Here is a 112995-nt window from a genome sequence, read left to right as displayed (position 1 = left end):
GTTGAGGACGAGCTTCTGGGCCGTGCCGGCCTTGAGGCGGGTGGAGCCGGTGAGGAGTTCCGGCCCGACGACGACTTCCAGGTCGTGTTCGGCGGCTGCCCCCAGCGCGCTGTCCGCGTTGCAGGACAGGCCGATGGTGAGGGCTCCGAGGCCGCGGGCGTGCTCGACGGCGCCGATCGCGTACGGGGTGCGGCCGGAGGCGGAGACGCCGACGACGGTGTCGTCGGCGGTCACGCCGAGTGCGTCCAGGTCCTCGGCCGCCAACTTCGCGGAGTCCTCGGCGCCTTCCACCGCTTTGACCATCGCCGATGGGCCGCCCGCGATCAGGCCGACGACCTGGGCGGGGTCGGTGTTGAAGGTCGGCGGGCACTCGCTGGCGTCCAGCACGCCGAGCCGTCCCGCCGTTCCGGCGCCCGCGTAGATCAGCCGGCCGCCACGGGCCATCCGCTCGGCGGTGGCGTCGATGGCGGCGGCGATCTGGGGGAGCCGGGCGGCGACGGCCTCGGGGACGGTGCGGTCCTCGCCGTTCATGATGCGGGCGATCTCGGCCGTCGGGAGCTGGTCGATGTCGGCGAGTTCGGGGCGGAAGGCCTCGGTGGTGAGGGTGGCGAGCTGGGCGCGCAGTTCGCCGTACGTGTCGCTGTCGCTGGTCGCGTTCGCGCTGGTGGAGGTCATGAGGAGTGCGGCTCTTTCTCGTCGTACCGGCTGCGTGGCTGCGGTTCGGTTGCTAACGGCTGCTGCTGCGGGGTGTGTGGCGGTGCGCGAGTGCCTCGTAGGAGGCGGCGAGGGCGGGGGCGGCCGTCTCGTACGTACGCTGGGCCACGCCTATGAACAGGCAGTCCACGACGAGGAGTTGGCTCGTACGGCTGGACATGGCGGCCGGGCGCAGTTCGCTCTCGCGGGCCGTCGACGTGGTCAGGATGTGGTCGGCGTACTGCGATACGGGCCCGTCCGGGCGGCCCGTGATCGCGACCGTCGTCGCCCCCCGGTCGAAGGCGACGCGCAGCGGCTCTATGGCGTCGCCGGTCGATCCCGAGTGGGTGATGGCTATCGCCACGTCGCCGGAGCGCAGTTGTACGGCGTTGGTGACGGCGAGGTGGGGGTCGGTGTGCGCGTGCGCGATGAGGCCGATGCGCAGGAGTTTCTGGGCGAGGTCCATGCCGACGAGGGAGGAGGCGCCGACGCCGTAGATGTCGATGCGGCGGGCCGTGGCGAGGGCGGCGACGGCCGCGCCGAGCTGGACGGTGTCCAGGCCGGCGGCGGTGTCGGCGAGGGTCTGCTGTTCGTCGTACGCCAGCTTGGTGACGACATCCGCGATGGGGTCGTCGACGGCGATGTCGGCGGTCACGGCGGGGGCCCGGCCCGACTGCTGCTGCGCGGCGAGCCCGGCGAGCGCGAGGCGCAGGTCGCGGTAGCCGGGGTAGCCGAGGAGGCGGGCGGTACGGACGACGGTGGCCTCGCTGGTGCCGGTGAGCTCCGCGAGTCCGGTGACCGTGAGGGCGGCGCATCCGGCCGGGTCGGCGGCGACGGCTTCCGCGACGCGCTGCATGGAGCGGGTCATGGACGGCGCGAGGGTCCGTACCTTGGCTGCCAGGGCGGCGGGCGCGGGCGGGGCGGCGGACGCGGGCGGGGCGGCTCTGCCGGTGAAAATTTCCTTCACTTCATTGGTCACCAGTGAAAGATATTTTCGGGGGCGATGGGCCGTCAACCCCGGCCTTTGCCTCGCCTGCGTGCCCGCGCGGGCGCGCGACAATGGCTGCATGGACCCCATTCCTTCTCCCACGGAACAGGCGTTGCACGCTGCCCGCGCCCTGGTCATGGCCGACCTGGCGGCCCGCGACGTGGCGCGGGCGGACGTCGTGTCGCTGGTCGAGGACGCCGTCGTGCAACGCCGCTGGTGGGTGGAGAAGTGGCCCGAGGGCGCGTCGTACGTCACGGGCCTGATCGCCCAGGACGTACAGGACGCGCTGCTTGAGCGGTACGGCCGCTGGCCGCTCTGCCCGGTGTGCACGGACGTGGAGCCGCACGCGCTGGAGGTGGCACCCGAGCTGGGGCCCGACCCGCACTGGGTGTGCGCCAAGGCGGCCGTGATCGTGGCGCCGGTCGGCAGCCTGCGGTGACGGTGTACATCGATCCGCCGACCTGGCCGGGGCACGGCCGGATGTGGTCGCACCTGGTGAGTGACGTCTCGTTCGAGGAACTGCACGCTTTCGCGGCGTCGATCGGCTGCCCGCCGAGGGCCTTCGAGCGGGACCACTACGACGTACCGGACACGCGGTATGCGGACGCGGTGGCCGCGGGGGCGGTGGAGGTGGGCTCGAAGGAGCTGGTACGGCGGCTCACCGAGGCGGGCCTGCGCCGGCCGAAGAGCCGGCCGGCCTAGGAATGCCTCTCCGGGTCAGCCCGGGAAAGGGGGTCGCGGCGCTAAAGGGGGCCGCGGCGCTCAGACCCGTTCGGTACGCACAGCTTTCGGCGTCGACGCGGCGGATGCCACCACGCGGGAGCGTGAACGCTGGAGCCGGAGCGAGAACGTCACCGTCACCAGCGCCAGCACCGTCATCGCCGCCCCCGCCCACGCCGTCGACGCGAAACCGAAGCCCGCGTCGATCACCGTGCCGCCGAGCCACGGGCCGCCCGTGTTGCCCAGGTTGAACGCCGCCGTCGTCGTCGCCCCAGCCAGGGTCGGCGCCGCGCCCGCGACGTTGAACATCCGGGCGTTGAGCGCGGGCCCCGTGTAGAACGCCGAGACGCCGAGCAGGAACGACACCGCCACGGCCACCGCCGCGCTCGAAGCGAAGACGGCCAGCACCACCAGGAAGAGCGTCGACGCCGCGATACCGCTGACCAGTACGCCGAAAAGGTGCGCGTCCGCGACCCGGCCGCCCACCGTCGTACCCACCAGTGCGCCGATCCCGAACAGCGCAAGCACGGTGGGCACCCAGCCCGTGTCGAGCCCCGCCACATCCGTCAGCAGCGGCGTCAGGTAGCTGAACGCGCAGAAGACGCCGCCCGCCGCGAGCGCTGTCATCGTGATCGCGAGCCAGACCTGGCCGTCACGGTAGATCGCCAGCTCCCGCTTGAGCAGCGGCTTCTCCGCCGGGAGGGGAATGCGCGGGATCAGGGTCATGACGCCCACCAGCGCGAGCGCCGACGCCGCGCCGACGGCCCAGAACGCCGACCGCCAGCCGAAGTGCTCGCCGAGGAACGCCCCGGCCGGGACCCCGAGCACGTTCGCGATGCTCAGCCCGCCGAGCATGACCGCCATGGCCCGCGCCCGTGCGTTCACCGGCACCATCGCGACGGCGACCGCCGCCCCCACCGCCCAGAACCCGGCGCAGGCGAGCGCGCTCACGACGCGCGAGGCGAAGAGCAGCTCGTACGACGGTGCCAGCGCGCCGGCGACCTGCCCGAGGCCGAAGACCGTGATCAGAGTGATGAGGGTCGTACGGCGGGGAAGGCGCAGCGTGGCGACGGCCAGCAGGGGTGCGCCGATCACCATGCCGATGGCGAAGGCCGAGATCAGGAGCCCGGCCTGGGGGATCGAGACGTGCATGTCGGCGGCGATCGGCGGCAGCAGCCCGGACAGCATGAATTCGCTGGTTCCGAGGGCGAAGACGGCTATGCCGAGTATGTAAACGGCCAGGGGCATGCGGGTGCGGCGGTCGCCGGAGTCAGGCATGACAGGGGAGAACGCCGCAAACGCCGCTTACATTCCCGCCGAGTCAGTGCTCAGTACCGCTCCGCTCACCGCTGCTCAGCTCCCCTCCGTACTGTTTACACCGTGAGCAGCTCCAGCTCCGTCGCCAGGTTCTGCCGCGCCCGCGCCTCCCACCGGTCCCGCCCGTGCGGCGTACGGAACAGCGCTGGCAGCTCCAGGAGCTGCCGCAGCACGGCCGCGCGCCCCTCGCGGAACGCCGCGTCGGGGACGAAGCCGTACTCCTCGCGGACCGCTGAAGCGTAGGCGGCGTACGGGCCCGGGGGAGCGGCCAGGATCGCCAGGTCCGCGTCGCAGAGGGCCTCGCCGTTGGTGTCGCCGGGGCCGGGGTCGTGGGTGGCGGTGAGGCGGACCAGCCGGGCGACCTCGGCCGTACGGGCGCCGTCGAGCCCCAGCTCCGACAGCGCGCGTTCGGCCAGGACGGCGCTGCGCTCCTCGTTCTCGGAGCGGTCGGGGCGGTAGACCGCGTCGTGGAACCAGGCGGCGAGGCGGACGGCGGCCGGGTCGTCGGCGTGGCCGGCGAGGGTGTCGAGGTGGCCGAGGACCGCGACCAGGTGGTCCGTGGAGTGGTAGCGCCGCTGCGGTTCGGCCCAGCGGGCGAGGAGATTCTCGGCGTACGGGCGAGGGTCGGCCGAAAGCTCCGTTCCGGCGGGGACGGTGTCCAGCCAGCGGCGGATCAGGTCGTCGTGCGCGGGGTGGCGCGGGGCGCCGTCCGTGGCGTTCATGCCCTTCATTCTGCCGCCGGACATGCCCGGCGCTCAGAGGCTCCTTCGCATGAGAACGCACATCGTCTCGCGGCGACGGATCAACCCGTCAGGACCTTCCTCGTCCCAGGCATCCGGCTCCCGGCCGTACGCGCTGTAGCCCAGCGCTCGTACAGTGCGCGAGCCCGACGGGTTGTCCTCCTCCACGGCAGTTCGGCCCTGCGCAGGCCGCGGTTGCTGATTCTCTGTTCGGCGGCTCGTATCAGCAGCGTTCCCAGGCCGCAGGACTGGAGCGCCGGGAGCACGGCGAGCTGCCACAGGGTTCCGGCGTTCTCGCGGCTGTGGTAGTCGATGCCCCCGATCGCCACCGGCAAGCCGACCGGAGTCTTGATCAGGCGGTCGCAGTCATTTGGATCACTGGTGATTCGTCGTGCAGAGGGGCTGGTTCAGGCCAGGCAAGAGGCCACTTGGACAGGGAAAACGCAACTTGGACAGGGCCTGCAGTGGTGGCTATTTTTTTCCTGACATTCGGCGCCGCCGCAGTCGCACAGGGGTTCCATCAGCCGGAGCCACCCGCAACCGGATGAGTCGATCACGCTCACAGCTTCCCGCCCCCGCGCGCAAGCCACCGAATCGAGTCCACGCCCAGACAGCGAGACCGTCAGGGACTTCCACACCAGGCCCCCTCAGCCAGGGAGAGACGCATGCCCCATCTTGCTCTGTACACGTTCGGCGTCCTGAAGTCACCCCTCACCGATCCCGCACGTCTTACGCGGGAGTTCCACGAGAGCGGTGAGGCCGTCTACCGGGAGATCGGCCAGCACCCCGGATACATCGCTCGTGCTGAAGCGGCAGATCGCAGCCTGGGCGCACGGACGGATTTCGACTCGGACTGGGGTGAATGGGGAGAGTTTGCTGTTCCGGCCTGGTACGGGAAAGGCCGCACTGTGGAAACCACCGCCCTGGCCGCGACCCTCTCACTCTGGACCGACCTGCGATCCGCCTTCGACTCCATCTACACCGGTCTGCACCGCGCGGCGCTCAACAGGCGTTACGACTGGTTCGAGAGGACGGGACACCCGGGTTACGTGTTCTGGTGGGTCACCGACGGCGTGATACCGACCTGGCAGGACGGGGTTTCCAGGCTGGAACACCTCCAAGACCACGGCTCCGCGCCGTACGCCTTCACCTTCCACCACTCCTTCGATCCGGACGGAACACCGAGCAGGCTCAAAGGCATCGGACCGAGGAGTGACTAGATTCGCTGTCAAACGCCTCAATTGAATGACGGCGGACAGCTGCTCCGACCCCACCCGACCCGACCCTGGCCGTGGGCCGGGTTCTCACACCGCACGCTGCCTTTGTGACGTAGCAGTTGAGGTGTTCGTCGTTCGTCGAGCAGGGCCACGGCATTGGCGGCTCTGGTCTGTGCGTAACCGGTCACCGTTGCCCCTCAGTTGGTCGCGGCCTTGAAGCCGCGCAGGCGCAGGGAGTTGCCGACGACGAAGACGGACGAGAAGGCCATGGCGGCTCCGGCGATCATCGGGTTGAGGAGGCCGGACGCGGCCAGGGGGAGGGCGGCGACGTTGTACGCGAAGGCCCAGAAGAGGTTGGACTTGATGGTGCCGAGCGTCTTGCGGGAGAGGCGGATGGCGTCGGCCGCGGCGAGGAGGTCGCCCCGTACGAGGGTGAGGTCGCCGGCTTCGATGGCGGCGTCGGTTCCGGTTCCCATGGCAAGACCGAGGTCGGCCTGGGCGAGCGCGGCGGCGTCGTTGACGCCGTCACCGACCATGGCCACGCTGCGCCCCTCGGCCTGGAGCCTCTTGATGACGTCGACCTTGTCCTCCGGCATGACCTCCGCGATGACCTCGTCGATGCCCACTTCGCGGGCGACCGTTTCGGCGACGGCCTGGTTGTCGCCGGTCAGCAGGATCGGGGTCAGGCCGAGGGCGCGCAGCCGGCGGATCGCTTGCGGGCTGGTGTCCTTGACCGCGTCGGCGACCTCCAGGACCGCGCGGGCCTCGCCGTCCCAGGCCACCGCGATCGCGGTACGGCCCGCCGCTTCGGCGGCGGCCTTGGCGCGTTCGAGTTCGACGGGCAGGGTCATCGCCCACTCGGCGAGCAGCCTGCCGCGCCCGACCAGGACCGCGTGGCCCTCGACGACGCCCTGGACGCCGAGGCCCGGTACGTTCGCGAAGTCCTCGGGGACGGGCAGGGCGCCGCCGGTCCGCTCGGCGGCGCCGGCCGCCACGGCCTGGGCGATCGGGTGCTCGGAGGCGTGCTCCAGGGCGCCCGCCAGGCGCAGTACCTCGGTCTCGGTGGTGGTGGGGGCGGTGTGGACGGCGAGGAGGGTCATCCTGCCGGTGGTGACGGTGCCGGTCTTGTCGAGGACGATCGTGTCGACCTTGCGGGTGGTCTCCAGTACTTCGGGGCCCTTGATCAGGATGCCGAGCTGGGCGCCGCGGCCGGTGCCGACCATGAGGGCGGTCGGGGTGGCCAGTCCGAGCGCGCAGGGGCAGGCGATGATCAGTACGGCTACGGCGGCGGTGAACGCGGCGGTCAGGCCGGAGCCGTTGCCGAGCCAGAAGCCGAGCGTGCCGAGCGCGAGGGCGATGACGACGGGGACGAACACGGCGGAGATCTTGTCGGCGAGCCGCTGGGCCGCCGCCTTGCCGTTCTGGGCGTCCTCCACGAGCTTGGCCATGCGGGCGAGCTGGGTGTCGGCGCCGACCCGGGTGGCCTCGACGACCAGGCGCCCGCCGGCGTTGAGGGTCGCGCCGGTGACGGTGTCGCCGGGCGCCACCTCGACCGGGACCGACTCCCCGGTGAGCATGGCGGCGTCGACTGCCGAGGTGCCTTCGACGACGGTGCCGTCGGTGGCGATCTTCTCGCCCGGGCGGACCAGGAAGCGGTCCCCGACGGCCAGTTCGGCAGTGGGGACGGTCTCCTCGCGTCCGCCGTCCCGCAGTACGGTGACGCTCTTGGCGCCCAGTTCGAGCAGCGCCTTCAGGGCGGCGCCCGCCTTGCGCTTGGAGCGGGCCTCGAAGTAACGACCGGCCAGGATGAACGCGGTGACGCCGGCCGCCGCCTCCAGGTAGATGTTCCCCGCGCCGTCGCTGCGCGAGATCGTCAGCTCGAAGGCGTGCGTCATGCCGGGCGTACCGGCGGTGCCGAAGAACAGCGCCCACAGCGACCACAGGAACGCCGCGGACGTACCGACCGAGATCAGCGTGTCCATCGTCGCCGCGCCGTGCTTGGCGTTGGTCCACGCGGCGCGGTGGAAGGGCCAGGCGGCGTACGTGACGACCGGGGCGGTCAGCGTCAGCGACAGCCACTGCCAGAACTCGATCTGCAGGGCGGGGACCATCGCCATCGCGATGACCGGCACGGCGAGGACTGTGGCGGCGGCCAGCCGCTGGCGAAGGGGCCGCAGCTCGTCGTCCTCGGCGCCGGCGGCGCCTTCGGCTCCACCGGCCGCAGCCCCCGCCGTGCCCGTCTGCGGCTCCGTGCGCGGCGGGGGCGGCTCCTTCGCCGTGTAACCGGTGGCCTCAACCGTCGCGATCAGGTCGTGTACGGAGACGTCCTCGCCCCGGTAGGTGACCTTGGCCTTTTCGGTGGCGTAGTTGACGGTGGCCTCGACGCCGTCCATCCGGTTCAGCTTCTTCTCGATGCGGGCGGCGCAGGAGGCGCAGGTCATGCCGCCGATGGCGAGTTCGACCTCGGCTCCGGTGGAGGTCGGGGCTCCGGTGGTGGGCGTCGTGGTCACTTGTACCCCTCGGGTGCTGGGCCGGCTGGGCTGGCTGGTGGATACCCCTGGGGGGTATCTGGCTGGTCCATGTATACCCCTCGCCACCGCCCCGCGCAAGCGCCTGATGCGCTGGCGGCGTGGGGGCTCTAGGGTGGACATTGGACTAGACCTGTAGTCGCCGCTTTTCGAGGAATGGGGTCCCATGAACAACCGTGCAGTCCTGGAGGTGATCGCCCTCGACGCGGAGGACGCGATCGCCGCCCAGTCCGGAGGGGCGGACCGGCTTGAGCTGGTCACCGACATGGCGGCGGACGGCCTGACCCCGTCCCGCGAGACCTTCGGACGGATCCGCGCGGCCGTGGACATTCCGCTGCGCGTGATGCTGAGGCTGGCGGACGGGTTCCTCGCCGGGGACGTCGACGAGCTGGTGCGCGCGGCGCGCGGGATGCTCGCGGAGGGGGCCGACGAGTTCGTACTCGGCTTCCTCGACGCGGACGGGAATCCCGACCTGGTCGCGGTCGAGCGGGTGGTGGCGGAGATCGAGGGGTGCCGGTGGACGTTCCACCGGGCGATCGACCGGGCGGCGGACCGTGACGCGCTGCGCAAGCGGCTCGCGGAGCTGCCCGGCCTGGACACGTACCTGACCGCCGGTGCGGCGGAGGGCGTCGACGTGGGGTTGCCGGTGCTGGTGGCGGAGGCGGCGGCCGGGAGGCGGGGTGCGCCGGGCTACCTGCCGCAGCTCCTGGTCGGCGGCGGTCTGCGCCTCGACCACCTTCCGGCCCTGCGGGCCGCCGGTATCGACGCGTTCCACATCGGCGGTGCGGCGCGGCCGGGCGGCTGGTCGGGGCCGGTGTCCGCGACGGCGGTGAGATCCTGGCGGACCGCACTGGACGCGTAGGGGGCGGGTGCGGGCGCGGTGCCGCCGCTTTGCGGCTCCGCCGCGTGAGGGGCGTTGCCCCAGACCCCGCTTCTCAAACGCCGGAGGGGTGGCGGAGGATCTGCTGCGCTGTGGTCTCCAAGCCGAGGGCATTGGCGCCCTTGACGAGGACGTGGTCTCCGGGGGCCAGGATCTTGCTGATCAGTGCGGGTACATGATCCTTGTTGGTGACGTGGGTGGCGGTGATGCCTCCCGCCTGTGCGGCCTCGGCCATGGCGGAGGCGTCTGGCCCGCCGACCGTGATGATCTGGCGGAGGCCGATCCGGGCGGCGGTCCGGCCGACCTCCCGGTGGTCGCGTGCGGATTCGTCGCCGATTTCCCGCATCTCGCCGAGGACGGCGACGGCGTGTCCCGGTTCGGCAAGCGCGAAGAGCGTGTTGAGGGCCGCCGTCATGGAGTCGGGATTGGCGTTGTAGGCATCGTTGATGACGGTGACGCCGTCGGGGCGGGTCAGGATCTGCATGCGTCCGCTGCTGAGTGGTTCGGCCACGTTCAGGGCGGTCGCGATGCTGTCCAGGGGCGTTCCGGCGGCGTGGGCGAGAGCAGCGGCGGCGAGGGCGTTGGTGATGTTGTGCTCGCCGTGCAGCCGGAGGCGGACGGGAGCGGTTCCGTCCGGGGTGCGGAGGATGAAGCGGGCACGGCCCTGGTGGTCGAGGGTGCTGTCCTGGGCATGGATATCGGCGGTGTGGTGTCGGCCGAACCATAGGACGCGGGCGCTGGTACGGGTGGTCATGGCGCGTACGAGCTCGTCGTCGGCGTTGAGAACGGCGATGCCTCCGGCCTCGGCGGTGGGCAGGTTGTCGAGGATCTCGGCCTTGGCATCGGCAGTGGCCTGGCGGCTGCCGAATTCACCGAGGTGGGCACTACCGATGCCCAGGACCGTGCTGATGCGCGGCGGGGCGATGGCGCACAGATGGGCGATGTGGCCCTTGCCCCGTGCGCCCATCTCCAGGATGAGGTGGCGGGTGTCGGCGGTGGCGCGCAGGACGGTGGCGGGCAGTCCGATCTCATTGTTGAAGGACCTCTCGGTGGCCACGGTCGGGCCGGTGCGCCGCAGGATCTGCAGGAGCAGGTCCTTTGCCGTGGTCTTTCCCGCAGAACCGGTGATTGCGATGACAGTGGTGGCCGTGAGTTGCGTCGCGGTGTGGCGGGCGAGATCGGCCATCGCGGTCAGCACGTCGCCGACGATCACAGCCGGTACGCCTACGGGCCGGGTGGCGAGTGCGGCGACGGCGCCTTGGGCGAGGGCGGCAGGAGCGTGGGAGTGGCCGTCGCTCCGGGTGCCGCTCAGGCAGGCGAAGAGGCCGCCGGGCTGAACTTGGCGGGAGTCGAAGGAGAGCGGTGCGGTGGCCTGGGCGGTGGGGTCGGGGACGTCGGTGAGGCGTCCACCGGTGATGTCGGCGATGGCGGCGAGGGTGAGCGGCAGCACGGCGGTGGTTCTCCTAGAAAGGCAGGGGGAGGGGGAGGGGGCTTCTACGCACCGGGGCCGAGGACGACGCCGCGTCCGGCGTAGAAGCGGCCCAAGTCGGTCCAGGGAACGGGGGCGAACTGCTGAGACCGGTCGGGGAATCCGGAGGGGTTGTGGATGAGGACGTGTTCGGGGGTGGCGCCGACGGCGAGGACCAGATGTCCGCCCTTGCGGGGCGGCTCGGGCGCCAGGGTGCGGATGGAGGGATGAACGGAGAGCACGACCAGCCGCCCGGAGGCGAGGAGTTGGGGGATCTCCTGCTGGGGAAGGGCCGGCCGGACGACAGCTTCCAGCCCCCAGCGGCGGGTGGCGTAGGCGGCGAACGGTCCGTAGATCAGTCCGTCCAGGCCGCCGTCGGCGCGGTGGACGTAGGCGCCGGCCTCGACGCACTCCTTGGCGAGGTCCATGGCGGTGGGCACGGTCTGTTGCCAGTGGTCCAGGCACATGCGCAGGCAGGCCATGCCGCACAGGCGCCAGGACCACCAGGCGTACTCCTCGGGCGTTTCGGCGCCGTACTTGGGCCACAACGGGTCCTCTGCGGCGTCCAGGGCGCCCGCGATGATTGCGGCCACAAGTTCGGGTGAGGCCCACTGGGAGTGGTAGGGCACAGGGTGGAGGACGGTGGCAGGTGCGGAGCCGGTGTTCATGGCCCCACAGTCTGCTACGGCACGTAGGACGGTTTGGTGAACGCGGTCCGTAACACGTGGCCGATCAGATCCGGGTACGCGATGCCGGCGGCCTTGGCCATCGTGGCGAGGTTCCCCTGCTGGGACAGGCCGGGCAGGGTATTGATCTCCAGAACAGTGGCACGATCCCCACAGACCATGAAGTCCACGCGGGAGACGCCATGGGCGCCGACGGCCCGGTGCACATTCAGGGCGCATTGGCGGATCTGGTCGAGCTGCCAGTCGGGCAGCGGCGCGGGACAGTGCTCGGTGCGCAGCGTCACGTCGTGTTTGGCGGCGTAGTCGTAGAACGGCCGCTCGGTCTCCACCCCCAGGACGGGCAGTGTGGTCAGCCGCCCGTCGATCTCGACCACGCCGACGGTGCAGGGCATGCCCTGGATGTACTCCTCCGCCATGTACTGCGCGTACGGCTGCTCGACGTGGGCGCGCTCGACCAGGTGGGAGAGTTCCTGGTGATCGCGGGCGATGGATGCCTCCACGCTGCCGCCGCCGGAGGCCGGTTTCACGAAGACCGGCCAGTTGCCCAGCGAGGACCGGATCACGCTGCACTGCTGTGCCACGGAGAGGGAAGGCTGCAGGACGGTCCAGACGGGGGTGTCGATGCGCCGGGCGGCGATCAGGGACTTGAAAGTCGGTTTGTGCATGCCGATGGCCGGCCATGACGCCTGACCCGGTGTACGGGATGCGGTGGGTGTCGAGCAGCCCTTGGATCTTGCCGTCCTCGCCGCCCAGCCCATGCAGGCCCAGCAGCACCACGTCGATCCGGTCGGCCAACTCGCCCAGCGGGGTTTCGGCGAGGTCGAACAACTCGCTGGTGTAGCCGGAGTTGGCCAGGGCTTTGGCGGCGGCCTCTCCGGAGGCCAGGGAGCCGGGGCGCTCGGGTGAGTGGCCGCCGCACAGTACGCCGATCCGTGCGGTGGTCAGGTCACAGCCGTTGGCGAGCGTGGGTTGTGTCATTCGATTCCCCATGGGAGGTCGGGAGTTGCCGGTCGTGGAGACGGCGCGGTGGTCCGGGTGCGCAGGCCTGCGGCCAGCCAGTCAGGTCGTCGGGCGGGCGGCGGTGAGGGTGGCGCGGACGGTCTTGCCGATGTGCCGGCGCAGGAACCAGGTCACCTCCGCACCGAGCGCGCGGGCGACGAGCAGGCCCCGGCCGCGTTCGTCCTGATCGCTGGGTGCTGCCGGGCGGTCGGCGTGGGTGAAACCGGGGAAGGCTGCGATGGGGTCGCTGACGTCGATGACCAGGGTGTGGTCCTCCAGCACGGCGAGGCGCAGCCCCAGGACGTGGCCGCGTTTGTGTGCGTGCCAGACGGCGTTGGTGACCAGTTCACTGACGATGATCGCGGCGTCCTGGACGTCGCCCGTCCAGTTCCATGTGGTCAGTTGCCGGCGGGTGTGGATGCGGGCGAGGCCGACCGAGCCCTCGACCATGGTGTAGCCCATCGACCATTCGCAGAAGACAGGGGCGGCGGCTTCCGTGCGGGCCTCGATCATGTCGGCTGTCACTTTCCTTCTCCGTGGCGGACGTGCGGCCGCCCGAGAACCTTCAGGAGCCGGCTCAGGCCGCGGTAGCCGGTTCGTCGGCAGGGACAACACCGAGCGTGGCGGTCGCGTGCGGAGCAGATCCACCCGCATCCGGGCCTCGGGTTCCGTCCGCAGAGTGAGGTGCGGCATCGGTTTCCCCTCACCCACACCTCACCTTTCCCAACAGGGCTATTGGGGAAGGGAATTGAAGGCGACGTAGGGCTACGGTCGGAAACGACATGCCGGACAGGTGAGGGAGCGCGATGGTCACGCTGTTGCGGGTGCTGCTCGATACCAGGGAGTGGCGGGACTTCGACGTCTTCCTCTCCCGCTTCACGGCAGCCGCCGGGGAACTGGCCCAGATGGAGGGCTTGTCGAAGTACACGACGCTCACGGTCTCGGAGGCGACCTTCGAGCGCTGGTACTACGGCACCGGCCGGCCGCATCCGGACTCCCGGCGGGTCCTGGTCCACCTCCTGGGCCACACCATCGACGAGCTGTGGTCCCCGGCCCCCGACCAGCTCCCCTCCGCGCCCGCATCCGGTCGGCCCGGCATGTCGTACACCGCCCCACCCGACGCCGCGTTCGGCGCGGGCCTGCACGAGATGGGAAGAAACGCAGCTATGGCAGCACGGCGCGCGATGGCATTCGCCATGGGAGAAGAACGAGGCCAGGTCGGCGAGGAGACCATGGGATTCCTCCAGGACGAGGTGAGGCGCCTGGCCGCCGCCTATGTGAGGGTGCCGCTCGGCACCGTTCTGGACGACCTGATCAGCGTGCAGGACGAGACCTTCCGCCTCCTGGAATCCGGCCGGGCCCGTCCCGCCCAGCTCCGCGACCTCTACCTGATCGCCGCGCTGTCGTCCGGGATGCTGGCCAAGGCCGGCCACGACCTGGGCGACCCGAGCGCGGCGATGATGCAGGCCCGCACCGCTGCCGTATGCGCAGACAAGGCCGAACACCCCGCCATGGGCGCCTGGGTCCGTGGCCTGCAGTCCCTCATCTCCTACTGGGCCGACCGCCCCACCGACGCGCTGCACTACGCTCGGCAAGGCGCGGCTTCGGCAACGGCCCAGCGAGGCACGGTCACCATTTGGCTGGCGAGCCTCGAAGCCTGCTCCGCCGGGCTGACCGGCGATTCCGACACTGTCACCGCAGCCGTCCACCGCGCCGCCGACCTACGCGAGCGCACCGCCCCCGACGATCTGGACGAACTCGGCGGCTTGCTCACTTTTCCTCGCATCCGCCAGGACTACTACGACGTCGAAGCCCACGTCATGCTCGGCCACGGCGATGCCTCCCTCGTACGTCGCGCCGCCGAGGTTGTCGATGACTCCAATGATCCTGAGCGCGCCGACTGGTCCTTCGGGCCTGCCGCTGGAGCCCGTGCCAACCTCGCTTTGGCCCGCCTCTACACCGATGACCTGGACGGCGCGGCCAACGCTGTACGCCCTGTCCTCGACCTGCCCGCCGACCGGCGCAACGCCGGAATCATCCTCTCCGCCAGCCGTGTCCGCACCGCGCTCCTGCACTCAGACTGCCGCGACGCGACTCTCGCCCGCGAACTGTGCGAGGAGATCGAGATGTTCTCCAGACCCACTCTTTCCCTGTCCCGCTGAACCCTTGGGGAGGTCCCGCCCATGCATCCGGTTGTCCGCACTCGCTCCCGCCTGGCCTTGCGTGAACTGACCGACGACGACGTGGACGCCATCCACGCCATCTACGGCAACCATCAGGTGACCGAGTACCTCTCCTTCGAGCCCCGCACTCGCAATCAGGTAGCCGACCTCGTGGCCCGCTCCATCGCCGTGGCGACCGCCACACCGCGCGAGGAGTACGCCCTGGCCGTCACCGAAGGCCCAGCAGGGCCACTGATCGGCTTCGCCCGCCTGGCCCTCGACCCTCACCAGCAGCAGGCCGCCACCATCGGCGGCGCCCTGCGTTCCGACGCCTGGGGTCACGGCTATGGCACTGAGGCCGCCCACATACTCCTCGACCTCGCCTTCGACGACTTGGACCTGCACCGCGTCTGGGCGGCCCGCGCCCCGAAGAACGAAGCCTCCGCCAAGACTCTCCTGGCTGCCGGCATGACGGAGGAGGGGCGCATCCGCGGACACGTCTTCGTACGCGGGGCCTGGCGCGACTCTGTCGTCTACGGCGTCCTGAAGGAGGAACGGAATCCGGCACGGACCTGACGGGACCGGACCGACGCCTCAGCGACTTCGGCCAGGGATACGTTGGCCGACAGGGCAGTGGCGGGCGACGCTGGACGGGTAGGGGGTGCGGGTGCAGGCCGGTGCGGTGCGGGCCGCTGCGCGGGGGCTAGTGCCGTATCAGGCAGCGTTTGCCCTGCCAACAACAGGCGGACAGGGTCCGACCGCTCGAACGGCACTGGCCCCGCTACGGGATCAAGGAGTTGTAGATCTCGACCATCTTCGTGTCGAACGGCGGCGCTCCGAGTTCCTGTGCGGCAGGGTAAACCGCCTCTTCCATGAAGCGTCGCCACGCGTCTTCCGACTCCCATACGTCGATGACCTGCCAACCGCCCGCCTCGCCAGGCGCCCCGAAGTGGGCAATGAGCCCGGCGGGCGGATTTGTGCGGTCGGTCGTCCGGTCGAAGGTCGCCTGGTAAAGCTCTTGGTTCCAGTCCGCGCCCTGATTGTGTACCAACACTGCCATCTCGGTTTTCCTCGATTCACGTTCGAAGTCGGCCACCTGTGGATGACGCTACGTCCGCGTGCGTATGGCAGCGAGCAGTGGCGGACGTCTCTACGCCGTCCGATGGAATGCTGGTGTATCGGAGCGGTCAAGGCAGTGGCGGGACGTCTGCCGCCCGTTCCGCCGGGGCCATGGCTGCGATCTGGCGCAACGTCCGAACGGTGCGTGGTGCTTCACCACAGACAGGGCAAACGTTGCCCGATGCGGCACTAGGCCAGGGCCGACGGCAGCGCGGCCGCGTGCACCACCGTCAGGCCCGACACCGCGCGGGTCAGCGCCACGTACAGCCGACGCAACCCGGTCCGCTCGTCCGGCTCGCCCGACACCACCGCCGCCGGCTCGTCCAGCACCACGTAGTCGTACTCCAGGCCCTTCGCCAGCGACGCCGGCACCAGCGTCAGCCGCGACTCCGCCGTCGTCTCCTCTCCGGGGGAGAGGTACGCCTGGCCCGCCGCCGTCAGCGCCGCCGCCAGTTCCGGGACGCGCGCGTCCGCCGCGATCAGGCCCGTCGAGCCCTCGTGGCGCAGCGCCTCGGCGCACGCCGACACCACCGCCCCGGTCAGCGCGTCCGCATCCACCTGACGCACCGACAGCGCCCCCGCGCTCTCCCGCACCGACGACACCGGCGCCAGCCCCGGCGAGATCGCCGGCAGCAGCCGCGACGCGTACGCGATGACGTCGCGCGGCACGCGGAACCCCGCCGTCAGTTCCTCGACCACCGCTTCCGGCTTGCCCAGGTGCCGCAGCGCCTGCGCCCAGCTCGCCGTCGCCCACGGCGTCGTACCCTGCGCCAGGTCGCCCAGTACCGTCGCCGAACCCGTCGAGCAGCGGCGGCCCACCGCCCGGTACTGCATCGGCGACAGATCCTGCGCCTCGTCGAGCACGACATGGCCGAGCGAGTGCGTACGCGAGATCAGATCCGCCGCCTCGTCCAGCAGCACCACATCCGCCGCCGACCACTTCGCCGACTTCACCGACCGCGCCGGCTTCGCCCACAGGATCCGCTTCTGTTCCTCCGCCGACAGCACACCCTCCGCGTGCTCCGCCAGGAAATCCGCGTCGGAGAGCAGCCGCAGCACCAGCTTCGCCGGGTCCACCGCCAGCCACAGCGCCTTGACGGCCGCCTTCACCGCCGGGTTACGGGCGACCGCGTCCTGCACCCGGTCGTCGGGCGCCTCGCCCGCCTCCTCCATGCGTACGAGCACCGCGTGGGCGATGCGCTGCGGCAGCGCGTCGTGGGCCGCTCCGTACCGGATGTCGCGGCTGAGCAACTCGCCGACCATCTCCTCCAGTTCGTATGCCGGGACCCGCCACCGCCGCGATCCCCGCACCACCACCACCGGCTCGGTGGGTACGGCGGTGACGTGCGAGCGCAGGGCCCGGCGCAGTACCTCCGCCATCCGCGCGTCGCCCTTGATCACGGCGGCGTCCGCGTCGTCGGTACCCCGTACCTCGCCGTGCACCGCCACCAGATCGTCGACCGTCGCCTGCTTGACCTCCAGCTCGCCCAGCGCGGGCAGGACCTGCTCGATGTAGTGGAGGAAGGACTTGTTCGGGCCGATGACCAGCGTGCCGGTCCTGGCCAGCCGGTCGCGGTGCGCGTAGAGGAGGTACGCCACGCGGTGCAGGCCCACAGCCGTCTTTCCGGTTCCCGGGCCGCCCTGGACGCAGACGCTGCCGGACAGGCCGGACCGTACGATCTCGTCCTGCTCGGGCTGGATCGTCGCCACGATGTCCCGCATCGGACCGACGCGCGGGCGCTCGATCTCCGCCTGGAGCAGCTTGCTGGTCTGCGCGGCTTCGGTGGGGTCGGAGAGGTGCTCGTCCTCGTACGCCGTGAGTTCACCGCCCGTGTAACCGAAGCGGCGCCGCAGGCCGACGTCCAGCGGGTCCTTCTTGGAGGCGCGGTAGAAGGGCTGGGAGACGGGCGCGCGCCAGTCGATGACCATGGGGTCGCCGTCGGCGTCGTGGACGTGCCGCCGGCCGATGTAGAAGCGCTCGCCCTCCGCGCCTTCGGCCCGGTCCGCGCCGACGACGTGCAGGTAGTCGAGGCGGCCGAAGAAGAGCGGGGTGTGGGAGAGGTCGGCGAGCGACTTGATGCGTTCCGCGATCTGGGCGCCGAGGACGGCGGCGTTCACCCAGTTCGCGGTGACGTCGCGGATGTCGAGGGCCTGCGCGTCCTCGCGCATGGCGCGCAGCGCGGCGCGCGAGGCGGTGAGGTGGGCACGCTCGCGGCCAAGGGGGTCGAGGGGGTCGAGGGCGTCGCTGTGGGCGGTGTCGGGGTCGGGCGCGGGCACGGTGCTGCCTCCGGGGGAGATCACTTGGGATCACGTGGGATCACGTGGGGACACGTGGGATCACGGCGTGGACCGGCCGGTTTCCGTCCGGGCGGCGGCGCTCCACGGAGGGAGGCGGGAAGACCGGGGATTGTAGTCGCGGGGGTGTGAGGCGGGCGAATGGTTTTCCGTCGCCGGAGGCGGTGCGGCCATGCGGCCCGGCCCTAAGGGTTGGGTCAGCCCCCGGGAGGAGGCCGGTGGTGCGGAGTTCAGCCCGCAGACCGTTGTGCTCAAAATGTCCGGAATCCAGCATGGAGACATGAGTTCAGCAGCCTTCGCCCCCGGTCCCTCCACCCACCGCAACCGCAACGGCAACCCGAATCGCCGCGCCGACGGAGCCACCGTCCACTCCGCCCACTCCCTCCACTCCCTCCACTCCGCGCACCGGATCGGCCGGGCGGTGCGCGCCGTCAAGGTGTTCGTGGGCGCCGCGTTCAGCGTGGCCGTCCTCGGGGAGTACGCGCAGGAGGCGGGCGTAAAGCGCCGCTGAGTGGGCGGCTCCACAGCTCCGTCGGCTGATCCACTAGGGTCGCGGCCGTGGAGAAACGGAGCGTGACCCCTCGATCACCGGCCATACTGGCCGGCAAGCCCGCCGGCATCCTGCTCGCCGTATCGCTGGCCGCACTGGCCACGCTGTGCGTACTCCAGCACATCCCCATGGCCGACACCCTCGTCTACCGGGCGGAAGGTGCGGCCGTCGCCAACGGCACCGACCTGTACGGGTTCACCGTCACCCAGTGGCAACTGCCCGCCACCTACCCGCCGTTCGCCGCGATCCTCTTCGTACCGACGACCTGGCTGCCGATCGGCGCGCTCAAGGTCGCCTTCGCCGTCGGCAACACCGCGCTCCTCGCGCTCCTCGTCCATCTCTCCTGCCGCTTCGCCCGGCTCCCAGCCGGACCCGCACTCGTGCTCGCGGCCACCGCACTCGGAGTGTGGCTCGAACCCGTCTTCCAGACGATCCTCTTCGGGCAGATCAACCTGGCCCTCGCGTGTCTCGTCCTGTGGGACCTGACCCGTACGGACGACGCCATCGGCAAAGGTTTCGCGCTCGGTGTCGCGGCGGGCGTCAAGCTCACGCCCGCGATCTTCATCGTCTATCTGCTGCTGACGGGCCGTGTACGAGCCGGGCTCACCGCGCTCGCCTCGCTGACCGGCACGGTGCTGCTGGGCGCGCTCGTACTGCCGCATGCCAGCGTCGACTTCTGGACCCGGCGGGTCTTCGAGACGGGGCGGGTCGGCAGGGCGTGGATCGTCGACAACCAGTCGCTGCAGGGGCTGTTGGCGCGAGTCCTGCACGATCCCGCGCCCGGACCGGTGTGGCTCGCGGCCGCGGTGCTCGTCGCGGCGGCGGGGCTGTGGACCGCGCGCCGGGCGGCGGTCGTGGGGGGCCGCGAGACGTGGGGCGTGCTGGTCACCGCCGCGACGGCGCTGCTGGTTTCGCCGATCAGCTGGTCGCACCACTGGGTGTGGTGCGTGCCGGTGATCGCGGTGCTCGCCGCGGAGGGGCGGGGGAGGCTGGCCGCAGTGGTGGCCGTGGTGTTCACGGCGCGCACGCTGTGGCTGGTGCCGCACAAGGGGGCGCTGGACCTTCAACTCCCGTGGTGGCACCAGCCACTGGCGTCCCCGTACCCACTGCTGGCACTGCTCGGTCTGCTGGCGTGCGCGGCGGGAGCGGGACGTGCGGCTCGGGTGACGGGTGTGGCCCGGCTGGGGCATGCCCGGCGAACGCTGCCCTCACCCCGCCCCGCCCTCTCCCCCAGCGACAAGAGCGACTCCACCGCCCGGCCTCAAACGCCGGACGGGATGGAATCCGGCCCGGCAGCCGATGCCTCCAGGCGGGCACAGGACGCGGACTCCAGGCCAGGTGAGGACACCAGGTCGGGGGAGGCCCAGCAGGTTGGGTGAGCACCCAAGAGGGCGCCGTGAGCCGTAGGCCAGGTGGGGCGGATCAACTCCGTCCAGCAGATCCAGCTCGTCCACCGGTGTCTGGGCGGAGCCCCGGCGGCGGGAAGTGGCGGGGCGGGAGCGGGGAAGGAGATAGCTCGTCCCCCGCTTTCCGGCCGCCGCGTTACAGCGTGGGGTCGTCCGCTGCCATGAGTTCGTCCGCGTCCACGATGCGGTACGCGTAGCCCTGTTCCGCCAGGAAGCGCTGGCGGTGGGCCGCGAAGTCCTGGTCGATCGTGTCGCGTGCGACCACCGAGTAGAAGTGCGCCTGGTGGCCGTCCGCCTTCGGGCGGAGGACCCGGCCAAGGCGCTGCGCTTCCTCCTGGCGGGAGCCGAACGTACCCGACACCTGGATCGCGACCGTAGCCTCGGGGAGGTCGATCGAGAAGTTCGCGACCTTTGAGACCACCAGGACGCTGATCTCGCCCTGCCGGAACGCCTCGAAAAGCTTCTCGCGCTGCGCGTTCGACGTCTCGCCCTTGATGACCGGGGCGTCCAGGTGCTCGCCCAGCTCGTCGAGCTGGTCGATGTACTGGCCGATGACGAGGATCTGCTGGCCCGCGAACTTCCGTACCAGCGCCTCCGTCACCTTCCGCTTCGTCGCGGTCGTCGCGCAGAAGCGGTACTTCTCCTCCGTCTCGGCCGTCGCGTAGGCCAGACGCTCGCTCTCGGTGAGGTTGACCCGGACCTCCACACAGTCCGCCGGCGCGATGTAGCCCTGCGCCTCGATCTCCTTCCACGGCGCGTCGAAACGCTTCGGGCCGATGAGGGAGAAGACGTCGGACTCGCGGCCGTCCTCGCGCACGAGCGTCGCCGTCAGGCCGAGGCGGCGCCTGGCCTGGAGGTCCGCCGTGAACTTGAAGACGGGGGCGGGGAGGAGGTGTACCTCGTCGTACACGATCAGGCCCCAGTCGCGGGAGTCGAAGAGCTCCAGGTGCGGGTAGATGCCCTTCCGCTTCGTCGTCAGGACCTGGTACGTCGCGATGGTGACCGGGCGGATCTCCTTGCGCGTACCGCTGTACTCGCCGATCTCGTCCTCGGTCAGCGACGTCCGCTTCACCAGCTCGTGCTTCCACTGGCGGGCCGAGACGGTGTTCGTGACGAGGATGAGGGTGGTGGCTTTGGCTTGCGCCATCGCGCCTGCGCCGACGAGTGTCTTTCCCGCGCCGCAGGGGAGGACCACGACGCCCGAGCCGCCGTGCCAGAAGCCCTCGACCGCCTGCTTCTGGTACGGGCGCAGGGCCCAGCCGTCCTCCGCGAGGTCGATCGCGTGGGCCTCACCGTCGACGTAACCCGCGAGGTCCTCGGCCGGCCAGCCCAGCTTGAGCAGCGTCTGCTTGATCTGGCCGCGCTCGGAGGGGTGCACGGCGACCGTGTCCGCGTCGAGCCGGGCGCCGACCAGCGGCTGGACCTTCTTCGAGCGCAGGATCTCCTCCAGCACCGGGCGGTCCGTGGAGGTCAGGACGAGACCGTGGACCGGGTGCTTGGAGAGGGTCAGCCGGCCGTAGCGGGCCATCGTCTCGGCGACGTCGACGAGGAGCGCGTGCGGGACCGGGTACCGGGAGAACTCGACGAGCGCGTCGACGACCTGCTCGGCGTCATGCCCGGCGGCCCGCGCGTTCCACAGGCCGAGCGGCGTCACCCGGTACGTGTGGATGTGCTCGGGGGCGCGCTCCAGCTCGGCGAAGGGCGCGATGGCGCGACGGCAGGCGTCGGCCCGCTCGTGGTCGACTTCGAGGAGCAGCGTCTTGTCGCTCTGGACGATGAGGGGTCCGTTCACGCGTGTCTCGGCCCTTTCTGCGGCAGGTCGGCCCGTACGGCCAAACGTCCAGTGTGCAGCATCGCGTGCGGTACGGGTCGTGAGTCGGGGTAAACGGGTGTCCATGACAGCTGAAGCGGATGAAGCGGATGCAGTGGGCGGAGCGGATGCGGCCCGGCCTCGTCGCTCCTGGGGGCGGGCGGTGCTGCGGGCCCTCGCGGTCGCCGTGGCCTTTCTCGGCCTCGTGCTCTTCTCGGCCGTACTGGCGCGCCTGACGCTCGCGCCCTCACACGCCTCGGAAGCCCTGGTCACGACCAACCTGCGGCCCGGTGCGTCGCTGCGGCAGTACGCCGAGGACTACACCTTCCTCGCCGCGTGCAAGCAGATCGGCGGCAATCTGCTGCTCGGGATGCCGTTCGGGCTGCTGCTGCCGGTGCTGGTGCCGCGCTCGCTGCGGCTGCTGCGTGTGGTGGCTCTCACGGTGGTGGTGATGGTGCTGGTGGAGCTGGCGCAGGGCGCGATCGTGGAGGGGAGGGCGTTCGATGTCGACGACGTGATCCTCAACACGACGGGCGCGCTCATCGGCTACTTCCTCCTCGGCCGCCGGATCGGCCGCGCGGTGCACGCCAGGCGCGCGCCGCGCAGGGAGGGGGATACGGTGCCTTCCGGCAAGTGAGCGGATCGGGAGGCGACTTGATACGGGGCGCGGGGTCTATACGGGGCGCGTGGGGCGGACGGGTGGCCGCCGTGCTGCTTGTGGCACCGGTCCTCTCGGGCTGCGGGGCGGACCACGCCGGTGCCCGCAACTGCACGATGATCGGCGGCGTACCGGGGATCACCGTGCTCTTCGAACCGGCCGGAGGCGCGACGGCGGACCCGGTGGGGCCCGCCGTCTTCCGGCTGTGCGTGGACGGGAAGTGCGAGGAGCGTACGGAAGCGTCCGCGGCGGCCGGCACGAGCATGCACCTCCGTACGTCCGACGAGGTGCGGGACGAGGAGCTCGACGTGCGGTTCTCGGTCACCTCGGTGGAGGGTGAACGCGTGATCATGAAGGACAGCGCGAAGGTCCGCATGACGGAGCACTGGCCCAACGGCAAGGAGTGCGACCCCGAGAGCACGTGGGCGGCCTTGCTGACGGCATCGCCGGAGACGGGGCTCGTGGACCGGCGGCGGTAGGGGCGGAGCCCCGGGTGCCGCCGTACCGTGACGCGCGGCCGTCGGCTAAGGGCTGTCCGCCAGTTCCGCCACGCCCGTGATGCGGTGCAGGGGGTACGTCCGGACCTCGTCCGCCGTGTGGTCGTACGCCGTGACGAAGCCGCCCTCCACCCGTACCGGCGCGATGACCCGCTGGCTCGCCGCCCCGTCCGCGTTGACGTACCCGATCCACACCGCGGAGCCGGTGAGGGCCGCCGCCTGGACCGTGGCCAGGGTCTCCGCCGAGGTGGTGCGCGGCAGCTCGCCGGGGGACGGTGCCGCCGCCGGGGCCTCTTTGCGTACCGCCGTGGACGCCATGTCCCCGGCCCGGATCGCCCGCAGCGCGGCACCCAGCAGCGTGTCGTCCGGCGTCGGCGGACCCTCGGGCACCGGCGCGGGCGCGGTGCGCGGCGGGGTTCGGTAGGCGTGGGCCCTGGTGATCAGTACGTCTCCGGCCGCCGACTCGGCGGCGGGCGCGAAGCCCATCCCCCGCAGGCCTTCGAGCAGCGCCGCCGGGTCGGCCTGCGCCGCCAGGACGGTCGGGGCGAGACGTCGCAGACCCAGCCCCTGCGACCGCTTGTCGGCGAGGATCTCGCCCAGCATCGCGTCGTCGTCGCAGCGTACGTAGGCAGAAGCGACGCCGACCCGCAGATGCCCGTGCTTCCTGGCCACGTCGTCGATGAGATAGCTCAGCGGCTGCGGCACGGGCGTACGGCTGTGCTCGGCCAGGAAGGCGTGCAGGTCCGACGCCGCCCGCCCCGCGTCCAGCGCGCGCCGTACGGACGCGGGCGTGAAGCGGTACACGGTCGCCCCGCCCTTCGACTCCACATCGGCGAGTACGTCGAGCGTGTCGGCGAGCGGCCGCCGCAGCGGCCCCGGGGCTACGGCGGTGAGGTCCGCCTGGAGGAGTACGTGATCCAGCGGCTCCGGGATCAGCGGCGCGAGCAGAGCGGCGGCGCGCGCCACCGCCGCGGCTTCCTCGGTGCCGGTGCCGGTGCCGGTGCCGGTCCCGTGCCCGGCGGCCAGCAGCGCGCGCCCGTGGGAGGAGAGTGCTCCGCGTCCGGTCACCCCGAGGAGTTCCGCCTCGGTGAGCGTCCACAGGGCGATACGGGAACGCAGGTCCCCAGGGGTGCCGGCGGACGCCGAAGCCGACGCCGAAGCGGGCGCGGACGCCGCCCCCGCCCCCCGCAGCGGCCGCTCCCACCGCAGCCGCGCCAGCACCTGCTCCGGCGCCGGCGCGGCGCCCTCCGGCAGGTCGGCCAGCAGCGCGAGGACGCGGCGGCGTACCTCCGGGGCCGCCGAGCGGTCCAGGTCCGGGCCGAGCGCGGCCAGGATCCGGCCCTTCGCGTCCTGGCTGCCGACCAGGCCGGCCGTGCGGGTGGCGTGCAGCCAGGCGGTGGCGAGGCGGGTCCACTGATCCTGCGGCGGGAGTTCGAGCCATTCGTCGTACGCGGGCGTGGCGGCGTACCGCTCGGAGGCCTCACCGTCGGACGCCAGCAGCCCCGCCCCATAGGCGAGTTCGACCCAGAAGGCGGCCGTGTGCTCGGGCATGTCCAGCGCGGTGGCCGTCCGCTTCAGGTCGCGGACGCTCAGACCGCCGGAGCGCAGGACGGCCGGGCCGCCCTCGTTCCAGTCCTTGAGCAGCTCCTCGACGGTGGCCAGCGCGGTGTACGCCTGGCCGGCGGCCGTGCTGTCCACAACCTGTGGACTGTATGCGTGGGCCGGTACGACGGCGGGCGGGACCGGCTCCGGCACGCGGTGTGCGCGCCCGGCGCGCAGATGCAGCGCCGCCTCGCGCGGCAGGACGACCGTACGCAGACTCGTCGGCAGCAGCAGACCACGGTCGCGCAGCCACCGCACCGGCGGCGCGGGGTCGGGGGTGACCTCGCCGTACGGCGGGCCCCACACCAGTCGTTCCAGCACCATCAGCGCCTCGGGTGGCGCCGTGTCGAGCAGCGCCGACATCCGGGTGCGGTCGCTGAAGAGCGCGGCCAGCGCCGTGACCGCCGACACCGGGTCGTGGGTGGGCGGCAGTCCGGCCGCGGCCAGGGTCTCCTGCCACCGCCCCGGCGACATGCCGGCGGTCGCCTCGGCGACGGTCGGGCCGAGGCCGGTGGGCGACGGGTGCGCGGGGGAGGGGGCCAGCAACTCGCGTGCCGTACGCACCAGCCGCAGCCGGTCGTCGGCGCCCCACAGCAGCGCCTGGTCACGCAGGGTGCCGACGGCCCCCGGCAGCGCCGCCTCGACCGCCGGGTCACCGTCGTCGCCGGTCATCAGCGCGCGCAGCGCCTCGTACGGAGCCGGATCGGGCGCCACGGCCAGCGCCTCGGCGGTCTGGAGAGTGAACCGGTCGAGCCGTTCCAGCGCGCGTACGACGGAAGCGCGTGTCGCCGCCCGGGTCGCGAGTTGCGACAAGTCGTTCGGCACGGGCGAGAGCAGGTCGGGCCGGGCGCGCAGCAGCGCGGCCAGGGACGCGTCGCCGCGGGTGCGCAGGGCCTCCGCGAGTGTGCGCGGTGGCGTTGCGGCTGATCCTTCGGACACGTGCGCCTCCTGGTTGCGCTCGCCGGTCCCCATCCGCCCCACGGTAGCCGGTGTGGCGCTACCGTCGGTGCAGGCAGTTGGAGGGCAAGGGACGGACCGTCGCGTGGGGATCGAGAGCGATCAGCTCGTCTACGACTATCTGAGCCGGGTCGGTGACCTGGCTCAGCAGCACAAGCTGTCCTCGGCGGCGCGGATGCGGCTGGTGGCCGGCCTGCGCGACGAGATCGACCGGCAGCGCTCGAAGTTCGGTACGCCGGACACGCCCGCGGCGGTACGGCGCATCCTGGGGCGGATCGGATCGCCGGCCGAGCTGGTGGCGCGGGTCGCGTCGGGCGGGTCGATGCCCGGGTCCGGGTCTGGGCCTGGGCCCGGGGGCGGGTCCGGGGGCGATTCGGTTCAGCAGGTCGTGCTGCCGGAGCAGCGCGACAAGTCGAAGCGCGGTGGGTGGATTCCGCGACCCCGTGACCGCGACAGCGGCCAGGGTCGGCCGGGCGTGGTGGACCAACCCGCCGCCGCCTCCCCGCCCCACCTCGCCGGTTCCCACGAACTCGGGCCCCAGGGCAGCGAACCCGACTGGTGGCGCGTCGAACCCGGCCCGTTCGGGCTGGGCGTCTCCGTGCCGGGCTTCACCGGCGGCGTCGAGATCCCCGAAATACTCAAGCCCCCGCCGGCGGAGGACGACGACGAGGTAGAAGCCGACGAAGTCGAGCCCATGCCCGTCGAGGCGCAAGTCCCGACGCGCCGCCGCCTCGTGAGCCTCCTGCGCCGCCGTACCGCCCCGGCCGTCGTCGCCGTGCAGCCTGAGGCGGTACGCCAGCCCGCCAGCGTCCTGCTCCTGCTCGCCGCCGCACTGCTCGTCGTCGGTGCCGCACTGGGCAACTGGCTCGCCCTGGGCGGCGGGTGGCTCCTCGTCTTCGCCTCGCGGCGCATCAGCCGCGCCCAGGCGAAGTGGGCGGTGCTCGGCCTGCCGGGAGTGGTCGCGGTGGGCGGCTTCGTGTGGCTGTGGGGCCGGACCGAGGGGCGCTGGGGCGAGCCGATCGCGCAGGGCGCGATGGGCGAGGCCGTCTCGGGCGCGTGGCCCGCCGTCGTACGGACGGCGGCCGTCGCCTCCGCGCTCTACCTGGTGTGGCGGGCGCGGAGGCGGTAGGCGCCGCTTACTTCTTCGTCAGGTGGCCCTGCATCTCGTCGAGGATCTTGTTGGCGGCGGTGTAGCCGATGCCCTGGATCCACAGCTCGTCCTCGACGCCGAAGACCTTGTCCGCCTTCGCGGCGGGCATGTTCTTCCACAGCCCGCTGTCGAGGGTCTGCGTCTGCTTGGCCTTCTTCGGGTCGCCGTACGTCGAGTGGAAGACGACGTCGGCGTCCTCGCCCGCGAGGTTGATCTTCTCGGGGCTCACGTCGTACGAGAAGCCGTCCTTCGCCTTGTCGGCGATGGCCGGGCGTCCCAGGCCGACGTCGGCCAGGACCGTCGCGATGTAGTTCTGCTTGCCGTAGATGCGGATGTCCGCGCCTTCGATGAAGCGCACCACGTTGACGTTGGTCTTGGCGGCCTTGTCCTTGCCGCCGACCGCCTCGGTGACCTTCGCGGCGTGCGCGGTGTAGTCGGCGACGACCTGCTTCGCCTCGGCCTTCTTGCCGAGCGCGTCGGCGTGGACCTGGAAGTTCTCCTTCCAGGGGTAGCCGGTGTTCTCCGTCATCACGGTCGGTGCGAGCGCCTTGAGTTCGTCGTACAGGGCGCCGTGCCGCACCTTGCTGGTGAGGATCAGGTCGGGCTTGAGGGCGGCGACGGCCTCCAGGTTGGGGGTCATCATCTCGCCGACGTCCTTGATGCCGGCGACCTTGTCCTTGGGCAGGTAGCTCAGGAAGCCGGGCTCGGCGGTGGTGTGCGTCGCGCCGACCGGCTTCACGCCGAGGGTGATCGCGGAGTCCAGTTCGGCGGTGTCCAGGACGACGACGCGCTTCGGGTTGGCCGGGACCTTCACGTCGCCCATGGCGGTCTTGACGGTGTGGGTTTTGTTTTCGGCGGAGGGCGCCTTGTCGGCGTCCGCGTCGGAGGAACCGCAGGCGGAGAGCGTGAGGGCGGCGGTGGCGGCGAGGCAGCCGGCGACGAGGCCGCGGCTGCGGAGGCTTCTGGTCATGAAATGGAGGCCTTTCAGGTTGTACGGGAGGTGTCGGCGGGGTCGCGGGGCGGGGCGGTGGCGTTGGGGTCGGTGCCGCGCCGGGGCGTCTCCTCGGGTGCCGAACGTTCGGGTACGGCGTTGTCCCGTTCGCGGTGGTTGCGTTCGACACCCTGCGGGGAGCGCCCCGGCACGTCCCCTCCTGCCACGTCGGTCCGCGAAGCGGGGTGTGGCGCGTCCTGCGGGGCGGTGGCTTTGGTGGCGGTGCCGGCCACGTCGGTCTGCGAAGCGGGGGCTTGCGCGTTCTGCGGGGTGGGGGGTGTGACGGGGGTCCACGGTGCGCCGGGGATTACCAGGGGGGAGCCGGTCACCGGGTCCGGGATCACGACTGAGGTGAGGCCGAAGACCTCACGTACGAGGGTCGCCGTGACGATGTCCTGCGGGCGGCCCTCGGCGACGATGCGGCCCTGCTTCATCGCGACGAGGTGATCGGCGTACCTGGCGGCCTGGTTGAGGTCGTGGAGCACCATGACGACCGTCCTGGCGTGATCGTGGTTGAGCTGGCGCACCAGGTCCAGTACCTCCACCTGGTGGGAGATGTCGAGGTACGTCGTGGGCTCGTCCAGCAGGAGGAGGTCCGTCTCCTGGGCGAGGGCCATGGCGATCCATACGCGCTGCCGCTGGCCGCCGGAGAGCGCGTCGACCGGCCGTTCGGCGAGTGCGGTGACGTCCGTGCGCTCCATGGCGTCGGTCACCGCGCGCTCGTCCTCGTCCGACCACTGCTGCCACCAGTGCTGGTGAGGCTGGCGGCCGCGCGACACCAGGTCGGCGACCGTGATGGCCTCGGGCGCGACGGGGCTTTGGGGCAGCAGACCGATCGCCTGCGCGATCTTTCTGGTGGGGATCTTTGCCAGTTCGGCGCCGTCGAGCAGCACCGCGCCGTGCCTGGGATTGAGCAGCCGGCCCAGCGCGCGGAGGGTGGTGGACTTTCCGCACGCGTTCGGGCCGACGATGACGGTCACCTGCCCGTCGGGTACGGCCAGGTCCAGCTCGTGCACGACCGTGCGGTCCTCATAGGCGAGCGTCAGCTCGCGAGCGGTGAGCCTGCTCACGCCTTGCCTCCAGTACGGCCTTTGATAATCAGCCAGATCAGGTACGGGGCGCCGACCGCCGCCGTCAGTACGCCCACCGGCAGTTCGGTGGGCGACAGCAGGCGGCGGGCCAGCAGGTCCGCCAGGACCACGATCACCGCGCCCATCAGCGCCGAGCAGAGCAGCGGGATCTGCGCGGTGCGGGTCATGCGGCGGGCGATCTGGGGTGCCAGCAGCGCCACGAAGTCGACGGGGCCGGCGGTCGCGGTGGCGACCGATGCGAGCACGACGCCGGTGAGGACCAGGCCCAGGCGTACCCGCCCCAGCCGTACGCCGAGCGCGGTCGCGGTGTCGTCGTCCATCGACACGGTGCGCTGGGCGCGGGCGGCCCACAGCACTGCCGGCAGGAGCAGGAGGAGCGCCCAGGCGAGTGGGGCCGCCTCGTCCCAGCCGCGTCCGTTCAGCGAGCCGGTCATCCAGATCTGCGCCTGCTGGGCGACGAGGTAGTCGCCCTTGGTGAGGAAGAGGTGGGTGATGGAGCGCAGGGCGATCGCGAAGCCGATGCCGATGAGCACGAAGCGGGTGGCGTGCAGCCCGCCGCGCCACGCGAAGGCGTAGACGAGCGCGGCGGCGAGGATGCCGCCGGCGATGGAGAGGTACGGCAGTACGGCGTACGAGGTGATCCCGAAGGTCATCGCCCCGACGGTGAGTGCGCTGGCGCCCTGGCTGATGCCGATGATGTCGGGGCTGGCGAGTGGATTGCGCGCGACGGTCTGGATGAGCGCCCCGGCCATGCCGAACGCCGCCCCGACGAGCAGTCCGACGGTCATGCGGGGCAGGCGGAGGGTTCCTACGACGAGTTCGTTCGCAGATGGCTGTCCGAAGAGGACCTTCAGTACGTCGGCGGGCGGGACGTTGCTCTCGCCGACGCAGAGGTACGCGACGCACACGGCGGCCAGCGCGAGGGTGAGGACCCCGGCGACGACGGCGGCCCGCCGGTGCAGGAGGAAGCGTCCCTGCCCGAGCCGTACGAGCGCGTACCCGGCGGGCCGCATCCCGACTGCTGCTGCCGCACTGCTCGCCGTCACGCCGGCACCGCCTTTCGTCGTACGAGCGCTACCAGGAACGGCACGCCGATCAGCGCCGTCATCACGCCCGCCGGAACCTCACTCGGCGGGAACACGATCCGCCCGACCACGTCCGAGACCAGCAGCATCACGGGGCCGATCAGCGCCGCCATCGGCAGCACCCACCGGTGGTCGCTGCCGACGATCGCGCGGGCGATGTGCGGGACCGCGAGCCCGACGAAGGCGATGGGGCCGGCCGCCGCAACCCCCGCCCCGGTCAGGATCGTCGCGCCGACGCCGCCGACGATCCGTACGGTCGCGACGTTCTGCCCGAGCCCCTTCGCGACGTCCTCGCCGAGCGCCAGCGCGTCGAGCCCGCGCGCCACGGAGAGGACGAGCACCGTCCCTATGAGGAGGAACGGCCAGATCTGCCCGACCACCTCGGCGTCACGACCGGCCACGGAACCGACCTGCCAGAAGCGGAACTCGTCGAGCGCCGCCGCCTTCGTCGTCAGGACCGCCATCGTCACGGACGCGAGCAGCGCGTTGATCGCGGCGCCGCCGAGCGCGAGCTTCACCGGCGTCGCTCCGCCGCGCCCGCTCGCCGCGATGGCGTACACCGCGACCGAGGCGAGCGCCGCGCCGGCGAAGGCGAACCAGACGTAACCGGAGAGCGAGTGGATCCCGGCGAAGGCGATCGCCAGGACCACGCCCACCGTGGCGCCCTGACTGATGCCCAGAATTCCGGGGTCGGCGATCGGATTGCGGGTGATCCCCTGGAGCACGGTTCCGGCGAGCGCCAGCGCGACGCCGACCATGAGCCCGATCAGCGTGCGCGGCACCCGCATGGTCCGTACGACCTCGGCGGCGTCGCTGTGGCCGCCGTGCAGCAGTACGTCGAAGACCTCGGTCGGCGCGATCGACCGCGCGCCGACCGCGAGGCTCAGCAGCACGGACAACAGCAGGGCCGCGACGGCGGCGGCTGTCCAGCCGATGCGGCGGGTCACCAGCGCGCGCGTGGTGGGGCTGGTGGCAGCTCGCATTGACCCATTCCGCGTCCGGGATTGGTAAGGCTTGGCTAAGTGTACGGGTGGGTCCGCGGGCCCCCGCGGGCACAATGGCCTTCATGCCCACGCACTCCGAGACGTCCCCGCTGCCCCCGCTGACGGTCGGCTTCGACCTCGACATGACGCTCATCGACTCCCGGCCCGGCATCAAGGCCACCTACGAGGCCCTCGCCGCGGAGACCGGTGCGTACATCGACGCCGACCTGGCGATCACCCGGTTGGGCCCTCCGCTGGAACGGGAACTGGCGTTCTGGTTCCCCGAGGAACGCATCCAGGAGATGTGTGACCGTTACCGCGAGATCTATCCGACGCACGCGATCACGCCAACTCCCGCGATGCCCGGCGCCCGCGAGGCAATGGCCGCGGTACGGGCGGCGGGCGGCCGGGCCGTCGTCGTCACGGCCAAGCACGAGCCGAACGCCAAGCTGCACCTCGCGCACCTCGGCATCGACCCGGACGCGGTCGTCGGCTGGCTGTGGGCGGAGGCCAAGGCGGAGGCGCTGCGCGAGCACGGCGCCTCGGTGTACGTCGGCGACCACCTCGGCGACGTACGCGGCGCGCGGGCGGCGGGCGCCCTGTCAGTGGCCGTGCCGACGGGGCCCTGCGGCGCCGCTGAACTGCGGGAAGCCGGCGCGGACGTGGTCCTGGACGACCTCACGGCCTTCCCGGCCTGGCTGGCCGGCTACTGCGGGACGGTCGCGGCGCGCGCCTGACGGCGCTGCGCGGCGATGGACCTGAGCACCCCCGCGGCGGCGATCGCGAAGCCGGCGCCCATCAGCATGCAGACGGCGTACGCGACCGGCGGGAAGGGTTCCGTGCCGAGGAAGAGCGGCGCCACGGTGACCAGTGTGGCCAGTGCGCCGACGAAGAAGACGATGGCACCGACGCGTACCAGCCGGTCACCGGCGCCGGCCTCGGGCGATTGGGTTTCAGTCATCACCGGGCCAGGGTAGTTCCCTGCCCGGAGGAACCGCCCGGCGACGTCTTGTCACCAGCCCCTGGACCATTAGCCTTGGTGGTGGCGGGTCCAACGACCCGCTGTAGTGCTATCCAGAGCCGTTTTCCCCGGCCGAACGCGTGAGCGGGAGCAGTCCGGGGATCCGACGAGTACGAGGACGAGGACAGACGGTGCCTACCGGCAAGGTCAAGTGGTTCAACAGTGAGAAGGGCTTCGGCTTCCTCTCCCGCGACGACGGCGGCGACGTCTTCGTTCACTCGTCGGTGCTCCCTGCCGGAGTCGACGCCCTGAAGCCCGGCCAGCGCGTCGAATTCGGCGTCGTGGCGGGTCAGCGCGGCGACCAGGCGCTTTCGGTGACGATCCTCGACCCGACCCCGTCCGTCGCCGCCGCGCAGCGCCGCAAGCCCGACGAACTCGCGTCGATCGTGCAGGACCTGACGACGCTTCTGGAGAACATCACCCCGGCGCTGGAACGCGGCCGCTACCCCGACAAGGCGGCCGGCGCGAAGATCGCGGGCCTGCTGCGCGCGGTGGCCGACCAGCTGGACGTGTAGCGCGGGCCGCCGGTGGTCCGAGGCCCCTGGCCCCGGACCACCGGTGCTACTCGAACGCCAGCGCGTCGCGCGGGAGGGGCGGTACCAGGCCCTCCGCCGCCGCACGCGTCAGCAGGCCCCGTACGGCCGCGTATCCGTCGGTGCCCAGGTCCGCGGTGAACTCGTTCACGTACAGACCGATGTGCTGGTCCGCCACCGCCGGGTCCATCTCCTGGGCGTGCTCCAGCACGTACGGCCGCGACACCAGCGGGTCGTCCCACGCCATTCGCACCGACTGCCGCGCCGCGTCCGCGAGCTGCCGCAGCCGCTCCGCGCCCAGCGAGCGCTTGGCGATGATCGCGCCCAGCGGGATCGGCAGGCCGGTCGTGTTCTCCCAGTGCTCACCCATGTCGGCCAGCGAGTGCAGCCCGTAGTCCTGGTAGGTGAAGCGCGCCTCGTGGATGACGAGCCCCGCGTCGACCTTGCCGTCGCGCACCGCCGGCATGATCTCGTGGAACGGCATGACGACGATCTCGCCGACCCCGTCCGGCACGACATCCGCCGCCCAGAGGCGGAAGAGCAGGTACGCCGTCGAGCGCTCGCTGGGCACGGCGACGCGCTTGCCGGTCAGGTCGACGCCCGCCTCACGTGTGAGGACGAGCGGCCCGCAGCCCCGGCCGAGCGCCCCGCCGCACGGCAGCAGCGCGTACTCCTGAAGGACCCACGGCAGCACGGCGTACGACACCTTGAGTACGTCGAACTCCCCGCGCTCGGCCATCCCGTTGGTGATGTCGATGTCCGCGAAGGTCACGTCGAGCGCGGGCGCTCCCGGCACGCGGCCGTGCGCCCAGGCGTCGAAGACGAAGGTGTCGTTGGGGCACGGCGAGTAAGCGATCTTCAGCGGCTCAGCGGTCATATCCATCCCAACCTTCGAGTACGGGCACGAGCTTCCCGAATGCCCCGCTGAGCGCCTCCAGCGCCTCCCCGATGCGCCAGGCCGCCCGGTCGCGCGGGCCCACGGCGTTCGACACCGCGCGGATCTCCAGCACCGGCACGCCGTGCTGGGCGGCGGCCTCGGCGACCCCGAACCCCTCCATCGCCTCGGCGGCGGCGTACGCGTGCCGGGCGCGCAGCTCGGCGGCGCGGGCGGCGGACCCGGTCACGGTGGAGACGGTCAGCACGGTGCCGGTGACCGCGCCGGTCGCGTCGGCCACGGCCCGTACGAGAGCGGCGGGCGGCAGGTGCTCCACGGCGCCGAAGCCGAGGGCGGTCACCGGGAGGTAGCCGTCGGGGGTCTCGGCGCCCAGGTCGGCGGCGACGATCGCGTCGGCGACGACGAGGGAGGCGAGCGGGGCGACGTGGGCGAACCCGCCGCCGATACCGGCGGAGATCACCAGGCCGTACGGGCGCGTCGCGGACGCCGACGCCAGAGCCGTCGCGGTCGCGGCGGCGGCAGCGGCGGGTCCGACACCGGCGGCGATCACGTCGACGCCGTCCACATCGGGCCCCAACGCGCGCGTGACCGCGTCCCGCTCTGCGGGAACCGCGGTCACGACCAGGACACGCATCGTCAGGAGGTCTTCTCCAGCTTGAAGTGCCAGATGCCGGTGAGCTTCTTGCCCTTCGTCTCGACGACGCTGACCTGCGCCTCGTCGGGGCTCGGCGCGCCCGGCTGCTGCTGTTGCTGCTGGGCGAAGAAGGCGCTGCCCGGGATGGTGCGGTACGTCTTCTTGAACGGCTCCTGCTCGGCCTGCTGGCCGTTGATGAAGAGCGTCCAGCCCTTGTCCGCGATCTCGGGGTCGACGCCGAAGCGGACCTTGTCGTCCATGGAGACCTTGACGGTCTTCTCGGCCTTCTTGTTCAGGCAGCCCTGGAGCAGGGATTCCTTGATCGGGGAGCCGTCGTTGTAGCACGAGGCCTCGGTGTTCACCGAGTCCGTGCCGACCGTCACGGTCGCGAGCGGTGTCGGCTTGTCGCAGGCGGACAGGACGAGGAGTCCGGCCGACACGGCACCGATCACGGTGGCGGTGCGGCGGGCCTTACCAGAGAGGAGCGCAACGGTCATGGGGCGAAGGCTATCGCCCGCTCCACCTCACGCCACGCGGGGGTGCGGCGTGCCGCGCCGGGCCGCCCCCAGGAGACCCCGTACGGACAGGGCCGCGCCCGTGGCGAGGAGACCGGCGGCGACCGACATGCCGAGGGAGCCGTACAGCGGCAGGGCGATCCCGACGGCGCCGCCGACCACCCAGGCCATCTGGAGCAGCGTCTCCGACCGCGCGAACGCGGACGTACGTACCTCCTCCGGTACGTCCCGCTGGATCAGCGCGTCCAGCGACAGCTTGGCCAGTGCCTGGCACAGGCCCGCCGTCGCGCCGAGCACCGCCACCATCAGCCCGCCGAAGAACAGGGCCGTGCAGACGGCCACGCCCAGCGTCAGCCCCAGCACGGTCGCGATGATCCGCTCGGGACCGCGCGCCCTGAGCCAGGCGCCGATGGCCGTACCGCAGGCGTTGCCCACGCCGGCGGAGACACCGACGATCGCGAGCGAGACGGCCGCGCTCTGTCCGGAGAGCGGATGTTCGCGGATCAGGAACGCCAGGAAGAAGATCAGGAAGCCGGAGAGCATGCGGTGCGCCGCGTTGGCCTGGAGGCCGTGCAGTACGGAAGGGCCGACGGTCCGCAGGCCGGGGCGGCGCGGCGCGTGCCCGTGCTCCAGCAGCATGGCCTTCCGCTCGCCCTTCGCGGAGTCGACCTTGTGCGGCATCGTGAAGGCCAGGACCGTACCGGCGACGAACAGGGTGAACGCGCCGTACAGCGGCCAGGCGGGCCCGATCCGTTGCAGCCCCACCCCGACCGGCGCGGCGGCGCCCGTCGCGAGCAGCCCGGCCAGGGTCACCCGCGAGTTGGCCTTGACGAGGGAGAAACCGGGCGGGAGGAGACGTGGCACGACGGCGCTCCGTACGACGCCGTACGCCTTCGAGGACACCAGCACGCCCAGTGCCGCCGGGTAGAGCTCAAGTCCGCCCGTCGCCACCGCGCCCGACATCGCGAGGGCGAGCAGCGCGCGGGCCAGCATCGCGCCGGCCATCGCGGCCCGGCGGCCGTGCGGAATCCGGTCCAGGAGGGGGCCGATCACCGGGGCGAGGAGGGTGAAGGGGGCCATGGTGACGGCGAGATAGAGAGCGACGCGGCCCCGCGCCTCGTCGGTGGGGACGGAGAAGAAGACGGTGGAGGCGAGGGCGACGGTGACCATGACGTCGCCCGCGCCGTTCACGGCGTGCAGCTCGATCAGCTTGCCGAGACCCGACTCGCCCGCGCCGTGCGCGTGCGTGGCGCGGCGGATTCCCTTCGCCGTACCCGTGAAGGGAAGGTGCAGGGCACGGCCGACCGCCCGGCCCGTTCTGCGGAGTGGACCGGATCCGTCGGACGACTTTGCGGCAGCCACCCCGTCATAGTGCCCCAAGCCCCGCCGGGTCGAACGGGAAACGTGGCGGACGGCGCAGGTGAACCACCACTCCGGGCATTCCGGACTCATCGCCGATGTCCGTGCCGGATCTCTGTGAATCTCTGCCGGATCTCTGCCGGATCTCTCGGGCCTTCCCGCCGCAAAGACGGCCGCACAGGTGGGCCGGGGGCGGCAGAGGGGGTAGCGTGCGTAGCGCGCCACCGGCGGTTGTCCTCGGCCGCGCGCCTCTCCGTCATCCCGCAGAATGGGTGGTGGAAAGTGCGCCCGAGACCGAGACGAGTCGGGCGAGGCGCGGACGTCGACGCGGCCCTTTGGTCCGCTCCGCCCGCAGCTCGCACCTCGTATCTCGTACCTCGTACGGGCATCCGTTGGCGCACCCGTGAGACGGCGTAGGAGAGAAGCGAGACCTGTGAGTGCTGCGACGACGCGAAGCCGAACCCCCGACCGCCTGTGCGCCGAGGCGGTAGACCTTGCCCGGCGGGCGGCCGAGGAGGCCGCCTTCCCCGGCGTGGTCGGCGAGCATGTCTCCCTCTTCGCCGAGGGTGACCGGGTGGTCACCCACCTCTTCGAATGCAAGGAACCCGGTTACCGGGGCTGGCGCTGGGCGGTGACGGTCACCCGCGCCTCGCGGGCCAAGCTCGTCACCATCGACGAGACGGTGCTCCTGCCGGGGCCGGACTCGCTGCTGGCGCCCGAGTGGGTGCCGTGGAGCGAGCGGCTGCGGCCGGGGGACATGGGTCCCGGCGACCTGCTCCCCACCGAGGCGGACGACCTGCGCCTGGAACCCGGCTACACGGGTGAGGACGAGCCGCCGCCGGACTCCGCCGTCTCGGAGGAGATGGCGGAACTCGTCGAGGCGGAGGACGCCGAGGTCACGGGCGGCCCGCCGGCGACGCTGCCGCTGGTTCCCACGCGGGGGTCGATCGCGGCGGTCGCCGAAGAGCTGGGGATGCGGCGGGCGCGCGTCCTGTCGCGCTACGGGCTGCACATCGCGGCGGACCGCTGGGACGAGTCGTACGGCGCGAAGACCCCGATGGCGCAGGCGGCGCCGGCGACGTGTGTCTCGTGCGCCTTCCTCGTCCCGCTGGCGGGGTCGCTGCGCCAGGCGTTCGGTGTCTGCGCGAACGAGTACTCGCCGGCGGACGGCCACGTCGTGTCGCTCGCGTACGGCTGCGGGGGGCACTCGGAGGCGGCGGTCATGCCGAAGCCGATGCGGCCTGCGCCGCCGGTGCTCGACTCGATGGCCACGGACGCGTTCCCGCTCCGTCCGGACCCGGAGGGCGGCTCGGTCCCGGCCACCCCGGACGCGACGGAGGACCTGGGCCACTCCTGACCCGCCCGACCCGCTGCGCGGAGCTTTTCCCCACCCCGCCCCTTCCCGAACTGGGGGCAAGCCCCCAGACCCCCGGACGCCCTTCGGGCGTGTCCTCAAACGCCGGACGGGCTTGGATGGTGCCCCCTGGGCAACTTTCAGCCCCTCCGGCGTTTGAGGAGCGGGGTCTGGGGCAGAGCCCCCCGCGGCGAAGCCGCAAATGTCACAGCCGGGAAGGGGCGGGTCGGGGAAAGCCCCGCGCAGCGGCATCCCCGCCACAAGCCGCACCCCCACCCGCCCCGCCCCAGCGAGCAGGTGGCAGCCGCACGCGCATCCGCGCGGGATACTTGCGCCCCGTAGACACGGGTAGGCGTCAGTAGTCGGCGATCAGCACCAGCGATCAGCCATCCGTACCTCTGGACGAGCGGAGACAAGCGTGAGCGTCAGGGCCACCGACGAGGCCGACCCCTTCGGGACGGCGCGGCTGCGGCGTGGGGTGCTCGATGCGTGGAGCGCCAGTCCCGCCCGGTTCCGCGAGGACGCCAACGCCGAGGAGGACCTCGCCCTCGGCGGCTACCGCGACCGCCTCGTGGTCGAGCTGGCCCAGAACGCCGCCGACGCGGCCGCCCGCGCCGGCGTAACCGGCCGGCTCCGCCTCACCCTGCACGCGGCGACCGCCGACGCCCCCGCGATCCTCGCCGCCGCCAACACCGGCGCCCCCCTCGACGCCGCCGGCGTCGAATCGCTCAGTACGCTCCGCGCCTCCGCCAAGCGCGAGGAGACGGACGGCGCGGTCGGCCGCTTCGGCGTCGGGTTCGCCGCCGTACTCGCCGTCAGCGACGAGCCCGCCGTCCTCGGCCGGCACGGCGGCGTCCGCTGGTCCCTGGCCGAGGCCAGGGAACTGGCCGTGGACGCCGCCCAGACCGCCCCCGGACTCGGCGAGGAGCTGCGGCGCCGCGACGGCCACGTACCGCTCCTGCGGCTCCCGCTCCCGGCGGAAGGCTCCGCCCCCGCCGGCTACGACACCGTCGTGGTCCTGCCCCTGCGCGACGGCGGCGCCGTAGACCTCGCCCAGCACCTCCTCGAAGCCATCGACGACGCGCTGCTGCTGACCCTTCCCGGCCTCGCCGAGGTCGTCGTCGAAACCCCGGACGGCACCACCCGCACGCTCACGCGCGCCGAGCACGACGCGTACGTACACATCGACGACACCGCACGCGGCACCACCCGCACCACCCGCTGGCGCACCGTCACGCGCTCGGGCGCCCTGGCTCCCGCCCTCCTCGCCGACCGGCCCGTCGAAGAGCGCCTGCGCCCCCACTGGGCCGTCACCTGGGCCGTTCCGGTGGACGGTGAGGGAGCCCCGCAGCGCCCCCTCACCGCGCCCGTCGTGCACGCCCCGACGCCGACCGACGAACCCCTCGGCGTACCGGCGCTCCTCATCGCGTCGCTGCCGCTCGACACCACCCGCCGCCACCCCGCGCCGGGCCCGCTGACCGACTTCCTCGTGCAGCGCGCCGCCGACGCGTACGCCGAACTGCTCGGTGAGTGGGAGCCGGTGTCCACCGGGACGGTCGACCTCGTCCCCGGCCCGCTCGGCAAGGGCGAGCTGGACGGCGCCCTGCGCGCCGCCGTCATCGAGCGGCTGCCCCGCGTCGCGTTCCTCGCGCCGGCCGCGCCGTCCGAGGAGCTCACCGCGCTGCGCCCGTTCGAGGCGGAAGTCGTCGAGGGCGCGGGTGCCGACACCGTCCGCGTCATGGCCGAAGTACTGCCCACCCTCCTGCCCGCCGGTCTCGAACGCCGCGCCGAGCTGCGCACCCTCGGCGTCGGCCGCCTGCCGCTGGGTGACGCCATCGAACGCCTCGCGGGCGCCGAGCGTGAGCCGTCCTGGTGGCGGCGGCTGTACGAGTCCCTGGCGGGCGTCGACCCGGACCGCCTGTCCGGGCTGCCGGTGCCGCTGGCCGGCGGGCGTACGGTCATCGGCCCCCGGCAGGTCCTGCTCCCGCTGTACACCGACACCCGCACGGACACCGCGACCGGCGCCGGCACCGACGCCTCCGCTCCCGAACAGCTCGCCCGCCTCGGCCTCAAGGTCGCCCACCCCGACGCGACCCACCCCCTCCTCGAAAAGCTCGGCGCGCTCCCCGCCACCCCCCGCGCCGTCCTCACCACCCCGCAGGTGCGCGCCGCCGTCGCCGCCTCCATGGACGAGGGCGGCCAGATCTGGGACGAGGACGCCCCCGACGCCGAGGAGCTGGCGGAAACCGTCCTGGCGCTCGTACGGGACGCCGACCTGTCGCCCGGCGACGAGCCGTGGCTCGGCGCGCTCGCGCTGACCGACGAGGACGGCGAACTCTCGCCCGCCGGTGAACTCGTCCTGCCCGGCAGCCCGTTCGCGCAGATCATGCGTGAGGGCGAACTGGCCCTGTGCGACGCCGAACTGGCCGCCCGCTGGGGCGAGCAGCCGCTCACCGCCTGCGGCGTCCTGGCCACCTTCGCGCTCGTACGCACCACCGACATCGTCCTGGACCCGGACGAGTTCGAGCCGCGCGACGGCGACTTCGCCGAGCCCGACGACGCGGGGCTGCTCGACGCCGTGGACGTGTGGTGCGAGGACATCCTCGACCAGCTGCCGGAGACCTCCGTGCCGCCGGTCGCCACCGAGATCGTCGCCGTACGCGACCTCGACCTGGTCGACGACGACAAGTGGCCGCAGGCCCTCGCGCTGCTCGCCCAGCCGCCGCTGCGGGACGCGCTGACCCAGCCCGTGCGCGTACTCCTGCCGGACGGGACGACGCAGTCCGTACGCCCGTACACCGCCTGGTGGCTGCGCGACCACCCCGTGCTCGACGGCCGCCGGCCGGCCGGTCTGCGGTCGGCGGGCGGCGACCCGCTCCTCGAAGGGCTCTACACCTCCGCGAACGCGACCGGCTTCGACGACGAGCAGGTGCTGAGGGCGCTCGGCGTACGGACCTCGGTGGCGGCGCTGCTGGACGAACCCGGTGGCGCGGCCGAGCTCCTCGGCCGCCTCGCGGACCCGGACCGTACGGTCACCGCGCCCCAACTCCACGCGCTGTACGGCGCCCTGGCCGACCTCGACCCCGAGCAGGTCACCCTCCCCGACGAGCTGCGCGCGGTCGTGGACGGTGAGGTGCGGGTGGTCGACGCGTCGGACGCGGTGGTCGCGGACGCCCCCGACCTGCTGCCGCTCACCTCGGGGCTGCCGCTGCTGCCGGTGGCCCCGTCCCGCGCCGCCGACCTGGCGGAGCTCCTCCAGGTGCGCCGCCTCAGCGAGTCGGCGGAGGCCGAGGTGACGTCGGAGGGTGTGGAGCGAGAGGTTCCGGAAGCGGTACGGGTCCTGCTCGGCGCCGGCACCCCGGCGACGTATATCGAACACGAGGAGCTGCGCGCGGGCGGGGTCGAGCTGGACTGGCGGCGTACGCCCGACGGAGTCGTCCACGCGGCCACGCTGGAGGGCGTGGCGGCGGGACTTGCCTGGTCGGCGGGCCAGTGGCCACGTCGTTTCGAGGTGGCGGCGTTGATCGAAGACCCGTCGCGAACGGAAGAACTCGCGCGAGACCGCTGGTTCGACTGAGCTAATTGTTTACGAACCCTCCAAGGGCTCCCTACACTTCGTTCGACACTCAAAGATCCCGCCGGGGGGAAACGCGGCGGGGTCGCATCCATGTGGGGACTTACATACATGCGCATACGTGCCACTGTGGCCGCCGTTTCCGGCGCCCTGGCTCTGTCCGCCCTCGCCGTCCCGGCCGCCCAGGCCGAGGACGCGCCGAAGGCGGGCGGCCTGTCGGCTTTCTCCGCTCAGGCACCCGCCGATGACGCCTACGGCGATACCCAGATCACCAACGTCGTCGTCAACGGCGGCAAGGACATCGTTCTCGGCACCACGGCCGCCAAGACGATCAACGTCTCCGTGACGGTGACCGACAACTCGGGCGTCGACAACGCGGACGTCGCGCTCTGGCACGGCTCCTCGTTCGAGGACCCCGACGGCTTCCTGCTCTCGGACCAGTTCATGAACGACGAGAAGGCCACCTGTACGGCGAGCAGCGCCACGACGTCGACGTGCAAGCTCACCATCCCGGTGGACCCGCAGGTCGATCTGTACAAGAACAGCCTGGCCGGCACCTGGAAGGTCGCGGCCATCGGGTGGGGCAAGGACGGTGACTTCATCGAGAAGGACGCGTACAAGACCCACCGCGTCCAGCGCGCCTCGACGCTGACGGTCAACGCCGCGCCCGAGCCGGTCGTGAAGGGCAAGCCCATCACGGTCACGGGCAAGCTGGCCCGCGCCAACTGGGAGACCTCCACCTACGCGGGCTACACCGCCCAGCCGGTGAAGCTCCAGTTCCGCAAGGCCGGTACGACCACGTACACCACCGTCAAGACGGTGAACACGGACAGCACCGGCAACCTGAAGACCACCGTCACCGCCGCTTCGGACGGCTACTGGCGCTGGAGCTTCGCGGGTACGTCCACCACCCCCGCGGTCTCCGCGGCCGGTGACTACGTCGACGTGCGCTGAGCGCTGAGCACTAAGCACTGACGCCCCTGTTTCCGGGGGCCGGCGGCAGTCGTCCCGGAGCCTCACCCGCTCCGGGGCGGCTGCCGCGCCGTACGTCGCTCGTGTACGTCGCTCTGTACATCGCTCGGCGCGCGCCGAGCACTCAGGATTCGACCCGGGGGAAAAGCGGGGGGACCGCATCAATCGTGGGGACATTCATGCGCATTCGTGCCACTGTGGCCGCCGTTTCCGGCGCCCTGGCTCTGTCCGCCCTCGCCGTCCCGGCCGCCCAGGCGGACGGTGGACACGGCGACACCACCCTCACGAAGGTGGTCGTCAACGGCGGTAAGAACGTCGTGGTCGGCACCACCGAGGTCAGGACGTTCACCGTGGCGGTCACGGCCGCGGACGACTCCGGGATCAGCGGGGGTACGACCACCACCCCCGCCTTCACCACCGCCGGTGACTACGTCGACGTGCGCTGAGAACCGGAGACAACCCCGCTAAGCGGGGAAGCGGCGGCCGACCCAGCGCCACACCAGCTCCAGGGCGGCCGCCGCCACCGCCGAGATGCCAACCGCCGCCCACGGCATCGTCGTACCGACCAGCCGCAGCGCGAAGAAGTCCTGCAGCCACGGCACCACCAGCACGACCACGAAGCCGAGACCCATCGCGGCCACCAGGCCGACGCGCCACCAGGTGTACGGGCGGGCGACGATCGCCAGCACCCAGATCGACACCAGGAAGAGCGTCAGCGTCGCCACGCTCGTCTCGGCGGGCAGGGCGTCCGGGCCGGAGTAGTGGGTGCGGGCGAGCAGGTACGTACAGAAGGTCGCGGACGCGGCGATGATGCCGCCGGGGATCGAGTACCGCATCACCCTGCCTACGAAGTTCGGCTGGGCCCGCTCCTTGTTCGGCGCCAGCGCCAGGAAGAACGCCGGGACGCCGATCGTCAGCGTCGACAGCAGCGTCAAGTGCCGCGGCAGGAACGGGTACTCGACCTGCGAGCAGACCACCAGGATCGCCAGCAGCACCGAGTAGACCGTCTTCGTCAGGAAGAGCGTCGCGACCCGCGTGATGTTGCCGATGACCCGGCGCCCCTCGGCCACCACCGAAGGCAGCGTCGCGAAGCTGTTGTTGAGCAGCACGATCTGCGCGACCGCCCGCGTGGCCTCCGACCCCGAGCCCATCGCGACCCCGATGTCGGCGTCCTTGAGCGCGAGTACGTCGTTGACGCCGTCGCCCGTCATCGCGACCGTGTGGCCCTTCGACTGGAGCGCCGCCACCATCTCGCGCTTCTGCTGCGGGGTGACCCGGCCGAAGACGGCGTTCTCGTCGAGCGCCTGGGCCATCTCCTTCCGCTCGTCCGGCAGCGTGCGCGCGTCCACGGCGTTCGCGGCCCCCGGCATGTCGAGCTTGGCCGCCACCGCGCCCACGGACACCGCGTTGTCCCCCGAGATGACCTTCGTGGCGACGTCCTGATCGGCGAAGTACCGGAGGGTGTCGGACGCGTCGGGGCGCAGCCGCTGCTCCAGGACGACCAGGGCCGCCGCGTCCGAACCGTCCTTGACCCGCGGGTCGTCGAGCGCTCCTGCGACGCGGGTGAGCAGCAGCACACGCAGTCCCTGCTGGTTGAGCAGGTCGATCTCGTCGAGGTACGGATCACCCTTCGGCAGCAGTACATCGGGTGCGCCGAGCAGCCACGAGCTGCTGCGGCCGTCGCCCTCGGTGAAGCTCGCCCCGCTGTACTTGCGGGCGGAGGAGAAGGGCAGCGACTGCGTACAGCGCCAGGAGTCGGTGTCCGGGTAGGCGTTCTTGATCGCCTGCAGGCTGGCGTTCGGCCGCGGGTCGGACTCGCCCAGCGCGCCGAGCACGGTGTGTACGTACGCCTCCCGCGCCCCCGCCCCGTTCAGCGTCCGTACCTCCGTGACGTCCATGCCGCCCTCGGTGAGCGTCCCCGTCTTGTCGAGGCAGACGACGTCGACCCGTGCGAGGCCCTCGATCGCGGGCAGCTCCTGGACGAGGCACTGCTTGCGGCCGAGCCTGATCACGCCCACCGCGAAGGCGACCGAGGTGAGCAGCACCAGGCCCTCGGGGATCATCGGGACGATGCCGCCGACGGTGCGCGCGATCGAGTTCTTGAGCTCGTTCTCCTTGACGACGAGCTGGCTGATGATCAGCCCGATCGAGGTCGGAACCATCAGCCAGGTGACGAACTTGAGGATCTGGTTGATGCCGCTGCGCAGCTCGGAGTGGACGAGCGTGAAGCGGGACGCCTCCTCGGCGAGCTGGGTGGCGTACGCCTCGCGGCCGACCTTGGTGGCGGTGAACGCGCCGCCGCCCGCGACGACGAAGCTGCCGGACATCACCTGGTCGCCGGGCTGCTTGAGCACCGGGTCGGCCTCGCCCGTCAGGAGCGACTCGTCGACCTCCAGGCCGTCGGTCTCGACTACCTCGCCGTCGACGACGGCCTTGTCACCGGGCCCGAGTTCCACCAGGTCACCGAGGACGATCTCGGAGGTGGACACCTCGGCGGAGACCCCGTCGCGGCGGACCCTCGGCCTGGCCTCGCCGATGACGGCGAGGCTGTCGAGGGTCTTCTTGGCGCGCAGTTCCTGGACGATGCCGATGGCGGTGTTGGCGACGATGACGAAGCCGAAGAGGCTGTCCTGGATCGGCGCGACGAAGAGCATGATCACCCACAGCACGCCGATGATCGCGTTGAAGCGGGTGAAGACGTTGGACCGGACGATCTCGGTGGCGGAGCGCGAGCTGCGCACCGGTACGTCGTTGATCTCGCCGCGGGCGACCCGCTCGGCCACTTCGGCCGCGGTGAGCCCGGTGGGCCTCGGCCCGGCGACGGCCCCGTCCGTGGCGTCCGGGTCGTCTGTGTCGATCTCTGCCCGCTGCGTCATGGTTCCGACGGTACGACCCGATGTGCTGCTCGACCCGTCGAGTGGCGGAAGATCGGACCGGGGGATGACGGCGGAGCGGCGGGGATGGGCCCTGGGTCGTACGGCGCCCCGCCCCTGGCTTCAGGGCCGGGGACAGGGCAGGGGCAGGGTCGGGGTCGGGATCGGGATCAGGGTGTGTCGCGCCGGGCGTCCGCCGCGTCCGCCGCGTCCGCCGACTTCGCGGCTTCCGCCGCCTTCGCGCGCTTGATCGCCGCGTCGCGCCCGCGCACGTACCAAATGCCGATCAGTCCGAGACCGGCGCCGGCCAGGCAGGTCCACACCCACCACGCCCAGCCGCGGTCGTCGAACCAGCCGTAGAAGGGGAGCTGCACCAGGAAGAGGGCGAACCAGAGGATCGTGCCGCCGACGATGGTGGCGACGACGGGCCCCTCAAGGGGCTCGGGTGCCTCGTGCTTGGGGGTCCACTTCGCCATGGGGACAGTGTAGGCGGCACATACGTGAGCGCGGCGAGGTCAGGCGCCCCAAGGGTCTACGCGCGGAGATAGCGATCTTTCCCTTATGTATTCATACTGAAACGGCTTTGGTCTGACTGGTTTTGTTCGTCTGAACATCCAGGGTCGACCGTTTCCAGTTCACTCCCTTGGCTCCCCCCTTCTTCCGCATGAGGTCACGCATGTCTCCCTCGGCCACGGCTCCGGTCGACGCCAAGCAGCCGCCGTCTCCCCCGGAGCCGCGGAACGGTCTCGACCGCTTCTTCCGGATCTCCGAGCGGGGCTCCACCGTCGCGCGGGAGATCCGGGGCGGTCTCGCCACCTTCTTCGCGATGGCCTACATCATCGTGCTGAACCCGATCATCCTCGGCAGCGCCAAGGACATGTACGGGCACCAGCTCGACGGCGGCCAGCTCGTCACCGCCACCGTGCTGACCGCCGCGTTCTCCACGCTGCTGATGGGCGTCATCGGCAACGTGCCGATCGCGCTCGCCGCCGGCCTCGGCGTCAACACCGTCGTCGCGCTCCAGCTCGCGCCCCGCATGAGCTGGGCCGACGCGATGGGCATGGTCGTACTCGCCGGATTCGTCGTGATGCTGCTGGTCGCGACCGGCCTGCGCGAGCGCGTGATGAGCGCGGTGCCGATCAGCCTGCGCAAGGGCATCGCCATCGGCATCGGTCTCTTCATCATGCTGATCGGCCTGGTCGACTCGGGCTTCGTCTCCCGCATCCCGGACGCCGCGCACACCACCGTCCCGCTCCAGCTCGGCGCCGACGGCCACCTCAACGGCTGGCCGGTGCTGGTCTTCGTCCTCGGCGTACTGCTGACGCTCGCGCTGATCGTCCGCAAGGTGCCCGGCGCGATCCTCATCTCGATCGTCGTGATGACCGTGGTCTCCGTCGTCATCAACGCCGTCGCCGACATCCCGTCCTGGGGCCTGACGACGCCCGAGTGGCCCGGAAACCCGGTGGCCTCGCCCGACTTCGGTCTGGTCGGCCAGGTCAGCCTGTTCGGCGGCTTCGAGAAGGTCGGCCTGCTGACCGGCGTCCTCTTCGTCTTCACCGTGCTGCTGTCCTGCTTCTTCGACGCGATGGGCACGATCCTCGGCGTCAGCGACGAGGCCAAGTTGCTGGACGAGAAGGGCAACCTCCCCGGCGTCAACAAGGTGCTGCTCATCGACGGCATCGCCGTCGCCGCCGGCGGCGCCAGCTCCAGCTCCGCCACCACCTGCTTCGTGGAGTCCACCGCCGGTGTCGGCGAGGGCGCGCGCACGGGCCTGGCGAACGTCGTCACCGGCGGTCTCTTCGCCGTGGGGCTGTTCCTGACGCCGCTGGTCACCATGGTGCCGTCGCAGGCCGCCACGCCGGCCCTGCTCGCGGTCGGCTTCCTGATCCTGTCGGGCTCCATCAAGGACATCGACTGGAGCGACTACACGCTCGCGATCCCGGCGTTCCTGACGATGGTGATGATGCCGTTCACGTACTCGATCACGAACGGCATCGGCATCGGCTTCGTCGCCTTCTGCGTGCTGCGACTGGCGGCGGGGCGCGGGCGTGAGGTGCCGGTGGCGATGTACGCGGTGTCGGCGGTCTTCGCCTTCTACTACCTGATGCCGGCGCTGCAACTCACGTAAGGCCGTAGAACTTCTCTGTCTCGTCGACCGCCGTCTTGAAGCGTTCGTCGAAGTCGTCGCGAATGAGCGTCCGGACCACATAGTCCTGGACGCTCATTCCGCGTTTGGCGGCACGGTCCCGGAGACGGTCGTGCAGTTCCCCGTCTATCCGCAGGCTGAGCACTGTCGATCCCATGGGGGACAGGGTTACGTTCCCGCCCCCGGCGGTGCGTCACTTTCCGCAGCGGGCTCACTCGTACGGGTGATGTTGGAGTGATGCTGGGTGATGTTGCCAATCGACTGGTCTTTAGTGTGGGTAATGAGTTAGGCTAAGTACATGCCTGACCTGTCGCACGACGGCAACGCTGCCGCCGTGAACTCCCTGCGCTCGGCCGTCATGCGGCTGGGCCGGCGCCTGAAGCATCAGCGCGTCGACGAATCGCTGAGCCCCACCGAGATGTCGGTGCTCGGCACCCTCGCCCGCTGCGGCTCGGCCACCCCCGGTGAGCTGGCCCGCAAGGAGCATGTGCAGCCGCCCTCGATGACCCGCATCGTGGCGCTGCTCGAAGCCAAGGGACTGGTCAGGCTGGAGCCGCATCCCGACGACCGCCGGCAGAAGGTGGTCAGCCAGACCGAGACCGCAGAGGCGATGCTCGAAGAGAGCCGCCGCAAGCGGAACGCCTGGCTGGCCGGCCTCGCCGAAGGTCTGGACGAGGACGAATGGGCGAAGCTGCGCGCTGCCGCCCCCGTCCTGGAGAAGCTCGCACACCTCTGACCCCGCGCGCCGCCAAGGAGGCGAACCCACTTTGAGTACGGGATCCGGAGCAGACTCCGCCCCCGCACCGAACACCCACAACGAGACTCTTACCAAAGAACACAAAGGGACGACGGGCATGTTCTCGTCCCTGAAGATCCGCAACTACCGGCTCTTCGCCACCGGCGCCGTCGTATCCAACACCGGTACGTGGATGTCGCGCATCACCCAGGACTGGCTGGTCCTCGACCTCACCGGGTCGGCGGCGGCCGTCGGTATCACCACGGCCCTCCAGTTCCTGCCGATGCTGCTCTTCGGCCTGTACGGCGGTGTCATCGCCGACCGGTACCCGAAGCGGACGCTTCTGCTCTTCAGCCAGGCCGCCCTCGGTCTGTGCGGAGTGGCGCTCGCCGCCCTCACGCTCTCCGGCCACATCCAGGTCTGGCACGTCTACCTGATCGCGTTCCTGCTCGGCATGGTCACGGTCGTCGACAACCCGGCCCGGCAGTCGTTCGTGTCCGAGATGGTCGGACCCGACCAGTTGCGCAACGCCGTCAGCCTCAACTCGGCGAACTTCCAGTCGGCCCGCCTGATCGGCCCCGCCGTCGCGGGTGTGCTGATCACGACGGTCGGCAGCGGCTGGGCGTTCATGCTCAACGGCCTGTCCTTCCTCGCCCCGCTCGCCGGTCTGCTGATGATGCGCCAGAGCGAGATGCACAAGGTGGAGCGGGCGCCGCGTGGCAAGGGCCAGCTCAGGGAAGGCCTGCGTTACGTCTCGGGCCGTCCCGAGCTGATCTGGCCGATCGTCCTCGTCGGATTCGTCGGCACGTTCGGCTTCAACTTCCCGATCTGGCTGAGCGCCTTCGCCGACGGCGTCTTCCACGGCGGAGCCGGGCTGTACTCCTTCTTCAACATCCTGATGGCGGCCGGCTCGCTGGCCGGCGCACTGCTGTCCGCCCGCCGCCGCTCCTCGCGGCTGCGGATGCTGGTGGCCGCCGCGATGGCCTTCGGCCTGCTCCAGATCACGGCGTCGTTCTCGCCCGCCCTGTGGCTGTTCGCGCTGCTGCTGGTGCCCATCGGCATGCTCGGCCTGACGGTCAACATCACCGCCAATACGAGCGTCCAGATGGCGACCGACCCCGCGATGCGGGGCCGCGTGATGAGCCTCTACATGATGGTCTTCGCGGGCGGTACGCCGGTGGGCGCGCCCATCCTCGGCTGGGTCACCGACACCTACGGCGCGCGCGTCGGCTTCGCGACGGGCGGTGTGATCTCGCTGCTGGCGGGCATCGGCGTAGCCGTCGTACTGGCGCGCCTCGGGGGTCTGCGCCTGAAGCTGGACCTGCGCCGGGGACGGCAGCATGTGGCGTTCGTACCGAAGGCCCTGAAGGCCCCGAAAGAGGGCGCCGTACGCCCGAAGGAACTGACGACGGTGGCGTGACGCGGCCACCTGACGGCGACGGCCCCGGACACAGGAGTGTCCGGGGCCGTGTGATGTTCTGGGGGGCTGCTTGTTGCTGGTTATTGCTGGTTATTGCTGGGCCCAGCGGTCCAGATGCTTGGCGAGTACGCGCACGCCTTCGGCCCCCGGCTGGAGTGTGGCCAGGACTTCCCGCAGCTGCTCCTGCTTGGGGCGCAGCCGGAAGCCGTTGGCCGCCATGAAGGACCGTGCCGCGCCGAACGCCAAGGTCTTGTTCTCGTGCTCAAGGGGCTGGAGCAGGGCGATCGTCTGCATCAGAGCCGCCGCCTTGAGGTGCACGGATTGGTACACCTCGTAGCCGAATGCCTCGGCCCGGGTGCGGGCGCAGGCGGCGATCAGGGAGCCGAGGTCGTCGGGCTGGGGATCGCCGTGAAGCTCCTCGGCCGCCCAGAGGAGATCGGTGAGGTCCAGATGGTTCGTCGTCATGCGGCAACGGACTCCGTACTGGGCGGGGCGTCGGTGTCGGCGTCGTCTGTGTGCTGCGCCGCCGCCTCCACCCTGTCGGCCGCGTCGGCCTCCGCGAGTACGTCGCCGTACAGCTCCATCGTTTCGCGGAACGCCGCCTTGAAGCGCTCCACGAACTCGTCGCGCTGGAGCGTCGTGACGACGTACTCCTGGACCGTCATGTCACGAGCCGCCGCCCGCTCCTTGATCGACTCAAGGGAGTCGCTGTCTATCCGCACGCTGAGCATCCTGGTAGCCATGCCGCCATGTTTGCATGGTGTCTGCGCAGGTGAAAGTGGAAGTGCACGTTCGGGTGGGAGGCGACCGCAGTCGATCACCGAGTGCCGGAAACTGTTCGTATGAGACTCTTCGCCGCCGTATTGCCCCCCGCCCAGGCCATCGACGAACTCGCCGTCGCCGTCGAGCGGCTGCACACCCTCCCCGGCAGTGGCGGCCTGCGCTGGACGGGCCACGACGGCTGGCACTTCACGCTCGCCTTCCTCGGAGAGGTGGACGAGGAGATCCTCCCCGTCATCGAGGAACGCTTCGGCCGCGCCGCCGCCCGCCAGGACCCCTTCCCCCTCCGCATCCACGGCGGCGGCCACTTCGGCCGGCGCGCGCTGTGGGTCGGGGCGGCAGGCGGCATCGACGCGATGCGGCTGCTCGCGGACCGCGCGGACGCGGCGGCGCGGCGGGCCGGGGTGGCGATGGAGGAGCACCGGGCGTACAAGGCGCACCTGACGATCGCCCGGAGCCGCACCGGCTTCGACACGGACCTTCGGCCGTACGTCGAGGCGCTCGCCCACTTCGAGGGCACGGCCTGGACTGTGGGTGAGCTTGCTCTCGTACGCAGCAACCCGCCGGTCCCCGGCGTGCCGGGCGCACAGCCCCGGTACGAGCCGGTGAGGGTCTGGCCGCTGGGGCGCTGAGGGGGCGAGAGCGGGGGCAGGGCAGGGGGGCAGGGAGGTGCGCTGCCCTGGGCGGTTACGCTCGATGCGTGGACCCGAAAAGCAGAAACCGGATCATGGCCGGTGTACTCGTGCTGTTGCTCGTCGTCGTCGCCGTGGCGGCCGCGGTCGGCGCGTGACGGGCTGACGGGCTGACGGGGCGGCGGGGGGCCGCCGACCCGGCTGGTCGGCTGACTGGCGGCGGGGGCTGCCAACCCGGCCCCGGCTGGTCGCCTTGGCGGCCGAGGCCACCAAGGCGACGTACTGCCCGACGTAGGGCGCCGATGCTCAACGCCCGACGCCCGGCGTCCGGCCCGGCGTCCGGCGTACCTACCAGGCGAAGGCTTCAGGAGACGGCCCCGGCCCCGGGAAGATCTCCTCCAGCGACGCCAGCACCTCCTCCGTCAGCTCCAGCTCCACCGCGCGCAGCGCCGACTCCAGCTGCTCCGCCGTACGCGGCCCCACAATCGGCCCCGTGACCCCCGGCCGCGTGAGCAGCCAGGCGAGGGCCGCCTCGCCGGGCTCCAGCCCGTGCTTGTCCAGCAGGTCCTCGTACGCCTGCACCTGCGCGCGCACGGTCGTGTTCGCGAGCGCGTCCGCCGACCGCCCGGACGAGGAGCGGGCCGCCCCGCCCTCGCGCTCCTTGCGCAGTACGCCGCCGAGCAGCCCGCCGTGCAGCGGCGACCACGGGATGACCCCGAGCCCGTACTCCTGGGAGGCCGGGATCACCTCCATCTCGGCGCGTCGTTCGGCGAGGTTGTAAAGGCACTGCTCGCTCACCAGCTCGTACGACCCGAGCCGCCGCGCGGTCTCGTTGGCGCGCGCGATGTGCCAGCCGGCGAAGTTCGACGACCCGGCGTACAGGATCTTGCCCTGCTGGACGAGTACGTCCACGGCCTGCCAGATCTCCTCGAACGGCGTGTGCCGGTCGACGTGGTGGAACTGGTAGAGGTCGATGTAGTCGGTCTTCAGCCGCCTGAGGCTGGCCTCGACGGACCGGCGGATGTTGAGGGCGGAGAGGCGGTCGTGGTTCGGCCAGGGAGGCGTGTCGTCGAGCGACATGTTGGCGTACACCTTGGTGGCGAGGACGGTCTTGTCCCGCCGGTCGCCGCCCTTCGCGAACCAGGAGCCGATGATCTCCTCGGTACGCCCCTTGTTGGCGCCCCAACCGTAGGCATTGGCGGTGTCGAAGAAGTTGACGCCGGCCCCGAGAGCGGCGTCCATGATGCTGTGGCTGTCGGCCTCGCTCGTCTGGGGCCCGAAGTTCATCGTGCCGAGGACGAGGCGGCTGACCTTGAGTCCCGTGCGTCCGAGTTGCGTGTACTTCATGGTTGCCAAGCCAACGCCTTCGAGCGCGCTCGAAGCAAGGGGACGTGCGCGGAAGTCGCCTCGGAATAAAGCGGTTTGAGGCGGTGCTGGCCCCGGCAGATGGCACTGGCCGATTGAAAGGTGTGAGCGCGCGATGAGTGATACCCGTTCAGTGGTTGAGGAGCTGTACCGCCGGATAGGCGAGGGCGAGCGTGAATCGCTTGGTGAACTCTTCGCGGAGAAGCTGGAGTGGGACATCTACGGCGCGGAGACCGTGCCGTGGGCCGGGCCGCGCGGCACGCGGGAAGAAGCCGTGGAGTTCTTCCGGTCGCTGCCGGACCACCTGCGGGCGGATAAGTTCGCCGTGGAACGCATCCTCGTCGACGGCGAACACGCGGTGGCACTCGGGCACATGAGGCACACCGTGCTGGCGACGGGCAAGGTCTTCGACTCGCCGTTCGCTTTCCACATCAAGGTCGAGGGCGGCCTGATCACGCGCTACATCACGTTCGAGGACAGCTTGGCGCTGGCGCGGGCGTTCGAGAGCTAGGCCGCCCGGAAACCGGGGCCGGCGCGGGTGGAATCGCCCCCGTGAAGGCCCTTGGCAGGGGCGGGGCGGTGACGGCGGCCCCACCTGCGGGTGGGGGGCCTTTCCCGTCCCGGTCCTAGCCCTTCAGGCGGCCGCCCACGCCGTCCTCCCGTGCGGCCTGACCTGGGCTTTTGTGTTCCGCAGGCCTACGATTTCCCCATCGTGAATCGGGAGAGGGGACCGACCGCATGGACCGGAACATACGCACGGTGGACGATGTGCTGAAGCTCCTCGACGGCCTGTTCGCGCGGGATGCCGACCGCTGGACGGCAGACGCCGCTGAGTGGTGGGACGGCTTCTACGCGGACCGGGACAAGCCGGTGCCGTTCTTCGTGGCGAAGCCGGACGAGAACCTGGTCTCGTACGCCGAGCGAGGCCTGATCACTCCGGGCCGCGCCCTCGACCTGGGCTGCGGCCCGGGCCGCAACGCGCTCCACCTCGCCTCGCTGGGCTGGGAAGTGGACGCGGTCGACCTGTCCCCGCAAGCCATCGCCTGGGCCGAGGAGCGGGCGCGGGAGGCGGGGGCGGAGGGTGCCGGGGTCCGGTTCCACTGCGCCGACGCCTTCGCCCTCACCTGCTTCGCGGCGGGCGAGCAGAGCATGGGCTCCGAGGTCTCCGACCCGGACCTGTACCGCGAGTCCCGGCTCCATGGCGGTCTCGCCTACACGCCGGAGTCGCTGCGGTGGATCTTCTCCGACGGCCTGACGGAGATCGAGCTGCGCCGCATGCACGACGAACCGCCCGAGTCCCCGGCCTTCGGCGAAGCCTTCCTCTGGGCCGGCCTGTTCCGCCGCGACGCTGAGATCCAGTAAGGATCAGCGGTCGTTGCGGTACGCCGCGACGAACGCCGACCAGGTGGTGGGGGAGAGGGTGAGGGCGGGGCGGGTGGTGTCTTTGGAGTCGCGGATGTGGATGGTGCGGGGGGAGGTGGCTACCTCGACGCAGTCGCCGCCCTGGCTGCCGCTGTAGCTGCTCTTGAACCAGTTGAGGTCGGTGCTCATAGTGCGTCTGCCACCTGTTCGATCAACTTCGCGGACTCTTCGGGGCTGAGAGCCTGAGCTCGCAGAATGCCATACTTTCCGAACAGGTCTCCTAGGGCGGGCTGTTCGCTCACGAAGTAACCTCCGCTCTGTCCTTCGACGTAGCCGAGCTGACGGCGTTCCGCTGTTTCCAGCAGAATCATGGGGCCGTCGAGTCCCGCGTGAGCTTCGCGGTCCGCAGGCATCACCTGGATTTCCACGTTGCGCTGTCGCGTCGTATCAAGCAAGTGGTGCAGCTGCTGTTTGAGGACTTCGCGGCCGCCCACTGGGCGAGTGAGGGCGATCAGTTCCAAGACGAAGCTGATGGCGGGTGCAGGCTTGCGCTGAAGAAGGTTCTGGCGCTCCAGCCGTGTTGCCACACGGCCCTCGACCTCCTCGTCGTCCAGTGGCGGATAGTGGCAGTTGAAGACGGCGCGAGCGTAGTCCTCGGTCTGGAGAAGTCCAGGCACGACGTGGTTTTCGTAGGAATGGCGGGCCACTGCCCTTGCTTCTTCGTCAGCGAGCGCTGCGAACCAGGACGGCAAGTGATTGACCTTGAGTTCCCTGGCCGCTGCCAAGAGTGCACCTTGTGCACCCAGCGTCTCGTCCGCGTTGGGAGCGAACGTGTCCTTCGGCGGGCGTTCTCCCCTTTCCACCATGGCCACCTGGGACTTCGAGAAGCCGATGCGGCGGCTTAGCGCCTCCTGGGAGATGCCTGCGCGCTCTCGGTAGAAGCGCAGCAACGAGCCGAACATTTTCGTGTTGCCGGAGCCTCGTTCACTCGTGTGCACAAAGTCCTCCCCGGAGTGCACAGACCTGCACAGTCGTCCTGTGGTGCTGGTCACAGTCAACCTCCGCGCGCCATCGTCTGTTTCATGAACAGAGAAACTGCGCCCTCATGGGTGCCCGCCTCCGGGCATGCCCTGCGACATGCCGGTATTCACTTCGACGCGGTCCGGATCGAGGGGATTCTGGGGGAGCAGGCGGCGTACGAACTGCTTCAGTTCACGGACTTCCAAGCCGGTCCGATCGTCCGTGAGGACACCGGCGCGCGGAGCGTCTACTTCCTGTTGCCACCGCAAACCGCCGCCGCGTACCGGTGGCCGGCGGGCGTTCGCGCGCTGAGCCGTGACGCGGGGTGCGCGGCGTACGTCGGCGTACCGGCGCTGGAGGGCGCGACCTGGCCGCTGCGGTGGCAGTCGCGGCCGACGGTGGAAGTGCCGTACGTGGACGGCGGGTTGCTGCACGAAATGGTGGGGAGAGCGGTCCGTGCTGTACGGTAACCGCGTCATCACACTCCGTTAAGGCGGAGCGGTCCCCGGCGGTGCTAGCAACACCGGCCGAGGACCTACACACCGACTGGATCAGAGGTCCAACGGGATGCTTCGGCATGCTATCGCGCCCTCGCGCGATTATCTGAAGGCTCCGCACGCGATCGTGCGGCATTCACGCCTCAACAACGACGCGAAGATGCTCCTGCTGTACGTACTCGGGCTGCCCGACAGCAGGTGCGACAAGCCCCTCGGCGAGCACGCCGCCAGGCTGGGGATCAAGCCACGGGCGTACCAGAAGGCCAAGGCGCTGCTGGTCGAGTGCGGGTTTCTGCGGGAAGACAAGCGGCAGAACGAGCGCGGGCGTTGGGTTACCGAGCAGGTGGTGACCAACAACGTTGCCGTGTCACCGAGTGTGCGTTTTCCGGCGGTCGGTGATTCGACCGATCGGGTGGTCGGCGGCTCCCCTACGGAGGATGAAGAACAGGAGAAGAAGAACACTCCCCACCCCCCACCCGAACCCGAACCAGAACCCGAACCGTTCACGGCTCGGGCAGGCGAAGGCGAAGTCCCGTACGTACCTCCTGCCGGGCGCGCGGACGAACCGCCTGGCGAGCTGCCGGACAACCTGCGTGGTGAATTCGCCGAGGCAGAACGCGTGTTGCTGTCGTTGCGTCGCCTCGACCGGAACCTGCACCTGGGCGTACGGGAGGCGCGGGGGCTGGTGGAGATGGCGGGCGAGTGGCTGCGGCGTGGGGTTTCGCCTGGGGAACTGCGGCGGGCGCTGAGTACGGGGCTGCCGGTGAACGGGGTGAGGTCGGCGGTCGGCTTCCTGCGGCATCGGCTGGTGCAGAAGATGCCGGAGGTGCCGCCTGTTGCCCGCCCACGCGACACGGCCGGGCTCCCGCCGGATCGCGTCCGGAGCGAGTTGGTGCTGTGCGCGGGGCCGGGCGATGACCACGCGTTCAGACCGGTGGCGGGCGAGACGGAGTGCGGCGAGTGCCGCAGGGCGTCGGCCAGAGCGGCAGCGGGCTACGAGCTCCGGCCGCGTACCGAGACCGTACGCGCACCATGGCGGGAACGGGTCGCGGCGACCGGGGCTGGTACGGCGTGAGGCGGGAGCGACGCTCGCGGGAGCCCGCTTGGGGCGGATCAGCAGCCGGGGGCGGAATCCGGGCCGGGATGACACGAACCCCGCACAAGACGAATCCGCACACCGGCTTTGCCCCACTAGTGCCGCATTTGTGCAACCTCGGCGGCGTCACGTGCTGAGTTAGTCGCACGACGAGCCCAGAGAAAACAAGAGCAACTCGTACAACCACCTCCCCTCATCGCAGGTCTGATCGAGCGGTACGCACCGATGGGCGCACCGCTCAGCTCCTCAGGAGGGACTTCCTTGGCTTCCGCACGCACCACCCGACGCCGTCTCGGCGCCTCTGTCGCCACCGTTCTCGCTGTGACGGTCGGTGCCGGGGTCCTGGCCTCGCCCGGGGCCGTGGCCGTTCCCGTGGCCGCCGCGCAAGCCGGGGCCACCGCCGCCGTCACCGGGGCGAACCTGCCGCTCGACGCCGAGATCGTCAGCACGGGCGACGCCGGCTACCTCACGTCCCGGAAGGACGACGTCGGCAACCCGGTCCTGGAGTGGCACAAGTACGCCGACGGCTCGGTGCTGCCGATCAACACGGGCACCGTGGGTCACGGCAGCAACTCCGACATCGTCGTGACCAGCGACGGCGGCACCACGGTCTACCTGCGGGACATGGGGGAAGGCGGCACCCTGTCCGCGTCCTTCGACCTTGAGGCCGAGTTCAAGCCCGGCGCGAAGCTCGTCGGCGTGGTCGGCGCGAACCTCTTCGTGAGGGTTCCGACGGGCAACCAGGACTACCACGAGCTGTGGCAGCTCACCCCGGTCGACGGCCTCGCCAGGAAGACGCTGCGCTCGGGCGGCCCCTACGGCCTCGACTTCAAGGTCATCGCCTCCACGAGCGACGCCATGCTCGTCCTCAGCAGCAACCGGGTGTTCCCGAGCCCGGCGACCCGCCAGACCGAGTACTGGATGACGCGCAGGAACGTCAACCCCGACTCGGCCGTCAAGGAGGGCAGCAGCGCGTACACCGCCCCGTGGACCCACGCCTCGACGGGCGCCTACAGCGCCGATTACGAGTCCTGGGTCGAGTACCGGAGCGGGGTCACCACACTCCGCGTGGAGGGGCAGTACGTCCACCGGACGTACGCCATGGACAGCTCCATGAGCGGTGCCGTCATCGCCGGCATCACGTGGGACACGCTGCTCTACGGTGTCCCGGGCAAGGCGGCGGCCGCCGGCGAGGCGCCGAGCACGCTGTACGCCCGGAACGTCAAGAGCTCCACCGCCGCGCCGTACAAGCTCCTGGAGCACTTCTCCAGCGTGGCCCAGGCGCCGGACGGCGGCCTGCTCGTGCGCGGCGCCACGGCCGACGCCGACGGGCTGTTCCGGATCTGGCCGGGGGACGACGGCCGCCCGACCGCCACGCTGGTGGCGGACACGGGCCGGGTCATGGACGTCCGGGTGACCGGGTCGCAGGTGCCCACCGCGGTGAGCCTGGAGAAGCCGGGCACCACGGTCCCGATGGAGTGGACCCTGTCGCGCGCCAACGCCACCGTGGACGTCACGCTCACGCACACGGCCACCGGCAGGAAGCTCACCAAGCGCCTGTCCCAGCCGGTCTCCGACAGCCGCTTCGCCTTCGTCTGGGACGGCGTCCTGGACGGCATCAGCGCCCCGAACGGCGCGTACACCTGGCAGATCACCGCCACCCCGACCGACGGCGGAGGCCCGGCGACCACCTCGGGAAGCTTCACGGTCTCGCGCCAGGCCAACCCGCACGACTTCAACGACAACGGCTCGACGGACGTCCTCGCGCGGGACGTCTCGGGTGTGCTGTGGCGGGACGACCTGTTCGACTGGCCGTCGGGCAGCCAGGTCACCACCGCCAAGCGGACGAAGGTCGGTACCGGTTGGCAGATCTACAACCAGATCGAGGCCGCGGGGAACCTCGCCGGCGTCCCGGCGGGCGACCTCGTCGCCCGCGACACCTCAGGCACCCTCTGGATGTACCTGGGCAAGGGCGACGGCCCCTTCGCGACCCGCGTCAAGGTCGGCTCCGGCTGGCAGATCTACAACAAGATCACCGGTGGCAGCGACCTCAACGGCGACAAACGACCCGACCTCCTCGCCACCGACACCTCCGGCGTCCTGTGGCTCTACAAGGGCACTGGCAGCTCGTCCGCCCCTTTCGCGACCCGCGTCAAGGTCGGCTCCGGCTGGCAGATTTACAACCAGATCACCGCCGTCGGCAACATCGCGGGCAGCACGGCGGGCGACCTCGTCGCCCGCGACACCTCCGGCGTCCTGTGGCTCTACCAGGGCAACGGCACGGGCAACTTCACCGCCCGCGTCAAGGTCGGCTCCGGCTGGAACCGCTTCTCCCACCTCGTCGGCGCCGGCGACCTCACCGGCGACGGCCGCCCCGACCTGATCGGCTACGGCCGGGACGGCACGTTCGTCTACCGCTCGACCGGCTCGACGACGGCCCCGTTCAGTCGCCAGACGACCACCCTGTACTCGGGCGAGGGCACCAAGTTCAACAACATCGCCTAGAATCCGTCCGCCGTCCGCCGCGTGAGCCTTCGCGCGGCGGACGCGTGGCTGTCGGGCTTCGGACGCGGTGTCGTCATCGTGCGCCAACTGCGTAGCCGGGCACGGACGGCCACCGGACCGTCAGTACTACCGACTCTTCTTCCGCGAACCAAGAGTGGTTGACTCCGTGACCCCAGACGACGTAGTCACCCTGTTGTGCCAACAGCACACTCCGGTCTGGTAGTTCTACGCGGAAGCGACCGCTGATGAGCAGCAGGAGAGCCGTTCGTTCTTCGCCTCTCACCCACTGCGCTCGCTCGTCACCGCGCGGGTGAACGCCCCATTTGATCTCTACAGCCTCGCTGTGGCGAGGATCTGCGGCGTCCTTGAAGTGCCCGAGCAGCCATCCCCGGTCCAGTGGCGCATCCGCGCCCGCGTTGCCCACGTACACACTGTCGTTCATGCGTCCGCACGCTAACTGTTACGCCTGGGGTCCGACCCCGAGGACGGCGAGCATCGCTCGGGTGGCTGGGGTGGGGTTGAAACGGCTCCACGCCAGGTACTCGATGCGATGCGGGCCGTCGACCACCCGGACCAGCGCCAGTGCGGGGTCGTCGGCGGCCAGCGGGCGGATGAACGCCGACGGCAGCAGCGCGATGCCGAGCCCGCGCGCGATCAGCCGGGTTATCAGCTCCGCGACGCCGACCTCGTAGGCGACGTCGCGGGCCAGGCCGGCAGCGGCGAACGCCTGATCGGACTGGGCGCGGGCGGGTGTCCCGTCCATGAAGTCCACGAACGTCTCCCCGGCGATCTCCTCCAGCGTGACCCGGAGAACGCCCGCGAGCCGGTGCCCGGCCGGCACCACCAGCACGTGCTCGTCGTGATCGAGTACGACGGTTTCCACACCGGATGGCCGCTCGCCCTCCGGCAGGCCGAGGAAGGCGATGTCCAGTTCGCCGTTACGGATCGCCGCCGCCAGTTCGTCGCTGCCTCCGGCACGGAGGATGACGTGGACGTCCGGGTGCTGGGCGCGGTACCGCTGCAGCAGCTCGGGTACGTCAACGGCAGCTGTGGTCACGATCACGCCGACGGCGAGCCGGCCGCGTACCACGCCGGTCGCGGCGGCGGCGTCGGCAACCGCGCGGTCGGCAGCGGCCAGGCACTCGCGCGCGCCGACGAGAAACGCCGCTCCGGCGCTGGTCAGCTCGACGCGGCGGCTGGACCGGGCGAACAGCTTGACCCCCAACTCCCGTTCCAGACCGGCGATCCGGTGACTGAGCGACGACTGCACCACGGAGCAACGCTCCGCAGCGCGGGTGAAGTTGCGGGTTTCGGCCACGGCGACGACGTATCGCATCTGCTGGAGGTCCACACCATCATCGTTACTGTTCATGGCTGTCATGACAACCATGCTTTGGAATCATGATGCGGGGGGCTGAGACTGCGTCACATGCAGACCTTGACCGACCGGTCACCGGGCCCGCTGCGGACCTCGTACGCGCAGCAGGTGACAACCGTCGCACTGACCGCACTCGCTCCGGCGTCCTGGGGCACCACGTACGCCGTGACCACGGAACTGCTGCCGCCCGGGCATCCGCTGTTCGCCGGGCTGATGCGCGCCTTGCCCGCCGGGCTGCTCGCGCTGGCGATCACCCGCGTGCTTCCGCGCGGGGACTGGTGGTGGAAAGCCGCCATCCTTGGTGTGCTCAACATCGGTGCCTTGTTCCCCCTGTTGTTCCTCGCGGCCGAACGACTCCCCGGCGGTGTCGCCGCCACCCTCGGCGCTACCCAGCCGCTGCTGGTCGCCGGGTTGGCCATCGTGGTGCTCCGCGACCGGCCGACGGTCTGGCGATTGACCTGGGGTGTGATCGGCGTGGCCGGCGTCGGACTCGTCGTGCTCGGGCCGGACGCCCGGCTGGATGTCGTCGGGGTGCTCGCCGGCCTCGGCGGTACGGCCACCATGGCCGGCGGGGTCGTCCTCACCAAGCGCTGGGGCCGTCCAGCGGGGGTCGGTCCACTGACCCTGGCAGGCTGGCAACTGACCGTCGGCGGCCTGCTGTTGCTCCCGCTCACCCTCGCGTTCGAGGGGGCGCCGCAGCGGATCGACGCCGGAGCTGCCGGCGGCTACCTATGGCTCGGCAGCATGGGTGGGCTGATCGCGTACACGCTGTGGTTCCGCGGGATCGGAAAGCTGCCGGTCGGCGCGTCCGCGCCGCTGGTGCTGCTGTCTCCGCTGGTCGCGACCGTCGTCGGCATCGCGCTGGGCGAGTCACTGAGCCTGCTGCAGACCCTTGGTTTCGTCCTCGCCCTGGCCGCGCTGCTCGCCGCGCAGCTCAATTTCCCGAACCAGAACCAGAACCAGATACGAGGAGAGCGGGTTTGATGAAGACAGGCATGACGATCGCCGTGCTCGGCGCGACCGGGATGGTCGGCAGCCGGGTGATCACCGAGGCCAGTGCACGCGGACACCAGGTGCTTGCCCTGTCCCGGACGCCTGCGAGTGAGAGCCCGAACGTGACGCCGATCGCGGTCGACGCGAACGACTCGTACGCCGTACGCGAGGCGCTTGCCTCGAACGGCGCCGCGGACGCCGTCGTGCTGACCGTGCGGACCGTTCCTGTCGACCAGGAGTTCTTGGTCGGCACTACCCGTACGGTGCTGGATACCGCCGCGCAGCTTGGGATTCGCGTCCTCGTGGTCGGCGGCGCCGGTGCGTTGCGCAGCCCCGACGATCATGAACTGCTGGTCGCCGACAACCCCGCGTATGTGCCCGCCGAATTTCGGACCGTCGCCGCCGCCGGGATTGCCCAGTTGCGGACCTGCCAGGGCCATGCCGGTGGCGAGTGGGCCTACCTGAGCCCACCCGCCCTGCTTGAACCCGGTGCACGAACTGGCCGTTATCGGCGCGGCAGCGACACCCTGCTCGTCGGTGTTGACGGCCGATCGTGGATCAGCGCCGAGGACCTGGCCGTCGCCGTGGTCGACGAACTCGAAAGCCCTGGCTCCGAACGCCTCTTCACGGTCGTCCACCGCGACGTACGCCCGTCAGCGTGAGCCGGTCAATGTCGCCGCGTACGGCGCTCCCAGACCCCACGCTCCGTGCATCGCGTCCGCGAAAGCCGCCGCCAGTTTGTGTTCGCCCGTCGGGCCCGGGTGCGTGCCGTCGTACGTGTCCCGGTGGATGTCGTACGTCGCGTGAGGCTCCGCCAGCAGTAGGGGGGACGCGTCAGGCGCGTCGAGGTTCGCGACCACCTTCGTCAGCAGCTCGTTGAAGCGGTCGCACTCGGCGGCGAACGGGGCGTCGGACTCCGCCCGGACGTTGGGGATGACCGGGTGGATCACCATGCGTACGCGCGGGTCGGCCGCGCGGGCCTCCGCTACGAAGCGCTCCGCGTTCTCGGCGGTCTGGGCCGCGTCCGTGTAGAAGCCGAGGTCTATCAGGCCCAGCGAGACGAGCAGCACGTCCGCCCTCGTCGACGCGACCGTCTCCCGTATCAGCGGAGCCATGTGCAGCCAGCCCTCGCCCCACCCCGACAGGTGGCGGCGGGCGTGCGCCGGAAAGGCGGGGTCGGCGTACTCGTACGACAACGGGGCGTTCGCGGTGGTGTCGTACAGCTCGGTGCGGGGGCCGACGATCTGGAAGGGGCCGCCGTACGACGCCACCAGGTGCTGCCACATGCGGTAGCGCCACGTGAAGTCGCCGGCGCGCCCGATGGTCATGGAGTCGCCGACGAACAGGAAGCGCATTGCGTCATCATCCCGGATCACCGCCGTGGCCTGCGACGTGATGATGAACACTTGGGCCATGCGCCCGCTCTCGTACCTCGTCGCCGCTGGTTCCGCCGCCGTCCTTCTCCTGCTCGCGTCCGGCACCGCCGTTGCCGACGACGGCTTCACGATCAAGGACCCGCGGATCACCGAGTCCAGCGGCCTCGCCGCCAGCCGTCTCCACCCCGGCATCTACTGGACGCACAACGACAGCGACGACGGGGCGTTCGTCTACGCCGTGGATTCCCGGAGCGGCGAGACCGTCGCGACCCTCACCATGAGGGGGGTCGGGGCGCCGCGCGATGTCGAGGCCATCTCCATCGGGCCCGACGGAAATGTGTACGTCGGCGACATCGGCGACAACCTCAACGGCAGCTGGAGCCATGTGTGGATCTACCGCTTTCCCGAGCCCAAGCAGCTCACGAACGCGACAGTCGACGCGACCCAGTTCACCGTCAAGTACGCCGACGGGCCCCGCGACGCCGAGGCGCTGATGGTGCATCCCAGGACCGGCCGCGTCTACATCGCGAGCAAGCACGAGGACGGCGGCGGGCTCTACGAAGGGCCCGCCCGGTTGTCGGCCGGCGGTACGAACGTGTTCCGGCGGGTGGGCGAAGTGCCGTGGGTGACGGACGGGGCGTTCTCGCCGGACGGGAAGGAGCTGGTACTGCGCTCCTACTTCAGCGCCCGTGCGTACGAGTGGAAGGACGGCGGGCGGCTGGGGGCCGACCGGCGGGTGGGCGCACCGTTCCAGGGGCAGGCCGAGTCGGTGACGTACACGGCTGACGGGACAGCCATGATGTTCGGCTCGGAGGGCGTCGGCAGCGACGTCCGGCGGGTGGAAGTGGAAGTGGATGGGGAGCGGGACGGTGGCGGGCAGAAGTCCCCTTCGTCCGGCGGGAGTTCGGTGGACGACGGCAAGGGGGGTGACGGCGGTGGTGATGTCGGCGGTGGTGGCGGGACGGTCACTCTGGGGCTGGTCGCGCTCGGTGGCGTGTTTGTCGCGTTCCTCGCGCTGAAGCGGCTGGTGCGGCGGCCCTAGGTGGCGACGTAACGGAGAGTGATCGTTCGGCGTGCGAGGGTGACGAAGCCCTGGTTCGCTGGAGGGGACCCGCTCTTCCTAGCGTCAAGGAGTGACGATGAGCGTTTCAGGCGAATCCAGTGGCCGTGTGCAGCAAATGCGCGAAAAGGCCCAGCAGCTGGAGCAGGCGGCGGAGCGCGCGACCGATCCGCAGGAGCGTCAGAAGCTGCAGGAGAAGGCACAGCGGCTGCGGGAGCAGAGCCGGCAGGAGGGCTCGATGGGCGGCCAGCAGGTGTTCCCGCCCGAGTAGTCGTCCCGGCTGAAGCCGGCCCGATGGCCTCCCGTTCCGCGTATGCGGACGGGGGGCCATCGGGCTGTGCCTGGCTACGGACGGAACGTCCGACTTCCCGCCCCGGATTGTGCACAGTGGCGCAGGACCCGCCGCACCGTCGCCCCTAGCCTCACCGGAACAGCACCAGCACCTACGAGGGGCGGTATCGGTGAACTGGCTCATCCACGACTACCGCGAGAGCGATCTCGCGGCAGTGGTCCACCTGATCGACACCACGGCCGAGCTCGGGCAGGAGTCCGTCTTCTCGCTCGCCGAGTGCATCGGTGCGCTCACCTCACGGCAGCCCGCCGTCGTCGCCGTGCACCAGGGCGTCCCCATCGGCGCGGCGCTCGCGTGCGTGGCCGGTGAGCGTGCCTGGGTGATGCGTATCGCGATCTCCTCCGCCTGGCGCGGACGTGGTCTGGCCAGTGCGCTCCTCGTGGAGCTGGAGCGACGGCTCGTCGCCGCCCGGGTGGGGCGTATCGCGTACGTACTGCCCGAGGAGGATCTCCTCGGCGAGGGGCTGCTCAACGCGGGGTACACCCGCCGGCCTGCCGTGGCGTACTTCGAGAAGGTCGAGCCGCTCCACGGCCCTTCCGCCAGCCTCCTGGAGGATCTCGGCGGGCGTTTCCTGCCCAGCGACCTCTGGGCCAAGGTGGCCGGCATGGAGGCGGAGAAGGACCTGATCGAGCGGCGCGTCGTACTGCCGCTCGCGCAGCCGGAGCGAGCCGCCCGGCACGGCGTACGGCCGCCGCGTGCGGTCGCTCTCTTCGGGCCTCCCGGGACCGGCAAGACGACGTTCGCGAGAGGCATCGCTTCCAAGCTCGGCTGGCCGTTCGTCGAGCTGCTGCCGTCGCGGCTGGCCGACGAGGGCAACCTGGCTGCGGCGCTGCGCGACGCGTTCGCCCGTATCGCCGAGCTGGAGCGGGTGCTCGTCTTCATCGACGAGGTCGAGGAGATCGCTCCCGTACGGACCGAGCCCGCGCAGCCCGGCGGCATGCACGGAGTGACCAATGAGCTGCTCAAGCTCATACCGGGCTTCCGGGAGGGCGACGAGCGGCTGCTGGTGTGCGCGACCAACTCCATCCGGTCGCTCGACCCGGCGTTCCTGCGACCCGGCCGGTTCGACTACCTCATCCCGATCGGTACGCCGGACACGGCGGCGCGGGCGGCGATCTGGGCCCGGTACACGGACGGCAGGGCGGATGTGGACGTGGCGCGGCTGGTGGGGGCGAGCGAGCTGTTCACGCCCGCCGACATCGAGCACGCGGCCCGTATCGCCGCGCAGGCCGCGTTCGAGCGGGACCTGGAGGAGATCGGTGCCGGTGCGGGCGATCCGCGCGCACTCGGCGCGAGTACGGAGGACTATCTGGCGGCCATCGCGCAGTGCCGGCCGACGGTGACGCCCGCGATGGTCGACCAGTTCGACGCGGACATCACGGCGCACGCACGGTTCTGACCACACGCACGGTTCTGACAACACGCATGGTTCTGACGAAACTGACAAAATTAGACAGACGGCTCGGGGATGCTCACGTCAGTGGGAGGCCACGATCATGGCGTCGCAGAACGTGCAAACCCCTTCCGTTTCTTCGCATCCGGAACCCGCCCCCCACCGAGACCTTTGGCCAGGGATCGCCGGGGTGGTGGCCGGGGCGCTGCTGATCGCCGGGCACATCCTGTGGCTGCGTACGCCCGACACGACCGGCCCGGGCGCGATCAGGAATGTCGTGACCTTCTATGCGAAGGACAGCAATCAGGCGCTGGCGGAGACCTCGGCCCTGATGCTGCTGGCCGCGGGCCTGCTGTTCATGTTCTTCCTGGTCGCGCTGTCGCGCCTGGCGGGCAACCGCTCCCATCTCGTGCTGGTGGGCGGCACCGTGTTCACCGTGCTGCTCATGGTCTCGGCGATCGCCGGCAACATGTTCGCGATCACGGCGAGCACTTCGGACGTGTTCCGCGTCGGCCCGCAGACGGCGCACATCGCGATCCTGCTCCTGGACCTGGCGTACGCCGCGGCGATCGCCTCGATGGCCGGCGCGGCGGTGCTGCTGTTCGCGGTCTGGCGCGTGGCGCGCGAGTCGCGGGCCGTGCCGATGTGGCTCGCGTGGTTCGGGTTCGTGGTGGCGGTGCTGTCGCTGGGCGCGATGTTCAGTGCCTGGGCCACGCCGGTGCTGCTGGGGGTGTGGGTTGTGGCGGCGGGTGTGGTGCTGATTCTGAACGCGCGGGTGGCGCAGCGGGACGAGGGGCAGGAGCCAGCCGTGGCGGCCGGCACCTCCTGAGGCTGGCTACATCGCCCTGACGCGAGGGACGTCCTGACGCCGGTCACTTTCCCCGCGCGCGCTCCGCCACCAGGGTCTCGAAGCCCGCGATCAACCGGCGCAGTCCGAAGCCGAAGTGGTCGAAGTCGGTGGCGAAGGAGTTCTCGTCGAGCGCGGCCACCAGCGGGAACTCGCCGCTCGCCATCGCCCGTTCGAGGTACGGCAGCTGCCTTCCCCAGAACTCCTCGTGGCTCAGCCCCGTCTCCTTGGCCGCCTCGACGGCCTCGGCCTCCATCCGGGCGACGCCGATGACGAAGCTCTGGACCGTGATGATCGTGGAGAGCAGCTCCTGGTCTCCGAGCCCCATGTCCTGGAGCCCGGCCAGTGACACTTCGAGGCCGCGCACGGCGGTCGGGCCGAGGACCGTGCGCGCCTGGTTGAGCTTCAGCAGCCAGGGGTGCCGCCGCAGGAGATCGAGGTGCGTACGGGCCATGGACTCGACGGCGGTCCGCCAGTCCACCGGCTCCCGGGCGTCGACGGCGTCGAGCGGCTCGCCCTGCACGCGGTCGACCATCAGGTCGAGCAACTCGGCCTTCCCCGGTACGTAGCGGTACAGCGACATGGTGCCGGTGCCGAGCTCGGTGGACAGGCGGCGCATCGACACCGCGTCCATGCCCTCGGCGTCCGCGATCGCGACCGCCGCGGCGACGATCCGCTCGAGCGTGAGGCCGGGCTTGGGGCCGCGGCTGGGGCGTTCGCCCGTACCCCAGAGGAGTTCGAGGCTGCGGCCGATGCCGCCGCCGCCGCTGGTGGTGCTCGTGTCGCCCGTCCCGGTCGTCTTCTTCATGGGCTCACTCTAAATCTCCCGGACGGAAACTGGGTACGGTGTACTCTCATTGGAGTACGCCGTACTCAGTTAAGTCGTGAGCGGAAGGAATCCCCTTGTGAGTGCCACCGATTACGCCGTCCGGGCGGAAGGGCTCCAGAAGCGGTACGCCGAGAAGAAGGGCGCGAAGGGCGCTACCCACAAGCTCGCCCTCGACGGCTTCGACCTCGCCGTCCGCGCGGGCACCGTCCACGGTCTGCTCGGCCCCAACGGCGCGGGCAAGACGACCGCCGTCCGCGCCCTGGCCACGCTGCTCAAGCTCGACGGCGGCCGGGCGGAGGTCGCGGGCGTCGACGTACGCCGCGATCCCCGGCTCGTACGCCGCCGGATCGGCCTCACCGGCCAGTACGCGGCGGTGGACGAGGTCCTGACCGGGCGGCAGAACATCGAAATGTTCGGCCGTCTCTTCCACCTGGGCGGGAAGCGGGCGAGGGTGCGGGCCGGTGAACTCCTGGAGCAGTTCGACCTGGTGGAGGCCGCCGACAAGGGCGTGGGCGCGTACAGCGGCGGAATGCGGCGCCGGCTCGACCTCGCCGCGTCGATGATCCTCGCCCCGCAGGTGCTCTTCCTCGACGAGCCGACCACCGGGCTCGATCCGCGCGGGCGCGGTGAAGTGTGGGATGCGGTACGGGCAATGGTCGCCAGGGGTACGACCGTACTGCTGACGACCCAGTACCTGGACGAGGCCGACAAGCTCGCCTCGCACATCACCGTCATCGACCGGGGCCGGACCATCGCCGACGACACCCCGGACGGCCTGAAGAACCGGGTCGGCGGCGACCGTATCGAAGTCGTCGTCGCCCGGGCGGCGGACCTCGCGGTGGCCGCCAAGGTGATCGCCCGGGTCTCGGAGACCGAACCGGATACGGACGAAGTGGCGCTGCGGGTGCACGCGCAGGTGGGCGACCGGGTGGCGGCGCTGACGGAGGTGGCGCGAACCCTCCAGGACGAGGGGATCGCGGTGGAGGACATCGGACTGCGCAGGCCGAGCCTCGACGACGTGTTCCTGCGCCTGACCGGACACCGCGCGGAACTGGAGACAGCAGCATGAGCACGGCGACGGAACTGGTCCCGACGGGGCCCGAGCGACGGCTCTACTGGGCCCTGGCGGACTGCTGGAACGTCACCAGGCGCACCCTCACCCACTACCGGCGCCAGCCCGTCACCATCGTCTGGCAGCTCGGCTTCCCGATCGTCTCCGTGCTGCTGTACGGGTTCGTCTTCGGCGAGGCGATGGCGGTGCCCGGGGACGGGGACTACCGGGAGTTCCTGATGCCCGGCATGTTCGCCTCCACCATGGCCTTCGGGTTCATGAACACGACGATGGCCGTGGTCACCGACTCCACGAAGGGCGTCATCGACCGGTTCCGCTCCATGCCGATGGCGCCGTCGGCGGTGGCGTCCGGGCGGGGGGTGTCCGATCTGCTGGTTGCCTGCGCCGAGTTGACGATCCTCGCGGTGACCGCCGTCCTCATCGGCTGGGAGGCCGAGGGCGGCGCGCCGGCCGCGGTGGGGGCCTTCGGGCTGCTCCTGCTGCTGCGCTTCAGCCTGATCTGGGTGGGCGTCTGGCTGGGGCTGCTGGTCCCCAGCGCGGAGGCGGCCGGCGGGCTCTACGCGGTGGCGTTCCCGCTGACGATGATCTCCAGCATCTACGTGGCGCCGTCCCTGATGCCGAGCTGGCTGGGTCCGGTCGCGGCCTGGAACCCCGTCTCGTCGACGGTCACGGCGACCCGTGAGCTGTTCGGGCAGCCGGTGAGCGGCGGCACGTGGATCGAGGACAACGCGGTGCTGATGGCGGTGGTCTGGCCGCTGCTGATCACGGCGGTGTTCCTGCCGCTGGCGGTGCGGCGGTTCCAGGCGCTGAGCCGCTGAGCCGCGGTGTCGCGGGCCTGAGGGGTGGGCCCGGGAGGGGGGCGGGCCCACCCCGGTTGTGGCTAGGCCGGGCACTCCTTCCAGGCCAGCCGGTAGATGGTCTTGATGTCGCCGTCCGTCGAGTCCATGGTGATGAAGCTGTTCGTCTTCGTCGGGTCCGAGGTGCCCGCGCTGACCCGCAGTTCAGTGTTGATGTTGAAGTTCCGCTTCACCCCGCAGGGCGCCCAGACCAGCTGGCCCCAGTCGGTTTCGTCGGTCGCCTGCCAGTTGTTGTCGTACGGCCCGGTGTGCGGGTGCGTCCTGGACGCCGTGTCGGGCGAGCCCTGGAAGTAGTACGACGCCTTCTGGACGGCGGTGGCGCCCGCCTGCAGGCGGGCGTAGCCGCGGTAGTCGGCGCTCGCGACCGCGTAGGTGAAGCCGTGCGGAACGTGCACGATCAGGTTGAGCTGGCAGTTCTTGCGGAAGTCGGTCGGCTTCGCGCCCAGGCCCACCTGGGCGAGGTAGTCGCTGTACGTGACGGTGAAGGCCGTGTTGTCCGGGGAAACGGCGACGGCGGCCGTCCCTTGCCGGCAGCCCGAGCCGTTGACGGTCGCTATCTCGATGACGATCTTGTCGGGCGGTGCGACGATCCCGTGGGTCGCGGCGTCTTCGGCCGCTGAGGCGTTCTGTGCGAACAGCGTGGAGGCGAGCAGCGCGGCGGCCGCACCGCCGACGAGTAACGCTCGCTGTCCTGGTGTGTGTCCGGGCATGGTGCTCCGATCGGTCGTCGGGCGAACAAGGGGGGTGCAACCGAAGAAACTGTGGAGCGACATGTGCATGTCAAACATTCAAGCGGTTCCGGCCGGTGGTGGAAGCGCCGGAACCCTTCGGACTGTAGGCAGCGGGGCGCGACCTGGGTAGAGCGGTTATCGGCCTGGCGTGGAACCGGCGCGTTCAGCGGGCGCAGGGAAAGGGGCCCGGCGACGGTGTCGGCCGGACCCCTTTCCGTACGCATCTCGTACAGCTACAGCTACAGCTACAGCTACAGCTGACAGCTGCGGCTACAGCTTCTCGATCACGTAGTCGATGCAGGCCGTCAGGGCCTTGACGTCGGCCGGGTCGATCGCCGGGAACATCGCGACGCGCAGCTGGTTGCGGCCCAGCTTGCGGTACGGCTCCGTGTCGACGATGCCGTTCGCGCGCAGCGCCTTGGCGACCGCCGTGGCGTCGATCTCGTCGGAGAAGTCGATCGTGCCGATGACCTGCGAGCGCTTGGCCGGGTCGGTGACGAACGGCGTCGCGTACTTGGACTCGTCGGCCCAGCCGTACAGGTTGGCCGCCGAGGTCGCGGTGCGGCGGACCGACCAGTCGAGACCGCCCTGCGTGTTGAGCCACTTCAGCTGGTTGTCGAGCAGGAAGAGGGTCGCGAGCGCGGGGGTGTTGTACGTCTGGTTCTTGAGGGAGTTGTCGATCGCCGTGGGCAGGCTGAAGAACTCCGGGATGTGGCGGCCGGACGCGTGGACGCGCGCGGCACGCTCCAGGGCGGCGGGCGAGAAGGCCGCGATCCACAGGCCGCCGTCGGAGGCGAAGGACTTCTGCGGGGCGAAGTAGTAGACGTCGGTCTCGGTGATGTCGACCGGGAGGCCGCCCGCGCCGGACGTGGCGTCGACCACCACAAGGGAGCCGGCGTCGGCGCCCCCGACGCGCTTGACCGGGGCCGCGACACCGGTCGAGGTCTCGTTGTGGGTGAAGGCGTAGACGTCGACACCCGCCTCGGCCCGCGGGTCCGGGTGCGTACCCGGGTCCGAGGCGATCACGGTCGGGTCGTCCAGCCAGGGCGCCAGCTTGGCGGCCTTCGCGAACTTCGACGAGAACTCGCCGAAGCTCAGGTGCTGGGACTTCTGCTCGATCAGCCCGTGGGTCGCGATGTCCCAGAAGGCGGTGGAACCGCCGTTGCCCAGGATCACCTCGTAACCCTCGGGGAGCTGGAAGAGGTCGCGTACGCCGTCGCGCACCGAGCCGACCAGGTTCTTGACCGGGGCCTGGCGGTGGGACGTACCGAGGAGTGAGGTGCCGGTGGCGGCCAGGGCGTCCAGCGCCTCCGTACGCACCTTGGAGGGGCCCGCGCCGAAACGGCCGTCGGCGGGCTTCATGTCAGCGGGAATCTGGATCTCAGCCACGAGCCGGAGCGTAGCCGGTCCGCGGAGGTGCGGGAGGCGCCCGTCCGGCCGGTGAGACGCGGGCTCCGGCCGGTGAGATGCGAGACCGCCCGCCCCACCTCACCCCGCCTCGCACCGTTGCTGCTGCGCCGAGCTTCACCCTTTCGGCGTACCGGGCCCGAGTCCGAACCCGAGCGCGCGTCTGCGGCCTCGCCGGGAGCGGTGAGTCGTCGGCATCCTTGAGCGCATGGCTGAGCAGCGTGACGGGCGTGAGCACGACGGGCGGAACGGGCAGGGCGAGAAGCGGCGCGGGCACGACACGGCGGCGCTGGCGCGCGAGCTGCGCGCGGCCGTGCGGGGTGACGTCGCCTTCGACGCGGCGGCGCGCGCCCTGATGACGATGGACGCCTCCAACTACCGGCGCGTGCCGCTCGGTGTCGTCGCCCCGCGCGACGCCGCCGACGTGGCCGCCGCGCTCGCCGTCTGCCGGGCTCACGGGGTGCCCGTCGTGCCGCGCGGCGGCGGTACGTCGATCGCCGGGCAGGCGACCGGCACGGGTGTCGTCCTCGACTTCACGCGCCACATGCGCGCCATCACGGACCTCGACCCCGAGACCCGTACGGTCGTGGTGCAGCCGGGCGTCGTCCTCGACGATCTGCGGGCCGCGGCGGGGGCGTACGGGCTGACCTTCGGGCCGGACCCCTCCACGCACAGCCGCTGCACGCTCGGCGGCATGATCGGGAACAACTCGTGCGGCTCGCACTCGGTGGCGTGGGGAACGACGGCCGACAACCTCTACGACCTGTCGGTCGTCACCTACGGCGGGGACGAGCTGCGCCTGGCCGAGGGCTGGCAGGGCGCACCCGAAGGTCTGCGCGCACTGGTGAACGGCAACCTCGCGCTCCTGCGCACCGGCTTCCCCGAGCTGCCGCGCCGTATCTCGGGATACGCCCTGGACGCGTTGCTTCCCGAGAACGGCGTGAACCTCGCCCGTGCGTTCTGCGGAAGCGAGGGAACGCTCGGCGTGGTGCGCGAGGCGACCGTACGCCTGGTGGAAGCCCCCGGGGCACGCGCACTGGCCGTTCTCGGGTACGCCGGTGAGAGCGCCGCGGCCGAGGCCGCGCCCGCACTCCTCCCGTACGGCCCGCTCACCGTGGAAGGCATGGCCGAAGACCTCGTCCCCGAGCAGGAACGGAGGCTGCTCCCGCGCGGCTTGGCGTGGCTCTTCGTGGAGATGGGCGGGGACTCGGCCGCCGAAGCGCTCTCCCGCGCCGAGCGGCTCGTGAAGGCCGCCCAGGCGCTCGACGGAACGGTCGTCACCGACCCGGCCGGACAACGCGCCCTGTGGCGCGTCCGCGAGGACGCGAGCGGTACGGCGACGCGGATGCCGGACGGCAGCGAGGCGTGGCCCGGCTGGGAGGACTGCGCCGTACCGCCCGCACGGCTCGGCGCGTACCTGCGGGACTTCAGGTCACTGCTCGCCGAGCACGGCCTGCGCGGCACGCCTTACGGCCACTTCGGCGACGGGTGCATCCACGTCCGTATCGACTTCGACCTCCTCAGTGAGACCGGCGTACGCCGCTTCCGCGCCTTCTCCGAGGAACAGGCGGAACTCGTCGTCGCCCACGGCGGCTCGCTGTCCGGGGAACACGGCGACGGGCAGGCACGCGCGGAACTGCTTCCGAAGATGTACGGGAACGAACTCGTCGCCCTCTTCGGCCGCTTCAAGGACGTGTGGGACCCGGCCGGCGGCATGAACCCGGGTGTGCTCGCCCGCCCCGCCCGGCTGGACGAGAATCTGCGCTTCGCGGTGCTCCCCGGGGAGCACGTCGACGTCGCCTTCGCGTACCCGCACGACGGCGGGGATTTCCCGGCCGCCGTACGCCGTTGTGTGGGCGTCGCGAAGTGCCGTACCGAGTCGGCGACGGGAGCGGGCGTCATGTGCCCCTCCTTCCGGGTCACCGGAGACGAACAGCACTCCACGCGCGGGCGCGCGCGCCTGCTGCACGAAATGCTCGCCGGGGAAGTCGTCACGGACGGCTGGCGGTCGCGGGAGGTACGGGACGCACTCGACCTGTGCCTGTCGTGCAAGGGGTGCAGGAGCGACTGTCCGGTGGGCGTCGACATGGCGACGTACAAGGCGGAATTCCTGCACCACCACTACAAGGGCCGGCTCCGTCCCGCGGCGCACTACGCGATGGGCCGGCTTCCCGTGTGGCTGCGCGCGGCGGCTCCGTTCGCGGGTGTGCTGGGCGCCGCTTCCCGGGTACGCCCGCTGGCCGCTCTCGTGAAGCGCCTGGGAGGGATCGCCCCGGAGCGCGACCTGCCCACTCCGGCGCGCACCACGCTGCGGAGCTGGTGGCGGGCGCGGAACAGGGTGGTGCGGAAACGGTCCCCGGAGCTTGGTACGACGACCGTCGTCCTGTGGCCCGACACCTTCACCAACCACCTCTCCCCGGACGTCGGCCGGGCCGCGGTGCGCGTACTGGAAGCGGCCGGCCTGCGGGTCGTGATGCCACCGCGGCAGCTGTGCTGCGGCCTGACGTACGTCTCCACCGGACAGCTCGACCGGGCCCGCACGGTCATGCGCCGCACCCTGGACGGCATGGAACGCGCCGCCGGGCTGCCCGTCGTCGTCCTGGAACCGAGCTGTGCGGCCGCGCTCAAGGCCGACCTCCCCGAGCTGCTGCCGAACGACCCGAGAGCGGCCGCCCTCGCCTCCTCGGTACGCACCTTCGCGCAGGCACTGGAGGAGTACGCCCCGCACTGGCAGCCCCCGAGGATCGACCGCCCGGTAGCGGGCCAGACGCACTGCCACCAGCACGCCGTACTGGGCGACGCGGCGGAACAGCGGCTGCGGGAGCGGGCCGGTCTCACCGGCGCCCTGAGCGGCGGCTGCTGCGGCCTCGCGGGAAACTTCGGATTCGAGCGCGGCCACTACGACGTGTCGGTCGCCTGCGCCGAGGAACAACTGCTCCCGTCGGTACGCGACGCCGCCCAGGGAACGGAGCTCCTGGCGGACGGCTTCTCCTGCCGCACCCAGGTGCAACAGCTGACGGGCCTGAGGGCGAGGCACCTGGCGGAGGTACTGGCAGACGGCCTGGGAGACGGCCTGGGAGACGGCCCGGGACGCGGTTCGGCAGAGGGACGGAACCGCCCTCCCCTCACCGGGCAGCACTGACCACGCCGTGCGTCAGTCCCCGGTCAGGGGTGTGAGCGGTGGACGGTGATGTTCCGCTTACCGTGGAGCGCATGGAACAGCCCACCTCCGCCGACCCCGGCCACGCGCCCGCCCCCGCTCCTTCGATACCCGACGCCGGTCCCGCGGCGGGCCCTGCCGGTCCCGCAGCGCGGCTCGGGGCCCGGCTCGGGCCGGTGGCGATGGTGGTGGCCGGTGGGATGTCGGTGCAGTTCGGGTCCGCCGTCGCGGTGACGATCATGCCGAGCGTGGGAGCGGCCGGTGTCGTCGCCCTGCGGCTCGCCGTCGCGGCCGTGATCCTGCTCGCCGTGTGCCGGCCGCGCGTGCGCGGCTACGCCCGCGCCGACTGGTGGACCATCGCCGCCTTCGGTCTCGCCATGGCAGGCATGAACGGTCTCTTCTACCAGGCGCTGGACCGTATCCCGCTGGGCGTGGCGGTCACCCTTGAGGTGCTGGGACCGCTCGCCCTCTCCGTGTTCGCGTCCCGCCGCGCAATGAGCGCCGTGTGGGCCGCACTCGCGCTCGGCGGCGTCGCGCTGCTCAGCGGCGGCGGCTTCGACCGGCTCGACCTGGTCGGCGCGGCGTACGCGCTAGCCGCCGGCGGCTGCTGGGCGGCGTACATCCTCTTCAGCGCGCGGACCGGACGGAGGTTCCCCCAGGCGGACGGACTGGCGCTCGCGATGGCGGTCGCGGCGCTGCTCAGCCTGCCGCTCGGGATCGCGGAGGCGGGCGGCAGGCTGCTGGAGCCGCGCACGGTGGCGCTGGCGGTGGCGGTCGCGCTGATGTCGTCCGTGCTGCCGTACACGCTGGAGCTGCTGGCGCTGCGCCGGCTGCCGGCCGCGACGTTCGCCGTACTGATGAGCCTGGAGCCGGCCATCGCGGCGGTCGCCGGATTCCTGGTGCTGAGTCAGGCCCTGTCCGTGACGGACGCGCTGGCGATCGCGCTGGTCATCGCGGCGAGCATGGGGGCGGTACGGAGCCAGGGGCGGCAGGGCCGGCAGGCGCGTCGGGAGCGGTCCACGCCCGTCGCGTGATTCCGGCACACAAATAATGCAAGCACGCTTGCTTGTTTCTTGAGGGGCTGCCATGCTCCGGACACACCGCCCTACCCCGAGGGGAGCGCACCGTGTCCGATCCGGCAGCCGTGCTCGACGATCTCCGTGCCGAAGGGGATGAACTCGACCAGCTGGTCGTGGGCCTGAGCGAGAAGCAGTGGTCGCTCGCCACGCCCGCGCCACGCTGGACCGTCGCCCACCAGATCGCGCATCTGGCGTGGACGGACACAGCGGCGCTGCTGTCCGTCACCGATCCCGAGGGCTTCACGGCGGAGGCCCAGGAGGCGATGTCCGCGCCCGAGCGCTTCGTCGACGAGGGCGCGGAGGCGGGAGCGGAGCTGCCGGTCGACGAGCTGCTGGCGTGGTGGCGCGACGGCCGCGAACAGCTCCAGCGAGCCCTGCGGGCGGCGCCGGACGGGGTGAAGTTCCCCTGGTACGGGCCGCCGATGGGCGCCGCTTCGATGGCGACCGGGCGGCTGATGGAGACCTGGGCGCACGGCCAGGACATCGCGGACGCGGTGGGAGCGCGCCGGGAGCCGACGGCACGGCTGCGGCATGTGGCCAGGATCGGCGTGCGGGCGCGCGGCTACGCCTTCGCGGTGCGAGGGCTCACCCCGCCCGCCGAGGAGTTCCGGGTGGAGCTGACCGCGCCGGACGGGTCCGGGCTGTGGGCGTACGGGCCCGAGGACGCCCGGCAGCGGGTCACGGGACCGGCGCTCGACTTCTGCCTCCTGGTGACCCAGCGGGCCCACCGTGACGACGTGGCGGTACGGGCCGAGGGTGCCGACGCCGACCGGTGGCTGGACATCGCGCAGGCGTTCGCGGGACCGGCGGGCGCGGGGCGGGAACCGAAGCGGCGGGGCGGGGGAGCGGCGTGACCCCCGCCGGCGGGCAGAGCGGCCGGCGGCCGCTGCGGATCGGGAACGCCTCGGGTTTCTACGGCGACCGCTTCGACGCCATGACGGAGATGCTCACCGGCGGCGAACTCGACGTACTCACCGGGGACTACCTCGCCGAACTGACCATGCTCATCCTCGGACGCGACCGCCTGAAGGACCCCGGTCTCGGGTACGCCAAGACCTTCCTGCGGCAACTGGAGAAGAACCTCGGCCACGTACACGAGCGCGGGGTACGGATCGTGGCCAACGCGGGCGGCCTCAACCCGGAAGCGCTCGCTGACGCCGTACGGGAACTCGCGGAACGGGCCGGGGTGCCGCTGCGGGTCGCGCACGTGGAAGGCGACAGTCTGCCGCTGCCCGAAGGAGCGCTCACCGCGAACGCCTACCTGGGCGGCGGCGGCATCGCGAAGTGCCTCGCAGCGGGCGCGGACGTGGTGGTGACGGGGCGCGTCACGGACGCGGCACTGGTCACCGGACCGGCCGCATGGTGGTTCGGGTGGGGCCCCGAGGAGTACGACCGCTTGGCAGGGGCGGTGGTGGCCGGGCACGTGCTGGAGTGCGGGACACAGGCGACGGGGGGCAACTACGCGTTCTTCTCCGACCGTTCCCGGCCACGTGACGTAAGGCGCCCCGGTTTCCCGCTCGCTGAGATCCATGCCGACGGTTCTTCGGTCATCACGAAGCACCCGGGAACGGGCGGTTACGTCGACACGGGAACGGTCACCGCGCAGCTCCTGTACGAAACGGGCGCACCCCGGTACGCAGGCCCCGACGTCACGGCACGACTCGACACCGTGCGCCTCGCGCGGGAGGGGCCGGAGCGGGTGCGGATCTCGGGCGTACGCGGAGAGGCGCCGCCACCCACCCTCAAGGCCGGGGTGACCCGGGTGGGCGGGTGGCGCAACGAGGTCACGTGCGTACTGACCGGCCTGGACATCGAGGCGAAGGCCGAGCTCGTACGGGCACAACTGGAGGACGCGCTGTCGTCGGCCGAACGCCGCCCGGCCGAGGTCCGCTGGGAGCTGGTGCGCACGGACCGGACGGACGCCGACACGCAGGAATGCGCGAGCGCACTGCTGCGGCTGGTCGTGCGGGACCCGGACCCGGCGAACGTCGGCCGTGTGATCAGTGGAGCGGCGATCGAACTCGCGCTCGGCAGCTACCCGGGCTTCCACGTCACGGCGCCCCCCGGAAAAGGCGCACCGTACGGGGTCTTCGAGGCGGCGTACGTGGACGCGGGGGAGGTGAAGCACGTCGCGGTGCTGCCGCAGGGTGAGCGGGTGTGGGTGCCGCATCCCGCGCGTACGCGGGTCCTTGAGCCGGTCGGCGACGCGCCCCGCTTGCCGCCCGCACTGACGGGTCCGACACGCAGGGCCCCGATCGGCCTTGTCGCGGGCGCCCGCAGCGGTGACAAGGGCGGGGACGCGAACGTCGGTGTGTGGGTGCGCTCGGACGACGCGTGGCGGTGGCTCGCACACGCCCTGACGGTGGACCGCTTCCGGCAGCTGCTCCCGGAGACGGCGAACCTCCCGGTGACTCGCCATGTCCTGCCGAACCTGCGAGCCCTGAACTTCGTGGTCGAGGGCCTCCTGGGCGAGGGAGTCGCCTCCCAGGCCCGCTTCGACCCCCAGGCGAAGGCACTGGGCGAATGGCTGCGCTCCCGGCACATCGACATACCGGAGGTACTCCTGTGACGGCACAACGCTCCCGCATGACGGGACCATACTCCCGCCGCGGGCAAATTCAGCCCGTCCGGCGTTTGAGGACCGGGGTCTGGGGCGGAGCCCCCACGCGGCGGAGCCGCAGAATGTCACAGCGGGAAGGGGCGGGTAGGGGAACAGCGCCGCTGGCACCTGAACCCGCACCCGGACAGGCACCCGCATCCGAACCCGCACCCACCCCCACCCCCACCCCCACCCCCACCCCGGCGGTGACCCAGTGACCGTGCTCCCCACCGCACTCGACCCTCACGCCCCCGAGTACGCCACCAACCGCGCCGCCATGCTCGCCAAACTGGCCGACCTCGACGCCGAGCACGCCAAAGCCCTCGCCGGCGGCGGCGAGAAGTACGTCGCCCGCCACCGCGAGCGTGGCAAACTGCTCGCCCGCGAGCGCATCGAGTTGCTCCTCGACCCCGACACCCCGTTCCTGGAGCTGTCGCCCCTGGCCGCCTGGGGCAGCGACTACGCAGTAGGCGCGTCCATGGTCACCGGAATCGGCGTCGTCGAGGGCGTGGAGTGCCTCATCACCGCCACCGACCCCACCGTCCGCGGCGGCGCCTCCAACCCCTGGACCCTCAAAAAGGCGCTGCGGGCGAACGAGATCGCGTACGCGAACCGCCTCCCCTGCATCAGCCTCGTAGAGTCCGGCGGCGCGGATCTCCCCTCCCAGAAGGAGATCTTCATTCCCGGCGGTGCGCTCTTCCGCGACCTCACCCGCCTCTCCGCCGCCGGAATCCCGACCATCGCGGTCGTCTTCGGCAACTCCACGGCCGGCGGGGCGTACATCCCCGGAATGTCCGACCACACCATCATGATCAACAAGCAGTCGAAGGTCTTCCTCGGCGGCCCGCCCCTCGTCAAGATGGCCACCGGCGAGGAGTCGGACGACGAATCCCTCGGCGGCGCCGAAATGCACGCCCGTACCTCCGGTCTCGCCGACTACTTCGCCCTGGACGAGCACGACGCCCTGCGTCAGGCCCGCCGCGTGGTAGCCCGCCTCAACTGGCGCAAGGCACAAGCCGCCCCGCCCGTCCCCGCCGAGCCCCCCAAGTACGACGAGGACGAACTCGCGGGCATAGTCCCCGGCGACCTCAAGGTCCCCTTCGACCCGCGCGAAGTGATCGCCCGTATCGTCGACGCCTCGGACTTCGACGAGTTCAAGCCGCTGTACGGGCCCAGCCTGGTCACCGGCTGGGCCCGCCTCCACGGCCACCCCCTCGGCATCCTCGCCAATGCACAAGGAGTGCTCTTCAGCGCGGAGTCCCAGAAGGCCGCCCAGTTCATCCAGTTGGCGAACCAGCGCGACATCCCCCTCCTGTTCCTCCACAACACCACCGGCTACATGGTCGGCAAGGAGTACGAGCAGGGCGGCATCATCAAGCACGGCGCGATGATGATCAACGCGGTGTCGAACTCCAGGGTCCCGCACCTCTCCGTCCTGATGGGCGCCTCCTACGGCGCCGGCCACTACGGCATGTGCGGGCGCGCCTACGACCCCCGCTTCCTCTTCGCCTGGCCGAGCTCCAAGTCCGCCGTCATGGGCCCGCAGCAGCTCGCCGGGGTGCTCTCGATCGTCGCCCGCGCGTCCGCCGCCGCGAAGGGGCAGCCATACGACGACAAGGCTGCCGAGGCCGACGCGGGGCTGCGCGCCATGGTCGAGCAGCAGATCGAGTCGGAGTCCCTCCCGATGTTCCTGTCCGGGCGGCTGTACGACGACGGGGTCATCGACCCGCGCGACACCAGGACCGTGCTGGGGCTGTGCCTGTCCGCGATCCACACGGCACCGGTCGAGGGCGCGCGCGGCGGCTTCGGCGTCTTCCGGATGTGAAGGGCCTTCCGATGAGTTCGATGATCACCTCAGTCCTCGTGGCCAACCGCGGCGAGATCGCCTGCCGCGTCTTCCGTACGTGCGCACACCTCGGCATCACCACCGTCGCCGTGTACTCCGACGCCGACAGGGGCGCGCTGCACGCGCGTTCCGCGGACGCCGCGGTACGCCTGCCGGGAACGGCCCCCGCCGACACGTACCTGCGCGGTGACCTCGTCGTGAAGGCCGCCCTGGCGGCCGGTGCGGACGCCGTGCACCCCGGATACGGCTTCCTCTCCGAGAACGCCGGGTTCGCCCGCGCCGTACTGGACGCGGGTCTGGTGTGGATCGGTCCGCCGCCCGAGGCGATCGACGCCATGGCATCCAAGACGCGCGCCAAGGAACTCATGGCGGCCTCCGGCGTCCCGCTCCTGGCCCCCGTCGCCCCCGACAAGGCCACCGACGCAGACCTCCCGCTCCTCCTCAAGGCGGCGGCGGGCGGCGGCGGCAGAGGCATGCGCGTCGTACGCGATCTCTCGGCGCTCGCGGGCGAGCTGACCGCCGCGACCGCGGAAGCACGGTCCGCCTTCGGCGACGGGGAGGTCTTCGCCGAGCCGTACGTCGAACGCGGCCGCCACGTCGAGGTCCAGGTGATGGCCGACGCGCACGGCACGGTCTGGGCGCTCGGCACCCGGGACTGCTCGCTCCAGCGGCGGCACCAGAAAGTTGTCGAGGAGGCCCCCGCACCCGGCCTGGACGACGCCCTGCGCACCACACTGCACGACGCCGCGGTGGCGGCGGCGAGGGCGGTGGACTACCGGGGCGCGGGAACCGTCGAGTTCCTGGTCTCGGCCGAGGGCCGCCCGTACTTCCTGGAGATGAACACCCGCCTCCAGGTCGAGCATCCCGTGACCGAGGCGGTGTACGGCATCGACCTGGTGGCGCTCCAACTGCGCGTCGCCGAGGGCGAGGCCCTGCCACCCGGACCACCCGCCCCTTCGGGCCACGCGGTGGAGGCCCGCCTCTACGCGGAGGACCCTTCCCGCGACTGGCAGCCCCAGACAGGTCCCCTGCACGCCCTGAGCGTCCCCGAGGCACCCGGACTGCGGGTCGACAGCGGGTACGCCGGCGGAGACGTCGTCGGGGTGCACTACGACCCGATGCTGGCCAAGGTCATCGCCCACGCGCCCACCCGGTCCGAAGCCGTGCGCAAGCTGGCCCGTGCCCTGGAGCGGGCCAGGATCCACGGCCCCGTCACCAACAGGGACCTGCTCGTACGCTCGCTGCGGCACCCCGACTTCGCGGCCGGACGGCTCGACACCGGCTTCTACGACCGGCACCTGGACGCGCTCACCGAGGCTTCCCCGGACCCTTCGCACGGGGCACTGGCCGCGCTCGCCGCAGCGCTCGCCGACGCCGCCACCCGGCAGATCACCGGAACGACGACGACGGCCCGGCTCGGCGGCTGGCGCAATGTGCCGTCCCAGCCACAGGTGAAGACCTACCGGACCGAGCCCGACGGGACGGAACACGAGGTCCGCTACCGGGTCACCCGGGACGGCTTCACCGCGGAAGGCGCGCCGGGCGTACGCGTGCACGACGTACGAGCCGATCACGTGACCTTCGAAATCGACGGCGTACTGCGGCACTTCCACATCACCGTGCACCCCGGCGGCCGGACGTACGCCGACACGTCCACCGGCGGCTCGCACACCCTCACGGCTCTGCCCCGCTTCCCCGACCCCACAGCCCGCACGGAACCGGGCTCCCTGCTCGCGCCCATGCCGGGAACCGTCGTCCGCGTCGCCGAAGGGCTCACGGAAGGCGCCCGCGTCACCGCGGGGCAGCCCCTGCTCTGGCTGGAGGCCATGAAGATGGAGCACCGCGTCTGCGCTCCCGCCTCCGGCACGCTCACCGCGCTCCACGCCGCCCCCGGCCGCCAGGTCGAGGTCGGCGCCCTGCTCGCCGTCGTACAGGCCGCAGAGCCTGGCGAAGAGTCCCAGGAGGACCAGCAGTCATGAGCACCGCCGTTGTGGAAACCGAAGAACACAAAGCGCTCCGAGCGGCCGTCGCCGCTCTCGGGAAGCGTTACGGACGCGACTACATGACCACCGTCGTACGCGAAGGGGCGCACCCCGACGCGCTCTGGGCGGAGGCCGCCAAGCTCGGTTACCTCGGTGTGAACCTTCCCGAGGAGTACGGCGGAGGGGGCGGCGGGACAGCGGAACTATCTATCGTCCTGGAGGAGCTGGGGGCAGCCGGGTGTCCTCTCCTCATGATGGTCGTCTCGCCCGCCATCTGCGGCACCGTCATCGCCCGCTTCGGTACGGACGGACAGAAGGCCGCCTGGCTGCCCGGGCTCGCCGACGGAAGCCTCACCATGGCGTTCGGCATCACCGAGCCCGACGCCGGATCGAACTCCCACCGGATCACCACCACGGCCCGCCGCGACGGGGACAACTGGCTGCTCACGGGACGCAAGGTCTTCATCTCCGGCGTCGACATCGCCGACGCGACCCTCATCGTCGGCCGCACCGAGGACGCGCGGACGGGCCGCCTCAAACCGTGCCTGTTCATCGTCCCCCGCGACACTCCGGGCTTCCGGCGCTCGCAGATCGACATGGAACTCCAGGCACCGGAGAAGCAGTTCGAGCTGGTCCTCGACGACGTGCGCCTGCCCGCCGAAGCCCTGGTCGGCGACGAGGACGCGGGCCTCCTCCAGCTCTTCGCCGGCCTCAACCCCGAGCGGGTCATGACTGCCGCCTTCGCCGTCGGCATGGGCCGCTACGCCGTCAGCAGGGCCGTCGAGTACGCCAGGGAGCGCACCGTCTGGAAGGCCCCCGTCGGCGCCCACCAGGCCATCGCCCACCCCCTCGCGCAGGCCCACATCGAACTCGAACTGGCCCGCCTGATGATGCAGAAAGCGGCCCACCTCTACGACGCGGGCGACGACCTCGGCGCGGGGGAGGCCGCCAACATGGCGAAATACGCCGCCGCAGAGGCCTGCGTGAAGGCCGTCGACCAGGCCGTCCACACCCTCGGCGGCAACGGACTCACCCGCGAATACGGCCTCGCGTCGCTGATCACCGCCGCGCGGGTGGCCCGTATCGCGCCCGTCAGCCGCGAAATGATCCTGAACTTCGTATCCCACCAGTCCCTGGGGCTCCCCAAGTCGTACTAGCACGCGGGATTCTGGCCACCACCCATACCGCGGAGGGGACCGTCATGGCGTTCCAGAGCGAGTACGCACCCGTAGAGCCCGTCGGACTTCCCATCCACGAGGCGGTGCTCGGAAGGGCCGCCGAGTACGGCGACACGCCCGCCCTGATCGACGGGACGAACGGCGACACGATCACGTACAGCCAACTGGACACCTTCCACCGGCGCATCGCCGCCGCGCTGGCCGAGGCGGGCCTGCGGCAGGGCGACGTACTCGCCCTGCACAGCCCCAACACCATCGCGTACCCGGTGGTCTTCTACGCCGCCACGCGCGCCGGGGCCTCCGTCACGACCATCCACCCGCTGTCCACGGCGGAGGAGTTCGCCAAGCAGCTCACCGACTCCTCCGCCCGCTGGATCGTCACCGTCTCACCGCTCCTGGGCGTCGCGCGAAGGGCCGCCGAACTCGTCGGCGGGATCGAGGAGATCTTCGTCTGCGACAGCGCGGAAGGACACCGCTCCGTCCTCGACATGCTCGCCTCGACCGCTCCCGAGCCGCAGCTCACCATCGACCCGTCCGAGGACATCGCGGCGCTCCCGTACTCGTCGGGCACCACGGGCGTTCCCAAGGGCGTGATGCTCACGCACCGCAGCATCGCCACCAACCTGGCGCAGCTCGATCCCTTCATCCCCATGGGACCCGGCGACCGCATCCTGGCGGTGCTTCCCTTCTTTCACATTTACGGCCTCACCGCTCTCATGAACGCGCCCCTGCGCAATGGTGCGACGGTCGTCGTACTTCCGCGGTTCGAACTCGACCAGTTCCTCGGCGCCATCCAGAAGCACCGCATCAACGGCCTGTACGTAGCCCCGCCGATCGTCCTGGCCCTCGCCAAACACCCCGCCGTCACGAAGTACGACCTGTCCGGCCTGGAGTACATCGTCAGCGCCGCCGCCCCGCTCGACGCCGCTCTCGCGCAAGCCTGTTCGCGCCGCCTCGGGCTGCCGCCGGTCCTCCAGGCGTACGGCATGACGGAACTGTCCCCCGGCACACACGTCGTTCCCCGGAACGCGCCGAACCCGCCCCCGGGAACGGTCGGAAAGCTTCTCCCGGGAACGGAAATGCGCATCCTCTCCCTCGACGACCCCGGAAAGGACGTGGGCGTAGGAGAGGAGGGCGAGATCGCCATCCGCGGCCCCCAGGTGATGAAGGGCTACCTCGGCCGCCCCGACGCCACCGCCGCCATGATCGACGCCGACGGATGGGTGCACACCGGTGACGTCGGAAGGACCGACGCGGACGGCTGGCTGTTCGTCGTCGACCGGGTCAAGGAACTGATCAAGTACAAGGGCTTCCAGGTGGCACCCGCCGAACTCGAAGCGCTCCTTCTCACCCATGAAGCGATCGCGGACGCGGCCGTCATCGGCGTGTACGACGAGAACGGCAACGAAGTGCCCATGGCGTACGTCGTCCCGCAGCCGGCCGCCCACCTCACCGAGGACGACGTCATGGCGTACGTCGCCGCACGCGTCGCCCCGTACAAGAAGGTCCGCCGCGTCACCTTCGTCGCAAGCGTCCCCAGGGCGGCCTCCGGAAAGATCCTCCGGCGTGAACTGCGCGAACTGCGCGCACTGCGCGAACGTGAAGGGGAGAGCGCATGACCCTGGTACCGACCGCACACGACCGCGGGATCACCACCCTGACGCTCGACTCACCTACGAACCGCAACGCGCTGTCCGCGCGCCTCGTCGGTGAGCTCGGCGACGCCCTGTCCGCGTGCGCGAAGGACCCCTCCGTACGGGCCGTGCGACTCACCCACACAGGGGGCACCTTCTGCGCGGGCGCCGACCTCAAATCGCCCCCCGACCCCGCCGCCTTCGTGGCCCTCCTGCGGGGCATCGTCGAACTGCCCAAGCCGGTGGTGGCGCGTGTGGAGGGACACGTACGGGCCGGCGGGCTCGGACTGCTCGGCGCGTGCGACATCTCAGCGGCGGGGCCCGGCGCGAGCTTCGCGTTCACCGAATCCCGGCTCGGGCTCGCCCCCGCCGTCATCTCGATGCCGCTGCTGCCCCGCCTGGACCCGCGCGGCGCCGCCCGCTACTACCTGACCGGAGAACGGTTCGACGCCGCTGAGGCGGCCCGCACGGGACTGATCACCATCGCGTCCGACGACGACGTCGACGACTCGCTCGCACCCGTGCTCGACGGGCTGCGCAGGGCCTCCCCGCAGGGGCTGGCCGAGTCCAAGCGCCTGGTCACGGCTACAGTGCTGGCAGCCTTCGACCGGGACACGGACACGCTCGTCGAGCAGTCCGCGCGTCTGTTCGCCTCACGGGAGGCGGCCGAAGGCGTGACGGCATTCCTCGAACGACGGGACCCCGCATGGGTGCTGTGACCCCGACACCGACCCCGACGCCGACCCCGGCCTCGACACCGCCCCCCGCACCGGCCACCGGCAAGGCCCCCAAGCAGGACCGCTCCAGGGCCACCAGGCAGCGCCTGCTGGAAGCCGCGGTGTCCTGCCTGGCCGAGCGCGGCTGGGCGGGCTCCACGGTGTCCGTCGTCGCGGAACGGGCCGGCGTCTCACGCGGCGCGGCCCAGCACCACTTCCCGACCCGGGAAGACCTCTTCACGGCGGCCGTCGAGTACGTCGCCGAGGAACGCTCCACGGCACTGCGCGCACTGTTCCCGCAGGGCGCCGCCAACCGCACCGCTGTCGTCTGCGCACTCGTCGACCTCTACACGGGACCGCTCTTCCGGGCCGCCCTCCACCTGTGGGTGGCAGCCTCCAACGAGGACCAGCTGCGACCGCGCGTCACGGAGCTGGAGGCGCGCGTCGGACGCGAGTCGCACCGGATCGCGGTGGAGCTCCTCGGCGCGGACGAGTCCGTTCCCGGCGTACGCGAAACGGTCCAGGGCTTCCTCGACATGGCACGCGGCCTCGGCCTGGCCACGCTCCTCACCGACGACGCGGCACGCCGCGAGAGGGTGGTGGCGCAGTGGGCGACGCTTCTGGACAACGCCCTTGAGCCCGCGCCCCCAGAGGCGGAGTAGAACGGCGCCGCACCCTTCGAGCGAGAGGGTGCGGCGCCGCCGTACGTGACGAACTCAGCCCGTGATGTCCCTGAAGCCGGGGATCTCCTGCGGCCCCCGCGTCCCGGGACCGACGTACCGCGCCGACGGCCGCACCAGGCGGGCCGTGCGCTTCTGCTCCAGGATGTGGGCGCTCCAGCCGGCCGTACGCGCACACGTGAACATCGACGTGAACATGTGCGCCGGGACCTCCGCGAAGTCCAGCACGATCGCCGCCCAGAACTCGACGTTCGTCGCGAGCACCCGGTCGGGCCGCCGTGCGTGCAGCTCCTCCAGAGCGGCCTTCTCCAGCGCCTCGGCGACCTCGAAGCGCGGCGCGGCGAGCTCCTTCGCGGTACGCCGCAGGACGCGCGCCCGCGGGTCCTCGGCGCGGTACACGCGGTGGCCGAAGCCCATCAGACGCTCGCCCTTGTCGAGCGCGCGCTTCACGTAGGCGGTCGCGTCACCGGTGCGCTCGATCTCCTCGATCATGCCGAGGACGCGCGAGGGAGCGCCACCGTGGAGCGGCCCGGACATGGCACCGACCGCGCCGGACAGGGCGGCGGCCACATCGGCGCCGGTCGACGCGATCACGCGCGCCGTGAACGTGGAGGCGTTCATGCCGTGCTCGGCGGCCGACGTCCAGTAGGCGTCGACGGCCTTGACGTGCTTGGGGTCGGGCTCACCGCGCCAGCGCGTCATGAAGCGCTCCACCACGGTCTCCGCCTTGTCGATCTCCTTCTGCGGGACCATCGGCAGGCCCTGCCCGCGCGCCGACTGGGCGACGTACGACAGCGCCATGACGGCGGCGCGCGCGAGGTCGTCGCGCGCGGTCTGCTCGTCGATGTCGAGCAGCGGTTTCAGGCCCCACACGGGCGCGAGCATCGCGAGCGCGGACTGGACGTCGACGCGGATGTCACCGGAGTGGACGGGGATCGGGAACGGTTCGGCGGCCGGCAGTCCGGGGTTGAACGCGCCGTCGACCAGCAGGCCCCACACGTTCCCGAAGGACACGTGCCCGACGAGGTCTTCGATGTCGACCCCCCGGTAACGGAGCGCACCGCCCTCCTTGTCCGGTTCTGCGATCTCCGTTTCGAACGCGACGACTCCTTCGAGTCCGGGTACGAAGTCGGACATCAGGCGGCTCCTCATGATGTGTTCGACAAGCATCGACAAGCGGCAAAGGGCGTGTGACCAGGGCTCAGGTCCGGTCAGATCCGGTCAGGTTCCGGGCTTCATCGCTCACCCCGGGGATTCCCCGCGCGGCAGGTGGTCACCCAACCGCTCCGGAAGCAGGCACGATATCCCCTGCTGTATGGAGGTCACAGTGCCCGGCGCCCACATTTTGGCGGGTTCCGCCGATGCGGGGAAGCGTGATTACCGGCACACTGCCCCATTTCCCGGGCGAGGGTTGATGGCACCGGGTGCCGGGCAAACTGGGCCCCTGCGGCAGGATGGCACCGTGCCGAACCGAGATTTCGATCCCGCCGCCATGCGCGAGCACTATCGCAGCGAAACCTTCACGGAGGCGCAACTCGCCGCCGAACCGATGGGCCAGTTCGACCATTGGTTCAGAGAGATCGCCACCGCCGGCCTGCACGAGCCGAACGCCATGATCCTGTCCACGGCCACCCCCGACGGCCGGCCCTCGTCGCGCACGGTCCTGCTCAAGAAGTACGACCCCCAGGGCTTCGTCTTCTTCACGAACTACGCCTCCCGCAAGGGACAGGAGATCGCGGCCAATCCGTACGTCTCGCTGCTCTTCCCGTGGCACCAGGTCGCGCGCCAGGTGATCGTCACCGGCACGGCCACGCGGACCGGCCGCGACGAGACGGCGGCGTACTTCCGAACGCGCCCGCACGGCTCACAGCTCGGCGCCTGGGCGAGCGCGCAGTCCTCCGTGATCGCATCCCGCGAAGAGCTGCTCGCACGCTACGACGAACTGGCGACGCGCTATCCCCACACGGAGCGCGTACCGGTGCCGCCGGACTGGGGCGGGTACCGGATCGTTCCCGAGACCGTCGAGTTCTGGCAGGGCCACGCGAACCGCCTGCACGACCGCCTGCGGTACGTCGCCGAGGGTGACGCATGGCGCGTGGAGCGCCTCTGCCCGTAGGGCCGTGCCGCCCCGAGGCCCGTGGAACCGCCCCAAGACCCGTGGCACGCAGAAACCCGCGGGCTCTGGTCCCTCCGAAGAGGAGCCGGCCGGACTTACCGGCGAGCGGGGAGCATTTATTTCCCCGAACCAGGTGTGTGCTGCGTCACGTTCCAGTTGAATGATCCGGGTTCAGCAGTGCAGCAAAGGCGAACACCTGCAGGGGGTGCCAGGTGAGTGCTTCCCGGATCGGCGAGACCACCGACGCGTTCGGTTCCGACGAGCCAGGGCCCGGTTCCGGCGATCTTCTTGCCGCGCTTCTCGACGGCATGGACGCGGCGCTCTGCGCCTTCGACGCGGACGGGGTGATCACCCACTGGAACCGCGAGGCGGAACGGATTCTCGGGTGGACGGCGGACGAGGCGGTCGGGCGGACCGGCTTCGCGGGGTGGGCGGCCCGGCCGGCGGACGCGGACGAGGTGCAGGGACGGCTGATGTCGGCGATGCACGCTCCGGGGCGGCAGGTGCACGAATTCGCGCTTCTGCGGAAGGACGGCGGGCGTGTTCTCGTACGGACACAGTCGGCGGGGGTGCCGGGCGCGGAAGGCAAGCCCGCCGGGGTGTACTGCGCATTCAGCGAGGTGCACGCGCAGATCGATCTGGAACGGGCGATCGCGCTGAGCGAGGCGCTCTTCGACGACGCGTCCTGGGGCGTCGTTCTGGTGGACGTGGACCTGCGTCCGACCGTCGTCAACGCGCACGCGGCGCGCGCGCTCGGGGTGGGCCGTACGACGTTGCTGGGGCGCCCCCTCGGTGAGCTCATCGTGCAGGGCGTGGAGGAACTGGAGGGCGCTCTCCAGCACGTACTGGCGGAAGGGGCGCCCCCGACCCCCGCCGAGCTGTGGGTGACGCTGCGCAGGGCGGAGCCGGGCGGCAGGGGCGAGCGGCGTCGGTGCTGGCGCAGTGGCTTCCTGCGGTTGGCGTCGCCGCTTGCGGAGGAGCCGGTTCCGCTGGGGGTCGGCTGGCTGTTCCAGGACATCACCGAGGCGAAGACGGCGGAGCAGGAGGCCGCGCAGTTGCGGTTCCGCGGCAATCAGCTGCACCGGGCGGGGCGCGCCGCCGCCGAGTGCGAGGACCCGATGGAGGCCGCGCTGTCGTACCTCGACTTCGCTCTCGCGGGCTTCGCCGACCACGCGCTCGTCGACCTGGTCGTGGGAGACCACCCGGCGCGTCTGGTCCGGGCCGCGGCCACACCGTCGGGCGCCCCGGGACCGTGCCTGCCGGTGACCGGTGGAGCGGGCATCCCGGTTCCGTACCCGTCGGGCCATCCGGCGTTCCAGTGCCTGGACCGCCTCGGCTCGGTACGGGCGAGCGGGGGTCCGGAGGACTGGGCGGTGCGGCGCCAGTGGCCGCGGGACACCGTGCACGCCCTGTGTACGGTGCTGCGCAGCCGCGGGCGGACGCTGGGCGTGGCCACGTTCCTGCGCGGTCCGAGCCGCAGCGCCTTCGAGCGTCCGGACGCGACGTACGCGGAGAACATCGCCGTGCGCGTGGCGGCGGCGATCGACCTGGCGCAGACGCTGAAGCCGTCGTAACGAACCCGAGCCGGGAACGCATCGTCGGCGGAGGCCGACGTACGGGATCAGTGCCGGTAGAAGATCCGGTCGCGGTACTCCGTCATCACGCGGCCGTTCCACTCGTGGCCGCCGTCGACGTTGCCCGAGCGCAGCAACGGCGGTTCGATGCCGCGCTCCGCCAGGTCGCCGGCCGCGCAGGCCATGACGGCCTGCATCAGAGCGCTCGTGACCACCGTCGACGCGGGAGCGAAGGGTGCCTCGATGCCCTCTGCCGTGAGCTCCGCGTCGCCGACGGCGATCTTGCTGTCGAGGACGATGTCGCAGTGGTCCTTCAGGTACGTACCGGAGACGTGCCGGGACTTCGTCTCGCGGGTGTACGCCACCGAGGTCACGCCGATGACCTTCAGGCCGAGCGCCCGCGCGTTCATCGCCATCTCCACCGGCAGCGCGTTGCGCCCGGACAGCGAGATGATCACGAGTACGTCGCCCGGCTTGGCGGGGCTGCTGTCCAGCACGGCTGCCGCGAGCCCGTCGACGCGTTCGAGGGCGGAGCCGAGTGTGGCCGGCATGACGTCCACGCCGACGGTGCCGGGAACGGCGAGCAGGTTCATCAGGGCGAGCCCCCCGGCCCGGTAGACGACGTCCTGCGCGGCGAGCGAGGAGTGGCCGGCGCCGAAGGCGAAGAGCCGCCCGCCCGCCGCCACCGCGTCGGCGACCGCGGCCCCGGCGGCCGCGATGTTCCCGGCCTCCTCGTCGCGGACGCGGTGCAGCAGCCCGATCGCGGCGTCGAAGAACTGACCGGCCAGTTTGCTTTCGCTCATCGCGCGGGGCCCCTTTCCAGCGGTACGTCGTGGGAACGTGGTGCGAACGTCGGGCGACGGTGGCGCGGATCACGTTGCGGTCTGGACCAGTGCCCTGTCAATACGGCATCGCCCGGCGCGGCACGGTTGTCGGCGCTATGCGTCAGAATTGGGTCAGGGCCAGCGCACGAGCAATCGAGGGGCACGAATGTCCGGACTGATCGACACCACGGAGATGTATCTCCGCACCATCCTCGAGCTCGAGGAAGAAGGCGTGGTCCCCATGCGCGCCCGTATCGCCGAGCGGCTCGACCAGAGTGGACCGACGGTGAGCCAGACCGTGGCGCGCATGGAGCGCGACGGGCTGGTGACAGTGGCGGGCGACCGTCACCTGGAGCTGACCGACGAGGGCCGCAAGCTCGCCACCCGCGTGATGCGCAAGCACCGGCTCGCCGAGTGCCTGCTCGTCGACGTGATCGGCCTGGAGTGGGAGCAAGTCCACGCGGAGGCCTGTCGCTGGGAGCACGTGATGAGCGAGGCGGTGGAGAGGCGCGTCCTCGAACTGCTGCGTCACCCGACGGAGTCTCCGTACGGGAACCCGATCCCCGGCCTGGAGGAGCTTGGCGAGAAGGCCGAGGCGGACCCGTTCCTGGACGACAACATGGTCAGCCTGAACGACCTGGCTCCGGGCCCGGAGGGCAAGACCGTCGTCGTACGCCGGATCGGGGAGCCCATCCAGACGGACGCTCAGCTGATGTACACGCTGCGTCGCGCGGGCGTACAGCCCGGCTCGGTCGTGAGTGTGACGGAGTCGCCCGGCGGGGTACTGGTAGGCAGCAGTGGCGAGGCCGCGGAGCTCGATGCCGAGGTGGCCTCGCACGTTTTCGTCGCCAAGCGCTGACACCGGCGCCAGGGCGGCAAGGTCCGCCGGTCCCACGGTGGTTGGGGCCGGTCCGGCGATCCTCCGGAATCCCAGCGACCGGACGGATCGCGTGCCAGTCTGTGACCGAGGCACATGACGTGAGGCCGCCGACCGGTCTGCCGGTTCGTCGAGGAGGGGGCAGGGGATGCGCCCGTCGTGCTGGCACCGCCCAGGCATCGATCGTGTTCGCTGTGAAAGGGATGGCTCCGGCGCCCTGAGGCGCCGGAGCCTGTCCTCCCCTGTGCCGACCCGGAGCCCCGAGCTCCCAGGGTCGGCCCCCGTGGACCGTCTTCCCCGAGCGGCCCGCCTCCCGCTGAAGATCTCCCCACGGTGGCGGCGGTCAATCCTTGAGCGTGGTCACTCGAACGAGGGGTATTGCACGCGGAACCCGTATTTTCGAATACGGGTTCGATAGTCTGACGGGGCTCGACCACTCACTCATTGGACGGACCACCCGGGGGACGAAGGGGGTGCCAGGACACATGGTGCGGCGCATCGACGTGACGGGAGCCGACGGCGTACGCCTCGCGGCCTGGGAGTTCGCCGACCCGCCCAAAGGGAGCGGGGAAACCGACCGCGCCCCCGGCGTTTTACTGCTCCACGGGTTGATGGGCCGTGCCTCGCACTGGGCGGGCACCGCGCGCTGGCTCTCGGAGCGCTACCGGGCGGTCGCCATCGACCAGCGCGGTCATGGCCGCAGCGACAAGCCGGCCGACGGCCCGTACACCCGCGAGGCGTACGTCGCCGACACCGAAGCCGCGGTCGAACAACTGGGCCTCGCGCCCGTCACTCTCATCGGCCACTCCATGGGCGCCCTCACCGCCTGGCAGCTCGCCGCCAAGCGGCCCGATCTCGTCCGTGCCGTCGTCATCTGCGACATGCGGGCGGGCGCGCTCGGTGCCGCGTCCCAGCGCGAGTGGGACGACTGGTTCAAGTCCTGGCCGGTCCCCTTCGCCACACTCGCCGACGTACGCAAGTGGTTCGGCGAGGACGACCCCTGGGTGGAGCGCCCGAGCCCGGCGCGCGGCGAGTTCTTCGCCGAGGTGATGACCGAACGGGCCGACGGCTGGCGCCCGCTCTTCTCCCGCCGCCAGATGCTGAAGTCCCGTGAGACCTGGGTGTACGACGCCCACTGGGAGGAGCTGGCGCTGGTCCAGTGCCCCGCCCTGGTGGTCCGCGGCCTCGACGGCGAACTGGGCCGGGCGGAGGCACAGGAGATGGTGCGCGTGCTGCCCCGCGGCAAGTACGCCGAGGTGGTCGACGCGGGCCACCTCGTCCACTACGACCAGCCGGAGGGCTGGCGCACCGCGATCGAGCCGTTCCTGGAGGAGACCGCCGAGGAGCCGGTCATCCCTCCCCTGAGTCATTCCTGAAAAGCCGCTTGCTCAGCCCTTGCTGACGGCCGTCAGGATCTCCGGAAGCCGCGCCGCCGCCTGCGGCGCCGACCAGCGCACACCCGCCCACGACAGCAGCGCGCCGTACGCCGCACCCAGCGGCAGCACCAGCCACAACCAGCCCTCCGCGGCCGCCACATGGAGCCAGATCGTCAGCGTGATCAGCGGTGCGCACAGCAGCGCCGCCGCGATCATCCCGCCGAGGATCGAGATCCAGGCGAGGCCCGCCTGTCCCGGCGCGACGTTCTTGTGCGTGCTGCCCTGCGGGATCGAGTACGGGAAGCGCACGGACGCCACCGCCCCCGTCGCCAGCATCGCGCCGAGCAGCGCGAAGGACAGGCCGAGCGCCTCGGGAAGGGCCCGCCAGTCACCCACCAGCGCCGCCGTGATCACGGTGACCAGCGCCGAGTACGGGAGTGTGACCACCAGTAGCGCCAGGGCCCGCGCCCGCAGTTCCTCGTACGCGTCGCGCGGCGTGGAGATGGTCATGGCGACCATCCAGAAGGCGGACGTGTCCTGGCCGAACTGGTTGTACATCTGGATGCCGAGCATTCCGGCCGCGAAACACGCGAAGTAGATGGTGCCCGTTCCCTGGAGCGCGTTGAACACCGGCACGATCAGCCCGATCACCAGCGAAGTCACCCAGGCGGCCTTGGTCTTGGGGTCCCGCCACACGTACCGCAGACTGCGCTCGATCACCGTGCCCGTACGCCCGCCCGGCAGGAACCGCCCGCCGAGCCCTCGCGACGCCTCCTGGCGGGCCGGCTCGGCGGCCTGGAGGGTCGAGCCGTCCGGAGACGTCATCAGCTTGACCAGACTCCGCTCCCAGGACCACAGCAGCGCCACCAGCGCCGCCACGGCCAGCAGCAGCTGGGCCGCGCCACGGCCGTACGCCCCGTCGCTCACCGCGTCCACCGCGCCGATCGCCGACGCGGGCGGCACCCAGCTCAGTACGCCGGCGACGGGGTCGAGCTTCGCGAGGCCGCCCGCGTCGCTGAGCCGCTGCGCGCCGAAGTTGACCACCTGGATGCCGACGGCGATCACCAGACCGCTCAGCACGGCCAGATCGCGCCCCTTGCGGCTGCTCAGCAACCGGGTGTTCGCCGCGGCCACGGCTCGCGCCAGCGCCACGCACACCAGCAGCGTCAGCGCCACGGCGAGGGCACCGACTGCGGCGGCCGCCGCGCCGCGCGCCACGGAGATCACCGATCCCAGCGCCAGGCAGAACGTGAACAGCGGCCCGATCCCGACGAGCGACGCCGTCAACAGCGCCCGGATCAGCGGGCGGGGCCGCAGCGGCAGCATGACCAGGCGGGTCGGGTCGAGCGTCTCGTCGCCGCTGGGGAAGAACAGCGGCATCACCGTCCAGCCGAGCCCCAGAAGGGCCGTCAGCAGCACCACGATCGTCGTCGCGTGCTCGTTCCCGCGAAGCGCGATCAGGCCGATCAGCTGAAGCGCGGCGAACAGCAGCGCGATCAGGCCGGAGAGGATGTACGCCGCCCTGCGGCCGGACGACTGCCGCAGGCCGTTGCGCAGCAGCGACAGCTTGAGCCGTACGAAGACGGATGTGATCCCCGGAACGGTCGCTGTGCCGTTCCCGGGAACAGCCGCCCCGCCCGCGCTCATCGGGCGCCGCCGCCCAGCCAGTCCAGGCTCTCCCCGCTGTCCCGGTCGTTCGCGCCGACCAGTTCGAGGAAGGCGTTCTGGAGAGAGGGCGCGTCGCCGCGTACCTCCGCGAGCGTTCCCTGCGCGCGGATACGGCCCGCCGCCATCACCGCGACCCAGTCGCACAGCGACTCGACGAGCTCCATCACATGACTGGAGAAGACGACGGTCGCACCGGACTGCGTGTACCGCTCCAGCACGCCACGGATCGTCTGCGCCGACACCGGGTCGACGCCCTCGAAGGGCTCGTCCAGGAACAGCACTTGTGGGTTGTGCAGCAGGGCGGCGGCGAGACCGATCTTCTTGCGCATGCCGGTCGAGTAGTCGACGACCAGCTTGTGCTGCGCGCCGGCCAGGTCCAGTACGTCGAGAAGCTGCGTCGCCCGCTTGTCGACCTCGTCGCCGGGCAGCCCCCGCAGCCGCCCGGAGTACGCGAGGAGTTCACGCCCCGACAGCCGCTCGAAGAGCCGCAGCCCCTCCGGCAGTACGCCGATCCTGGCCTTGACCGCCACCGGGTCCTGCCACACGTCGTGCCCGCCGACCAGAACCGTCCCCGCGTCGGGACGCAACAGCCCCGTGACCATCGACAGGGTGGTCGTCTTGCCCGCGCCGTTCGGCCCGACCAGGCCGATGAACTTGCCCGCGGGCAGCTCCAGATCGATGCCCGCGACGGCGATCTGCTCGCCGAAGCGCTTCCACAGACCCTCTGCACGTACGGCGGCGGGCGGCGCAGTGTGCGCTCCGCCCGCCTTTTCTGATCCCACTGCCCTGTCAGGCATGTCGCACAGCCTCTCGGTGTCCCCGTCCCGCTACGGGGAACACCCTACGGTCGGCGTGTGCGCGCCGCCGCTGCCTCCCGCCCGCAGGAGTAGGCCAGGGGGCTGATCAGTTCCTCCACGTCGGGCAGCCACCGGTTCGCCGGGGTGGGACGGCGCGCCCACTGCACCGCGCCCATCCCGCCGAGCCGGGTCGGCGGCGCCGCGACGTAGTCGCCCTCGCCCCGCGTGACCAGGTCGATCGCGGTCGGCGTCCAGCCCAGCTTCCGCACCATGTCGGGCACCTTGGCGCCGGCGCCGGGCAGTACGAAGAACAGCATGCGGCGGTCGGGCGTGCAGGTCACCGGACCGAGCGTCAGGTCCATGCGCTCCATCCGGGCCAGGGCCAGGAAGCCGGCCGACTCGGGAACGTCCAGGGCGTCGAAGGAGCGGCCCGTCGGCAGCAGGATCGAGGCCCGCGGCTGTTCCGACCACAGACGGCGCGCCCCGGTGGCGCTGCCAGTCGCCTGTGACGCCCAGTCGGCGGTTGCGGGGTGCGCGCCGGGCGAGGCGCAGGAGGGGACACCGCACGAGCAGCGTTCGACGCCCTCGTCCGCCTCCAGCCAGGTGCCCGGGAACACGTCCCAGTGCCGTTCTTCCGTGTACCGCACGGCGCTGTCGAGCAGTTGATCGCCGCGCTGCTTGGAGATCTGGGCGGCATCCGTGACTCCGATGGTGTCTTCCACGAAGAACTCAACTCCCGCCGTCACCGCGGGTTACGGGCGTGCGGTCGGCTTGCGGAGGAACATCGATCCTGCACGTGGGGCGCACCGGTGCATGGGTGGGGGCGCGCAGGGGGCCGTGCGGCGGTGGGCGGGTAGCCACATGTGTGGAAGCCCGGGAATGGCGTCTGAAAGACCGTCAATACCGTCTCTTCCGGCATGTTCCGCATTCTCTGCATATCTGCCGGGCAGTGATCAAGGTGACCGGCGTGATCAGTTCACGGCGTACGACGTACGACACACGGACCACAACTCACGGACCACTGCGGCACCAGGGGGTAGTCAATGGCAGCCAGGCCTCTCGTCGCCCGCCAGCCGAACGAACGGTTGCAGGCGCTCATTCAGGAAGCCGGGTGCTCCAACGCCGGGCTCGCCCGCCGCGTCAACATGTGCGGCGCCGAACACGGCCTCGACCTGCGGTACGACAAGACGTCGGTGGCCCGCTGGCTGCGCGGACAGCAGCCGCGCGGGCGGGCACCCGGCATCATCGCGGAAGCGATCGGGCGCAAACTCGGCCGTACGGTCACGATCGACGAGATCGGCATGGCCAACGGCAAGAATCTGTCCTCCGGGATCGGCCTGCAGTTCGCGCCGACCGTGCTCGGCGCGATCGAGCAGGTCTGCGAGCTGTGGCGCAGCGACGTGGGGCGCCGCGACTTCCTCTCGGGTTCGACGGTCGCCGCTTCGGCGCTCGTCGAGCCGAGCCGCGACTGGCTGATCACGGGAGCGGACACCCAGGTCGCCAGACCGGCGGGCGGCGGGAGGGTCGGCGCGTCGGACGTGGAGGCGGTACGGGCGACGACGAACGCCCTCGTGGAACTCGACCACCGCTTCGGCAGCGGGCACGTCAGGCCGATCGTCGTCCACTACCTCAACAGCGTCGTGTCCGGGCTGCTGTCCGGCTCGTACCGCGAAGCGGTGGGACGGGAGCTCTTCGCCGCGGTGGCGCGGCTGACGGAACTGGCGGGCTACATGGCCGTCGACACGGGCCAGCCGGGCCTCGCCCAGCGCTACTACATCCAGGCTCTGCGGCTCGCCCAGGCGGCGGGCGACCGCGGCTACGGCGGATACGTGCTGGCCGCGTCCATGAGCCATCTCGCCGCCCAGCTCGGCAACCCCCGCGAGATCGCGCAACTGGCACGGGCCGCGCAGGAGGGGGCGCGGGGACAGGTGACGCCCCGCGCGGAGGCGATGTTCTGCGCGGCGGAGGCGCGCGGGCACGCGCTGATGGGCGACGCGCGGGCATGCAACCAGCTGGCGGCCAAGGCGCTGGGGGCGCTGGAACGTACCGAGGAGGACACGGGCGACGATCCCGTGTGGATCGCGCACTTCGATCACGCGTACCTCTCCGACGAACTCGCGCACTGTCACCGCGACCTGGGACAGGGGCAGGCGGCGGCCCGGCGCGCCCAGGACGCCCTGGACGGCCATCCGGACGCGCGGGCGCGGCGCCGGGCGATCGGGCTCGTCGTACTGGCCACGGCGCAGGTCCAGCAGCGCGAGGTCGAGCAGGCGTGCCACACGGGAGCGCGCGCGGTGGAACTGCTGGCCACGTTGCGTTCGAACCGGGGAGCGGAGTACCTGGAGGACTTCCAGCAGCGGCTGGAGCCGTACCGCGACGAACCCGCGGTACGGGAATTCGGCGCCCGGCTGGAGGCCCGGGCGGCGTAGTCGGGGGCGGGCTTCGTGGACTGGCGGAGCAGGGGAGGTGCGCCGGTGGGTCCTTAACAGCGCCGTGCGGACGCATCTTGTTACAGGGCTCCCCGCCGGGCCTCCGGCGGTATGTGTGGGGACCGTGGGCGCGTGGCAGAGGCGCGGTGTCACCCGGTAGCGTGAACCGACGGTTCCGTAGGTCCACACATACGTCCACACGTAGGAGTCCCGGTGACGCAGAGCGGACAGGGTGACGAGTCGCGGCTTCCCGCCGCGCGGCCGCCCGCGCACGAAGGTGTCGTGCTGCCCGCGGACGGCAGCGGTCCCTGGATACCCGGGGCGCCCGAGGAGCACGTGGCTCCGGCGGGTGGACAGCCGTGGGGCCAGCCGTGGGGGCCGCAGCAGCCCGACGCCGCGCAGCCGCCTCAGCAGCAGCAGTACGGCGCGCAGCCGCAGCACGGGACGCAGCAGTACGGCGGGCAGCCGGCGCCTCAGCAGCAGTACGGTGCGCCGCAGTCCGCGCCTCAGCAGCAGTACGGCGCCCCGCAGCCGGGAGCGCCCCTGCCGCCGCAGCAGCAGCCCGGCGCTCTGCCGCCGCCGCAGCCGCAACCGGGGTCGCAGCAGCAGTACGGTGCACAGCAGCCGCAGCAGTACGGCGCCCAGCCGCACATGCAGCAGCAGCCTCAGCAGTACGGCTCCCAGCCCGCGCCTCAGCAGCCCGGACAGCAGCAGCCCGGACAGCAGCAGTACGGCGCCCCCCAGTCGCAGCCCCCGCAGGCGCAGTCCGGCGCACCGCTCCCCGTGCCGCACCAGTACGGGGCTCCGCAGGCGCAGCCGCTGCCGCTGCCCGCGGAGGCCCCCGCCGGAGCCCCGGCGGCCGACGCCGATGCCACCCAGTACCTCCCGTACGTGCCGCCGGCCGGGCCCGGCGCCCTGCCGCCCGAAAACCCGGCGGATTCCACGCAGTTCCTCGGCCGGCACCAGAACGGGCCCGCAGCCGCCGCCGCGCCCGCAGGGGCCCCCGCGGGTGACGCGGACGCCACGCAGTACCTCCCGCCCGTCCCGAACGCGCAGGGCGTGCCCGAGGCACCCTCCGGAGCCCCCTTCGGCATCCGGCCCGGCGCTCCCGAAGACCGGCAGCCGCCCGCGGAGTTCGACAACCTCTTCCGGTCCGACGCCGCTCCGCCGGCGGCGGACGCCACGCGCCAGATGCCGCCCTTCAACGCGCAGCCCCCGCACCAGCAGCAGCCGCCGTACCAGCAGCCGCAGTTCGGAGCCGAGCCCCAGGGCCGCGCCGCCCGCCGTAACGCCGCCGCCCAGGCGGGACCGGCGGCGCCCACAGGACCCACGACCCCCACGCCCCCCGCGGGGGCCGCACCGCGCCGGCGCAATGCACCCCTGGTGCTGATCGCCGCCGTCGTCGTCGGCTGTTCCGTACTCGGCCTCGGGGCGGGCGCGCTGCTCAGCGGTGGCGACGAGAAGTCCAAGGACAAGAAGCCGGTCGCCGCCGCGAGTCCCACGGGAGGCGACGCCTCGCCGCAGGCCGCCGCGGACCCCGCCAAGCCGCAGGCCGAGTCGCTCGACGCGCTGCTCGCCGACAGCAACGACAGCCGCGCCTCCGTGATCAGCGCGGTCCAGTCCATCGGAAGCTGCAAGAACCTGCCGAAGGCGGCGAGTGATCTGCGTGCCGCCGCCAAGCAGCGCAACGATCTGGTGACGCGCCTCAAGGGCCTGACCGTCGACAAGCTGCCGAACCACACGAAGCTGTCGGCCTCGCTCACCACCGCGTGGAAGGCGTCGGCGGCGGCCGACGACCACTACGCGGCCTGGGCCGACCAGGTCGCGGGCAAGAAGGGCTGCAAGAAGGGCCACGCGCGGTCGACGCCGCAGCAGCAGGCGGGCAACCGCGAGAGCGGCAAGGCATCACAGGCGAAGAAGGAAGCCGTCGGCATGTGGAACGAGATCGCGAAGCGATACGGACTGACGGAGCGCGACGCCACGCAGCTCTGACGGCAGCGGACAGGAGAGTGGGGCGGGGGCCCGAACAGCCCCCGCCCCACGCTCCTTTGCGATCAGCCGGATAAGCCCGACCGGCCCCTGGAAGGCGCCTGTACCAGCGTGTCGCCCACGTCCACGAAGCCTTCCTTCACGGACACCAGCCGCCCCTGCCGCACCACTTGGAACGTCACGTCCCTGTTGATGACGCGCGGGATGTCCCGCGTCGCCAGCATGTGCTCCAGGCGCCAGCTGAGGGTGGGCGTGAGGCCGCCCGTGTCGACTCCCTCGATACGGTTGAGCTCACCGACCACGTCGGACGCCGAAACGCTGTCCTTGTCGCCGTCCCCGCCGCCCTTCGCGAGCGACTCGATGATCACCTTGAGCACCGTGTACGCGATCCACGTGGTCTGCACCCCGGGATCGGCGGGGTCGATCCGGTTGTCCGCGAAGGCGTGTTCCCGGATCACCTCGCGCATCGGGTCCCAGCGCGCGTCGCTCGCCACCGGGTACCACCCCGTGACGTACGCGCCCTCGAAGGGCCCGTCCTTGCCGCCCGTACGGTCCAGGAGCGGCTGCCCGACGCTTCCCAGGACCGACGCGACGCGGACGTCCCTGGCGGCCTCGCCCTCCAGCCTCCGGAACGAGTCGAAGAACGTCTCCGTACGGTCACCGAGCACCGCCGTGACGCAGCCCCTTCCGCTCCCGTACGCGTCGAACGCGCCGGCACTGCTGAGCGCCTTCCGGGCCTGCGCGGTGTAGTCGTTCGCGTCCTCCGGCGCCCGGATGTCGGCGGGCGGTTTACGGCCGCCCTCCGCGAGGCCGGAACCGAGGAGCGCCGGCAGGCCGTCACCGGCGACGGTGTCGGGGCGTACCAGGGACACCCGGTCGCAGTCGCGGGAGAGCTGCCTGCCGTTGCCCGCGAGGAGGGCCGCCTGGCCGCCGTTGACGGGGTACGAGAGCGAGCTGGCGAACTCCTGGTCGGAGGCGCCGTAGCCGCCGAGGAACGGAACGCCGGCGACCTCCAGCGGCGCCATGAAGGCCCGGCCGTGCTGGCTGTACGAGCCGACGACCGCGACGGCCCCCTGCTGCACGGCCTGCTTGGCGCACCTGGCCGCGCCGACGGTGCTGTTGCGCTCGTTGCAGGTGATGACCTTGAGCTCATGGCCGGCGAGGCCGCCGTTCGCGTTGACCCAGCGGGCATAGGCCTTCGCCATGGCGGGCATGCCCGGCATGTTGGTGGCCGTGGTGCCTTCCGGGGCCCACGTCATGACGGTTATGGGCTCCCTGGAGCCCCCTGCGGCTCCAGGGAGCACTCCGCAGCCGGTCAGCAGCGACGCCCCGACCGCCGTTGCCGTTGCCGCGGCGGTCACTTTCGCGGCCTTTGCGAGGAATGGGCGGATGGAGGATGGGTTGCGCCGTCCGGTCATGTGCATGCACGCTTCCGCCCCATGGGTAACGGGGGAGTGAGCATGTATCAACGCATGGTGACATCGAGGTGAATTACGGGGGGCTGTACGCCCGTGCTGTCAGGGAACGTACGATCTGCAACCGTGCAAGGTTCGGTGAACTCTTCCCGTCGCGGCCGTCGCTCCCCCACCATGGGCGGCATGCCGCTCAATGACATGCCGTGGTGGCGCTGGCGCACGAACGTGCGGTCGGCGCTGCACATGCTCTCCGATCCCGTCTTCCAGCAGGAGTGCTGGCTGGCCGGCATCGAGGGGTACGGAGACGTGACAGACGCCGTGTACCGGCTGGTGGAGGACACCTGGCTGGACAACTGGTCGGCCGAGAAATACGTCGGCACGATCTTCCGGGACGCCCAGGAGGCGTCGCTCGTCGACGTCGCCGTCCTGCGCGTACTGAAGATCATGCATCAGGTGGGCGCGGACGCCCCCGTGTCCGCGTACCTGGAGCACCACGCCTGGCCGGAAGCGGTACGGGCGGCCCGCGAGGCGCACGTACGGCTGGCGGCGAACGACGGGGAGGACCCGGACACCGCCCCGCGCACCCTGGAGGTCATCCGCATCCTGACCGGGTCGGCCTGACCCCGGCCGGATATGGAATCCTCGGGAGCATGAGCGACCCGCAGCCCGCCCCTTCGTCAGACCGGCCCTCCTCGGACCAGTACGTCCTCACTCTCTCGTGCCCGGACAAGCAGGGCATCGTGCACGCCGTGTCGAGCTACCTGTTCATGACCGGATGCAACATCGAGGACAGCCAGCAGTTCGGCGACCACGACACGGGTCTGTTCTTCATGCGGGTGCACTTCTCGGCGGAGGCTCCGGTGACCGTGGAGAAGCTGCGGGCCAGCTTCGCCGCGATCGGGGACTCGTTCCGGATGGACTGGCAGATCCACCGCCCCGAGGAGCGGATGCGGATCATCCTCATGGTCAGCAAGTTCGGCCACTGCCTGAACGACCTGCTCTTCCGGTCGCGGATCGGTGCCCTGCCGGTGGAGATCGCGGCGGTCGTCTCGAACCACACGGACTTCGCCGAGCTGGCCGGCTCGTACGACATTCCCTTCCACCACATTCCGGTGACGCGGGACAACAAGGCGGAGGCGGAGGCGCAGCTCCTTGAGCTCGTACGCTCCGAGAACGTCGAGCTGGTCGTCCTCGCCCGCTACATGCAGGTCCTCTCGGACGACCTGTGCAAGCAGCTCAGCGGCCGGATCATCAACATCCATCACTCCTTCCTGCCGAGCTTCAAGGGTGCGAAGCCGTACCACCAGGCGCACGCGCGCGGTGTGAAGCTCATCGGGGCGACGGCGCACTACGTGACGGCCGACCTCGACGAGGGCCCGATCATCGAGCAGGAGGTCGAGCGGGTGGGCCACGACGTCACACCGGAGCAGCTCGTGGCGATCGGGCGCGACGTGGAGTGCCAGGCGCTGGCGCGGGCCGTGAAGTGGCACAGCGAACACCGCGTACTGCTCAACGGACGCCGCACGGTGGTCTTCGCCTAGGGCCTGTCGTCAAACTCCCGCCGTCCGCCCGAAGGGCGGGCCCTGCGGCGTCTGGTGCGTGCTCTCGGCGTGCCGGGCGGAAGCCCTCGTACTGGACGTACTTGGGCTTTCGCCCGGTGCGGCGAGAGTGCGTGCCAGGCGTCGCGGGGCAGGCGGGAGTTTGACGACAGGCCCTAGGACCGGTCGCGGACCGGTCCGCTACAGGCGGCTCAGTGAGGCCGCCGCGAAGAGTACGTCGCGGATGGCCTCCCGGTCGCCGTTCTGGCCCGCCGCCGCTTCCTGTGGCGGTACGTGGCCCGACGCCAGCTGGCAGAACTCGACGCCGTCCAGAGCGACGTGGGCCACCTGGTGGGCGGGGGAGCCGACCGCCGCCGGGGAGTCCAGCGCGATGTACCAGTCGCCGCCGCCCGCGCCCTCGATCTCCAGGTGGAGCGAGCGGCCGGGCGAGCCCGCGGTCACCAGACTCTGTGACGGGGCCGCGAGACCTGCTCTGCGGCGGGCCGCGAGAGTTGCCGGGATCAGCCGTGCGGCCAGGTCGATCATGCTGTTGAGGTGAGCGGCGGCCGGCGGCTCGTACGGATAGTCCACGGCGTCCGCGATGTCCCCCGCGTGCACCCAGCACTCGAACGCCCGGTCCAGCAGCGCGTCGTGCAGGGGCAGCGCGAAGTCGCCGTACGAGACGGAGACGTCGGCCACGCCGCGGTCCGCGAAGGACACCGTGCGGATCAGGTCGTGGCTCTGCTCGCGCCAGGGTTCGCGGACGGTGCGGGTCGGCGGGAAGGGGGAGCCGCGCCAGTACGACTCGGTGCGCTCCGCCGGCGATACGGGTCCCGCCGCGCCCAGCGGATCGTCGAGACCGAGCGCCTTGGCGACCAGGCCGTCGACGGTCATCAGGTGGCCGATGACCCCGGCCACCGTTGTCTTGCAGGTCGTCGCCTCCTCGCCCGCGAACCACTTGAGGCGCACCGGAGCGTGCCAGTCCGAGCAGCCGATGTCCCGCAGCAGGGCGTCCAGGCGCGCCGTCTCGGCGTCGTACGGCGTGGCCCAGCCGGGGACGGGGATACGGGCGGGTCTGCGGTCCAGGCAGCCGTCGAGGACGCGGTTGCGGAGCAGGGGGTCGAGGTCCAGGCTGCGCTCGGCGTGGAGCAGGCCGACCGCGTCACGCAGCCGCAGGGCCTCGTCCGCGCAGGGGGCGCACTCGGTGAGGTGGTCCTCTACGGCCTTGGTCTCGTCGGCCGAGCACGCGGAAAGGGCCCAGGCCCCCAGCAGCGACTTGAGTACGCCGTGGGAAAGGGCCGGGGCGGAAGACGGCCGCGGAGGCGGTGGCGGCACAGGCGGTGGCGGCGGAGGAGGAGGCGGGGGCGCCGGCTCCAGGACCTCGCGGTTGTCCGCGGCCGCTCTCGGTGACGGTATGCGCGGAGCCCGGCCCTCCGGCCGCTGCGGCCCGCCGCTTCCGCCCGGGCCGTTTCCCTCGGGCCCGTGCGGCCCGTTCGGCCCGTGGCCCGCGCTCACCGGTGCTGCCCGTATCCGGGCGGGGAAGAGAGACCGTCCTGATGGTGCGGGTTCGCCGTGGACAGCAGCTGCAGCCCGAGCCGCAGCCGCCTGCGCGCCTCGTCCTCCGTGACGCCCAGGTCGGCCGCCGTCTGCCGGTAGTCCCTGCGCTGGAAGTACGCGAGCTCCAGCGCGGCCCGCAGCGGGGCCGGCATCGACGTCACGATGTAGTCCGCGCGGGCGGCGGCCGACGCCCTGCGGACCTTCTGCTCCAGCTCCTCCGAAGTGCCGTCACCGCCGTCCGGCAGCGCCGCCGCCTCGGTCTGCCGCAGCCTGTGCACGGCCTGCCGGTGTGTGAGCCTGGCCACCCAGGACCTCATCGAGCCCTGCCTGGGGTCGTACGCGTCCGGGTTCTCCCAGACGTAACCGAACACCTCGCGCGTGATCTGGTCGGCCGCCGCGTCGTCGTCGAGCACCCGGTGGGCCAGGCTGTGCACCAGCGAAGCGAACCTGTCGTACAGCTCGCCGAGCGCCGCCGCCTCGCCCCCTGCGAGCCGCTGCTGCATCCTGCGGTCCCAGCGGGGCGGTGTGTCCTTCGCCATGCGGCCCCCAACCCTGTGCGCCTGCCCAGCCTGTGCCCCTCGTCACTTCCTTCGAATGTAGTGCGAACCGCTGACAACGCAGCTCCCTTTACGGCAAGTGCGTCCGCGCCCCGGTCCGGGATGATAATGATCCGGCCCCTTATGGACGGCGTGTTTCACGGTGTGTTTCATGGGACCGCGGCGGGGCAGCCGCAGAGATGGAAGGACCACTTCCGCATCGGCAGAACGAAAGGTCCAGACGCGTGACGCTGAAGGTGATCGAGGCCGAGCACAACGCCTGGGCCGTACTGCACGTTTCCGGAGAGCTGGACCTGGTGACCTCACCCGCGGTCCGCCAACACGTCCACGACGCCGTCGCGAACGGCCGTCACCGTGTGGTGCTCGACCTGTCCGAGGTTCTCTTCTGCGACTCCAGCGGGGTCGGCGTCATGATCGCCGCCCGCCGCCTGATGCATTCCTGCGGTGGTGACCTGCGGCTGATCCTGCCCGCTCGCGGCGCGGTCGACGGTTCGCACGTCAACCGCGTGCTCGCCGCGCTCGGGGTACGCCGCCTCTTCGAGGTCTACCCCGACGTGGCCACGGCCGCCGACGACGAAGCACCGGCACTCTCCGCCTGAGAGGCCGTTCCCGGTGGAGAATTCCCCGGTCCGCCCGCCCACGTCGTACCCTCCCCCCTATGGACAGCGCAGAGTACGAGCGCAAGACAGCGGCCCGGTTCGCCAGCTTCGACCAGGACGGCAACGGATATATCGACCGCGAGGACTTCAGTGCCGCCGCGGCTGCCCTGCTGGCCGAGTTCGGGACGACCGCTCGTTGTGACAAGGGACAGGCGCTCTACGTGGGGGCCGAGGCATTCTGGCAGGGCATGGCGGGGATCGCCGACGTGGACGGGGACCAGCGGGTCAGCCGCGAGGAGTTCGTCACGGGCGCGGTGAAGAGACTGCGGGACAACCCACAGCGGTTCGCCGAGATCGCCCGCCCGTTCCTGCGCGCGGCGATCGCCGTCGCGGCCGGGGACCACGGGACGGGAGTTACTCCGCAGGCCGCCGGGCGCGTACTGCGCGTGCTGGGCGTGCCGGAGGAGAAGGCGCGGGCCGTGGCGACCGCGCTCGACGCGGACGGTGACGGTCTGATCAGCGAGGACGAGATCCTGACCGCCTTCGCCGCGTACTACACGACGCCCGGCCCGGACGAGCCGCAAGCCTGATTCGCGGGCCTACGCCCGCGAATAGCGTTCGCGCAGTTGGTACTTGAGGACCTTTCGCAGCGTCTCGTTGCGCGGCAGCGCGTCCACGACCTCCAGCTGCTCGGGCAGCTTGTGTACGGACAGCCCCTGCGCCCGCAGATACGACGTGACCTCCTCCAGGGTCAGCGGTGCGGCGCCCGGGGGCTGTTCGACGACGGCGCACACCCGCTCGCCGCGCGCCGGGTCGGGCAGCCCCACCACGGCCGCGTCGCCCACGCCCGGGTGCCGGTGCAGGAGGTCCTCGATCTCCTTGGCCGAGATGTTCTCGCCCTTGCGGATGATGATGTCCTTCAGCCGCCCGGTGAGCACCAGATGGCCGCTCGCGGTGAGGTGCCCGACGTCACCGGTGAGCAGGAAGCCGTCCTTGTCGAAGGCCCCCGCGTTCTGGGCCGGGTCCAGGTAGCCCCGGCACACCGCCTCGCCGCGCAGCCGCACCTCCCCGTCCGCGCCCGCGGGCAGCGGCGTGCCGTCCTCGGCGGTGATGCGTATCTCCATCCCTCCGGGAGGCCGGCCTTCCGTCGTCGCCAGGTTCTCCGCCGTGTCGTCCGGGGAGCCCATCGTGATCATCGGGACCTCGGTCATGCCGTAGCCGTGGGTCAGCCGGCAGCCCATCTCGCGTACGACGGCGTGGTAGATCTCCGGCGGTTTGGGCGCCCCGCCGCCCGCGAGCAGCCGCAGCGTCGGAACGATTCTGCGGGAGGGGTCCTTGCGCTGTTCGGTCAGGAACATCGAGTAGAAGGCGGTGGACCCGCCCGCGACCGTGACGCCGTGCCTGCGGTAGCCGTCCAGGGCCGCGGGCATCGCGAAGTGCTCGAAGAGGACGGCGGGGAAGCCGTACAGGAGAAGCATCACCAGATAGTCCGGGCCGCCGATGTGCGCGTACGGGAACGCGATCGAGCCGATGTCGTGCGCGGAAAGCCGCAGGGCGTGCGCGAGACACGAACCGCCGGCGATCAGTGAACGGTCGGTGTGCAGGACGCCCTTGGGGTCCGAGGTCGTTCCGGAGGTCCAGTAGATCCAGCGCACCGCGGTGCCGTCGGAAGGCGGTGGGGGGAGCGTTCCCGGGTCCCCGTCCGGAACGTTCCCGTACGCCTCGAAAACGCCCCGCGCGCCGAGCCGGTGCGCCATCTCCGTGTGGTCGAAACCGCGCCACTGTCCCGGCACCGCGAAGAAGTCCGCCTCGGACTCCCGCAGCGCGAATCGGACTTCGCGCTCCCGGTAGAACGGAATGACCGGCGTCTGTACGGCGCCGAGCCGGGCCAGCGCCACCGAAAGGAGCACCGTCTCGATCCTGGTCGGCAACTGCCAGGCGACGACGCTTCCGGGGCGCACCCCCTGTCCGTACAGGCCGGCCGCGACACGCTCGGCGCGGTCTCTGAGTTCGCCGAAGGTCAGTACGCGGTCGTCCTGGAGCAGCACGGGCCGCTCGGGAGTGAGCGCGGCGCGGCGGCCGACGAGTTCCCAGAGCGTACGGGAGGTGCCCAGCGCGTGCGCGGTGTCGGTCGCGGTGTCGGTCACGGCAGGCAGCCCCCTCATAGCTGACGGATGGTCAGATCGTGCGGAGAGCGTAGGGCTCCGCGCCTTGTCGGTCCAGGGGTGCGGGGATAGCCTGAAACCTGACGGGTCATCAGAAACGGGGATCGCGAACGCCGGAGGACACGCCCATGGAACTGCCCCGGATCGTCAGCGTCGACGACCATGTGATCGAGCCGGCGCACCTCTTCGAGACCTGGCTCCCGGCGAAGTACCGCGACCGCGGTCCCCAACCGCTGACCGCCGGGATCGGCGAACTCGCCTATGTGGCGGGCAAGTACCAGATCACGATGGACCCGGAAGGGCCGCCCACCGACTGGTGGATCTACGAGGACCTGAAGTTCCCGTACAAGCGCAACATCGCCGCCGTCGGCTTCGACCGCGACGACATGACCCTGGAAGGCATCACCCGCGCGGAGATGCGGCGCGGCTGCTGGGACCCCAGGGCCAGGCTCGCCGACATGGACCTCAACCACGTCGAGGCCTCCCTGTGCTTCCCCACCTTCCCGCGCTTCTGCGGGCAGACGTTCGCGGAGGCGCACGACAAGGAAGTCGCCCTCGCCTGCGTGCGCGCGTACAACGACTGGATGGTGGAGGAGTGGTGCGGCGACAGCGGCGGCCGGCTGATCCCGCTGTGCATCATCCCGCTGTGGGACATCGGCCTCGCCGTCGCGGAGATCAAACGGAACGCGGCACGCGGCGTACGGGCGGTCACCTTCAGCGAGATCCCCACCTACCTCGGGCTGCCGTCCATCCACTCCGGCCACTGGGACCCCTTCTTCGCCATCTGTGAGGAGACCGGCACGGTCGTCAACATGCACATCGGGTCGTCCTCGCAGATGCCCGCGGCGTCCCCGGACGCACCGCCCGCCGTGCAGGCCGCCCTCAGCTTCAACAACGCCATGGCCTCGATGATGGACTTCCTCTTCAGCGGCGTCCTGGTGAAGTTCCCGCGCCTCAAACTGGCCTACAGCGAGGGCCAGATGGGCTGGATCCCGTACGCCCTTGAGCGCGCCGACGACGTGTGGGAGGAGCACCGCGCGTGGGGCGGCGTCAGGGACCTCATCCCCGAGCCCCCTTCGACGTACTACTACCGGCAGATGTTCTGCTGCTTCTTCCGCGACAAGCACGGCGTCGCCTCCCTGGACGTCGTCGGCCGCGACAACGCCACCTTCGAGACCGACTATCCGCACGTCGACTCGACGTTCCCGCACACGAAGGAAGTCGCGCTCGATCACGTGAAGGGCCTCGACGACGAGACCGTCTACAAGCTGATGCGCGGCAACGCCATCCGCATGCTCGGTCTCGACCTGGACCGCGACCGCGTCCCCGCCGCCCGCGTCCGCTGATGGACCTCACGTACACCGAGGAGGAACAGGACTTCAGGGCCCGCCTGCGGGAGTGGCTGGCGGCCACCCTGCCCGGCCTGCCGCCCCGGCCGGACCCGTTGGACTGGCCGGCCAGGCGCGCGTACGACACGGCGTGGCAGCGCAGGCTGTACGACGCGGGGTACGCGGGGCTGCACTGGCCCGCCGACGCGGGCGGGCGGGGCGCCACTCCCACACAGCATCTGATCTTCCTGGAGGAGACGGAGCTGGCCGGGGCGCCCTATGTCGGCGCGAACTTCGTGGGCCTGCTGCACGCGGGGCCGACCATCGCCGCCGAGGGGACATCACGCCAGCGCGCCCGCTGGCTGCCGCCGATCCTGAGCGGCGACGAGGTGTGGTGCCAGGGTTTCAGCGAACCGGACGCAGGATCGGACCTGGCGGCGCTGCGTACCAGGGCGGTGCGGGACGGGGACACGTACCTCGTCACCGGATCGAAGATCTGGACCTCGCACGCGCAGGTCGCCGACTGGTGCGAACTGCTGGTGCGCACCGAACCGGTGAGCGCGGCCGTTCCCAAGCACCGGGGCATCACCTGGCTCGCCATGCCGATGAACGCTCCGGGAGTGACCGTCCGGCCGTTGCGAACGCTCACGGGAACGGCCGAATTCGCGGAGGTGTTCCTCGACGAGGTACGCGTGCCGGTCGCCAACCGCGTGGGGGACGAGAACGACGGCTGGCGCGTCACCATGGTCACCCTGTCCTTCGAGCGCGGCACGGCCTTCGTCGGCGAGGTCGTCGCGTGCCGCAGAACGCTCCGCGCACTCGCCGCCGCCGCTCGCGCGAACGGCCTCTGGGACGACCAGGAACTGCGCCGCACCCTGGGGCGCCTCAACGCCGAATTCACCGCGCTGTGGCGCCTCACCCAGTGGAACGTCAGCGAAGCACAGCGCACGGGGCGCGCACAGGGCGTTCCCGGGAACGGCGGTTCGGTCTTCAAGCTGCGCTACTCGCACGCGCGTCAGGAGCTGTACGACGCTGCCGCGCGGGTGCTCGGCCCCGGCTCCCTCGACCTGTCCCACGACTGGACCCCGGACCGGCTGTCGTCGCTCTCGTACACGATCGCGGCGGGCACGTCCCAGATCCAGCGGAACATCGTCGCCGAGCGCATCCTCGGCCTTCCCAAGGGGCGCTGATGGACTTCCGTCTCACCGGCGACCAGCGTGCGCTGCAGGCAGGCGTACGGGAGCTCCTCGAAGGCCGCTTCGGGCGGGAGCGGCTGCGGGCGGCGGTCGACAAGCCGGGTCCTGGACCGGGCCCGGCCCTGGACCGTGCCCTCTGGCGGGAGCTCGGTGACGCCGGATTCTTCGCGCTGCGGCTGCCCGAGAAGGACGGCGGAGTGGGACTCGGCCTGCCCGAGGCGGTCCTCGCCTTCGAAGAGGCGGGGCGAGCGCTGCTCCCGGGCCCCCTGGTGGCCACGCACATCGCTGCCGGCACGTTCCCGGGAGCGGCCACCGGCGAGAGCGTGGTGACGAGGGTGGACGGCGAGCTGGTGGAGTGGCTGGACGCGGCGGACTGTGTTCTCGGGGGTCCCGGGGGTCCCGGGGGTCCCGGGGTTCCCGGGGTTCCCGGGAACGCGGCGGGAGCGGTGCCCGTACGTTCCGTGGACCCGCTGACGCCGCTGCACCGTGTACCGGCCGGGGCGGACGGGGCGAGGGCGGTCCCGGCGCCCGAGGCCGCCTACCGGTCCGAGGCCTCCGTCGCCGCCCTCCTGACCGCCGCTGAGCAGCTCGGCAGCGCCGCCCGTACCACCGAGGCGGCCGTCCAATACGCGGGCGTGCGCGAGCAGTTCGGCCGGCCGATCGGGGCGTTCCAGGCGGTCAAGCAGCTCTGCGCGCAGATGCTGGTACGTACCGAGGTGGCCCGCAGCGCCGTGTACGGGGCCGCGGTGACCGGGGACCCGGTGGAGATCGCCGGGGCCAAGCTCCTCGCCGACGACGCGGCGGTCCGCAACGCACGGGACTGCCTTCAGGTGCACGGCGGCATGGGCTTCACCTGGGAGGCCGACGTACACCTGCATCTCAAGCGCGCATGGGTGCGCGCCGAGCGGTGGCCGACAGCGGGGGAAGCGGCGGACGTACTGGCGGGGGCGCTGCTGTGAGCGGCTGCCGGGCGGGGCGCCGAGCGGGGAGGCATGGTGACTCTTCGCGCACACGAGGCCTACGGTCCGTGCCACCTGTGGCCCTGGGTAATGCACCGGTCACCCGAATCCTGCGACTGGTGAGCGATTACCGTGCGTCGATATCGGGTTGTGTCCTTCATGTGACTCGTCACAGGCCGGAGTCGGGGGTGCGCTCCGGTACCCTCCGTGGGATGCGAGTGGTTGTGATGCGCAGCGGTCCCGGCGTTGCCTCGGTGGTGACTCCGGGCCGCGAGATGTGCGCCGCTCGTGCCGTGCGGGGGCGCCCTGCGCGCCCCTGTTCGACTCCCCGCAGCGTGCGTCGCACAGTATGCACCACGCGTACTCCTTCGCGCTGGAATATGCCCGAAGCGCTTGTTGCGGTGACTGTACGTCAACCATGCTGTTCCATAAGGGGATCACGTTCCGTGACCCTGTGGAGACGCGAGGCGATGTGTCCGCCGGTTCGGATGGTGTGAGCGGTGCAGGTGCTTCAGGTGCAGTTGGAGGTAGGGGCCGACCCGGCCGAGGTGGGGCGTGCCCGGCGGTGGGCACGTTCGCGGCTCGCCGGCTCAGGGATAAGGGTCGACGAGCCGCTGGCCGAGACTCTGATCCTGCTCATCTCGGAACTGGTCACGAACGCGGTGGTGCATACGGGCTGTCCGGCCGTACTGCGCATGCTCTTCGGGGCGGCCGACGACGGCACGGTGCGGGTCGAGGTGGCCGACGCGAGTGCCTGCCCGCCGAAACCGCGGCACGCGGAGGGCGACGACACCAACGGGCGCGGGCTCGAGCTGGTCGACGGGCTCGCCGACCGCTGGGGCTGGCAGTCCGAGGGTGCGGGCAAACGGATCTGGTGCGAGGTGGACCGGGGGGCGCCCGTGGTGGCGTCAGGGGCGTACGAGGCGAATGCGTTTGAGCCGTCGTGCGCTGTCACCAATAGTGCATAAGTAGCAAATTGGCGATCAGGTGTTGACGGTTCATGGTGCCCTGATGACCCTTGACTGAGGCGATTCGCTGCGAGGGGACGCCGAGGAACCGAGCCGCGCCGCAGCGGCCCGTCCTTGGCGAGTGCGGGTCGTGGTTCGGCGTCAGCTCTTCGAGGCAAGAGGGGCAGGGCCTGTACGCCGGATCCGGGTGGTGGCCCTTGTGCCGCGCTCGGGGCGTGCGGGAGTGCGTCGCCACCCGGCTGCTCACAAACGGAAGTCGGCGTCAGAGGATCGCGACGGGCGCGACCGGGGCGCCCGTGCCGCCGACGAACGGCTCCGGCATCGCGGAGAGCAGGAAGGCGTACCGCCCCTCCTGCGCACAGGCTGTGGACAGCTCCTCCAGATTCCAGTTCTGACCCTGGAGCATGCCCATCTCGACGAGGTCGAGGGCGTGTACGGGCAGCCACAGGTCCTCGATCTCGGGCGGGAAGATCTCGAAGGTGAGCGTGTCGTTCGCGACCGCGGCGACGTCGCGGGCGTGGAACCACTCGGGCGTACGGATGGACAGTCCGGGGGACGGGTAGCCGTACGCGTGCTTGTCGCCCGCCAGGTAGGCCCGGATCTGTCCGGTCCGTACGAGAACGATGTCACCGGCCCGGACCCTCGTGCGCGCCAGTTCCTCCGCGGCGTCGAGGTCCTCGGATGTCACCGCGTGATCACCGGCCAGCCGGTCCACTCCGCGCGCGCGGGCCACGTCGAGGAGCACCCCGCGCGAGACGATGTGCCGCGCCTTGTCCATGCCGCTGAACCGGGCGCGGGTGTGCGCGGTGATGGTGGCGGCCGGGCGGCCGTTGTAGATCTTCCCCGAGTGCGACGCGTGGGTGAGGGCGTCCCAGTGGGTGGCCGCCTGGAGCCCCATGGTGACGGCGTCGTCGCTGGTGGCGACGGTGCCGGGGCCGAAGAGCTCCTGGTTGATCTGGACCATGGAGTGGAGCGGGTTGACCCGGCCGGGGATCAGCCCGGTCTGTACGCCGTCCTCCTTGAGCGGGAGTGCGAGGGGTATGCGGAGGCCGGTGCGGACGGTGGTCGCGGCGGCGGTGCGTACGACCTCGTCGGTGATGAGGTTGAGGGTGCCGATCTCGTCCTCGGCGCCCCAACGGCCCCAGTTGTTCACGCGCTTGGCGATGTCGTGGAACTGGGCCGGCAGTGACATGGGGGCCTCCTTGCGGCATGGGGCTTGTGCTCGGGCGACCGGGTGCGCGTAAAATCTAACGGTCCGTCAGAAACTGCGGGAAGGGGCCGGGCGTGGGGAACTTCTTGGCAGGCAAGGTCGTCGCCGTGACCGGTGCCGGGCGCGGTATCGGGCGGGCGGTGGCGCTGGCCTGCGCGGCCGAGGGCGCGAAGGTCGTCGTCAACGACTACGGCGTCTCGGTGGAGGGCTCGGAGCCGACGAGCGAGGTCGCCGAGGCGGTGGTGAAGGAGATCGTCGCGGCGGGCGGCGAGGCGGTCGCGGTCGCCGACGACATCTCGACGATGGCGGGCGGGCAGCGGATCGTCGATGTCGCACTGGCGCGGTACGGGCGGGTCGACGGGGTGGTGTGCGTCGCCGGGATCCTGCGCGAGCGGATGCTCTTCAACATGGCCGAGGAGGAGTGGGACCCGGTCGTCGCGACGCACTTGAAGGGCACCTTCACGGTCTTCCGGGCGGCGTCGGCGGTGATGCGCAAGCAGGGCGGCGGGACGCTGATCGGTTTCACGAGCGGCAACCACCAGGGAAGCGTCGCCCAGGCCAACTACAGCGCGGCGAAGGGCGGGATCATCTCGCTGGTGCGCAGCGCGGCGCTCGGGCTGCACAAGTACGGGGTGACGGCGAACGCGGTGGCTCCGGTGGCGCGTACGCGGATGTCCGCGAACGTACCCATGGAGCTGAAGGAGATCGGCGAGCCGGAGGATGTGGCGGCGCTGGTCGTCTACTTGCTCTCCGACCGGGCGCGGGAAGAGCGGATCACCGGGCAGGTCTATACGGTCGCCGGC

104 protein-coding genes and 3 pseudogenes (2 of these 107 running past the window's edge) are annotated in these 112995 nt (G+C 71.1%); 59 read left to right on the top strand and 48 right to left on the bottom strand.

The window, feature by feature from the left end:
- Together murQ and J7E91_RS08290 are read right to left on the bottom strand one after the other, a co-directional pair.
- Positions 1 to 675 carry the 5' portion of an N-acetylmuramic acid 6-phosphate etherase gene (gene murQ / locus J7E91_RS08295; RefSeq protein ID WP_214900336.1) on the bottom strand. It extends 294 nt beyond the left edge of the window, so the window shows 675 of its 969 coding nt (coding positions 1-675); the start codon lies at positions 673 to 675; its stop codon lies beyond the left edge, outside the window.
- Between the two features lie 52 nt (positions 676 to 727).
- The gene (locus J7E91_RS08290; RefSeq protein WP_214900335.1) at positions 728 to 1672 is read right to left on the bottom strand and encodes a MurR/RpiR family transcriptional regulator; all 945 of its coding nucleotides are present in this window, start codon (positions 1670 to 1672) and stop codon (positions 728 to 730) included.
- An 88-nt stretch (positions 1673 to 1760) separates the two neighbouring features.
- Between J7E91_RS08290 and J7E91_RS08285 the strand changes: the two genes are divergently transcribed.
- On the top strand, positions 1761 to 2120 hold the full coding sequence (locus J7E91_RS08285) for a hypothetical protein (protein ID WP_214900333.1): 360 nt from the start codon (positions 1761 to 1763) through the stop codon (positions 2118 to 2120).
- Positions 2117 to 2383, top strand: a complete 267-nt coding sequence (locus J7E91_RS08280; RefSeq protein ID WP_214900330.1) for a DUF4031 domain-containing protein — start codon at positions 2117 to 2119, stop codon at positions 2381 to 2383. The genes J7E91_RS08285 and J7E91_RS08280 overlap by 4 nt, the downstream gene beginning before the upstream one ends.
- A 60-nt stretch (positions 2384 to 2443) precedes the next feature.
- Here J7E91_RS08280 and J7E91_RS08275 read toward each other — a convergent pair whose 3' ends face one another.
- From J7E91_RS08275 to J7E91_RS08265, 3 genes and pseudogenes are all read right to left on the bottom strand, one after another.
- Positions 2444 to 3649 (bottom strand): Cmx/CmrA family chloramphenicol efflux MFS transporter, encoded by a 1206-nt coding sequence (locus tag J7E91_RS08275; protein WP_214900465.1) that lies wholly within the window; start codon positions 3647 to 3649, stop codon positions 2444 to 2446.
- A gap of 125 nt (positions 3650 to 3774) precedes the next feature.
- The gene (locus J7E91_RS08270; protein ID WP_214900328.1) at positions 3775 to 4440 is read right to left on the bottom strand and encodes a hypothetical protein; all 666 of its coding nucleotides are present in this window, start codon (positions 4438 to 4440) and stop codon (positions 3775 to 3777) included.
- Between the two features lie 33 nt (positions 4441 to 4473).
- Positions 4474 to 4805: pseudogene (locus J7E91_RS08265) on the bottom strand (GNAT family N-acetyltransferase); the annotation flags it as partial.
- Between the two features lie 318 nt (positions 4806 to 5123).
- On the opposite strand from J7E91_RS08265, the gene J7E91_RS08260 reads away from it, so the two are divergent.
- Positions 5124 to 5678, top strand: a complete 555-nt coding sequence (locus J7E91_RS08260; protein ID WP_214900326.1) for a DUF3291 domain-containing protein — start codon at positions 5124 to 5126, stop codon at positions 5676 to 5678.
- A 194-nt stretch (positions 5679 to 5872) separates the two neighbouring features.
- On the opposite strand, the gene J7E91_RS08255 is transcribed toward J7E91_RS08260, so the two are convergent.
- Positions 5873 to 8116: a heavy metal translocating P-type ATPase gene (locus J7E91_RS08255; RefSeq protein ID WP_214900464.1), complete on the bottom strand. Its 2244-nt coding sequence runs from the start codon at positions 8114 to 8116 to the stop codon at positions 5873 to 5875.
- Positions 8117 to 8369: 253 nt separating this feature from the next.
- Here J7E91_RS08255 and J7E91_RS08250 point away from each other — a divergent pair, with 253 nt between their 5' ends.
- A complete protein-coding gene (locus J7E91_RS08250; protein ID WP_214900324.1) occupies positions 8370 to 9065 on the top strand; it encodes a copper homeostasis protein CutC in 696 nt (231 codons plus the stop codon).
- 73 nt (positions 9066 to 9138) lie between these two features.
- Here the strand turns inward: J7E91_RS08250 and murF are convergent, their stop codons facing one another.
- The 5 genes and pseudogenes from murF to J7E91_RS08230 all read right to left on the bottom strand — a co-directional run bounded on the left by murF (position 9139) and on the right by J7E91_RS08230 (position 12761).
- Positions 9139 to 10533 carry a UDP-N-acetylmuramoyl-tripeptide--D-alanyl-D-alanine ligase gene (gene murF, locus J7E91_RS08245; RefSeq protein ID WP_214900323.1) on the bottom strand — a complete coding sequence of 465 codons (1395 nt, stop codon included), beginning with the start codon at positions 10531 to 10533 and terminating at the stop codon, positions 9139 to 9141.
- Between the two features lie 44 nt (positions 10534 to 10577).
- Positions 10578 to 11219, bottom strand: a complete 642-nt coding sequence (locus J7E91_RS08240) for a C39 family peptidase (protein WP_214900321.1) — start codon at positions 11217 to 11219, stop codon at positions 10578 to 10580.
- Positions 11220 to 11233: 14 nt separating this feature from the next.
- Positions 11234 to 11902, bottom strand: a complete 669-nt coding sequence (locus J7E91_RS08235; RefSeq protein ID WP_251015318.1) for an ATP-grasp domain-containing protein — start codon at positions 11900 to 11902, stop codon at positions 11234 to 11236.
- Between the two features lie 73 nt (positions 11903 to 11975).
- Positions 11976 to 12215, bottom strand: a pseudogene (locus tag J7E91_RS35790) (D-alanine--D-alanine ligase); the annotation flags it as partial.
- Positions 12216 to 12296: 81 nt separating this feature from the next.
- Complete coding sequence (locus tag J7E91_RS08230) at positions 12297 to 12761, bottom strand: ATP-binding protein (RefSeq protein WP_308376191.1); 465 nt, start codon at positions 12759 to 12761, stop codon at positions 12297 to 12299.
- 281 nt (positions 12762 to 13042) lie between these two features.
- Between J7E91_RS08230 and J7E91_RS08225 the strand changes: the two genes are divergently transcribed.
- Both J7E91_RS08225 and J7E91_RS08220 read left to right on the top strand, forming a co-directional pair.
- A complete protein-coding gene (locus J7E91_RS08225) occupies positions 13043 to 14398 on the top strand; it encodes a hypothetical protein (protein WP_214900319.1) in 1356 nt (451 codons plus the stop codon).
- Positions 14399 to 14419: 21 nt separating this feature from the next.
- Positions 14420 to 14974: a GNAT family N-acetyltransferase gene (locus J7E91_RS08220; protein WP_214900318.1), complete on the top strand. Its 555-nt coding sequence runs from the start codon at positions 14420 to 14422 to the stop codon at positions 14972 to 14974.
- A gap of 205 nt (positions 14975 to 15179) precedes the next feature.
- Here J7E91_RS08220 and J7E91_RS08215 read toward each other — a convergent pair whose 3' ends face one another.
- Complete coding sequence (locus J7E91_RS08215; RefSeq protein WP_236711728.1) at positions 15180 to 15494, bottom strand: hypothetical protein; 315 nt, start codon at positions 15492 to 15494, stop codon at positions 15180 to 15182.
- Positions 15495 to 15706: 212 nt separating this feature from the next.
- Positions 15707 to 17794 carry an ATP-binding domain-containing protein gene (locus J7E91_RS08210; protein ID WP_308376189.1) on the bottom strand — a complete coding sequence of 696 codons (2088 nt, stop codon included), beginning with the start codon at positions 17792 to 17794 and terminating at the stop codon, positions 15707 to 15709.
- 298 nt (positions 17795 to 18092) lie between these two features.
- Here J7E91_RS08210 and J7E91_RS08205 point away from each other — a divergent pair, with 298 nt between their 5' ends.
- Both J7E91_RS08205 and J7E91_RS08200 read left to right on the top strand, forming a co-directional pair.
- Positions 18093 to 18323: a hypothetical protein gene (locus J7E91_RS08205; RefSeq protein ID WP_251015317.1), complete on the top strand. Its 231-nt coding sequence runs from the start codon at positions 18093 to 18095 to the stop codon at positions 18321 to 18323.
- A gap of 62 nt (positions 18324 to 18385) precedes the next feature.
- A complete protein-coding gene (locus J7E91_RS08200) occupies positions 18386 to 19741 on the top strand; it encodes a glycosyltransferase 87 family protein (RefSeq protein ID WP_374224649.1) in 1356 nt (451 codons plus the stop codon).
- Positions 19742 to 19904: 163 nt separating this feature from the next.
- On the opposite strand, the gene J7E91_RS08195 is transcribed toward J7E91_RS08200, so the two are convergent.
- Positions 19905 to 21560 carry a DNA repair helicase XPB gene (locus tag J7E91_RS08195; RefSeq protein WP_214900316.1) on the bottom strand — a complete coding sequence of 552 codons (1656 nt, stop codon included), beginning with the start codon at positions 21558 to 21560 and terminating at the stop codon, positions 19905 to 19907.
- A gap of 103 nt (positions 21561 to 21663) precedes the next feature.
- On the opposite strand from J7E91_RS08195, the gene J7E91_RS08190 reads away from it, so the two are divergent.
- Together J7E91_RS08190 and J7E91_RS08185 are read left to right on the top strand one after the other, a co-directional pair.
- Positions 21664 to 22215, top strand: coding sequence for a VanZ family protein (locus J7E91_RS08190; RefSeq protein WP_214900315.1), 552 nt, complete (start codon positions 21664 to 21666; stop codon positions 22213 to 22215).
- Positions 22216 to 22286: 71 nt separating this feature from the next.
- On the top strand, positions 22287 to 22715 hold the full coding sequence (locus J7E91_RS08185) for a hypothetical protein (protein WP_214900314.1): 429 nt from the start codon (positions 22287 to 22289) through the stop codon (positions 22713 to 22715).
- Positions 22716 to 22760: 45 nt separating this feature from the next.
- On the opposite strand, the gene J7E91_RS08180 is transcribed toward J7E91_RS08185, so the two are convergent.
- Positions 22761 to 25307 (bottom strand): helicase C-terminal domain-containing protein, encoded by a 2547-nt coding sequence (locus J7E91_RS08180; RefSeq protein ID WP_214900312.1) that lies wholly within the window; start codon positions 25305 to 25307, stop codon positions 22761 to 22763.
- Positions 25308 to 25377: 70 nt separating this feature from the next.
- On the opposite strand from J7E91_RS08180, the gene J7E91_RS08175 reads away from it, so the two are divergent.
- Positions 25378 to 26421: a hypothetical protein gene (locus tag J7E91_RS08175; protein ID WP_214900309.1), complete on the top strand. Its 1044-nt coding sequence runs from the start codon at positions 25378 to 25380 to the stop codon at positions 26419 to 26421.
- A gap of 7 nt (positions 26422 to 26428) precedes the next feature.
- Here J7E91_RS08175 and J7E91_RS08170 read toward each other — a convergent pair whose 3' ends face one another.
- The 4 genes and pseudogenes from J7E91_RS08170 to J7E91_RS08155 all read right to left on the bottom strand — a co-directional run bounded on the left by J7E91_RS08170 (position 26429) and on the right by J7E91_RS08155 (position 30592).
- Positions 26429 to 27412: an ABC transporter substrate-binding protein gene (locus J7E91_RS08170; protein ID WP_214900306.1), complete on the bottom strand. Its 984-nt coding sequence runs from the start codon at positions 27410 to 27412 to the stop codon at positions 26429 to 26431.
- A 305-nt stretch (positions 27413 to 27717) separates the two neighbouring features.
- Positions 27718 to 28503: pseudogene (locus J7E91_RS08165) on the bottom strand (ABC transporter ATP-binding protein); the annotation flags it as partial.
- A complete protein-coding gene (locus tag J7E91_RS08160) occupies positions 28500 to 29537 on the bottom strand; it encodes an iron chelate uptake ABC transporter family permease subunit (RefSeq protein ID WP_214900457.1) in 1038 nt (345 codons plus the stop codon). The pseudogene J7E91_RS08165 and the gene J7E91_RS08160, both read right to left, overlap by 4 nt.
- 29 nt (positions 29538 to 29566) lie before the next feature.
- Complete coding sequence (locus tag J7E91_RS08155) at positions 29567 to 30592, bottom strand: iron ABC transporter permease (RefSeq protein ID WP_214900303.1); 1026 nt, start codon at positions 30590 to 30592, stop codon at positions 29567 to 29569.
- A 74-nt stretch (positions 30593 to 30666) separates the two neighbouring features.
- On the opposite strand from J7E91_RS08155, the gene J7E91_RS08150 reads away from it, so the two are divergent.
- Complete coding sequence (locus J7E91_RS08150) at positions 30667 to 31329, top strand: HAD family hydrolase (protein WP_214900300.1); 663 nt, start codon at positions 30667 to 30669, stop codon at positions 31327 to 31329.
- Here J7E91_RS08150 and J7E91_RS08145 read toward each other — a convergent pair.
- A complete protein-coding gene (locus J7E91_RS08145; protein ID WP_028811089.1) occupies positions 31299 to 31553 on the bottom strand; it encodes a hypothetical protein in 255 nt (84 codons plus the stop codon). The genes J7E91_RS08150 and J7E91_RS08145 overlap by 31 nt on opposite strands.
- Positions 31554 to 31744: 191 nt before the next feature.
- Here J7E91_RS08145 and J7E91_RS36690 point away from each other — a divergent pair, with 191 nt between their 5' ends.
- Positions 31745 to 32128, top strand: a complete 384-nt coding sequence (locus J7E91_RS36690) for a cold-shock protein (protein WP_028811088.1) — start codon at positions 31745 to 31747, stop codon at positions 32126 to 32128.
- A 46-nt stretch (positions 32129 to 32174) separates the two neighbouring features.
- Here J7E91_RS36690 and J7E91_RS08135 read toward each other — a convergent pair whose 3' ends face one another.
- The 4 genes from J7E91_RS08135 to J7E91_RS08120 are packed head-to-tail and all read right to left on the bottom strand — an operon-like array spanning position 32175 to position 35552.
- Complete coding sequence (locus J7E91_RS08135; RefSeq protein WP_214900298.1) at positions 32175 to 33023, bottom strand: 1,4-dihydroxy-6-naphthoate synthase; 849 nt, start codon at positions 33021 to 33023, stop codon at positions 32175 to 32177.
- A complete protein-coding gene (locus tag J7E91_RS08130) occupies positions 33013 to 33675 on the bottom strand; it encodes a futalosine hydrolase (RefSeq protein WP_214900297.1) in 663 nt (220 codons plus the stop codon). The genes J7E91_RS08135 and J7E91_RS08130 overlap by 11 nt, the downstream gene beginning before the upstream one ends.
- A 2-nt stretch (positions 33676 to 33677) precedes the next feature.
- The gene (locus tag J7E91_RS08125) at positions 33678 to 34172 is read right to left on the bottom strand and encodes a DUF2771 domain-containing protein (RefSeq protein ID WP_214900296.1); all 495 of its coding nucleotides are present in this window, start codon (positions 34170 to 34172) and stop codon (positions 33678 to 33680) included.
- A gap of 27 nt (positions 34173 to 34199) precedes the next feature.
- A complete protein-coding gene (locus J7E91_RS08120; protein WP_214900295.1) occupies positions 34200 to 35552 on the bottom strand; it encodes an MFS transporter in 1353 nt (450 codons plus the stop codon).
- A 430-nt stretch (positions 35553 to 35982) separates the two neighbouring features.
- Between J7E91_RS08120 and J7E91_RS08115 the strand changes: the two genes are divergently transcribed.
- From J7E91_RS08115 to J7E91_RS08100, 4 genes are all read left to right on the top strand, one after another.
- Positions 35983 to 36906: a DUF3027 domain-containing protein gene (locus J7E91_RS08115; RefSeq protein ID WP_214900294.1), complete on the top strand. Its 924-nt coding sequence runs from the start codon at positions 35983 to 35985 to the stop codon at positions 36904 to 36906.
- A gap of 415 nt (positions 36907 to 37321) precedes the next feature.
- The gene (locus J7E91_RS08110; RefSeq protein ID WP_214900292.1) at positions 37322 to 40480 is read left to right on the top strand and encodes a sacsin N-terminal ATP-binding-like domain-containing protein; all 3159 of its coding nucleotides are present in this window, start codon (positions 37322 to 37324) and stop codon (positions 40478 to 40480) included.
- Between the two features lie 108 nt (positions 40481 to 40588).
- A complete protein-coding gene (locus J7E91_RS08105) occupies positions 40589 to 41431 on the top strand; it encodes a DUF5707 domain-containing protein (protein WP_214900291.1) in 843 nt (280 codons plus the stop codon).
- A gap of 197 nt (positions 41432 to 41628) precedes the next feature.
- Positions 41629 to 41895 (top strand): hypothetical protein, encoded by a 267-nt coding sequence (locus J7E91_RS08100; protein ID WP_308376183.1) that lies wholly within the window; start codon positions 41629 to 41631, stop codon positions 41893 to 41895.
- 18 nt (positions 41896 to 41913) lie between these two features.
- On the opposite strand, the gene J7E91_RS08095 is transcribed toward J7E91_RS08100, so the two are convergent.
- Together J7E91_RS08095 and J7E91_RS08090 are read right to left on the bottom strand one after the other, a co-directional pair.
- Positions 41914 to 44325, bottom strand: a complete 2412-nt coding sequence (locus tag J7E91_RS08095; RefSeq protein WP_214900290.1) for a cation-translocating P-type ATPase — start codon at positions 44323 to 44325, stop codon at positions 41914 to 41916.
- 167 nt (positions 44326 to 44492) lie between these two features.
- Positions 44493 to 44798, bottom strand: a complete 306-nt coding sequence (locus J7E91_RS08090) for a DUF2530 domain-containing protein (protein ID WP_214900289.1) — start codon at positions 44796 to 44798, stop codon at positions 44493 to 44495.
- A 200-nt stretch (positions 44799 to 44998) separates the two neighbouring features.
- On the opposite strand from J7E91_RS08090, the gene J7E91_RS08085 reads away from it, so the two are divergent.
- Complete coding sequence (locus J7E91_RS08085; RefSeq protein WP_214900288.1) at positions 44999 to 46450, top strand: NCS2 family permease; 1452 nt, start codon at positions 44999 to 45001, stop codon at positions 46448 to 46450.
- Here the strand turns inward: J7E91_RS08085 and J7E91_RS08080 are convergent.
- The gene (locus J7E91_RS08080; protein ID WP_214900287.1) at positions 46443 to 46625 is read right to left on the bottom strand and encodes a toxin-antitoxin system HicB family antitoxin; all 183 of its coding nucleotides are present in this window, start codon (positions 46623 to 46625) and stop codon (positions 46443 to 46445) included. The two genes, J7E91_RS08085 and J7E91_RS08080, sit on opposite strands and share 8 nt — an antisense overlap.
- Positions 46626 to 46766: 141 nt before the next feature.
- Here J7E91_RS08080 and J7E91_RS08075 point away from each other — a divergent pair, with 141 nt between their 5' ends.
- The gene (locus tag J7E91_RS08075; RefSeq protein WP_138898141.1) at positions 46767 to 47204 is read left to right on the top strand and encodes a MarR family winged helix-turn-helix transcriptional regulator; all 438 of its coding nucleotides are present in this window, start codon (positions 46767 to 46769) and stop codon (positions 47202 to 47204) included.
- 31 nt (positions 47205 to 47235) lie between these two features.
- Positions 47236 to 48624 (top strand): MFS transporter, encoded by a 1389-nt coding sequence (locus J7E91_RS08070; RefSeq protein ID WP_214900285.1) that lies wholly within the window; start codon positions 47236 to 47238, stop codon positions 48622 to 48624.
- A gap of 90 nt (positions 48625 to 48714) precedes the next feature.
- Here J7E91_RS08070 and J7E91_RS08065 read toward each other — a convergent pair whose 3' ends face one another.
- Both J7E91_RS08065 and J7E91_RS35780 read right to left on the bottom strand, forming a co-directional pair.
- Entirely contained in the window at positions 48715 to 49089 is a 375-nt protein-coding gene (locus tag J7E91_RS08065; RefSeq protein WP_214900283.1) for a fic family toxin-antitoxin system, toxin component, read from the bottom strand.
- A complete protein-coding gene (locus J7E91_RS35780; protein ID WP_251015314.1) occupies positions 49086 to 49367 on the bottom strand; it encodes a BrnA antitoxin family protein in 282 nt (93 codons plus the stop codon). Before J7E91_RS35780 ends, J7E91_RS08065 begins: the two co-directional genes overlap by 4 nt.
- 99 nt (positions 49368 to 49466) lie before the next feature.
- On the opposite strand from J7E91_RS35780, the gene thpR reads away from it, so the two are divergent.
- Positions 49467 to 50036, top strand: a complete 570-nt coding sequence (gene thpR, locus J7E91_RS08055) for an RNA 2',3'-cyclic phosphodiesterase (RefSeq protein ID WP_214900281.1) — start codon at positions 49467 to 49469, stop codon at positions 50034 to 50036.
- A gap of 348 nt (positions 50037 to 50384) precedes the next feature.
- On the opposite strand, the gene J7E91_RS08050 is transcribed toward thpR, so the two are convergent.
- On the bottom strand, positions 50385 to 51383 hold the full coding sequence (locus J7E91_RS08050; protein WP_214900279.1) for an aldo/keto reductase: 999 nt from the start codon (positions 51381 to 51383) through the stop codon (positions 50385 to 50387).
- A 133-nt stretch (positions 51384 to 51516) separates the two neighbouring features.
- On the opposite strand from J7E91_RS08050, the gene J7E91_RS08045 reads away from it, so the two are divergent.
- A complete protein-coding gene (locus J7E91_RS08045) occupies positions 51517 to 51912 on the top strand; it encodes a nuclear transport factor 2 family protein (RefSeq protein WP_214900277.1) in 396 nt (131 codons plus the stop codon).
- Positions 51913 to 52139: 227 nt separating this feature from the next.
- Positions 52140 to 52763 (top strand): bifunctional 2-polyprenyl-6-hydroxyphenol methylase/3-demethylubiquinol 3-O-methyltransferase UbiG, encoded by a 624-nt coding sequence (locus J7E91_RS08040; protein ID WP_214900275.1) that lies wholly within the window; start codon positions 52140 to 52142, stop codon positions 52761 to 52763.
- A gap of 3 nt (positions 52764 to 52766) precedes the next feature.
- On the opposite strand, the gene J7E91_RS08035 is transcribed toward J7E91_RS08040, so the two are convergent.
- Together J7E91_RS08035 and J7E91_RS08030 are read right to left on the bottom strand one after the other, a co-directional pair.
- On the bottom strand, positions 52767 to 52952 hold the full coding sequence (locus J7E91_RS08035) for a DUF397 domain-containing protein (RefSeq protein WP_214900274.1): 186 nt from the start codon (positions 52950 to 52952) through the stop codon (positions 52767 to 52769).
- Complete coding sequence (locus J7E91_RS08030; RefSeq protein ID WP_214900455.1) at positions 52949 to 53725, bottom strand: helix-turn-helix transcriptional regulator; 777 nt, start codon at positions 53723 to 53725, stop codon at positions 52949 to 52951. The genes J7E91_RS08035 and J7E91_RS08030 overlap by 4 nt, the downstream gene beginning before the upstream one ends.
- A 120-nt stretch (positions 53726 to 53845) precedes the next feature.
- On the opposite strand from J7E91_RS08030, the gene J7E91_RS08025 reads away from it, so the two are divergent.
- The 3 genes from J7E91_RS08025 to J7E91_RS08015 all read left to right on the top strand — a co-directional run bounded on the left by J7E91_RS08025 (position 53846) and on the right by J7E91_RS08015 (position 57881).
- A complete protein-coding gene (locus J7E91_RS08025; RefSeq protein WP_214900273.1) occupies positions 53846 to 54253 on the top strand; it encodes a hypothetical protein in 408 nt (135 codons plus the stop codon).
- A gap of 97 nt (positions 54254 to 54350) precedes the next feature.
- Positions 54351 to 55355, top strand: a complete 1005-nt coding sequence (locus tag J7E91_RS08020) for a hypothetical protein (RefSeq protein ID WP_214900272.1) — start codon at positions 54351 to 54353, stop codon at positions 55353 to 55355.
- A gap of 282 nt (positions 55356 to 55637) precedes the next feature.
- A complete protein-coding gene (locus J7E91_RS08015; RefSeq protein ID WP_214900271.1) occupies positions 55638 to 57881 on the top strand; it encodes a VCBS repeat-containing protein in 2244 nt (747 codons plus the stop codon).
- A gap of 73 nt (positions 57882 to 57954) precedes the next feature.
- On the opposite strand, the gene J7E91_RS08010 is transcribed toward J7E91_RS08015, so the two are convergent.
- Both J7E91_RS08010 and J7E91_RS08005 read right to left on the bottom strand, forming a co-directional pair.
- On the bottom strand, positions 57955 to 58323 hold the full coding sequence (locus J7E91_RS08010) for a signal peptidase I (RefSeq protein ID WP_214900270.1): 369 nt from the start codon (positions 58321 to 58323) through the stop codon (positions 57955 to 57957).
- Positions 58324 to 58341: 18 nt separating this feature from the next.
- Positions 58342 to 59232, bottom strand: a complete 891-nt coding sequence (locus J7E91_RS08005; protein ID WP_214900453.1) for a LysR family transcriptional regulator — start codon at positions 59230 to 59232, stop codon at positions 58342 to 58344.
- 78 nt (positions 59233 to 59310) lie between these two features.
- Here J7E91_RS08005 and J7E91_RS08000 point away from each other — a divergent pair, with 78 nt between their 5' ends.
- A complete protein-coding gene (locus J7E91_RS08000; protein WP_214900269.1) occupies positions 59311 to 60243 on the top strand; it encodes an EamA family transporter in 933 nt (310 codons plus the stop codon).
- On the top strand, positions 60243 to 60914 hold the full coding sequence (locus tag J7E91_RS07995) for an NAD(P)-dependent oxidoreductase (protein ID WP_251015312.1): 672 nt from the start codon (positions 60243 to 60245) through the stop codon (positions 60912 to 60914). The genes J7E91_RS08000 and J7E91_RS07995 overlap by 1 nt, the downstream gene beginning before the upstream one ends.
- Here the strand turns inward: J7E91_RS07995 and J7E91_RS07990 are convergent.
- Positions 60906 to 61667, bottom strand: a complete 762-nt coding sequence (locus tag J7E91_RS07990) for a GDSL-type esterase/lipase family protein (RefSeq protein ID WP_251015311.1) — start codon at positions 61665 to 61667, stop codon at positions 60906 to 60908. The genes J7E91_RS07995 and J7E91_RS07990 overlap by 9 nt on opposite strands.
- Between J7E91_RS07990 and J7E91_RS07985 the strand changes: the two genes are divergently transcribed.
- From J7E91_RS07985 to J7E91_RS07970, 4 genes are all read left to right on the top strand, one after another.
- Positions 61666 to 62670 carry a WD40 repeat domain-containing protein gene (locus J7E91_RS07985; protein ID WP_214900261.1) on the top strand — a complete coding sequence of 335 codons (1005 nt, stop codon included), beginning with the start codon at positions 61666 to 61668 and terminating at the stop codon, positions 62668 to 62670. The two genes, J7E91_RS07990 and J7E91_RS07985, sit on opposite strands and share 2 nt — an antisense overlap.
- Positions 62671 to 62767: 97 nt before the next feature.
- The gene (locus J7E91_RS07980) at positions 62768 to 62959 is read left to right on the top strand and encodes a DUF6381 family protein (RefSeq protein ID WP_214900260.1); all 192 of its coding nucleotides are present in this window, start codon (positions 62768 to 62770) and stop codon (positions 62957 to 62959) included.
- A 190-nt stretch (positions 62960 to 63149) separates the two neighbouring features.
- Positions 63150 to 64439 carry an ATP-binding protein gene (locus tag J7E91_RS07975; protein ID WP_214900259.1) on the top strand — a complete coding sequence of 430 codons (1290 nt, stop codon included), beginning with the start codon at positions 63150 to 63152 and terminating at the stop codon, positions 64437 to 64439.
- Positions 64440 to 64536: 97 nt separating this feature from the next.
- The gene (locus J7E91_RS07970) at positions 64537 to 65262 is read left to right on the top strand and encodes a hypothetical protein (RefSeq protein ID WP_214900257.1); all 726 of its coding nucleotides are present in this window, start codon (positions 64537 to 64539) and stop codon (positions 65260 to 65262) included.
- A 43-nt stretch (positions 65263 to 65305) separates the two neighbouring features.
- Here J7E91_RS07970 and J7E91_RS07965 read toward each other — a convergent pair whose 3' ends face one another.
- Positions 65306 to 66088: a TetR/AcrR family transcriptional regulator gene (locus J7E91_RS07965; RefSeq protein WP_214900255.1), complete on the bottom strand. Its 783-nt coding sequence runs from the start codon at positions 66086 to 66088 to the stop codon at positions 65306 to 65308.
- A 97-nt stretch (positions 66089 to 66185) separates the two neighbouring features.
- On the opposite strand from J7E91_RS07965, the gene J7E91_RS07960 reads away from it, so the two are divergent.
- On the top strand, positions 66186 to 67178 hold the full coding sequence (locus J7E91_RS07960; RefSeq protein WP_214900251.1) for an ATP-binding cassette domain-containing protein: 993 nt from the start codon (positions 66186 to 66188) through the stop codon (positions 67176 to 67178).
- A complete protein-coding gene (locus tag J7E91_RS07955) occupies positions 67175 to 67999 on the top strand; it encodes an ABC transporter permease (RefSeq protein ID WP_214900250.1) in 825 nt (274 codons plus the stop codon). Before J7E91_RS07960 ends, J7E91_RS07955 begins: the two co-directional genes overlap by 4 nt.
- 62 nt (positions 68000 to 68061) lie before the next feature.
- Here J7E91_RS07955 and J7E91_RS07950 read toward each other — a convergent pair whose 3' ends face one another.
- Complete coding sequence (locus J7E91_RS07950; RefSeq protein WP_214900249.1) at positions 68062 to 68748, bottom strand: DUF4360 domain-containing protein; 687 nt, start codon at positions 68746 to 68748, stop codon at positions 68062 to 68064.
- A gap of 291 nt (positions 68749 to 69039) precedes the next feature.
- Positions 69040 to 70158, bottom strand: coding sequence for a phosphoserine transaminase (gene serC / locus J7E91_RS07945; RefSeq protein ID WP_214900247.1), 1119 nt, complete (start codon positions 70156 to 70158; stop codon positions 69040 to 69042).
- A gap of 226 nt (positions 70159 to 70384) precedes the next feature.
- On the opposite strand from serC, the gene J7E91_RS07940 reads away from it, so the two are divergent.
- The 10 genes from J7E91_RS07940 (at position 70385) to J7E91_RS07895 (ending at position 85032) form a co-directional block, all read left to right on the top strand.
- Positions 70385 to 73318, top strand: a complete 2934-nt coding sequence (locus tag J7E91_RS07940; RefSeq protein WP_214900245.1) for an FAD-binding and (Fe-S)-binding domain-containing protein — start codon at positions 70385 to 70387, stop codon at positions 73316 to 73318.
- A gap of 71 nt (positions 73319 to 73389) precedes the next feature.
- Positions 73390 to 74370 carry a DMT family transporter gene (locus J7E91_RS07935; RefSeq protein WP_214900243.1) on the top strand — a complete coding sequence of 327 codons (981 nt, stop codon included), beginning with the start codon at positions 73390 to 73392 and terminating at the stop codon, positions 74368 to 74370.
- 92 nt (positions 74371 to 74462) lie between these two features.
- Entirely contained in the window at positions 74463 to 75269 is an 807-nt protein-coding gene (locus J7E91_RS07930; RefSeq protein WP_214900242.1) for a TIGR03084 family metal-binding protein, read from the top strand.
- Between the two features lie 80 nt (positions 75270 to 75349).
- Positions 75350 to 76984 (top strand): acyclic terpene utilization AtuA family protein, encoded by a 1635-nt coding sequence (locus J7E91_RS07925; protein WP_214900449.1) that lies wholly within the window; start codon positions 75350 to 75352, stop codon positions 76982 to 76984.
- Positions 76985 to 77228: 244 nt separating this feature from the next.
- Entirely contained in the window at positions 77229 to 78839 is a 1611-nt protein-coding gene (locus J7E91_RS07920) for an acyl-CoA carboxylase subunit beta (RefSeq protein ID WP_214900241.1), read from the top strand.
- A 20-nt stretch (positions 78840 to 78859) separates the two neighbouring features.
- Positions 78860 to 80839, top strand: a complete 1980-nt coding sequence (locus J7E91_RS07915; RefSeq protein WP_214900239.1) for a biotin carboxylase N-terminal domain-containing protein — start codon at positions 78860 to 78862, stop codon at positions 80837 to 80839.
- The gene (locus tag J7E91_RS07910; RefSeq protein WP_214900237.1) at positions 80836 to 81999 is read left to right on the top strand and encodes an acyl-CoA dehydrogenase family protein; all 1164 of its coding nucleotides are present in this window, start codon (positions 80836 to 80838) and stop codon (positions 81997 to 81999) included. The genes J7E91_RS07915 and J7E91_RS07910 overlap by 4 nt, the downstream gene beginning before the upstream one ends.
- Before the next feature lie 44 nt (positions 82000 to 82043).
- Positions 82044 to 83639: a 4-coumarate--CoA ligase family protein gene (locus tag J7E91_RS07905; protein WP_214900235.1), complete on the top strand. Its 1596-nt coding sequence runs from the start codon at positions 82044 to 82046 to the stop codon at positions 83637 to 83639.
- Positions 83636 to 84373 carry an enoyl-CoA hydratase family protein gene (locus tag J7E91_RS07900; RefSeq protein ID WP_214900233.1) on the top strand — a complete coding sequence of 246 codons (738 nt, stop codon included), beginning with the start codon at positions 83636 to 83638 and terminating at the stop codon, positions 84371 to 84373. Before J7E91_RS07905 ends, J7E91_RS07900 begins: the two co-directional genes overlap by 4 nt.
- Positions 84361 to 85032 (top strand): TetR/AcrR family transcriptional regulator, encoded by a 672-nt coding sequence (locus tag J7E91_RS07895; RefSeq protein WP_251015310.1) that lies wholly within the window; start codon positions 84361 to 84363, stop codon positions 85030 to 85032. Before J7E91_RS07900 ends, J7E91_RS07895 begins: the two co-directional genes overlap by 13 nt.
- 54 nt (positions 85033 to 85086) lie before the next feature.
- Here the strand turns inward: J7E91_RS07895 and J7E91_RS07890 are convergent, their stop codons facing one another.
- Positions 85087 to 86187: a citrate synthase 2 gene (locus J7E91_RS07890; protein ID WP_214900231.1), complete on the bottom strand. Its 1101-nt coding sequence runs from the start codon at positions 86185 to 86187 to the stop codon at positions 85087 to 85089.
- Positions 86188 to 86542: 355 nt separating this feature from the next.
- On the opposite strand from J7E91_RS07890, the gene pdxH reads away from it, so the two are divergent.
- Complete coding sequence (gene pdxH, locus J7E91_RS07885) at positions 86543 to 87166, top strand: pyridoxamine 5'-phosphate oxidase (protein WP_214900448.1); 624 nt, start codon at positions 86543 to 86545, stop codon at positions 87164 to 87166.
- A 212-nt stretch (positions 87167 to 87378) separates the two neighbouring features.
- Entirely contained in the window at positions 87379 to 88740 is a 1362-nt protein-coding gene (locus J7E91_RS07880) for a PAS domain-containing protein (RefSeq protein WP_214900229.1), read from the top strand.
- Positions 88741 to 88787: 47 nt separating this feature from the next.
- Here J7E91_RS07880 and J7E91_RS07875 read toward each other — a convergent pair whose 3' ends face one another.
- Positions 88788 to 89543 (bottom strand): SIS domain-containing protein, encoded by a 756-nt coding sequence (locus J7E91_RS07875; protein WP_214900226.1) that lies wholly within the window; start codon positions 89541 to 89543, stop codon positions 88788 to 88790.
- Between the two features lie 187 nt (positions 89544 to 89730).
- On the opposite strand from J7E91_RS07875, the gene J7E91_RS07870 reads away from it, so the two are divergent.
- Both J7E91_RS07870 and J7E91_RS07865 read left to right on the top strand, forming a co-directional pair.
- A complete protein-coding gene (locus J7E91_RS07870) occupies positions 89731 to 90423 on the top strand; it encodes a metal-dependent transcriptional regulator (protein ID WP_214900225.1) in 693 nt (230 codons plus the stop codon).
- Positions 90424 to 90926: 503 nt separating this feature from the next.
- Complete coding sequence (locus tag J7E91_RS07865; RefSeq protein ID WP_214900224.1) at positions 90927 to 91817, top strand: alpha/beta fold hydrolase; 891 nt, start codon at positions 90927 to 90929, stop codon at positions 91815 to 91817.
- A gap of 12 nt (positions 91818 to 91829) precedes the next feature.
- Here J7E91_RS07865 and J7E91_RS07860 read toward each other — a convergent pair whose 3' ends face one another.
- The 3 genes from J7E91_RS07860 to J7E91_RS07850 are packed head-to-tail and all read right to left on the bottom strand — an operon-like array spanning position 91830 to position 95004.
- Positions 91830 to 93464: a transporter gene (locus J7E91_RS07860; RefSeq protein ID WP_214900222.1), complete on the bottom strand. Its 1635-nt coding sequence runs from the start codon at positions 93462 to 93464 to the stop codon at positions 91830 to 91832.
- Positions 93461 to 94282, bottom strand: a complete 822-nt coding sequence (locus tag J7E91_RS07855; protein ID WP_214900220.1) for an ABC transporter ATP-binding protein — start codon at positions 94280 to 94282, stop codon at positions 93461 to 93463. The genes J7E91_RS07860 and J7E91_RS07855 overlap by 4 nt, the downstream gene beginning before the upstream one ends.
- A gap of 44 nt (positions 94283 to 94326) precedes the next feature.
- Positions 94327 to 95004 carry a bifunctional DNA primase/polymerase gene (locus tag J7E91_RS07850; RefSeq protein WP_214900218.1) on the bottom strand — a complete coding sequence of 226 codons (678 nt, stop codon included), beginning with the start codon at positions 95002 to 95004 and terminating at the stop codon, positions 94327 to 94329.
- 321 nt (positions 95005 to 95325) lie between these two features.
- Between J7E91_RS07850 and J7E91_RS07845 the strand changes: the two genes are divergently transcribed.
- A complete protein-coding gene (locus J7E91_RS07845; RefSeq protein WP_214900216.1) occupies positions 95326 to 96711 on the top strand; it encodes a transcriptional regulator in 1386 nt (461 codons plus the stop codon).
- A gap of 213 nt (positions 96712 to 96924) precedes the next feature.
- Positions 96925 to 98703, top strand: coding sequence for a hypothetical protein (locus J7E91_RS07840; protein ID WP_214900214.1), 1779 nt, complete (start codon positions 96925 to 96927; stop codon positions 98701 to 98703).
- Between the two features lie 62 nt (positions 98704 to 98765).
- On the opposite strand, the gene J7E91_RS07835 is transcribed toward J7E91_RS07840, so the two are convergent.
- Complete coding sequence (locus J7E91_RS07835; RefSeq protein WP_214900447.1) at positions 98766 to 100118, bottom strand: ABC transporter substrate-binding protein; 1353 nt, start codon at positions 100116 to 100118, stop codon at positions 98766 to 98768.
- A gap of 171 nt (positions 100119 to 100289) precedes the next feature.
- On the opposite strand from J7E91_RS07835, the gene J7E91_RS07830 reads away from it, so the two are divergent.
- Positions 100290 to 100736, top strand: a complete 447-nt coding sequence (locus J7E91_RS07830) for a hypothetical protein (RefSeq protein WP_028811036.1) — start codon at positions 100290 to 100292, stop codon at positions 100734 to 100736.
- A 29-nt stretch (positions 100737 to 100765) separates the two neighbouring features.
- Positions 100766 to 101656, top strand: coding sequence for a formyltetrahydrofolate deformylase (gene purU / locus J7E91_RS07825; RefSeq protein ID WP_214900212.1), 891 nt, complete (start codon positions 100766 to 100768; stop codon positions 101654 to 101656).
- A gap of 198 nt (positions 101657 to 101854) precedes the next feature.
- On the opposite strand, the gene J7E91_RS07820 is transcribed toward purU, so the two are convergent.
- Both J7E91_RS07820 and J7E91_RS07815 read right to left on the bottom strand, forming a co-directional pair.
- Positions 101855 to 103069, bottom strand: a complete 1215-nt coding sequence (locus J7E91_RS07820; RefSeq protein WP_374224651.1) for a zf-HC2 domain-containing protein — start codon at positions 103067 to 103069, stop codon at positions 101855 to 101857.
- Positions 103070 to 103164: 95 nt separating this feature from the next.
- On the bottom strand, positions 103165 to 103749 hold the full coding sequence (locus J7E91_RS07815; protein WP_028811034.1) for a sigma-70 family RNA polymerase sigma factor: 585 nt from the start codon (positions 103747 to 103749) through the stop codon (positions 103165 to 103167).
- Positions 103750 to 103991: 242 nt separating this feature from the next.
- Between J7E91_RS07815 and J7E91_RS07810 the strand changes: the two genes are divergently transcribed.
- Together J7E91_RS07810 and J7E91_RS07805 are read left to right on the top strand one after the other, a co-directional pair.
- Entirely contained in the window at positions 103992 to 104366 is a 375-nt protein-coding gene (locus J7E91_RS07810) for an STAS domain-containing protein (RefSeq protein ID WP_214900209.1), read from the top strand.
- A 59-nt stretch (positions 104367 to 104425) separates the two neighbouring features.
- Positions 104426 to 104956, top strand: a complete 531-nt coding sequence (locus tag J7E91_RS07805; RefSeq protein ID WP_214900208.1) for an EF-hand domain-containing protein — start codon at positions 104426 to 104428, stop codon at positions 104954 to 104956.
- 9 nt (positions 104957 to 104965) lie between these two features.
- Here the strand turns inward: J7E91_RS07805 and J7E91_RS07800 are convergent, their stop codons facing one another.
- Complete coding sequence (locus tag J7E91_RS07800) at positions 104966 to 106513, bottom strand: AMP-binding protein (RefSeq protein WP_308376171.1); 1548 nt, start codon at positions 106511 to 106513, stop codon at positions 104966 to 104968.
- Between the two features lie 146 nt (positions 106514 to 106659).
- On the opposite strand from J7E91_RS07800, the gene J7E91_RS07795 reads away from it, so the two are divergent.
- The 4 genes from J7E91_RS07795 to J7E91_RS07780 all read left to right on the top strand — a co-directional run bounded on the left by J7E91_RS07795 (position 106660) and on the right by J7E91_RS07780 (position 110982).
- Entirely contained in the window at positions 106660 to 107877 is a 1218-nt protein-coding gene (locus J7E91_RS07795) for an amidohydrolase family protein (protein WP_214900206.1), read from the top strand.
- The gene (locus J7E91_RS07790) at positions 107877 to 109049 is read left to right on the top strand and encodes an acyl-CoA dehydrogenase family protein (protein ID WP_214900205.1); all 1173 of its coding nucleotides are present in this window, start codon (positions 107877 to 107879) and stop codon (positions 109047 to 109049) included. The genes J7E91_RS07795 and J7E91_RS07790 overlap by 1 nt, the downstream gene beginning before the upstream one ends.
- Positions 109049 to 110014, top strand: coding sequence for an acyl-CoA dehydrogenase family protein (locus J7E91_RS07785; RefSeq protein ID WP_214900199.1), 966 nt, complete (start codon positions 109049 to 109051; stop codon positions 110012 to 110014). The genes J7E91_RS07790 and J7E91_RS07785 overlap by 1 nt, the downstream gene beginning before the upstream one ends.
- A gap of 500 nt (positions 110015 to 110514) precedes the next feature.
- A complete protein-coding gene (locus J7E91_RS07780) occupies positions 110515 to 110982 on the top strand; it encodes an ATP-binding protein (RefSeq protein ID WP_214900198.1) in 468 nt (155 codons plus the stop codon).
- A gap of 262 nt (positions 110983 to 111244) precedes the next feature.
- Here the strand turns inward: J7E91_RS07780 and J7E91_RS07775 are convergent, their stop codons facing one another.
- Positions 111245 to 112174 carry a cyclase family protein gene (locus J7E91_RS07775; RefSeq protein WP_214900197.1) on the bottom strand — a complete coding sequence of 310 codons (930 nt, stop codon included), beginning with the start codon at positions 112172 to 112174 and terminating at the stop codon, positions 111245 to 111247.
- A 92-nt stretch (positions 112175 to 112266) separates the two neighbouring features.
- Here J7E91_RS07775 and J7E91_RS07770 point away from each other — a divergent pair, with 92 nt between their 5' ends.
- Positions 112267 to 112995, top strand: the 5' portion of a protein-coding gene (locus tag J7E91_RS07770; protein ID WP_214900196.1) for an SDR family oxidoreductase. It continues 186 nt past the right edge of the window; 729 of the gene's 915 nt are visible here — the first part of the coding sequence; it begins with the start codon at positions 112267 to 112269; its stop codon lies beyond the right edge, outside the window.

The organism is Streptomyces sp. ISL-99, from assembly GCF_018614005.1.
In the GTDB taxonomy this organism is placed as follows: Bacteria; Actinomycetota; Actinomycetes; order Streptomycetales; family Streptomycetaceae; genus Streptomyces; species Streptomyces flavidovirens.
This window is presented reverse-complemented; position numbering and strand designations above follow the sequence as displayed.

Bases quoted from the DNA above. Each gene is read 5' to 3' on its own strand.
- J7E91_RS08285 (WP_214900333.1), top strand. From the start codon at position 1,761: ATGGACCCCATTCCTTCTCCCACGGAACAGGCGTTGCACGCTGCCCGC.
- J7E91_RS08275 (WP_214900465.1), bottom strand. From the start codon at position 3,649: ATGCCCCTGGCCGTTTACATACTCGGCATAGCCGTCTTCGCCCTCGGA.
- J7E91_RS08270 (WP_214900328.1), bottom strand. From the start codon at position 4,440: ATGAACGCCACGGACGGCGCCCCGCGCCACCCCGCGCACGACGACCTG.
- J7E91_RS08260 (WP_214900326.1), top strand. From the start codon at position 5,124: ATGCCCCATCTTGCTCTGTACACGTTCGGCGTCCTGAAGTCACCCCTC.
- J7E91_RS08255 (WP_214900464.1), bottom strand. From the start codon at position 8,116: ATGACCTGCGCCTCCTGCGCCGCCCGCATCGAGAAGAAGCTGAACCGG.
- J7E91_RS08250 (WP_214900324.1), top strand. From the start codon at position 8,370: ATGAACAACCGTGCAGTCCTGGAGGTGATCGCCCTCGACGCGGAGGAC.
- J7E91_RS08240 (WP_214900321.1), bottom strand. From the start codon at position 11,219: ATGAACACCGGCTCCGCACCTGCCACCGTCCTCCACCCTGTGCCCTAC.
- J7E91_RS08235 (WP_251015318.1), bottom strand. From the start codon at position 11,902: ATGCACAAACCGACTTTCAAGTCCCTGATCGCCGCCCGGCGCATCGAC.
- J7E91_RS08225 (WP_214900319.1), top strand. From the start codon at position 13,043: ATGGTCACGCTGTTGCGGGTGCTGCTCGATACCAGGGAGTGGCGGGAC.
- J7E91_RS08220 (WP_214900318.1), top strand. From the start codon at position 14,420: ATGCATCCGGTTGTCCGCACTCGCTCCCGCCTGGCCTTGCGTGAACTG.
- J7E91_RS08205 (WP_251015317.1), top strand. From the start codon at position 18,093: ATGAGTTCAGCAGCCTTCGCCCCCGGTCCCTCCACCCACCGCAACCGC.
- J7E91_RS08190 (WP_214900315.1), top strand. From the start codon at position 21,664: ATGACAGCTGAAGCGGATGAAGCGGATGCAGTGGGCGGAGCGGATGCG.
- J7E91_RS08180 (WP_214900312.1), bottom strand. From the start codon at position 25,307: ATGGGGACCGGCGAGCGCAACCAGGAGGCGCACGTGTCCGAAGGATCA.
- J7E91_RS08170 (WP_214900306.1), bottom strand. From the start codon at position 27,412: ATGACCAGAAGCCTCCGCAGCCGCGGCCTCGTCGCCGGCTGCCTCGCC.
- J7E91_RS08160 (WP_214900457.1), bottom strand. From the start codon at position 29,537: ATGCGGCCCGCCGGGTACGCGCTCGTACGGCTCGGGCAGGGACGCTTC.
- J7E91_RS08155 (WP_214900303.1), bottom strand. From the start codon at position 30,592: ATGCGAGCTGCCACCAGCCCCACCACGCGCGCGCTGGTGACCCGCCGC.
- J7E91_RS08150 (WP_214900300.1), top strand. From the start codon at position 30,667: ATGGCCTTCATGCCCACGCACTCCGAGACGTCCCCGCTGCCCCCGCTG.
- J7E91_RS08145 (WP_028811089.1), bottom strand. From the start codon at position 31,553: ATGACTGAAACCCAATCGCCCGAGGCCGGCGCCGGTGACCGGCTGGTA.
- J7E91_RS08135 (WP_214900298.1), bottom strand. From the start codon at position 33,023: ATGACCGCTGAGCCGCTGAAGATCGCTTACTCGCCGTGCCCCAACGAC.
- J7E91_RS08130 (WP_214900297.1), bottom strand. From the start codon at position 33,675: ATGCGTGTCCTGGTCGTGACCGCGGTTCCCGCAGAGCGGGACGCGGTC.
- J7E91_RS08125 (WP_214900296.1), bottom strand. From the start codon at position 34,172: ATGACCGTTGCGCTCCTCTCTGGTAAGGCCCGCCGCACCGCCACCGTG.
- J7E91_RS08105 (WP_214900291.1), top strand. From the start codon at position 40,589: ATGCGCATACGTGCCACTGTGGCCGCCGTTTCCGGCGCCCTGGCTCTG.
- J7E91_RS08100 (WP_308376183.1), top strand. From the start codon at position 41,629: ATGCGCATTCGTGCCACTGTGGCCGCCGTTTCCGGCGCCCTGGCTCTG.
- J7E91_RS08095 (WP_214900290.1), bottom strand. From the start codon at position 44,325: ATGACGCAGCGGGCAGAGATCGACACAGACGACCCGGACGCCACGGAC.
- J7E91_RS08090 (WP_214900289.1), bottom strand. From the start codon at position 44,798: ATGGCGAAGTGGACCCCCAAGCACGAGGCACCCGAGCCCCTTGAGGGG.
- J7E91_RS08085 (WP_214900288.1), top strand. From the start codon at position 44,999: ATGTCTCCCTCGGCCACGGCTCCGGTCGACGCCAAGCAGCCGCCGTCT.
- J7E91_RS08080 (WP_214900287.1), bottom strand. From the start codon at position 46,625: ATGGGATCGACAGTGCTCAGCCTGCGGATAGACGGGGAACTGCACGAC.
- J7E91_RS08075 (WP_138898141.1), top strand. From the start codon at position 46,767: ATGCCTGACCTGTCGCACGACGGCAACGCTGCCGCCGTGAACTCCCTG.
- J7E91_RS08065 (WP_214900283.1), bottom strand. From the start codon at position 49,089: ATGACGACGAACCATCTGGACCTCACCGATCTCCTCTGGGCGGCCGAG.
- J7E91_RS35780 (WP_251015314.1), bottom strand. From the start codon at position 49,367: ATGGCTACCAGGATGCTCAGCGTGCGGATAGACAGCGACTCCCTTGAG.
- thpR (WP_214900281.1), top strand. From the start codon at position 49,467: ATGAGACTCTTCGCCGCCGTATTGCCCCCCGCCCAGGCCATCGACGAA.
- J7E91_RS08050 (WP_214900279.1), bottom strand. From the start codon at position 51,383: ATGAAGTACACGCAACTCGGACGCACGGGACTCAAGGTCAGCCGCCTC.
- J7E91_RS08045 (WP_214900277.1), top strand. From the start codon at position 51,517: ATGAGTGATACCCGTTCAGTGGTTGAGGAGCTGTACCGCCGGATAGGC.
- J7E91_RS08040 (WP_214900275.1), top strand. From the start codon at position 52,140: ATGGACCGGAACATACGCACGGTGGACGATGTGCTGAAGCTCCTCGAC.
- J7E91_RS08035 (WP_214900274.1), bottom strand. From the start codon at position 52,952: ATGAGCACCGACCTCAACTGGTTCAAGAGCAGCTACAGCGGCAGCCAG.
- J7E91_RS08030 (WP_214900455.1), bottom strand. From the start codon at position 53,725: ATGTTCGGCTCGTTGCTGCGCTTCTACCGAGAGCGCGCAGGCATCTCC.
- J7E91_RS08025 (WP_214900273.1), top strand. From the start codon at position 53,846: ATGAACAGAGAAACTGCGCCCTCATGGGTGCCCGCCTCCGGGCATGCC.
- J7E91_RS08020 (WP_214900272.1), top strand. From the start codon at position 54,351: ATGCTTCGGCATGCTATCGCGCCCTCGCGCGATTATCTGAAGGCTCCG.
- J7E91_RS08010 (WP_214900270.1), bottom strand. From the start codon at position 58,323: ATGAACGACAGTGTGTACGTGGGCAACGCGGGCGCGGATGCGCCACTG.
- J7E91_RS08000 (WP_214900269.1), top strand. From the start codon at position 59,311: ATGCAGACCTTGACCGACCGGTCACCGGGCCCGCTGCGGACCTCGTAC.
- J7E91_RS07995 (WP_251015312.1), top strand. From the start codon at position 60,243: ATGAAGACAGGCATGACGATCGCCGTGCTCGGCGCGACCGGGATGGTC.
- J7E91_RS07985 (WP_214900261.1), top strand. From the start codon at position 61,666: ATGCGCCCGCTCTCGTACCTCGTCGCCGCTGGTTCCGCCGCCGTCCTT.
- J7E91_RS07990 (WP_251015311.1), bottom strand. From the start codon at position 61,667: ATGGCCCAAGTGTTCATCATCACGTCGCAGGCCACGGCGGTGATCCGG.
- J7E91_RS07980 (WP_214900260.1), top strand. From the start codon at position 62,768: ATGAGCGTTTCAGGCGAATCCAGTGGCCGTGTGCAGCAAATGCGCGAA.
- J7E91_RS07970 (WP_214900257.1), top strand. From the start codon at position 64,537: ATGGCGTCGCAGAACGTGCAAACCCCTTCCGTTTCTTCGCATCCGGAA.
- J7E91_RS07965 (WP_214900255.1), bottom strand. From the start codon at position 66,088: ATGAAGAAGACGACCGGGACGGGCGACACGAGCACCACCAGCGGCGGC.
- J7E91_RS07955 (WP_214900250.1), top strand. From the start codon at position 67,175: ATGAGCACGGCGACGGAACTGGTCCCGACGGGGCCCGAGCGACGGCTC.
- J7E91_RS07950 (WP_214900249.1), bottom strand. From the start codon at position 68,748: ATGCCCGGACACACACCAGGACAGCGAGCGTTACTCGTCGGCGGTGCG.
- J7E91_RS07940 (WP_214900245.1), top strand. From the start codon at position 70,385: ATGGCTGAGCAGCGTGACGGGCGTGAGCACGACGGGCGGAACGGGCAG.
- J7E91_RS07935 (WP_214900243.1), top strand. From the start codon at position 73,390: ATGGAACAGCCCACCTCCGCCGACCCCGGCCACGCGCCCGCCCCCGCT.
- J7E91_RS07925 (WP_214900449.1), top strand. From the start codon at position 75,350: ATGACGGAGATGCTCACCGGCGGCGAACTCGACGTACTCACCGGGGAC.
- J7E91_RS07915 (WP_214900239.1), top strand. From the start codon at position 78,860: ATGATCACCTCAGTCCTCGTGGCCAACCGCGGCGAGATCGCCTGCCGC.
- J7E91_RS07910 (WP_214900237.1), top strand. From the start codon at position 80,836: ATGAGCACCGCCGTTGTGGAAACCGAAGAACACAAAGCGCTCCGAGCG.
- J7E91_RS07905 (WP_214900235.1), top strand. From the start codon at position 82,044: ATGGCGTTCCAGAGCGAGTACGCACCCGTAGAGCCCGTCGGACTTCCC.
- J7E91_RS07900 (WP_214900233.1), top strand. From the start codon at position 83,636: ATGACCCTGGTACCGACCGCACACGACCGCGGGATCACCACCCTGACG.
- J7E91_RS07895 (WP_251015310.1), top strand. From the start codon at position 84,361: ATGGGTGCTGTGACCCCGACACCGACCCCGACGCCGACCCCGGCCTCG.
- J7E91_RS07890 (WP_214900231.1), bottom strand. From the start codon at position 86,187: ATGTCCGACTTCGTACCCGGACTCGAAGGAGTCGTCGCGTTCGAAACG.
- pdxH (WP_214900448.1), top strand. From the start codon at position 86,543: ATGCGCGAGCACTATCGCAGCGAAACCTTCACGGAGGCGCAACTCGCC.
- J7E91_RS07875 (WP_214900226.1), bottom strand. From the start codon at position 89,543: ATGAGCGAAAGCAAACTGGCCGGTCAGTTCTTCGACGCCGCGATCGGG.
- J7E91_RS07870 (WP_214900225.1), top strand. From the start codon at position 89,731: ATGTCCGGACTGATCGACACCACGGAGATGTATCTCCGCACCATCCTC.
- J7E91_RS07865 (WP_214900224.1), top strand. From the start codon at position 90,927: ATGGTGCGGCGCATCGACGTGACGGGAGCCGACGGCGTACGCCTCGCG.
- J7E91_RS07860 (WP_214900222.1), bottom strand. From the start codon at position 93,464: ATGAGCGCGGGCGGGGCGGCTGTTCCCGGGAACGGCACAGCGACCGTT.
- J7E91_RS07855 (WP_214900220.1), bottom strand. From the start codon at position 94,282: ATGCCTGACAGGGCAGTGGGATCAGAAAAGGCGGGCGGAGCGCACACT.
- J7E91_RS07845 (WP_214900216.1), top strand. From the start codon at position 95,326: ATGGCAGCCAGGCCTCTCGTCGCCCGCCAGCCGAACGAACGGTTGCAG.
- J7E91_RS07835 (WP_214900447.1), bottom strand. From the start codon at position 100,118: ATGACCGGACGGCGCAACCCATCCTCCATCCGCCCATTCCTCGCAAAG.
- J7E91_RS07830 (WP_028811036.1), top strand. From the start codon at position 100,290: ATGGGCGGCATGCCGCTCAATGACATGCCGTGGTGGCGCTGGCGCACG.
- purU (WP_214900212.1), top strand. From the start codon at position 100,766: ATGAGCGACCCGCAGCCCGCCCCTTCGTCAGACCGGCCCTCCTCGGAC.
- J7E91_RS07815 (WP_028811034.1), bottom strand. From the start codon at position 103,749: ATGGCGAAGGACACACCGCCCCGCTGGGACCGCAGGATGCAGCAGCGG.
- J7E91_RS07805 (WP_214900208.1), top strand. From the start codon at position 104,426: ATGGACAGCGCAGAGTACGAGCGCAAGACAGCGGCCCGGTTCGCCAGC.
- J7E91_RS07795 (WP_214900206.1), top strand. From the start codon at position 106,660: ATGGAACTGCCCCGGATCGTCAGCGTCGACGACCATGTGATCGAGCCG.
- J7E91_RS07790 (WP_214900205.1), top strand. From the start codon at position 107,877: ATGGACCTCACGTACACCGAGGAGGAACAGGACTTCAGGGCCCGCCTG.
- J7E91_RS07785 (WP_214900199.1), top strand. From the start codon at position 109,049: ATGGACTTCCGTCTCACCGGCGACCAGCGTGCGCTGCAGGCAGGCGTA.
- J7E91_RS07775 (WP_214900197.1), bottom strand. From the start codon at position 112,174: ATGTCACTGCCGGCCCAGTTCCACGACATCGCCAAGCGCGTGAACAAC.